At 43.6% G+C, this 115,343-nt stretch carries 99 protein-coding genes and 1 riboswitch (2 of these 100 cut by a window edge); of the genes, 11 read left to right on the forward strand and 88 right to left on the reverse strand.

Going from position 1 to position 115,343, the window contains the following annotated elements:
* The 15 genes from ACZ42W_RS12395 to ACZ42W_RS12465 form a co-directional block, all read right to left on the reverse strand.
* A protein-coding gene (locus ACZ42W_RS12395) for a heterodisulfide reductase-related iron-sulfur binding cluster (RefSeq protein WP_464165659.1) crosses the window boundary here: on the reverse strand, positions 1 to 738 show its 5' end (the start). 1,320 nt of this gene lie to the left of the window's left edge; the window shows 738 of its 2,058 coding nt (coding positions 1–738); the start codon lies at positions 736 to 738; its stop codon lies beyond the left edge, outside the window.
* Positions 739 to 824: 86 nt separating this feature from the next.
* Positions 825 to 1,811, reverse strand: a complete 987-nt coding sequence (locus tag ACZ42W_RS12400) for an electron transfer flavoprotein subunit alpha/FixB family protein (RefSeq protein ID WP_464165478.1) — start codon at positions 1,809 to 1,811, stop codon at positions 825 to 827.
* Between the two features lie 16 nt (positions 1,812 to 1,827).
* Positions 1,828 to 2,601: an electron transfer flavoprotein subunit beta/FixA family protein gene (locus ACZ42W_RS12405; protein ID WP_464165660.1), complete on the reverse strand. Its 774-nt coding sequence runs from the start codon at positions 2,599 to 2,601 to the stop codon at positions 1,828 to 1,830.
* A 466-nt stretch (positions 2,602 to 3,067) separates the two neighbouring features.
* The gene (locus tag ACZ42W_RS12410; protein WP_464165661.1) at positions 3,068 to 3,850 is read right to left on the reverse strand and encodes a histidinol-phosphatase HisJ family protein; all 783 of its coding nucleotides are present in this window, start codon (positions 3,848 to 3,850) and stop codon (positions 3,068 to 3,070) included.
* Between the two features lie 344 nt (positions 3,851 to 4,194).
* The gene (gene nspC, locus ACZ42W_RS12415; RefSeq protein WP_464170989.1) at positions 4,195 to 5,328 is read right to left on the reverse strand and encodes a carboxynorspermidine decarboxylase; all 1,134 of its coding nucleotides are present in this window, start codon (positions 5,326 to 5,328) and stop codon (positions 4,195 to 4,197) included.
* Entirely contained in the window at positions 5,328 to 6,527 is a 1,200-nt protein-coding gene (locus ACZ42W_RS12420) for a saccharopine dehydrogenase family protein (RefSeq protein WP_464165662.1), read from the reverse strand. The genes nspC and ACZ42W_RS12420 overlap by 1 nt, the downstream gene beginning before the upstream one ends.
* A 584-nt stretch (positions 6,528 to 7,111) precedes the next feature.
* Positions 7,112 to 7,888 (reverse strand): hypothetical protein, encoded by a 777-nt coding sequence (locus ACZ42W_RS12425; RefSeq protein ID WP_464165663.1) that lies wholly within the window; start codon positions 7,886 to 7,888, stop codon positions 7,112 to 7,114.
* Positions 7,889 to 8,025: 137 nt separating this feature from the next.
* Positions 8,026 to 9,303, reverse strand: a complete 1,278-nt coding sequence (hutI, locus tag ACZ42W_RS12430) for an imidazolonepropionase (protein WP_464165664.1) — start codon at positions 9,301 to 9,303, stop codon at positions 8,026 to 8,028.
* Between the two features lie 32 nt (positions 9,304 to 9,335).
* Complete coding sequence (locus ACZ42W_RS12435; RefSeq protein WP_464165665.1) at positions 9,336 to 11,666, reverse strand: xanthine dehydrogenase family protein molybdopterin-binding subunit; 2,331 nt, start codon at positions 11,664 to 11,666, stop codon at positions 9,336 to 9,338.
* Position 11,667: 1 nt separating this feature from the next.
* Entirely contained in the window at positions 11,668 to 12,528 is an 861-nt protein-coding gene (locus ACZ42W_RS12440) for an FAD binding domain-containing protein (RefSeq protein WP_464165666.1), read from the reverse strand.
* A gap of 92 nt (positions 12,529 to 12,620) precedes the next feature.
* Entirely contained in the window at positions 12,621 to 13,097 is a 477-nt protein-coding gene (locus ACZ42W_RS12445) for a (2Fe-2S)-binding protein (RefSeq protein WP_464170991.1), read from the reverse strand.
* A gap of 18 nt (positions 13,098 to 13,115) precedes the next feature.
* Positions 13,116 to 14,546 (reverse strand): trimethylamine methyltransferase family protein, encoded by a 1,431-nt coding sequence (locus ACZ42W_RS12450; protein WP_464165667.1) that lies wholly within the window; start codon positions 14,544 to 14,546, stop codon positions 13,116 to 13,118.
* A 71-nt stretch (positions 14,547 to 14,617) separates the two neighbouring features.
* A complete protein-coding gene (locus tag ACZ42W_RS12455; RefSeq protein WP_464165668.1) occupies positions 14,618 to 16,222 on the reverse strand; it encodes an HAL/PAL/TAL family ammonia-lyase in 1,605 nt (534 codons plus the stop codon).
* Positions 16,219 to 17,667, reverse strand: a complete 1,449-nt coding sequence (locus ACZ42W_RS12460) for a trimethylamine methyltransferase family protein (RefSeq protein ID WP_464165669.1) — start codon at positions 17,665 to 17,667, stop codon at positions 16,219 to 16,221. The genes ACZ42W_RS12455 and ACZ42W_RS12460 overlap by 4 nt, the downstream gene beginning before the upstream one ends.
* A 348-nt stretch (positions 17,668 to 18,015) precedes the next feature.
* Positions 18,016 to 19,503 (reverse strand): sigma-54 interaction domain-containing protein, encoded by a 1,488-nt coding sequence (locus ACZ42W_RS12465; protein WP_464165670.1) that lies wholly within the window; start codon positions 19,501 to 19,503, stop codon positions 18,016 to 18,018.
* 203 nt (positions 19,504 to 19,706) lie between these two features.
* On the opposite strand from ACZ42W_RS12465, the gene ACZ42W_RS12470 reads away from it, so the two are divergent.
* The 3 genes from ACZ42W_RS12470 (at position 19,707) to uvrA (ending at position 22,890) form a co-directional block, all read left to right on the forward strand.
* On the forward strand, positions 19,707 to 19,901 hold the full coding sequence (locus ACZ42W_RS12470) for a helix-turn-helix transcriptional regulator (protein ID WP_464165671.1): 195 nt from the start codon (positions 19,707 to 19,709) through the stop codon (positions 19,899 to 19,901).
* Between the two features lie 2 nt (positions 19,902 to 19,903).
* The gene (locus ACZ42W_RS12475) at positions 19,904 to 20,350 is read left to right on the forward strand and encodes a DUF6773 family protein (protein WP_464165672.1); all 447 of its coding nucleotides are present in this window, start codon (positions 19,904 to 19,906) and stop codon (positions 20,348 to 20,350) included.
* A gap of 80 nt (positions 20,351 to 20,430) precedes the next feature.
* Entirely contained in the window at positions 20,431 to 22,890 is a 2,460-nt protein-coding gene (gene uvrA, locus ACZ42W_RS12480; RefSeq protein WP_464165673.1) for an excinuclease ABC subunit UvrA, read from the forward strand.
* A 164-nt stretch (positions 22,891 to 23,054) separates the two neighbouring features.
* On the opposite strand, the gene ftcD is transcribed toward uvrA, so the two are convergent.
* The 24 genes from ftcD to ACZ42W_RS12600 form a co-directional block, all read right to left on the reverse strand.
* Positions 23,055 to 23,951, reverse strand: coding sequence for a glutamate formimidoyltransferase (ftcD, locus tag ACZ42W_RS12485; RefSeq protein ID WP_464165674.1), 897 nt, complete (start codon positions 23,949 to 23,951; stop codon positions 23,055 to 23,057).
* Positions 23,952 to 24,072: 121 nt separating this feature from the next.
* On the reverse strand, positions 24,073 to 24,702 hold the full coding sequence (locus ACZ42W_RS12490; RefSeq protein WP_464165675.1) for a cyclodeaminase/cyclohydrolase family protein: 630 nt from the start codon (positions 24,700 to 24,702) through the stop codon (positions 24,073 to 24,075).
* Between the two features lie 112 nt (positions 24,703 to 24,814).
* Positions 24,815 to 26,842 (reverse strand): urocanate hydratase, encoded by a 2,028-nt coding sequence (locus tag ACZ42W_RS12495; RefSeq protein ID WP_464165676.1) that lies wholly within the window; start codon positions 26,840 to 26,842, stop codon positions 24,815 to 24,817.
* A 160-nt stretch (positions 26,843 to 27,002) separates the two neighbouring features.
* Entirely contained in the window at positions 27,003 to 27,638 is a 636-nt protein-coding gene (locus ACZ42W_RS12500) for a cobalamin B12-binding domain-containing protein (RefSeq protein WP_464165677.1), read from the reverse strand.
* A gap of 30 nt (positions 27,639 to 27,668) precedes the next feature.
* On the reverse strand, positions 27,669 to 29,231 hold the full coding sequence (gene hutH / locus ACZ42W_RS12505) for a histidine ammonia-lyase (protein WP_464165678.1): 1,563 nt from the start codon (positions 29,229 to 29,231) through the stop codon (positions 27,669 to 27,671).
* A 41-nt stretch (positions 29,232 to 29,272) separates the two neighbouring features.
* On the reverse strand, positions 29,273 to 30,721 hold the full coding sequence (locus ACZ42W_RS12510) for a trimethylamine methyltransferase family protein (RefSeq protein WP_464165679.1): 1,449 nt from the start codon (positions 30,719 to 30,721) through the stop codon (positions 29,273 to 29,275).
* A gap of 18 nt (positions 30,722 to 30,739) precedes the next feature.
* Positions 30,740 to 32,188 (reverse strand): trimethylamine methyltransferase family protein, encoded by a 1,449-nt coding sequence (locus ACZ42W_RS12515; protein WP_464165680.1) that lies wholly within the window; start codon positions 32,186 to 32,188, stop codon positions 30,740 to 30,742.
* 229 nt (positions 32,189 to 32,417) lie between these two features.
* On the reverse strand, positions 32,418 to 33,395 hold the full coding sequence (locus ACZ42W_RS12520; protein ID WP_464165681.1) for an ATP-binding protein: 978 nt from the start codon (positions 33,393 to 33,395) through the stop codon (positions 32,418 to 32,420).
* Between the two features lie 124 nt (positions 33,396 to 33,519).
* A complete protein-coding gene (locus ACZ42W_RS12525) occupies positions 33,520 to 34,452 on the reverse strand; it encodes an ABC transporter substrate-binding protein (protein WP_464165682.1) in 933 nt (310 codons plus the stop codon).
* A 79-nt stretch (positions 34,453 to 34,531) separates the two neighbouring features.
* Positions 34,532 to 35,176, reverse strand: coding sequence for an ABC transporter permease (locus ACZ42W_RS12530; protein ID WP_464165683.1), 645 nt, complete (start codon positions 35,174 to 35,176; stop codon positions 34,532 to 34,534).
* Positions 35,177 to 36,286, reverse strand: coding sequence for a betaine/proline/choline family ABC transporter ATP-binding protein (locus ACZ42W_RS12535; protein WP_464165684.1), 1,110 nt, complete (start codon positions 36,284 to 36,286; stop codon positions 35,177 to 35,179).
* Positions 36,287 to 36,307: 21 nt separating this feature from the next.
* Positions 36,308 to 36,961 (reverse strand): ABC transporter permease, encoded by a 654-nt coding sequence (locus ACZ42W_RS12540; RefSeq protein ID WP_464165685.1) that lies wholly within the window; start codon positions 36,959 to 36,961, stop codon positions 36,308 to 36,310.
* A gap of 230 nt (positions 36,962 to 37,191) precedes the next feature.
* Positions 37,192 to 38,607, reverse strand: a complete 1,416-nt coding sequence (locus ACZ42W_RS12545; protein ID WP_464165686.1) for a sigma-54 interaction domain-containing protein — start codon at positions 38,605 to 38,607, stop codon at positions 37,192 to 37,194.
* Between the two features lie 287 nt (positions 38,608 to 38,894).
* Positions 38,895 to 41,078 (reverse strand): molybdopterin-dependent oxidoreductase, encoded by a 2,184-nt coding sequence (locus tag ACZ42W_RS12550; RefSeq protein WP_464165687.1) that lies wholly within the window; start codon positions 41,076 to 41,078, stop codon positions 38,895 to 38,897.
* Complete coding sequence (locus ACZ42W_RS12555) at positions 41,075 to 42,388, reverse strand: radical SAM protein (RefSeq protein WP_464165688.1); 1,314 nt, start codon at positions 42,386 to 42,388, stop codon at positions 41,075 to 41,077. Before ACZ42W_RS12555 ends, ACZ42W_RS12550 begins: the two co-directional genes overlap by 4 nt.
* 126 nt (positions 42,389 to 42,514) lie before the next feature.
* Positions 42,515 to 43,438: an NrfD/PsrC family molybdoenzyme membrane anchor subunit gene (gene nrfD / locus ACZ42W_RS12560; protein ID WP_464165689.1), complete on the reverse strand. Its 924-nt coding sequence runs from the start codon at positions 43,436 to 43,438 to the stop codon at positions 42,515 to 42,517.
* A 17-nt stretch (positions 43,439 to 43,455) separates the two neighbouring features.
* On the reverse strand, positions 43,456 to 44,004 hold the full coding sequence (locus tag ACZ42W_RS12565) for a 4Fe-4S dicluster domain-containing protein (RefSeq protein ID WP_464165690.1): 549 nt from the start codon (positions 44,002 to 44,004) through the stop codon (positions 43,456 to 43,458).
* A 1-nt stretch (position 44,005) separates the two neighbouring features.
* Positions 44,006 to 46,249, reverse strand: a complete 2,244-nt coding sequence (locus tag ACZ42W_RS12570) for a molybdopterin-dependent oxidoreductase (protein ID WP_464165691.1) — start codon at positions 46,247 to 46,249, stop codon at positions 44,006 to 44,008.
* 53 nt (positions 46,250 to 46,302) lie between these two features.
* Positions 46,303 to 47,454, reverse strand: coding sequence for a (Fe-S)-binding protein (locus tag ACZ42W_RS12575; protein WP_464165692.1), 1,152 nt, complete (start codon positions 47,452 to 47,454; stop codon positions 46,303 to 46,305).
* A gap of 37 nt (positions 47,455 to 47,491) precedes the next feature.
* A complete protein-coding gene (locus ACZ42W_RS12580; RefSeq protein ID WP_464165693.1) occupies positions 47,492 to 48,865 on the reverse strand; it encodes a sigma-54 interaction domain-containing protein in 1,374 nt (457 codons plus the stop codon).
* A 462-nt stretch (positions 48,866 to 49,327) separates the two neighbouring features.
* A complete protein-coding gene (locus tag ACZ42W_RS12585) occupies positions 49,328 to 50,644 on the reverse strand; it encodes a GntP family permease (protein ID WP_464165694.1) in 1,317 nt (438 codons plus the stop codon).
* A gap of 291 nt (positions 50,645 to 50,935) precedes the next feature.
* Positions 50,936 to 51,679 carry a 4Fe-4S dicluster domain-containing protein gene (locus ACZ42W_RS12590; protein ID WP_464165695.1) on the reverse strand — a complete coding sequence of 248 codons (744 nt, stop codon included), beginning with the start codon at positions 51,677 to 51,679 and terminating at the stop codon, positions 50,936 to 50,938.
* The gene (locus ACZ42W_RS12595) at positions 51,679 to 54,231 is read right to left on the reverse strand and encodes a molybdopterin-containing oxidoreductase family protein (RefSeq protein ID WP_464165696.1); all 2,553 of its coding nucleotides are present in this window, start codon (positions 54,229 to 54,231) and stop codon (positions 51,679 to 51,681) included. Before ACZ42W_RS12595 ends, ACZ42W_RS12590 begins: the two co-directional genes overlap by 1 nt.
* A 292-nt stretch (positions 54,232 to 54,523) precedes the next feature.
* A complete protein-coding gene (locus ACZ42W_RS12600; protein WP_464165697.1) occupies positions 54,524 to 55,444 on the reverse strand; it encodes a LysR family transcriptional regulator in 921 nt (306 codons plus the stop codon).
* Positions 55,445 to 55,877: 433 nt separating this feature from the next.
* Here ACZ42W_RS12600 and ACZ42W_RS12605 point away from each other — a divergent pair, with 433 nt between their 5' ends.
* Positions 55,878 to 57,284, forward strand: a complete 1,407-nt coding sequence (locus ACZ42W_RS12605; protein WP_464165698.1) for a purine-cytosine permease family protein — start codon at positions 55,878 to 55,880, stop codon at positions 57,282 to 57,284.
* A gap of 326 nt (positions 57,285 to 57,610) precedes the next feature.
* On the opposite strand, the gene ACZ42W_RS12610 is transcribed toward ACZ42W_RS12605, so the two are convergent.
* From ACZ42W_RS12610 to ACZ42W_RS12630, 5 genes are all read right to left on the reverse strand, one after another.
* On the reverse strand, positions 57,611 to 58,588 hold the full coding sequence (locus ACZ42W_RS12610; protein ID WP_464165699.1) for a DnaJ C-terminal domain-containing protein: 978 nt from the start codon (positions 58,586 to 58,588) through the stop codon (positions 57,611 to 57,613).
* 377 nt (positions 58,589 to 58,965) lie between these two features.
* Positions 58,966 to 60,411 carry a DEAD/DEAH box helicase gene (locus ACZ42W_RS12615; protein WP_464165700.1) on the reverse strand — a complete coding sequence of 482 codons (1,446 nt, stop codon included), beginning with the start codon at positions 60,409 to 60,411 and terminating at the stop codon, positions 58,966 to 58,968.
* Between the two features lie 172 nt (positions 60,412 to 60,583).
* Positions 60,584 to 61,795, reverse strand: coding sequence for an ArsB/NhaD family transporter (locus tag ACZ42W_RS12620; protein WP_464165701.1), 1,212 nt, complete (start codon positions 61,793 to 61,795; stop codon positions 60,584 to 60,586).
* 90 nt (positions 61,796 to 61,885) lie between these two features.
* The gene (locus ACZ42W_RS12625) at positions 61,886 to 62,581 is read right to left on the reverse strand and encodes a hypothetical protein (protein ID WP_464165702.1); all 696 of its coding nucleotides are present in this window, start codon (positions 62,579 to 62,581) and stop codon (positions 61,886 to 61,888) included.
* The gene (locus ACZ42W_RS12630; protein ID WP_464165703.1) at positions 62,574 to 63,449 is read right to left on the reverse strand and encodes a nitroreductase family protein; all 876 of its coding nucleotides are present in this window, start codon (positions 63,447 to 63,449) and stop codon (positions 62,574 to 62,576) included. The genes ACZ42W_RS12625 and ACZ42W_RS12630 overlap by 8 nt, the downstream gene beginning before the upstream one ends.
* Positions 63,450 to 63,768: 319 nt before the next feature.
* On the opposite strand from ACZ42W_RS12630, the gene ACZ42W_RS12635 reads away from it, so the two are divergent.
* Positions 63,769 to 64,644, forward strand: a complete 876-nt coding sequence (locus tag ACZ42W_RS12635) for an MBL fold metallo-hydrolase (RefSeq protein ID WP_464165704.1) — start codon at positions 63,769 to 63,771, stop codon at positions 64,642 to 64,644.
* A 2-nt stretch (positions 64,645 to 64,646) separates the two neighbouring features.
* Here the strand turns inward: ACZ42W_RS12635 and ACZ42W_RS12640 are convergent, their stop codons facing one another.
* Entirely contained in the window at positions 64,647 to 64,895 is a 249-nt protein-coding gene (locus ACZ42W_RS12640) for a hypothetical protein (RefSeq protein WP_464170993.1), read from the reverse strand.
* Between the two features lie 383 nt (positions 64,896 to 65,278).
* On the opposite strand from ACZ42W_RS12640, the gene ACZ42W_RS12645 reads away from it, so the two are divergent.
* The 5 genes from ACZ42W_RS12645 to ACZ42W_RS12665 all read left to right on the forward strand — a co-directional run bounded on the left by ACZ42W_RS12645 (position 65,279) and on the right by ACZ42W_RS12665 (position 70,818).
* Complete coding sequence (locus ACZ42W_RS12645) at positions 65,279 to 66,022, forward strand: VTC domain-containing protein (RefSeq protein WP_464165705.1); 744 nt, start codon at positions 65,279 to 65,281, stop codon at positions 66,020 to 66,022.
* Between the two features lie 23 nt (positions 66,023 to 66,045).
* A complete protein-coding gene (locus tag ACZ42W_RS12650; RefSeq protein ID WP_464165706.1) occupies positions 66,046 to 66,735 on the forward strand; it encodes a DUF4956 domain-containing protein in 690 nt (229 codons plus the stop codon).
* 13 nt (positions 66,736 to 66,748) lie between these two features.
* Complete coding sequence (locus tag ACZ42W_RS12655) at positions 66,749 to 68,581, forward strand: carbohydrate-binding domain-containing protein (protein WP_464165707.1); 1,833 nt, start codon at positions 66,749 to 66,751, stop codon at positions 68,579 to 68,581.
* 198 nt (positions 68,582 to 68,779) lie between these two features.
* On the forward strand, positions 68,780 to 69,709 hold the full coding sequence (locus ACZ42W_RS12660; protein WP_464165708.1) for a phosphodiester glycosidase family protein: 930 nt from the start codon (positions 68,780 to 68,782) through the stop codon (positions 69,707 to 69,709).
* A 50-nt stretch (positions 69,710 to 69,759) separates the two neighbouring features.
* Complete coding sequence (locus ACZ42W_RS12665; protein WP_464165709.1) at positions 69,760 to 70,818, forward strand: glycosyltransferase; 1,059 nt, start codon at positions 69,760 to 69,762, stop codon at positions 70,816 to 70,818.
* A gap of 52 nt (positions 70,819 to 70,870) precedes the next feature.
* Here the strand turns inward: ACZ42W_RS12665 and eutJ are convergent, their stop codons facing one another.
* The 33 genes from eutJ to ACZ42W_RS12830 all read right to left on the reverse strand — a co-directional run bounded on the left by eutJ (position 70,871) and on the right by ACZ42W_RS12830 (position 102,285).
* Complete coding sequence (gene eutJ / locus ACZ42W_RS12670) at positions 70,871 to 71,728, reverse strand: ethanolamine utilization protein EutJ (RefSeq protein WP_464165710.1); 858 nt, start codon at positions 71,726 to 71,728, stop codon at positions 70,871 to 70,873.
* A 23-nt stretch (positions 71,729 to 71,751) separates the two neighbouring features.
* Positions 71,752 to 72,465, reverse strand: a complete 714-nt coding sequence (locus tag ACZ42W_RS12675; RefSeq protein WP_464165711.1) for a cupin domain-containing protein — start codon at positions 72,463 to 72,465, stop codon at positions 71,752 to 71,754.
* Positions 72,466 to 72,492: 27 nt separating this feature from the next.
* Positions 72,493 to 73,041, reverse strand: a complete 549-nt coding sequence (locus ACZ42W_RS12680) for a BMC domain-containing protein (protein WP_464165712.1) — start codon at positions 73,039 to 73,041, stop codon at positions 72,493 to 72,495.
* A complete protein-coding gene (locus ACZ42W_RS12685; RefSeq protein WP_464165713.1) occupies positions 73,038 to 74,363 on the reverse strand; it encodes a 4Fe-4S dicluster domain-containing protein in 1,326 nt (441 codons plus the stop codon). The genes ACZ42W_RS12680 and ACZ42W_RS12685 overlap by 4 nt, the downstream gene beginning before the upstream one ends.
* Positions 74,364 to 74,391: 28 nt before the next feature.
* The gene (locus tag ACZ42W_RS12690; RefSeq protein WP_464165714.1) at positions 74,392 to 74,685 is read right to left on the reverse strand and encodes a EutN/CcmL family microcompartment protein; all 294 of its coding nucleotides are present in this window, start codon (positions 74,683 to 74,685) and stop codon (positions 74,392 to 74,394) included.
* Entirely contained in the window at positions 74,682 to 75,515 is an 834-nt protein-coding gene (locus tag ACZ42W_RS12695; protein ID WP_464165715.1) for a hypothetical protein, read from the reverse strand. The genes ACZ42W_RS12690 and ACZ42W_RS12695 overlap by 4 nt, the downstream gene beginning before the upstream one ends.
* Complete coding sequence (gene pduL, locus ACZ42W_RS12700) at positions 75,508 to 76,926, reverse strand: phosphate propanoyltransferase (protein WP_464165716.1); 1,419 nt, start codon at positions 76,924 to 76,926, stop codon at positions 75,508 to 75,510. The genes ACZ42W_RS12695 and pduL overlap by 8 nt, the downstream gene beginning before the upstream one ends.
* A 55-nt stretch (positions 76,927 to 76,981) precedes the next feature.
* Positions 76,982 to 77,293, reverse strand: a complete 312-nt coding sequence (locus ACZ42W_RS12705; RefSeq protein WP_464165717.1) for a BMC domain-containing protein — start codon at positions 77,291 to 77,293, stop codon at positions 76,982 to 76,984.
* Positions 77,294 to 77,340: 47 nt separating this feature from the next.
* Entirely contained in the window at positions 77,341 to 78,828 is a 1,488-nt protein-coding gene (locus ACZ42W_RS12710) for an acetaldehyde dehydrogenase (acetylating) (RefSeq protein ID WP_464165718.1), read from the reverse strand.
* A gap of 21 nt (positions 78,829 to 78,849) precedes the next feature.
* The gene (gene eutL / locus ACZ42W_RS12715) at positions 78,850 to 79,497 is read right to left on the reverse strand and encodes an ethanolamine utilization microcompartment protein EutL (protein WP_464165719.1); all 648 of its coding nucleotides are present in this window, start codon (positions 79,495 to 79,497) and stop codon (positions 78,850 to 78,852) included.
* 10 nt (positions 79,498 to 79,507) lie between these two features.
* Positions 79,508 to 80,413: an ethanolamine ammonia-lyase subunit EutC gene (gene eutC, locus ACZ42W_RS12720; RefSeq protein ID WP_464165720.1), complete on the reverse strand. Its 906-nt coding sequence runs from the start codon at positions 80,411 to 80,413 to the stop codon at positions 79,508 to 79,510.
* A 14-nt stretch (positions 80,414 to 80,427) separates the two neighbouring features.
* A complete protein-coding gene (locus ACZ42W_RS12725; RefSeq protein WP_464165721.1) occupies positions 80,428 to 81,792 on the reverse strand; it encodes an ethanolamine ammonia-lyase subunit EutB in 1,365 nt (454 codons plus the stop codon).
* A 25-nt stretch (positions 81,793 to 81,817) separates the two neighbouring features.
* On the reverse strand, positions 81,818 to 83,230 hold the full coding sequence (locus tag ACZ42W_RS12730) for an ethanolamine ammonia-lyase reactivating factor EutA (RefSeq protein ID WP_464165722.1): 1,413 nt from the start codon (positions 83,228 to 83,230) through the stop codon (positions 81,818 to 81,820).
* Between the two features lie 2 nt (positions 83,231 to 83,232).
* On the reverse strand, positions 83,233 to 83,571 hold the full coding sequence (locus tag ACZ42W_RS12735; protein WP_464165723.1) for a BMC domain-containing protein: 339 nt from the start codon (positions 83,569 to 83,571) through the stop codon (positions 83,233 to 83,235).
* A gap of 82 nt (positions 83,572 to 83,653) precedes the next feature.
* Positions 83,654 to 85,024: an ethanolamine permease gene (gene eat, locus ACZ42W_RS12740; protein ID WP_464165724.1), complete on the reverse strand. Its 1,371-nt coding sequence runs from the start codon at positions 85,022 to 85,024 to the stop codon at positions 83,654 to 83,656.
* A 164-nt stretch (positions 85,025 to 85,188) separates the two neighbouring features.
* Positions 85,189 to 85,773, reverse strand: coding sequence for an ANTAR domain-containing response regulator (locus ACZ42W_RS12745; protein WP_464165725.1), 585 nt, complete (start codon positions 85,771 to 85,773; stop codon positions 85,189 to 85,191).
* Between the two features lie 27 nt (positions 85,774 to 85,800).
* The gene (locus tag ACZ42W_RS12750) at positions 85,801 to 87,219 is read right to left on the reverse strand and encodes a sensor histidine kinase (protein WP_464165726.1); all 1,419 of its coding nucleotides are present in this window, start codon (positions 87,217 to 87,219) and stop codon (positions 85,801 to 85,803) included.
* Positions 87,216 to 87,650: a EutP/PduV family microcompartment system protein gene (locus tag ACZ42W_RS12755; protein ID WP_464165727.1), complete on the reverse strand. Its 435-nt coding sequence runs from the start codon at positions 87,648 to 87,650 to the stop codon at positions 87,216 to 87,218. Before ACZ42W_RS12755 ends, ACZ42W_RS12750 begins: the two co-directional genes overlap by 4 nt.
* A complete protein-coding gene (locus tag ACZ42W_RS12760; protein ID WP_464165728.1) occupies positions 87,651 to 87,989 on the reverse strand; it encodes a BMC domain-containing protein in 339 nt (112 codons plus the stop codon).
* Between the two features lie 242 nt (positions 87,990 to 88,231).
* Positions 88,232 to 89,596, reverse strand: coding sequence for an APC family permease (locus ACZ42W_RS12765; protein WP_464165729.1), 1,365 nt, complete (start codon positions 89,594 to 89,596; stop codon positions 88,232 to 88,234).
* A 284-nt stretch (positions 89,597 to 89,880) separates the two neighbouring features.
* Positions 89,881 to 90,312 (reverse strand): DUF2695 domain-containing protein, encoded by a 432-nt coding sequence (locus ACZ42W_RS12770; RefSeq protein ID WP_464165730.1) that lies wholly within the window; start codon positions 90,310 to 90,312, stop codon positions 89,881 to 89,883.
* Between the two features lie 135 nt (positions 90,313 to 90,447).
* Complete coding sequence (locus tag ACZ42W_RS12775) at positions 90,448 to 90,957, reverse strand: LysM peptidoglycan-binding domain-containing protein (RefSeq protein WP_464165731.1); 510 nt, start codon at positions 90,955 to 90,957, stop codon at positions 90,448 to 90,450.
* A gap of 91 nt (positions 90,958 to 91,048) precedes the next feature.
* Positions 91,049 to 91,564 carry a flavin reductase family protein gene (locus ACZ42W_RS12780; RefSeq protein ID WP_464165732.1) on the reverse strand — a complete coding sequence of 172 codons (516 nt, stop codon included), beginning with the start codon at positions 91,562 to 91,564 and terminating at the stop codon, positions 91,049 to 91,051.
* A gap of 68 nt (positions 91,565 to 91,632) precedes the next feature.
* A complete protein-coding gene (locus tag ACZ42W_RS12785; RefSeq protein ID WP_464170995.1) occupies positions 91,633 to 92,250 on the reverse strand; it encodes an HD domain-containing protein in 618 nt (205 codons plus the stop codon).
* Between the two features lie 105 nt (positions 92,251 to 92,355).
* On the reverse strand, positions 92,356 to 93,102 hold the full coding sequence (locus ACZ42W_RS12790) for a nitroreductase family protein (protein ID WP_464165733.1): 747 nt from the start codon (positions 93,100 to 93,102) through the stop codon (positions 92,356 to 92,358).
* A gap of 79 nt (positions 93,103 to 93,181) precedes the next feature.
* Entirely contained in the window at positions 93,182 to 93,724 is a 543-nt protein-coding gene (locus ACZ42W_RS12795; protein WP_464165734.1) for a CD3072 family TudS-related putative desulfidase, read from the reverse strand.
* A gap of 131 nt (positions 93,725 to 93,855) precedes the next feature.
* Entirely contained in the window at positions 93,856 to 94,710 is an 855-nt protein-coding gene (locus tag ACZ42W_RS12800) for a nuclease-related domain-containing protein (protein WP_464165735.1), read from the reverse strand.
* A gap of 496 nt (positions 94,711 to 95,206) precedes the next feature.
* The gene (locus ACZ42W_RS12805; RefSeq protein ID WP_464165736.1) at positions 95,207 to 96,547 is read right to left on the reverse strand and encodes an MFS transporter; all 1,341 of its coding nucleotides are present in this window, start codon (positions 96,545 to 96,547) and stop codon (positions 95,207 to 95,209) included.
* Positions 96,548 to 96,661: 114 nt separating this feature from the next.
* Entirely contained in the window at positions 96,662 to 96,799 is a 138-nt protein-coding gene (locus ACZ42W_RS12810; RefSeq protein ID WP_464165737.1) for a hypothetical protein, read from the reverse strand.
* Positions 96,800 to 96,856: 57 nt separating this feature from the next.
* The gene (locus tag ACZ42W_RS12815) at positions 96,857 to 97,201 is read right to left on the reverse strand and encodes a 4Fe-4S dicluster domain-containing protein (RefSeq protein ID WP_464165738.1); all 345 of its coding nucleotides are present in this window, start codon (positions 97,199 to 97,201) and stop codon (positions 96,857 to 96,859) included.
* On the reverse strand, positions 97,188 to 99,518 hold the full coding sequence (locus tag ACZ42W_RS12820) for a molybdopterin-dependent oxidoreductase (protein ID WP_464165739.1): 2,331 nt from the start codon (positions 99,516 to 99,518) through the stop codon (positions 97,188 to 97,190). Before ACZ42W_RS12820 ends, ACZ42W_RS12815 begins: the two co-directional genes overlap by 14 nt.
* 126 nt (positions 99,519 to 99,644) lie before the next feature.
* Positions 99,645 to 99,833, reverse strand: coding sequence for a hypothetical protein (locus ACZ42W_RS12825; RefSeq protein ID WP_464165740.1), 189 nt, complete (start codon positions 99,831 to 99,833; stop codon positions 99,645 to 99,647).
* 370 nt (positions 99,834 to 100,203) lie between these two features.
* Positions 100,204 to 102,285 (reverse strand): sigma-54 interaction domain-containing protein, encoded by a 2,082-nt coding sequence (locus tag ACZ42W_RS12830; protein ID WP_464170997.1) that lies wholly within the window; start codon positions 102,283 to 102,285, stop codon positions 100,204 to 100,206.
* A 576-nt stretch (positions 102,286 to 102,861) separates the two neighbouring features.
* Positions 102,862 to 102,998: riboswitch (cyclic di-AMP (ydaO/yuaA leader) on the forward strand.
* Between the two features lie 2 nt (positions 102,999 to 103,000).
* Here ACZ42W_RS12830 and ACZ42W_RS12835 point away from each other — a divergent pair.
* Complete coding sequence (locus ACZ42W_RS12835; RefSeq protein ID WP_464165741.1) at positions 103,001 to 104,419, forward strand: C40 family peptidase; 1,419 nt, start codon at positions 103,001 to 103,003, stop codon at positions 104,417 to 104,419.
* A 238-nt stretch (positions 104,420 to 104,657) separates the two neighbouring features.
* On the opposite strand, the gene ACZ42W_RS12840 is transcribed toward ACZ42W_RS12835, so the two are convergent.
* The 10 genes in view from ACZ42W_RS12840 to ACZ42W_RS12885 are tightly spaced (at most 59 nt apart) and all read right to left on the reverse strand, a layout consistent with a single transcriptional unit that may run on beyond the window.
* A complete protein-coding gene (locus ACZ42W_RS12840) occupies positions 104,658 to 105,122 on the reverse strand; it encodes a (2Fe-2S)-binding protein (RefSeq protein ID WP_464165742.1) in 465 nt (154 codons plus the stop codon).
* Positions 105,104 to 105,997: an FAD binding domain-containing protein gene (locus tag ACZ42W_RS12845; protein ID WP_464165743.1), complete on the reverse strand. Its 894-nt coding sequence runs from the start codon at positions 105,995 to 105,997 to the stop codon at positions 105,104 to 105,106. The genes ACZ42W_RS12840 and ACZ42W_RS12845 overlap by 19 nt, the downstream gene beginning before the upstream one ends.
* Positions 105,998 to 106,028: 31 nt before the next feature.
* Complete coding sequence (locus ACZ42W_RS12850) at positions 106,029 to 106,484, reverse strand: hypothetical protein (RefSeq protein WP_464165744.1); 456 nt, start codon at positions 106,482 to 106,484, stop codon at positions 106,029 to 106,031.
* An 18-nt stretch (positions 106,485 to 106,502) separates the two neighbouring features.
* Complete coding sequence (locus ACZ42W_RS12855) at positions 106,503 to 107,447, reverse strand: ABC transporter permease (RefSeq protein WP_464165745.1); 945 nt, start codon at positions 107,445 to 107,447, stop codon at positions 106,503 to 106,505.
* Complete coding sequence (locus ACZ42W_RS12860; protein WP_464165746.1) at positions 107,389 to 108,483, reverse strand: ABC transporter permease; 1,095 nt, start codon at positions 108,481 to 108,483, stop codon at positions 107,389 to 107,391. The genes ACZ42W_RS12855 and ACZ42W_RS12860 overlap by 59 nt, the downstream gene beginning before the upstream one ends.
* Positions 108,477 to 110,003, reverse strand: a complete 1,527-nt coding sequence (locus tag ACZ42W_RS12865) for an ABC transporter ATP-binding protein (protein WP_464165747.1) — start codon at positions 110,001 to 110,003, stop codon at positions 108,477 to 108,479. The genes ACZ42W_RS12860 and ACZ42W_RS12865 overlap by 7 nt, the downstream gene beginning before the upstream one ends.
* A 59-nt stretch (positions 110,004 to 110,062) precedes the next feature.
* Positions 110,063 to 111,103 (reverse strand): BMP family protein, encoded by a 1,041-nt coding sequence (locus ACZ42W_RS12870; RefSeq protein WP_464165748.1) that lies wholly within the window; start codon positions 111,101 to 111,103, stop codon positions 110,063 to 110,065.
* A gap of 58 nt (positions 111,104 to 111,161) precedes the next feature.
* On the reverse strand, positions 111,162 to 113,303 hold the full coding sequence (locus tag ACZ42W_RS12875; RefSeq protein ID WP_464165749.1) for a xanthine dehydrogenase family protein molybdopterin-binding subunit: 2,142 nt from the start codon (positions 113,301 to 113,303) through the stop codon (positions 111,162 to 111,164).
* 9 nt (positions 113,304 to 113,312) lie between these two features.
* Positions 113,313 to 115,091, reverse strand: a complete 1,779-nt coding sequence (gene ade, locus ACZ42W_RS12880; protein WP_464165750.1) for an adenine deaminase — start codon at positions 115,089 to 115,091, stop codon at positions 113,313 to 113,315.
* Positions 115,091 to 115,343, reverse strand: the 3' portion of a protein-coding gene (locus tag ACZ42W_RS12885) for a GntR family transcriptional regulator (protein WP_464165751.1). 491 nt of this gene lie beyond the right edge of the window; the window shows 253 of its 744 coding nt (coding positions 492–744); its start codon lies off the right edge, out of view; the stop codon is at positions 115,091 to 115,093. The genes ade and ACZ42W_RS12885 overlap by 1 nt, the downstream gene beginning before the upstream one ends.

Raw genomic sequence — 115,343 nt, forward strand, 5'->3', positions numbered from 1 at the left:
CAAGGGCTTCATTTGACCGCCAATGGGTTTCAAGGATGCCAAATAGGCATTGAAAGGCGCTGCAATCAAATGCATGTGCTTAGAATTCGGAATATAGACCAAAAAGGTCAGTAAGATAACCATATGGAGCCACCAAACAACATCTCTAAGTGCTATTAAGGCCGAGTCACTCAGCCCGCTCATCATAGTTGCCATTAAATTATACATGGGATCAAGCGCATAAGCTGCAATGTGTGGCTCCAACGCAAATTTAGCACCCGTTGACATCCATTCGGTAAGAATAACGAGCATAATAAATATAACGACTAAGGCTGCTTCCATCGTGCGATATAAGCGTTTAGGCTTGATTATCCATCTCCGTATGAGTCCAACGATTAACCCAAGGAACACCATAGCTGCTAAGATATCTTTGATAAGAAAAAAGTAGGGATTGGTGCTCAGAAACGGTATAGCGTAGTTCGGGAACAATCCTTCGAATATAAAGGGTATCTCTCCAATGCCAATAAAAATAAATCCCCAAAAAATGAAGAAATGAATGACTCCATAAGGTTCTTTTATCATTTTCTTCTGGACTAGGATATTCATAATGAAATTCATGATGCGCACTTTAGGTTGATCAAATTCTTCTTCTTTGGCAGCTAACATTAAAATATTAATTTTTTTACGAAGTGCGATAGTAAAGCCATAACCTGCTGCACCTGCAAGAACTAAAAATATAATGAGCCACGTTAAACGCATTTTATAAACCTCCTTTACCAAACTAAAGTTTCAAATAATTTAGTTAGACAGCGAAGCGTTTTTCACTTCGCTGTCATCTTGTTGTTTTATTGGTTAACGAGTTTTTTGAATTCCTGTGTTAATAAGGGAACAACTTGAAATAAATCTCCGACTATGCCAAAATCCGCTGCGGTAAAGATGTTGGCTTCTGGATCTTTATTAATCGCAACGATAACCTTGGAGGAGGTCATGCCAGCAAGATGTTGGATTGCCCCGGAAATACCACAAGCAATGTAAAGTGTTGGTGCTACGGTATTACCCGTTTGTCCAATCTGGTACTGTAAATCAATCCATCCGGAATCAACAGCCGCTCTTGAAGCCCCTACGGCCCCACCCACTACATCGGCTAACTCTTCCAGAACACCAAAACCCTCTTTATCCTTCATACCCCGTCCGCCTGCTACGATAAAATCAGCCTCGACGAGATCTGGGCGTTTCGATACTGCGATAGCGATATCTTTAACAATTGCCCGTAAATCGTCTGCATCAATTTGGGCATTCGCTTTGACAATCTCTGCCTGGCGATTGCTGTCCGGTTCCTGAACTTGGAAGGTATTAGGACGAATCGTGGCAATAATTGGGCGTACCGCTGTGGAAACTTGAGCAAACGCTCTTCCGGTAAAGATCGGTCGATTGAACGTAAGATAAGAGGCTGCGTCATATTCCATACCGATGCAATCATCAACCATGCCTACTCCGAGTCGCTGAGCTAGGCGAGGTGCTAAATCCCTACCTAGAGCTGAATGGCCAAGCAGGAAAGCCTGAGGCTCCTGTTCCTTGATCAGTTTGTTCATAACTGAGGTATAGGCACCTGTCGTATAGTTAGCAAGCTGGGCATCATCCACGACAATCACTTTATCCGCTCCATAAGGAATAACTTCTTTAGCTAAAGCTTCGACCCCCTGTCCTAGCAGTACTGCAACGACTTCGTCTCCCGCTTGGTCAGCGATTTCTCTGGCTTTACTCAATATTTCCAACGATACTCTGCGTATCTTCATATTGCTTTGTTCTATATATACCAAAATTTTAGCCATTTCTATACTCCTCCTCTTACAGTACTTTCTTCTCTAGGGACAGGATTCTTGCTAATTCACTGGCTGCATCCGCTGGCTCTCCAGGGATAAGACGAACACTACCACGGGCAGACGGTAAGCTGAGTTTTTCTATTTTCATTGTAGCTGCTACACTTGCTGCATCTATTCCTAGGTCTGCAAGGCTAAACGTTTTTAGCTCTTTCTTTTTAGCTTTCATAATTCCAGGTACGGATGGATATCTGGGTTCATTGATACCCTGTTGGACAGCGATAACTGCGGGTAGGGTTAACTCGAGCGTCTCTTTTCCCCCATCAATTTCTCGTACTGTTGTAGCCTTCGTTCCATCAATTTCTAGCTTGGTTACCATATTGGCTGAAGGAAGATTAAGCTTTTCTGACAGGCGTACGGGGATTTGGCTAGCTCCAGTATCAACATCGGTTTTACCCGTCAATATAATATCATAGTTGAGCGAAGAGATAGATTTCGCCAGCACTTCAACTGCGCCTAGCTCATCGGAGTCTGTCAGGGCAGGGTCATCAATCAGAACTGCCTTGTCTGCACCCATGGCCAAAGCGGTGCGCAGAGCCGTTATGGTATTGCTGTTACCTATAGACACCAAGGTTACTTCGCCGCCAAATTTTTCTTTGAGGCGGATTCCTTCTTCCACAGCATACTCATCATCAGGATTAATGACTAAAGTAACACCGGCTGAATCAACTTTGCCCTCTTTATCTAGAACAACTTTAGCTTCAGTATCAAATGTCTGTTTGATACACACAAGTATATTCATTTTTTCTTCCTCCTTAGTGGAATTATTTCGAGTAAAAATGTCAAGTGAACATGAATGCTATCTCTAAAATTCTTTCATGACTGTGGTGATAAGAAATGCCTCAAAGCCTGTTGTATTAGACTAGAGGCATTTCTTACAATATCTTGTGAAATTTTTGGTAAGGATCTATAAGGACATTCTCCTGGCAATACAAAAGATACTTCCCTCCTAAAAATTTTTTGCTCCTTGATCCAGAACTCTGAGAGATTGAACGCTCGCTCTAAATTATGCTTAAAAAAAATTTGCTCTCTCCCAATTTCTGCTTTCAGAATAGCACATGTGAAAATTTGCGTCAAGTTAATTTTGAATATTGAGCCCCAATTCCTCGTATCGAGGTATGAAAGAGCCCCCCTCACGTAGAATAACAAACTACGCTAAGGGAGCATCAAGAATAAAAAAACAACACCGTGATTAGGTTGCTGATAAATCAACTGGCGCAACTATCTCTTGAGGAGATATACTCTGGAGACTGGTCTTTATAATATACGGGTCTTAGTGAACAGTAATTTGCCAACTCATACCCTGCCTTGAGATTTCTACCCAAGTCATATATTTGGTGCGCATCGGAACCAACCGTCACGTATTTTCCACCCAGTTCCTTGAAACGTTTAAAAACTCTTGTATAGTTATTGAAGGATTTACCCTGGTAACCCTTCAGATTAATCTCTAATGCAGCTTCCCGTTGAGCCAAAAGTGTAAAAATCTCATCTAACACATCCGCAAATTCACCATATCTCAGTGTTTTTTCGTTGTAGGGTGCATATCGGGTGATGAAATCGAAGTGAGCCAAACTGTTGATAAACGGAAAGGCTTTCAAACAGTTTAAGACATAGGCTAGATACTTCGAGTAGGCTTCTTTCATGGTTAAACCCTTAAAATAATTATCCTCATAAACCTCGACTTCCTCTACAGAGTGAATCGAGCCGAGTAAATAATCAAAAGGGTGATCCTTTACGAAGTTATGGATCTCCTCTTGGCATGATAGATTCAAACCCATTTCCACACCAATCAAAAATTTATCACTACGCAAAGGGTTAAATTGATCAAAGTACTTCACTGGATCAAAGGTATATATTCCTGGTTCAGCCGTAAACTCAAAATGATCCGTAATGGTTACACCAAATCCCTCGGCTTTACTCCGTAAAAGTATTTCGCTGGTTTTCATGACAGAATCTGGTGAAAAAGTCGTATGCACGTGAGTGTCATACATTGTTAATCCTCCTTGACTGCTACCCTCACTTATTTTTATGCCTTACTACTAAAGCTTTGAAAACAATCAGTAACAATCCCCATAATATCATCAGTTCACTTACTCATCAACTTTAGTATGTATTAAATTCTAAACTACTTATTATAAGAAGAGATTATGATTATGTAAAATTTCAATTAAGTTTTTTCTAAAGTCTCTCAAACCTATATGAAACACACATCTTCTCTGACCTGAACAGCAATTTCTCTGTAGTACGACCCCATCAATGGAATTCAAAGAGGCTTCCCGAATGTACGGAAAGCCTCTTTGAGAGACAGAGATAACCATCGCTTTAGTTAGCATGTTTAAGATAGACGGTTTTTAAAGTCCTCATACCCAAAGCTACGAACAGTTTCATTTGTGCCTTCAGCCTTGTGTAGAATAATATCGGGCAATCGAATCCCGTTGAAGGTATTATTTTTAACCATAGAATAGATGGCCATATCGCAGAAAACCAGACGATCCCCTGGGAATAATGGTTGATCAAAAGAATAATCACCGATGATATCTCCAGCAAGACAGGTTGGCCCGCCAAGGCGGTAGGTATATTTCTTTTCGCCAGGCTGCCCCGCACCAATAATATCAGGTCGATACGGCATTTCAAGCACGTCTGGCATGTGGCAAGCTGCTGAGGTATCCAAGAGAGCAATATCCATTCCGTTATGCAGGGTATCCAACACCGACGATACCATAAAACCGGCATTCAGCGCTACGGCTTCGCCAGGTTCTAGATACACTGTGATTCCATAGGTTTCTTGTAATCGTATAAGCGTTCGAATCAGAAGTTCAATATCATAATCCCTGCGTGTAATGTGATGTCCTCCACCTAAGTTCAGCCATTCCATGTCATACAGATATTCCCCAAACTCCTTTTCAAAGGCTTCAAGGGTAGCGACTAAGGCATCCGCATTTTGCTGACACAGAGTATGCAGATGTAGTCCAGAAATACCGGCAAGCTTATCAGGCTCAAAGTTGGCCTTGGTTATGCCAAGTCTTGAATAGGGGGCACACGGATCATAGATAGCATGTCCCTCTTGCGTAGAACACTCAGGGTTTATCCGCAGACCACACTGTTTTCCAGCAGCAAGCGCCCTCTCTCCAAACCGATCCCACTGCGAAAAACTATTGAACACGATATGATCAGAAACTCTCAGAATGGTATCGAATTCATCCTCACGGTAAGCCGGGCTGAAGATGTGCACTTCTTTACCAAATTCTTCACGGCCCAGCTGTGCCTCGTATAAACCACTGGCTGTTGTTCCACAGAGATATTGAGCAAGCAGCGGGTACACACTAAACATGGAGAACGCCTTCTGCGCCAGCAAGATTCTTGCTCCGCTCCGTTCCTGCACATCTTTTAAGATCTCTAGATTTCTAATGAGCAGCTTCTCGTCAATCACATAGCTGGGAGTTGCCACTTGGTCAAAATACTGTTTCATTACGGTACCAGCACCGGCTGGAAGTCTTCTTCCCAAGGCAGACCCCACTTATTGAGTGCCTCCATGAAGGGATCGGGATCAAACTCTTCCATGTTATAAACGCCGGGTTTCGACCAGGTACCGTTCATCACCAGCATCGCACCAATCATGGCTGGCACCCCGGTGGTATAACTGATGGCTTGGCTGCCTACCTCACGGTAGCACTCCTCATGATCACAGATGTTGTAGAGGTAGTAGGTTTTTTCCTTGCCGTCTTTAATACCCTTGAAAATACATCCAATATTGGTTTTACCCTTAGTACGCGGACCGAGGGAAGCTGGGTCTGGGAGAACAGCCTTAAGGAATTGCAGGGGGATAATCTCCATCCCATTATACTGAATGGGCTCAATACTAGTCATTCCCACATTTTCAAGACACTTCAGGTGAGTGAGATAGCTTTGACCAAAGGTCATAAAGAAACGGATCCGCTTGATCCCTTTGATGTTAAGCGCAAGGCTTTCCAGTTCCTCGTGGTGTAAAAGGTACATATCTTTCATGCCAACGCTCTTAAAATCATATTCACGCTTGATCTCCATGGGTTCAGTGACTACCCAGTTGCCGTTTTCCCAATACATGCCTTTGGCAGTGACTTCCCGAATATTGATCTCGGGGTTGAAGTTAGTGGCGAAGGGATAGCCATGATCGCCGCCATTGCAGTCGAGAATGTCAATTTCATGAATCTCATCGAAGTGGTGCTTCAGGGCATAGGCACTGAATACACTGGTTACGCCTGGGTCAAAGCCAGAACCGAGAAGTGCTGTAATCCCCGCTTCTTTGAACTTCTCACGGTAGGCCCATTGCCATTTATACTCAAAATGGGCGGTGTCCTCGGGCTCATAGTTCGCGGTATCTACATAACTCGTTTTGGTGGCCAAGCAAGCATCCATGATGTGAAGGTCCTGATAAGGTAAGGCCAGATTGAGCACAACCTCAGGCTTCTCTTTATTGATCAGAGCGATAAGTTCCTCTACATTGTCGGCATCCACTTGAGCAGTTGTAATCTTGGTTTTGCCGCCGCCCAGTTTTTCCGCCAGCGCATCGCACTTTGATTTGGTGCGGCTAGCTATACACAGCTCACCAAAAACCTCAAAGTTCTGACAGATTTTATGGATAGCCGCGCTGGCGACACCGCCGGCACCAATGACAAGTACTTTTCCCATAATTATAATCCTCCAATCATTTGTGTCTTTTCTGCTTAAAGCTCTGTAAAGCAGTTCAGCCTTCATAGATTATGAAGCTGAGGGTTGGGTCACAGATTTGAACAAATAAAAAACTTAGGGGTAGCAACTATAAAAATTTATAGTGCACCACACCTAAGCGGAACGATCATGAAAAACCTGTTATTTGGCTCTACAAACGCAGGAGAGAAAATCCTCATGTGAACGCAGAGTTATTTATTCAGCTTTCGAGATTTTCAGAGTCTATATAGCAAGGAATTACTTTTACTACTCTTATTGATCGTCCACAAGTTTGATGTGCGGCAGATTGCCACACGGCTATGGATAGCAAACTCATAACGTATTGAGTCACCCGACTCAATCAATAAGGCAACAAAGTTGCCATCTTCGGCTTTTGACCCGGCTGTCCGTATGGCCTTAATCCTCTGCCTCTTAGGACAGAGATTGGTCAAAAAATTCTTTACTGAAAAGGCTCCTATGCCTCTTTTCGCAATGCAAATTATAGCGAAAAATTAAAGACTTTTCAATAGCATTCATCATTATCAGCATAAAATCGATTAAAATCCTTATTTCAAGCCTCGATCATCGTCCACATAGTCGTCTTCATCATCTTTTATATCATCGTCTTCACTCGAATCTTCATATTCGTATTCTTCATCTTCATCATCGTTTTCAGCTTCATTTTCTTGTTCAAACACATTTTTGTCTTCTTTTATGTCATCCATTAATCGCGAAAAGTACCAGTCTTTAAGCTGTCCGTTTTCAGTACGATTAAAAGCAGCTACAGTAAATTCATTAGTGTCAGTCATTCCATTTATGCTGTAAACAAAGGTTACTCCTTTGCCTTCAGTAGAGTCAAAATCAGCTAAGTCCAGAAGAGATTCTCTAGCTAAAGTGTAAAAGATCTCGCTGGCATAGTCCTCATCCTTAATTCCAAGTATTCCGTTTGTGGTCAGCATCTTCATAAGGGGGAAAAAACGGGAGTAATTCTTCGGTACTATCAGGTAATGAGTTACTCTGATCTCTGCATCATTATCATCCGTAAGTTCAGTTTCAGCGACATGGTAAGTTCTAAACCCCACCTGATCGAGTTCTTCAACTACTGTTTGGTCTTCTTGACTGAGTGGTGATAGGAGGCCGTTCCATGATTTGAAAACTATATCACCTTCGATAAAACTTTCAAACACATTGTTTGCACCTACTAATTCCTCTAAAAGGCCTGTAGCAAAAACTTTACTTTCATTAGTTGACCAAGCTTCCACGGTTTGAGTAGATATCTGGTCATCTATAACGTGTGCAGATAACCAATCATCTAGCGCTTCAGCAAGCGAAATTATCGACATGTTAAGTCTCAACTCTCCTTACAAAACTATTCTCTTATAGATTGAATTATCTACGAAAAAAGTCGAAAGTGCAAGATGTTTCATTATCCTTGAATGTGAAAACCTCCCATTTACAGGAGGCAGTTGCGCAGTTCTATTTAACTAAAAACGTTTCGTTCAACAACGAGATGGCCTTCTTTAAGTACAGTCTGAACTGGGTTATAGCCAAACCGGTAAGGAATATAGTTCAGGTTAGGGGCATCAAAGATAATAACGTCTCCTTTTTTCCCTACTTCCAGACTTCCTACACTTTCTGCTCTGCAAATAGCGTGGGCAGCATTTATGGTAGCGGCAGTTAAAGCCTCTTCCGGGCTTAAACGCAAATATAGACAAGCTAGAGTTAGGACGAACGGCATCGATTCAGTGGGAGATGATCCGGGATTGGAGTCTGTCGATAGGGCTACCGGCACTCCGGAATCAACCATTCTTCTTCCGGGAGCATAAACATTTTTCGCCAGATTGAAGGAGGTTGCTGGTAATAAGACGGCAATAACTCCTTGGCGGGCCATATCTTTTATACCCTGTTCAGATACCTTCAAGAGATGATCCGCACTTACCGCCCCTAGGCGCGCAGCACATTCTGCCCCGCCGGCACTTTCCAGTTCATCTGCATGTAATTTTAATTTGAAGCCAAGTTCCTTAGCCTTAAGCAGGATCTTCTCAGTGTTCTCTACACTGAATACTCCCGGTTCACAGAAAACATCGCAAAACTCTGCGCAATTTTCACTTGCAACTCTGGGAAGCATTTCTTTAATAACGAGTTGACTAAAATCATTTTCACTATATCCAGGTGGAACGGCATGGGCCCCCATAAAGGTCGAGACTATATCGAGAGGAACCTCCTTCTCAAGTTCCTTAATTAGTCTCAGGGCTCTTAATTCCTCAGTGAGTGTAAGTCCATATCCGCTTTTGATCTCAACTGTAGTCGTACCCATGGATAACATGGTTTGGAGCCGTCGTTTCGTCTGGTCCTTTATCTCTTGATCTTTAGCTTGAGTCGTACTTCGTACAGTAGAAAGAATTCCTCCCCCTTGCTTGAGAATCTCAAGGTAAGGAACTCCAGCTATTTTCATGGCCAGCTCATTTTCCCTGGAACCGCCATAAAGCACATGGGTATGAGGGTCAACAAATCCGGGGGTCACCAATTTACCGTCGGCGTCAATTTTTTTAGTCCCAGAGCCAATCCATTGAGAAGTTTCAATTTCCTTCGTTGTACCAACAGCCACAATTATTCCATCTTTAATCGCAAGTGCACCATTTTCTATTAAACCAATCTCCGACATCTGCTTTCCGAGGGCTGGCCGATTAGTATGTCCTGCCATAGTCACCATGTGGGCGGAATGGATGATTAAATCTGCTTGTTTATCATGTTTCATACTAACACTCTCTTCCATACGACAGATTCACTTTACACAAACTCACTTAAAGCTTCAATTATTCGTTCTGGAGTCAGGGGAAGCACAGTTAAATTTGTATCCAGTGCATGATTGACCGCATTCACAACTGCTGGAGCTGTCGGACACGTTGCGATTTCACCTATACTCTTTGCCCCGAAAGGTCCGTTATCATCTCCTTGTTCGATCAAGATCACCTCAACAGGAGGCATATCAGGGGTATTGACAACATGATATTTACTAAAGCTATCTCTCCTCGTCCTTCCTGTTATGGGGTCAACCTCTAAGTCTTCGGTTAAAGCCATTCCTATACCCATCTGTATACCACCATAAATCTGCCCACGAACAAATTCAGGATTGATGGCTTTACCTACGTCGTGAACCGCTAAAATATCAATAATCTTTACAAGCCCAGTAAAGGTATCTACCTCTACTTCAACAAAGTTGGCACCATAGGAGCCGGGGTTGTCCGAAGCTCTATAGGTATGAGTCACAATGATTTCACATTGGTTTTCCTTATGAATACCCCGGATTAATTCCCCATAACTCATGCTAGACTCTCCGTTGCTAAGTTCTCCGCTGCTAGGCTTTCCGTCTGAACCGATCCGAATCATTCCATTGTCCAAAATAAGGTCCGTCGGCGTGCAATTAAAAACTTTAGCCCCTTCATGGACGAAAAGCGCTCGAACTTTTTGCGCCACTTCCAAGGCTGCCTTCCCGCACACATGAGTTACACGGCTAGCCTGGGAACCGATATCATAGGGGCTAGTTTCCGTATCTCCCTCGGGAGCTTCAATGAGAACAGGGTCTAGATCCATGACTTCAGCAATGATTTGCTTCAGAGTGGTTACTGTTCCACAACCCAGCTCCTGAATACCGGAATTCAAAATCATGCTTCCGTCTTCCAGCATACGTAAGGTCATGGTGCTGAAGTCCTGATTCGCACCGAAATATCCGTTAGCATGAGTGGCACAGGCCATTCCTACTCCCCTTAGGTAGCGTCCTTTTCCTTTATCGGGAATACCTTTTAGCGTACTGTCATCGCTTATTAGAGTATTATCATCGCTCATCTGTTGAATCGCTTCTCTTCTCTCAGTCCAGCGAAACGCTTCAGCACCTGCTTTTACGCAGTCTATAATTCTTGCATTACCAAGTGAAGGCCCTCCGCTTGGATCGGAATCATAAGGATGAACAAGATTCTTTAGTCTTAACTCAACAGGATCCATATTAATGGTCCGGGCTACATGGTCAAGATTGATTTCCGTGATGGCATGAATCTGAGGAGAACCGTATCCTCTGGCCGCACCTGCAACTGGAGTGTTGGTACGAAAAACTCTGGTTCGATAACGCTGGTTTTCAATCCGGTATAATCTGAACAACTTTTTGCCCATAGCCATTGAAATGATTCCGCCGTTTGAAGTATACGCACCAGTATCCACTACGGTCTCCACATCCCGGGCCAGTATCTTTCCGTCTTTGCTTACTACCGTCTTAACATAGCCAATGGTTCTTGTCCTGGTCCGAGTGGAAATCATACTTTCCTTCCTATTGAATACGATTCTTACCGGTTTACCTGTCGCCTTCGCCAAGAAGGCACATAGAGGTTCTAGAATTACTTCCTGCTTCCCCCCAAAGGATCCACCCATGGGAGTTTTTATAACCCTTATTTTGTTAAAAGGCATGGCTAGGACCTTGGCGACAATTAATCGCACCGAGTAAAGAATCTGACAAGGAGTGTAAACCGTGATTTTTCCGCTGTAGTCAGGCACGGCCACGCAAACATGGGGTTCCATAGCGGCATGATGGATCTTAGGGGTCACAACTCTGTCCTCAACGATACACTCTGCGCCTCTTAAGATGTCTCCTACATTCCCTGTACTGATCTCCTTGCTGAAGATACCCTTATCTTCCTCTTTTAAGACAGACTCAGGATCGTAAACCGCAGGTAATTCCTCATAATCCACTTTAATAAGGTTTACTGCTGTTACGGCAATTTTCTCACTTACAGCCACGACTGCGGCCACTCGATCTCCAATAAAACGTATCGTGTCTGAAAACATTCGTTCATCCTCGATAGCTTGTTGACCGGCATACCAGACCTGGCTGTTATACCGTACTTCTGGCGTACTTTCATGAGTATACACTCCGATGACACCAGGCAAGGCTAAAGCCTCGGAAACATCCATATGTAATATTTTGGCATGGGGCAGTGGGCTAAAAAGTAGCTTGGCATGTAGCAGGCCGGGGAAGTCCATATCCCCTGTATATTTGATCGCTCCAGTAGCTTTAGGTACGGCATCATGGAGTGGTAGGTCTTTCCCGACATACTTTAAGCTTTCACTCATCTTATTCACACCCCTTGCCAAGAACACCTTCAAACATATCATAAGCTAGGCCTTGGATGGCCGTACTTTTATACTCTCGCGAAGGCCTACCGGGTATCAATTCATCGACTGTTTCAGTAAGCATCTCCGCTGTTTTCTCGATCAGGTCAGAATTTATCACTTGGTTGGTCAACGACTGTTCAATTCGTAGTAGACGCTGAGGCGTTTTAGCTAAAGCCCCTACAGCAAGCCTTGCCTCTTTGATCAGATTTTTTTCCTTGTTAATTTTAAATATCCAGGCCATATTCAATCGGGCAATACTCACCGCCGTCCGGCTCCCCAGCTTATGGAAACCACTTATGTATTCCCTGTTCCAAACTGAGAAATCGATCTCCATAATTAATTCACGAGGTCTTAATCCTTCTTGAGCCCCTTGAAATGAGGCAAAGGACACCCTGCGCTGGCCTTCAGGTCCGATCAGAGTCAGCCAGGCATCCAATATAAGCAAAGGTGGTAAACTGTCCCCCGCAGGAGAAGCAGAAGATATATTTCCTCCTAATGTTCCCCTGTTGCGTATCTGGACAGAACCGATCTGAGAAGCTGCTTGGGCCAGGCAGTTTGCGTTGTTCAAGATGGATAAATCCTTGGCTAATCTGGTAAAAGTGGTCGCGCTTCCAATTTTAATTCTACCCTCAGCCAGCTCTACATGAGCTAATTCTGGAATCTGGGAGATATCGATAACTAAACCTGCTTTCTCTTCTCCCTTTTGCAAGCGAAGGAGAAGATCTGTCCCTCCGCTGAGATAAGCCACACTGCCTTCAAAGCGTGAGGCACAATCTAAGGCCTCTTCAATCGAATGGGGACAAGCCACCTCAAATTTCATATTCAACGCTCCCATGTTTCTCTGTCTTGATTCACTGTCTCGCTTCACTCACTGGTTTACTGTCTCGTTTCTCTAGCGCCTTTCTCCACCATTCAGTCCACATCTGTAGACAAGTCAGCATTAGCAGCCTCTTGCACAGCCTTGATAATGTTGACATAACCAGTACAACGACAGAGATTCCCCGCTAGAGCGATCCTAATTTCTTCTTCGCTAGGACTTGGGTTATGCATTAACAGCGCCTTTGCTGACATTAGCATCCCCGGAGTACAATAGCCGCACTGAATGGCCCCGTTCTGGATAAAGGATTGCTGTAACTGGTCCAATTCCCCATTTTGCTCAAGCCCTTCAACAGTAAGAATTTCTTTACCTCTGGCTTGGTAAGCCAATACCAAGCAGGAGTTTACAGCTTCCTTATCCATAATCACAGTGCAAGCCCCACATTCCCCTTCGCCGCAGCCTTCCTTGGCACCTGTAAGACCCAGTTGATTACGCAATACATCTAAAAGCCTGGCTTCCGGTTCTATATCCAATGTGTGTTTCTGACCATTAACGGTAAATTCTAATTCCATCATTAATCCCCCATGTGGTTAAATAAGTACCGGAACTGAGCCGAATTTACTCCAGTAAAACTCAAGCAACGCTTTTTCAACCGCCGAACTTAAGACAGGCCGCTGATACGAATTGATCCGTTCCTGCCAAATTAACTTAGCACTCTCCAGCTGCTGATTTCTATACTCTTTATCCGGCTGATAGGGCTGGCGGTCGCTTAGTAACGGGCGCCAGAATTCTCGTCGAAAATGTTCCATAGTATGAACTTTATCTAAAAAATGCCCTCCCGGTCCTGTTTCCTTGATAGCTTCCACTGCCAGAGTGTCCGAGTTTACGGCAATTCCTTGCCTATACCTACAGGCCATTCCTCCGGCCTCTTCATCTAGGATCAGCTTCTCATAGGAAAGGGTAAGAAAAGAGTCTAATATTCCGGCTGCATGCATCACGATGCTCGCCTGGCTAAGGGTGGTTGTGAAAAGAGAGAGCATGGACTCCATCCCTGCTTGGATATCCGGTGTTTTGGCATCCGTCAAAGCCCCACCGGTGCGAGAAGGCAATTCATAATAGCGGGCAAGCTGAGCTGTAGAACTGATCAGCAATGATAATTCGGGTGCCCCTAATGCGATCGCCATCGTCGACATATCGGCAATCGTCGAAGTATTTCCGTAAACCACCGGATTTCCCGGATTAACCAATTGAATAAGAACAACCCCTGCCAGAACTTCGCTATTATTTTGGACGAGTGTTCCGGCCAGAGTAGCTGGACTTGTGGCCATAGCCATGCTGCAGGGTGCAACAATCAAAGGCTGTCCGGACCGGGCATAAAGGATAAGGCTCTCCACCATATCCGAAGAAAACGCTAAGGGAGAATCAGGATTTATCGTCCCCAACACATGATAGCCTGGTTTTCCTTGGAAGACGATCCGGCTTAAGTCCAAGGATATCTGGGCAATCTCCCCGGAAAAGGTGAAACCCATTTGTGGTTTATCCGAAAACCAGTGTCCCGCCAAAACCATCCAGGCAAACTTCTCCGATTCGCTTCGAAACGACTGAGAACCTGGAGTGACCAATCCGCCGCCATTGGTACCATAATACGGACTTTGCTGGACAATCCGAACAAGATTCAAGTAATCCTGGAGTACCGCTTCACGCCGTAAATTACCCAGTTCCTGAATATGGACACAACCTGCCGGGGGGGCGTAAACGGATTCATTCTCGCCAATCCACAACGATTTGTCAGAATCTCTTGCTTCTAACAAAAAGCGAGCAGGAGCCAGCTTAAGGGCCTTGCCAAGCATAGATGAATGGATAAACACTCTTTGACCTTCGACTCTTGCTCCCTTGTCCTTAAATATCTTTAAGGCTTCCTCATGCTGAAACTCCACACCGACCGTCTCCAGTACCTCTATCGTCGCGGCATGAATTTCAGCTATGTCCTGTTGGCTAAGTACTTCCAGCATTGGCTTCATATACTCACTCCGCTCTAAGCGCTACGATGTGCCTCAGCAACACCGTAGCAAGAATTGATTAAATAGCAAGGTTATACGAGGAAAGCATCTGCTTCAGCCAATTCTATAGCTTGCCGCATTTGTTTACTCATGTAACGGTCATCCCCTGTGGCGGGAATGACTTCACGCAAGGTATCATACGCTTTTTGCGTTAATGGAGACATTTTGAAGCCTTCAAGTTGGGGTTCGGCACAGGAGATTCCCTGGGCAGCACATAAAACCTCTATTCCTAATATCTTAAAGAGGTTATTGATCACCAGTTGAACCTTGCGGGCAGCCCATGTTGACATGCTCACATGATCCTCCTGGTTGCTCTTGGTCGGAATGGAATCTGCACTGGCGGGAAAACACAGGGTCTTATTTTCACTCACTAAAGCGGCTGCAGCACACTGGGCCAAAGTAAATCCTGTATTTAAACCTACCGAGGTTCCAACCAGGTTACGGGGCAGTCCATAACTTGTATAGGGGTCCAATAAACGGGCACTCCGTCGTTCGGAAATATTTCCGATTTCGTGCACGGCTACTGCCAGAAAATCCATGGCAAATCCGATATATTCGCCGTGGAAGTTTCCGCCGCTGATGCCGACATATTCTCCGTTTTCTTCCTGGAACATAAGGGGATTATCTGTAGCTGCATTGGCTTCATTCACAAGAATTTTTTCCACAAAATCCAGTACATCACGTGCTGCCCCGTGGACTTGAGGCACACAGCGTAAGGAATAGGCATCTTGCACACGCGGCTGCCATTCCCCATTGCGGATTTCATCTTTGAGCAGAACCTTCCTGGCTGCATCCGTAGTCCACTGGCTGCCCTGCAGCAAGCGCCTGATATTGGCAGCGGCTTTAATCTGACCAGGATGGTTGCGTGCTTCATGAATCCGGTGATCGTAGGCACCCAACTCCCCACGCATCGCTTCCATACTGAGAGCACAGGCAACATCAGCCAAAGCGGCAACTCTACGGGCATCATAGAGAGCGAGAACAGCCATGCCCATCGTAAAGGTACACCCGTTAATCATACCTAAGACATCTTTTGCCTTCATTTCAAACTCAGGTTCCAGGCCAGCCTTAATTAACGCTTCTCGGGCCGACAAGCGCTGACCCTGATAAAAGGCTTCCGCTTCCGGATGGCCGACCAAAACTGAAACCAGATGGGCCATGGGAGCCAAATCGCCGCTGGCACCTACAGACCCTAATTGTGGAATAACCGGGTGCAGTCCCCGATTAAGCATCTCCAGTAAGCGATCCACCACTTGAATACGAACACCGGAAACCCCTTTGGCCAGAGCATTCGCTCTCATTAACATAGTCCCCCTGACCACTTCTTCCGGGGCTGCCTCACCAATAGCGGAACAATGAGATTCAATCATCAACCTTTGAAAGAGGCCATTCTCTTCAGGGGCGATATGAGTATCCTTTAACTTTCCTACCCCAGAATTAAACCCATAAATTGTCGGCGCATCGGGTTTAAGCCAGTTCCTTTCGATATAAGCCCGTACTTTAACTAGGTTCTCACGAACTTCAGGGGCTAGTTGGACTTCAGGATAGCTGCCCTCTTGACCACGGGCAACCAACACAATATCGTCCAAGGATAAGTCACGTCCGGTTAAGATTAGAGCTTTATTGATTAAACTCATTGAGCCTGCTTCCTCTCTTTTTTTATGATCGATTCAATACCTGACAGAACATCGTCAGGCAATTCTGGGACAGTATGAGTAAGCAATAATTCCTTAACCCGTTCATTGGCAACCTGGCCGAAAGTCTTCTCCCCAGCGATCAGCCAATTATCCAAGTTCTGGCGGTTAACCACATGAGTTTCCACCCTGTTTTTCCTGAAATGTTTCATGGTGTGTTCCTCGGCTAAGAAGTTTCCGCCGGGTCCAACCGCTTTAATGACCTCAACAGCTAAGGTCTCGGCATTGACTTCAACCCCTCTTAAGTAATATTTAACATTGTTGATGGCTTCGTCACAGAGAACGAGCATTTCCATGGAGGAGATCAGTCCTATGCCGAGATACCCGCAATCATGAATTAAGTTTCCCCCAGCCAAGCCGGAAATGAGCAGGTTAAAGCCGGCTTCCATCCCTGCTTGTTGATCAAAGACATGGGCATCGCTACAGCCCGCTGTAGTAAACGTCGGGAGGTTATAATACTGTCCGATTTTGACAAGCGCTGTACAACTCAAATCACGCTCCGGTGAACCATAGGAACAGATAAAGGTCTTCAAATCCATGGGAGGAGTTCCCCCACCATAAATGAACGGTGCTCCTTTTTTCTTGTTCTGATGAAGGACTAAGCCAGAAAGCTGTTCGACATTCGCTACAACTAAAGAACCTGCAGGAGTAACCGGGCCAGTCGCAGCCCGCATGGTCGCCGGAACATAGACGAGAGGAATTCCTTTTTCAGCACAGACGAGAAGCTTTTCTACGACTTCTTTGGTATGGATTAAAGGAGATGTGGGTTCGGCATAAAGAGCCAAGGTTGGTTTCAAGGCAAGTTCCCGTTCCCCACCCGCTACAAGAGCTGCGATTGCATGAATATCTAATACCCCTCTTTTATCATGAGCGGTAAAGACAATCGGCTTTGTCGTATTCGTGATCATGGCCTGAAACTGATATACGTCTGAGGACTCCTCTGGAACATCGGAGGACAGACCAAGAGACATGATAAAATCAATGTGTTCCAAAGCATCCGCTAGACGAGCTGCATTTTTCACATCGTTATTCGTAGCGAGGCGGCGCCCCCCATTCTCAAGATCTAGAGTGTAGGGTGTGTCTGAACCTGTTCCGTAATGAATTCTACCTTTTTCCAAGATGCAGGCAGGCTCTCCCATACGGTTAAACAGTGTGACAGACTTAGGAGCAGAAGCCAGAGCTTGTTGAACCAGCCATACAGGGATCCGGACACGGGTTCCTTTCACATCAGCCCCAGCTTCGCGCAGTAATTCCAGGCCTTCTTCTTCAAAAACGTCTACACCTACCGTCGTCAGGACCTGCATGGACGCTGAATGAATCTCTTCAATTTGAGTTTCGGATAATAAATTGAGTCCCACGGTGCTTTGAGTTGTCATATTAACTTTCAAACAAAACATCCTCCCTCATGCTTGGTTTTATTGATCCAGTTGGCAGTGTCGACTGAATCATTGCAGATCTCATTCTTTTACATAGATTTTATTGCAATCTTCATGCCAACGAAAAAGCAAATCTTTCGGGAGTTTTAAAGGTGCTTTTTAAAAGTTCCAAGCCTGAGAGTACGTATTTCACGATCATTAATATAATTCTCAAGTGCAAAAATCACTGGCGCAAAAAAACACCGCATACTTTTTTGCACTATGATTTTGCACTTATGTATAAATCGAAGTAGCCCCCCAGCCGCTAAGCAGCACCATCTGAGGGTGAAAAATGTTATTTAATGTAGGGAATGGTCAATACTATTCCCTACGACTCCGGTAATCTTCAAGATTTACGCCTAACTTTTTAATTCTGTACTGTAAACTCTGTCTGAGAATACCTAATTCTTTGGCCGCCTTGCTGATATTTCCGTGATGCCTGTCCAGGGCGTTGATAATCATTAGGCTTTCCGTATCTTGCAGCGAGGTCGATAAATCCAGGGTGGGTTTCTCTTCTTCCTTTAAGCCCTTGACTATTTTCATTTGCTGGTTTAGATAAGAGGGCAAATATTCTTCGGCTAGCCAATGATCTTTCCCCGAAATGCAGACCATGCTTTCGATGGCATTTTCCAGTTCCCTGATATTTCCTGACCAGCGATACTCCTGAAAAGCCCGTAGCAATTCAGGGGTAAGTGCTTTCTTTCCTGTATAGTACTTTGTTGTATGCTTTTTAAGAAAGTAGTCAATGAGGACCGGAATATCTTCTGTCCGCTCCCGTAAAGGGGGTAGGTGTAAAGCAATAACAGCCAACCGGTAAAATAAGTCTTCCCGCAATAGGTTTTTTCGTAAGCAGCTCATAGGATCACTATTAATGGAGCTGATAATTCGGCACCTTAAGGGGATTTCCTTAACGTTACCTACTTTGCGAAAATTCCGCTCTTGCAAGGTACGCAAGAGTTTGGCCTGAAGAGTGAGGCTCATAGAGTTAATTTCATCGAGATATAATGTCCCTTCCCCTACATACTCAAGAAGCCCGACGGTGGAGACCGCTCCGGTATAAGCTCCTTTAACTGCCCCAAAGAGCATGGTTTCTAGGAGATTCTCCGGTATCGCAGCACAATTTACGGCAACAAAAGGCTGTAAACGGTTGGGGCTGGCATTATGAATGCTTTGTACCAGCAGTTCCTTACCAGTACCTGTTTCACCATAGATAAGGATATTTGCCGAGGACTGTGCAGACCTGCGGGCAGCGTCGATAACCGATTGCAAAGCTTTGCTGTTACCTATAATTTTATCAAAGGTATAACTAGCTCTTAGTTTTTGTGAGGTACCTTCACTTTTCACAGAATGCCTGTCTTGAATTTGAATGGTGCGTAATAACATTTCCTTGAGATTGGTAACATCACGACATAACGAATAAACCGCCATAACCTCATTGTTGTCCATGACAGGTACTGTGGCAGCTACTGAATTGACCTCACGCCCTTCCTTAGTAAAATACTTTTGATAGGTCTCCGGAATAGATTCACCGGTCTGGGAAACACGAAGGTGTTCACTGCTTTCAGGAGAAAGCTGATAAAGATCACTGATATGTTTTCCTACCGCATCTTTGGGTTCAATTCCCTCAAAAGTAGCCAGACCACAATTATAAAAAATAACATGGCCTGACGGATCAGTTACAAGCACTCCCTCATGGATAGCATTAAGAATCGTTTCATAAATACGGACTCTTTTACGCAAAGTTTCCAGTTCGCTGACAGGCTGAGGTGAGTTTCTCACAGAAGGACAAACAGTGAAATTGTACATCATTCTCAATTCCCCTCTGTTATTTACTTCTTATTACTTTATTACCATGTTTTTCAATTCCTTTTATAGAAATTTCGCTAGATATAGATTAAATCCTTTATGTGATTTTAAAAATAAACCAAGGTTGGAATCATACAAATGCAATATATAGTTTACATATAGCAAATTATGATTTACAATATGCAATATAAGGAGGTATGAGTAATTTGAAAAATCTCAAATTAAAGTCAGCAAGAGCTATTTTAGATATGTCTCAAGAACAATTGGCAGAAGCAGTTGGTGTAACAAGACAGACTATCGGAATGATTGAAGCTGGGAAATTTAATCCATCATTACAGTTGTGTATAGCGATATGCAAAACCTTAGGTAAAACATTAGACGATATTTTTTGGGAGGTATAATCATGAAAGATGAAAGAATTGAACAAGCCAAAAATAGGATAAGAAGTGAATTGGCAATCATAATATTCATAGGCGTAATCGTATCGTTTTTAGTAAAGACTTGGGTTTTTAACATGGATTTACAGGAATGTCTTACTGAATATGTAATCATGATATTCTTTCCGCTGTATCAGTTTATAAGAATGCATATGATGAAGATAAGTATTTACAATGAGCGTGGAAATAAGCAATCTGTAAAGAATCTGATAATAACAATTGCGATCTTAGTGGCTGCATCAGCAGTGTTCATTTTTGATTCGATGACGAAGTCGACAGGATATGTCTGGCAAAACGCTGTAGCTGGTATATTCACATTTTCAGTACTATTTGTGGCCATCTATTTCATTGCCAATAAGTATAATCAGCACAGAGGTCATAAGTATGAACAAGAATTTGATGACGATAAATAAAACACAAATAGCAAAAGGGTTACGAGTAGACTACTCCAGAATAAGCAAACCTGATTAAGCTATTGAAACGAGGTATTGAAGTGAACAACATCATTATTGAAGGTGCTAAAGAAGGAAATTTAAAAAATATTTCTTTGGAGCTACCTAGAAACAAACTTGTTGTTTTGACCGGCTTGTCTGGTTCCGGAAAATCCACCTTAGCCCTTGATACCCTCTATCAAGAGTGCCAAAGACAATATTTAGAGGCGATTGGGTATCAAGGGATTCATAAGCCCAAGATGGATTCAATTCGTAACGTATCTCCTGCGATTCGGATTACGCAAAATGAATATGCTAAAAACCCCCGTTCATCTGTCGGAACAGTCACAGACATTTATACAGATCTTCGGATGATTTATGAAAAACTCAGTCAACGAATCTGTCCCAACTGTAATAGAGCAATTCAATCTTCCGAATGTAAAGAAGAGGTGGAGAAATCCGGGGATGATTTTAAAGTTTATATGTTTTGCAATTATTGCGACTATAAAATGGAGAAGCTTACCAGGACGCATTTTTCCTTTAATACGCGGGAAGGAGCCTGTAAAACCTGTCAAGGGTTTGGGAAGGTCTTAGAAGTAAAACGGAACAAGGTTATCCATGAACAGTTATCCTTAGAAGCGGGAGCCATTGATTTCTGGGTCCAAAAATATAAGGACTATCAAATCTCTGTATTGTACAATGCTTTTAAGCATTATGGAATCCAGGTAAAGCCAGATACTCAAGTCCTAGATTTCAATGAAGGTCAGAAAGCCATCCTTCTTTATGGGGTTGAAAGTGATGAAGTTAAAAAGATTTTCCCAGAGAGTGTTCCTCCGAAAACAGTAGCTGAGGGTAGATTTGAAGGATTATTGCCTATTCTTTGGAGAAGGCTATCCGAAAAAGGGGGAGTCTCGAAGGAACTGGATCCTTATTTTGTCGACCAGATTTGTCCAGAATGCGGGGGGGAACGGCTCAATGCTTTAAGTCGCAGTGTAACCGTATTGGACACTCGTCTACCGGAGTTAGTCTCTTTATCCTTGGAAGAATTATATCAATGGTTACTTAGACTTGAAGAATCCTTGAAGGGGATCAATAAACTGATGGTGGACTCCTATGTACTGGATTTGAAAACTAAGATCGAGAGAATCACTAATGTGGGGCTGGGATATCTTTCACTGGATAGACAAACGATGACTTTATCGGGAGGCGAAGCACAAAGAATAAAGTGTGCGGCAACTTTGGATTGTACTCTGACAGGGATTATCTACATCTTGGATGAACCAACGATAGGTCTTCATCCAAAAGATACTACGGGAATCATAAGTATCCTTAAAGGATTAAGGGATTTAGGAAACACAGTTATCGTTATCGAACATGATGTCGATGTCATGCAAGCGGCTGACTACATAATAGATATGGGTCCGGGTTCCGGTAAATATGGCGGAGAAATCATTGGAACAGGTACGTTAGAAGAACTTATGAAACAGGATACATCTGTGACCGGAGCCTATCTGAAGAAGAAAAGAGAACATCCTAGAGAGTGTCGAAAAGGAACAGGAGACTTTATCGAAGTCATACATGCGAATCACTTTAATTTGAAAAATATCACTGTAAGATTTCCTGTAGGTTGCTTGACCTGTGTTACGGGAGTTTCAGGTTCTGGAAAGTCAACGTTGGTCTTTGAGGTGTTGGCAAAATCAACTCTGAATTATCAAACAGAGAATAATATAGTTAACGGAACTGAAGTTTTTGACCAGATCATCTCTGTGGAACAATCCCCTCTTACGCGAATGAAGCGTTCCAATTTGGCAACTTATTCTGAAGTGTATACTGAAATAAGGAAAATTTTCAGTGAGTTAAAAGATGCCAGAGATAAAGGCTTAACTCCAAAGCATTTCTCCTTCAATACACACGGTGGACGTTGCGAAAATTGCGAAGGACTTGGATATGTCACAAGCAATATGCTGTTTTTTGAGGATATAGAAGTGCCTTGCCCCGATTGCGGTGGGAATCAATTCAATGACGAGGTCTTGTCTGTAAAATACAAGGACTATTCCATCAAAGATGTTCTCAAAATGTCTGTTGATGAAGGGTTGAGTGCTTTCGATGATCACCCCAAGATTGTAAAGATCTTAAAGCTGCTTAAAGATGTAGGGTTAGGTTATCTGGAACTGGGCCAAACCTTGACGACTTTATCTGGAGGGGAAGGCCAACGCTTAAAGCTGGCGAAAGAGCTCATCAATAACGAGGGCAAAAATAATCTGTATCTCATTGATGAGCCGACAACAGGCTTACATCCCATTGATGTCGATAACTTTCTTGTGCTTTTAAACCGAATGGTCGATTCAGGTAGTACAGTCATTGTAGTAGAACATAATCAGCAGGTTATACAGGCTTCCGACTGGATAGTAGATCTTGGACCAGAAGGTGGAACTAATGGAGGTCAAGTCATTGCCGAAGGCACTCCTGATGAGATCAGATCTAATAAAAATTCTGTAACAGGACAATTTATTGGCAAATAAATTATTGAACATGGTTAATTGACCCTATCGCAAGATGTTACATTATGTTTCTTTCGTGTATGTCAAAAGGGACACATTCTTCTTAGAATATAAATTTAGGGAAGCCATTGGCTTCCCTAAATTTATTCTAAACACCCTTTAAAACATTGTCTTTGTAAAAGATCTCAAAACCCGAAAACTCTTTTCTCTAAAAGCTGGTCCTTCGAGAAGTCGTGAAGGCCAAGATAATATGTTGCAGTGTCAAGCATGGCATCAAGTGGAACCAGTCCTACGATTTCACTGCCTACGACAGGTACTCCGTAATGGGCTGCTTCAGACTTAATGAATTCAAAGGCCCGGTACAAAGGTGTCCCGTGTGTATCAACCATATTCATCGAAATTTGAACCATCCCCTGTTCAGACAAATCAACCCCAAGAGCCTTAACATGAACGAACCCCCCGGAACTGCCTCGTACTGCTTTAGCAATTGCTTTAGCGATTTGCATATTGGATGTTCCGAGATTAACGTTGAAAGCAACGAGTGGCGGTCTTGCCCCGATTGCTGTTGCGCCGGCCTTTCCTAATTCAGAAGGGCCATAATCAGGTTTTCGTTCAGATGTCTTTATACTTTCTTTAATCCCCTCATATTGGCCCCGGCGCACATCAGCTAGATTGCGTCTTTCCGCCTTGGTAGCCGCTCTTTCATATAAATAGACAGGAATCTTTAGTTCTTCACCGACACGTTTCCCTAACCGATTGGCAAGTTCAACACATTCTTCCATCGTCATATCCCGTACTGGAACAAAAGGAACTACGTCTGTGGCACCCATGCGAGGATGCTCCCCCTGGTGCTGGTCAAGGTCAATTTTCTCTGCCGCCTTCACCATGAGTCTCCATGCCGCTTCCAAGACACCTTCGGGTTCTCCGATAAAGGTAACTACAGTACGGTTGTGATCTGCATTGCTGGAATAATCAAGCAGGACAACCCCAGGAACTTTTCGTACTTCTGAAACTATGTCTTCTATCACATCAAGACGTCTACCTTCACTGATGTTGGGTATACATTCTACAACCTTTGCCATATGTAAATGAACCTCCCTGGTCAACGATAAATCCTTAATTCTTAATTCTTAATTCTTAATTCTTAATTCTTAATTCTTAATTCTTAATTCTCATTTTAGCTCATACAGACTTTCCTATTTTTTACTTCATCTTATTTAAAACCAGATTTTGAATTTCCTTGATCAAGCGGCTGCCCTCATCCCTCATGGAAGCGCAACTTGCAAGTAGGGAGTTCCTATCTTCAGTATTCTTTAGCCCTAGGGCATTGATTTGGACATTGTAAAGAGCTCCCTCCATACCGGCACTAAAAACGAGTGAGGCAACACCCATATCACTAATAGCATTAGGATTCCCGCCATCAATTAACACAGGTATTTCTACTAAGCCTTCCAGACAAAGCTGCGCGGTTTGCAAAGGAATTTCCGCAGCACGCAAGGTCGCATTCTCCAGGGCCTTACGGCGTAGGCTTTTTTCTTCTTCCGTGTTTTTAGCCAGGGAAAGTGCCTCCATCACTGCTTTGAAGCCATAAGTATCCTCATCAACAAGTGAAAGTAAACGTTCTTGTTTGGCCTCAGCCATTTCCATTAGCCTTTTCATCTCAGCCTGAACCGCGGCAAATTTCTCACGTCCGATAGTCAAGCGACATACCATCGCTATGAGAGCAAAGCCCTGAGCCCCAGCATAAGCTGCTACACTTCCTCCTCCCGGTGCGGGTGAAGAGGATGCTACTTCTTTAGAAAATTGCTCCAGATTTAAATCCACTAAATTCACAGCAAACTTCCTCCATTTGTTCTCGACTTAAGTTCAATTGCTAAATATAGGTCCGTTCATAATGAAGGGTGAATCCCCCTCCTCTTTGCCGTCAGGTGATGCTGGGGAATGTTCAATGAGTAAATAACTGATTGACCAGACTGTCGATCAGATCTTCTTCTGGAAGATAAGGCAAGGTGATATGGCCTGAACCACTGTAATTCTGGTTAAATTCAATACTGGTTTCGATGGAATGCACATTTCTAGCCCAGGATCGCCTCGCCACCCCACCCATTACATCCCAGAGCAGTGCGGATCTTATAATCTCATCAACCCGGCTACTACCATCCAGGACAAGGCCGAAGCCTCCATTGATCGCCTTACCGATCCCTACACCGCCGCCATTATGGAGAGCAACCAAGCTCATTCCCCGAGCTGCATTACCGGCAAAACATTGGACAGCCATATCAGCCATAATATTACTGCCGTCTTTTATATTAGCAGTCTCCCTAAAAGGTGAATCGGTACCGCTCACATCATGATGGTCCCTGCCCAGCATAATGGGCCCAATTTCACCAGCCCTGACCATTTCATTAAATTTCAGTGCGATTCTCATTCGCCCTTCGGCATCCTGGTAAAGGATTCGGGCTTGGGTACCGACAATCAGCTTATTCTTATCGGCATCTTTAATCCAGACATAGTTGTCACGATCCTGACCCCTCCGGTTGGGATCGATACAGGACAGGGCAGCCTGATCTGTCTTTAATAAATCTTCGTAGTTGCCGCTCAAGCAAACCCACCGGAAAGGACCATATCCATAGTCAAACAACTCCGGTCCCATGATATCTTCTACGTAGGACGGGAAAATAAAGCCGTCTTTTTCATCAAACCCATTTTTGGCTATTTCCCTAACACCGGCATCATAGATGGCTTTCATAAAGGAATTACCATAATCGAAGAAATACGTTCCCTGCTCAACAAGGATCTTAATCAGTTCATAATGGCGCTTGAGGCTTTTAACCACTAATTCCTTAAAGCGAGCACGATCAGTGGCTAATAACTGGGTCCTCTCTTCAAACGTAACTCCCTGCGGGCAATAGCCCCCATCAAAGGCTACATGGCAAGAAGTTTGATCAGAGAGAAGTTCAACTTGTATATTATTTTTAACGACATACTCGAGTAAATCTACGATATTGCCGTGATAAGCAAGGGATATTTGCTCTTGCTTTGCCTTGTATTCCAGGGCAAGTCTGAAGACTTCCTCTAAATCAGCAGATACCTTACTGACCCACCCCTGGTCAAACCTTGTTCTAATCCGAGACTCATCCACTTCCGCGATAATACCGACTCCGCCTGCTATTTCCACTGCTTTCGGTTGGGCTCCACTCATGCCTCCAAGCCCAGAGGAAATAAAAAGAGTACCACGTAAATCCCTCTCTGGAGGCAAACCAAGTTTTAACCGACCGGCATTAAGCAAGGTGTTAAAGGTACCATGGACAATTCCTTGGGGGCCAATATACATCCAACCACCGGCCGTCATTTGTCCATAATTCGCCACTCCCATTTGTTCAGCTGTTTCCCAGTCACTCTGATTATCAAACATCCCAACCATTAAGGCGTTGGTGATAATCACCCGGGGTGCCTCAGGCCGAGACGGAAAAAGCCCTAAAGGATGGCCTGATTCAACCACTAAGGTCTGCAGATCGGTCAACGCTTCTAAATATTTTTTTATTAAACGGTATTGAAGCCAATTCTGGCAAACACTCCCTGTTTCCCCATAGGTTACGAGCTCATAGGGATAGAGGGCCACCTCAAAGTCAAGATTGTTATCAATCATAACCTGGAAGGCTTTTCCTTCAAGACAATTGCCTTGATACTGATCAATCGGCTTACCGTAAATTCTTGTAGCGGGGCGGAAACGGTAGGCGTAGATACGGCCGCGAGTATGCAGCTCCGCTAAGAATTCTGGTGCCAATTGCTCATGAAGTTCATGCGGTACATATCGGAGGGCATTCTTCAAGGCTATCTTGGTTTGCTCCGGGGTAAGCTTAAAACCTCGATCCGGTGCCCGTCTGATTCCTGGTTCAAATTCCGGCATCTCTGGTAAAACAAAATCCGGCTTTATTTTCATAGCCTGTGAGATATCGTAATTACTCGGCATTTAGGGTTTCCTTCCCTTCCTCGTTTTTTGTTAAACGGGACAGTAACCCCGGAGGTGTACTGTCCCTAGTTATCGAATTCGCTTTTCTATTTGGTTAGGAATATAGCTCATTTTTATTTGCCATCAGGTCATTCATACGATACGAATCCTTCCTAATACCTTAAATTGAAACCAAGGTTTTACAAAGGTCAATAGCAACAGCAGCATCACTGGCATAACCATCTGCCCCAATTTGTTCGGCAAAGCTTTGGGTGACTGGAGCACCGCCAATAATGACTTTAACACTGCCACGTAATCCTTCTTTTTCCAAAGCCTCAATGGTCTCTTTCATCCGTAGCATGGTCGTCGTTAAGAGAGCAGACATACCCACGATTTGTGGCTTATGCTCCTTGATGGCACTAACAAAAGCGGCTGGAGCAATGTCAACACCAAGGTCAACAATCTTGAAGCCTGCACTTTCTAGCATCATGATTACAAGTTTTTTCCCAATATCATGGAGGTCACCCTTAACTGTTCCGATAACGACCTTTCCTGCAGAAGGCATATTACTGTCAGCGATAAGGGGCTTAACAAGTTCAATTCCTGAACTCATAGCCTTAGCTGACATCATAACCTCGGGAACAAACATATCTCCAGCTTTAAAACGAACACCTACAATATTCATACCAGCCATCAAGCCTTCATTAATGATCTGTAACGGATCGACCTCATTATCAATCATTTCTTGGGTCATTTTTTTAACCGCTTGGAAATCTCCCTTAATTACTAATTCCGCGAGTGTGTTAAAATTGACCATTCTTCTTCCTCCCTAGTTATTATTTTCGGGCTAAACTTCAGATGGATTCAAAACTTCTTGCAGAGAAGCAACAAGTAGGTTCTCCTTTATGATTTGGAAGGATTTTTCGATATCTATATAAGCAATTCGATCCTCTTTAAGTTTCGGGATTCGCCTTCTGGCGACTTGGTAGGCGATTTTGGTACCCTTGCCTGGGATACCACCCCTGAGGTCGATTCCCTGCAACGCACAGAGAAGTTCAATCGCCAGGACATACTGAACATTTTCTAGAATGCTTCTGGCCTTACGAGCAGCTGTTGTGCCCATGCTCACATGATCTTCCTGATTGGCGGAGGTAGGGATGGAATCCACACTTGCCGGATGTGCGAGAACCTTATTTTCCGAGACTAATGAAGCTGCAGTATACTGGGTTATCATATAACCAGAATTCAATCCCCCTTTTTCTGTCAAAAAGGCAGGTAGACCACTCAAGCTCGGATTAACCAGTCGTTCAATCCTTCTTTCTGAGATATTTGCCAGCTCGGAGAGGGCAATTCCAAGGAAATCCATCGTTAAGGCCAAGGGCTGACCGTGGAAATTACCACCAGATATCACTTCACCTTCCTCGGGAAATAGCAGGGGGTTATCGGTAACCGAATTGATTTCTACTTCGACAACGCTTTTTATATAATCGATAGCATCCCGAGAGGCGCCATGAACCTGGGGTATGCACCGCAAAGAATATCCATCCTGAACCCTGCCGTGATTGGCCTGAGCAAGAATCTGGCTACCTGAAAGCAGCTCTCGAAGTGTAGCTGCACTGCGAATTTGCCCTTGATGAGGCCTGACCTGCTGAATTTTGGAATCAAATGCAGCGGGTATCCCTTCTAACGCTTCAACTGAAAGAGCTCCGATAATATCTGCGGTCGTCACCAATTGTTCCGCATCATAACTCAATAATGTCCCGATGGCTGTCATGACCTGGGTACCATTAATCAGGGCTAGGCCTTCTTTCGCTTGTAACTGGACAAGGGGTATACCGGCCTTCTCCATGGCCACTTTGCCGGGCAGGCGCACCTCCTGATAGAAGGCTTCTCCCATTCCGAGCATGACCAAGACCATATGGGAAAGGGGTGCCAAGTCACCGCTGGAACCTACGGAACCTTTTTGAGGAATTATCGGATGTACTCCCTTGTTCAACATTTCTAGCAAGGTTTCCACCACTCCCGGGCGAATACCGGAGTATCCTTTGGCTAAGGCATTAGCCCGCAAAAGCATTATGCCTCGCACGATTTCAATCGGAAAGGGGCTTCCAATTCCTGTAGCATGGCTCATAATTAGATTTTTCTGTAGCTGCTCCGTTTGATCCTTATCGATTAAGACGTTGCTGAACTTACCAAATCCGGTGGTAATACCATAGACGACTTTTTTATCTTCAATCAGTAATCTGACCATTTGGCAAGAACGCTCCATTTTGATAATCCCATCCTGGCTTAACGCTACCTTGGTAGAATGGCGGGCACCCGAGATAACATCCTCGATCGTCAGGCTGTTTCCATCAAGCTCAATAACCTTCTTGGGTACTTCACACCCCGACTGACGCGTTTCCTCCATACCTTCGCCTCCGGAAATCTCGTATTGATGGTTTAACTCCATCATTTCAAGCGTTGTTGTGCATCTTTTAATACGAGTTCGATCTGCTCTTTAACTTTGTCAGAAAGCATTTCCGGTCGGTGATTTTCGATAATGTCTCTAAGTTTTGCTCGTGCGCGGTCAGCCATCGTCGTCCTACCATTTAGTACCCAATTTTCGAAACTGTTGAAATCTGATAAATCAGCCTGCCAGTTTTCCCTGAAATTCTTGGCAGTGTGCTCATCACCCAGGAAATTGCCCCCGGGACCGACTCTCTGAATCGCCTCAACAGCAAGGTGTTCTGGATCGGTCTGAATACCGCCCAAAATTCGACGGGCACGGCTAATGGCTTCATTAGCAATGAGTAACAGTTCTAGGGAGCCGGTTAATCCGAATTCCATATAAAAAACATCATGCATGATATTACAGCCCTGTAGAGCTCCCATTAAGGTAAACATCGTCGACTCAAGTACGGCTTGCTGATCGCAGATTTTAGAATTGCAGCAACCCGCGTAGCCCCAGGACGGAAGCCGATAGAAGTGAGCAAGGTCAACGAGCCCTCCCTGGAACAGAATGGCTTCCGGTGTTCCATAAACTGCCTGCATGGTTCTCATGTCCATGGGAGAATTACCATAGCCGTAGATAAAAGGAGCACCGGCCTGTTTTAACTGGTGTATGACCAAACCGCTTAAAGCCTCGGCATTTGCTTGAACAAGGGCGCCCGCTACTGTAGTGGGAACTGAGGCACCTGCTACCCCTCCACAGGCAAAGTTCGTAGGAACTCCGAATTCCGCTGCGACCAAGAGCTTTTCAATCGACTCTTGAGGATGCTGCAAGGGAGAAGTCGGTTCAGTATACGATAAAAACAGAGGTTTCTGCCGTAGTTTCTCTAGACCCCCGACTGCTACAGCCGCCATCTTTACGATGTCACGCAGGGTATCTCCGTCTTCAGCGATGACGACCTGGGGCTTGGTCGTATTCTCAAGCATTATGGCATACTGCTCCCTATTGATCATCCGTTTGTCTACATCCGTGAGCAAACCCATCGACATGACAAAATCAATCTGTGGGAGATAATCACACACCCGGATCGCTTGGGCTACATCTTCTTTTCGCCAGCCTCTCCGTTCCCCTGTCAAAGGATCAAGATAATTTAAGGTATCTGAACCGGTTCCAAAGTACGTGTTGGAACCTTCCAAGAACATTGCCGGTTCACCGTTCCGGTTGTACATGGTAACCCGGGATGGAGCAGATTTTAAGGCCTTCTCCACAAGCCAAGTCGGAAAATAGACTCGATTGTCCTCCTCGACGAGGGCGCCGGCTACTTTAAGCATTTCAACCGCTTCCCTATGATGAATGATCATCCCAGTCTCTTCTAGAATCCGACAACTCGCTGAATGGATTTTTTCAGCCTGGGTTTCACTTAGCGTCCGGAAAAACAAACCGTTCCCATGGTAGCTGCCTACTTTCACTTTTTCACCCCCTGCCCTTTAATTCTCAATCTCAGCTATGATACTTTTCATGCCATCTAGCGTACTTTCCGATAAAGCCTCTGGTTGGTGGTTAGTAAGGATCTCCTTTGTGTATTCACAGGCTTTCTGGTCAACCGTTTTGGCACCTTGTTCTTCCCAAAGCTCATAGAAAGACCGATTGAAAAGTCTAGGTGTCCAAATTTCCTCACGGAAGTTTTCAAATGTATGGGAATGAGTTACAAAATTACCGCCAGCCCCCACTTCATTGATAACATCGACAGCCATGGTATACTGGTTGACTTTGGTTCCTGCTCCCATATATCGAGCTGCATCCATGAAGTCATTGCACAGAGTAAGGAAGGTTAAGGAACCTGTTTTTCCACCCTCCAGGTAGCCGACATCATGAACCAGATTTGCACCCATCAACTGGGCCATTAGTATACTGATTCCTGCTTCCATCCCTGCTTGAGCATCAGGAACTGGCGCATTGACACAACCTGCTTCGGTGAAATTGGGTATCCCATAGTACTGAGACAGTTGAGTCATGACTGCATAGTTCATGCTGGTCTCTGGTGCACCGTAAAGAGTATTTGTGGTACGCATATCCATCGGTGTAGCACCGCCGCCGATAATGATCGGAGCACCCTTCTGCTTCAACTGAGCCATAACCACTCCCGCCAGTGCCTCTGCATTCATCAATACAATCGTACCTGCCTTGGTTACTGGAGTTGTAGCACCAGAAAGAATTCCAGGGGTGTAAACTACGGGCACTCCATATTCAAAACAGGCAAACATCTTGCCTACTCCGTCATTCGTATGAATTAAAGGCGTAATGGGTTCTGAATAAAGGATCAAAAAAGGATTTTCCTTTAATTCCTCCCGTCCTCCCGCGATGAGAGAGGCCATTTCTAACTGCGCCCTCATATTTCGCTCATTATGGGCTGTTACAATGAGGGGCTTAACCGTATTAGCGACCATGGCTTCAAGCTGGTGCAAGTCACTGGCTTTTTCATTCATATCTGAAGCGATGGCATTGCTCATCACGAAATCGTAGTTGGGTAGGAAATCCATGAGTCTACTTGCTTCTTGAACATCTTTCTTGGTGGATCTTCGCCGTTCACCTGTTTCAAGGTCAATCGTGAACGGAAGGTCAGAACCTGAACCAAAATAAGTCCTGTTCTTTTCCAGCGGCATGACCCGTTCTCCTTTGCGGTTAGCAACAACAATTTTGCTGGGTGACAGCCTGATACATTCCTCCACCAACCAGGAAGGAATACGAACTTTATTCTCCTTGACGATACATCCTGCATCTTTCAGTAACTGCAATGCTTCCGGATGATCAACTTGTACTCCCGCATTTTCCAGTACTTCCAGAGTAGCAAAGTGAATTTCCTCAAGCGTATCGTCACTCACCCACCTGAGAAAGGGGCTTACCTGCTGGGAATAATTAGACCGAAAACGACTCATCCCTGAATACCTCCTCTTGTTTCTCATAGACCTCTATTAACCTGTATTAGCCTTATTTTTAAGCTATCGTTATTTACAACATTGCAAAGTTTATGCCATTAACAAGAAGAGGTTAATTAAAGGCTTTAGAAGATCCCTCCCCCAAGAACCGCCCAATTTCTTTGCGGTAAAATAAGAATTTTTCCCAATTTTTAAGAGCAAAAAAATTGAGCATGCAAAACAATTGGATTTAAATTTTTTGCATAGTAATGGATTGAGAAGGGCAGGTACTTTCGCAAATGCCGCACCCCCAGCATTTTTGAGGATTTAAAGAAACCCGCTTTCTTATTTTGCCGTTGACTGTAACTTCAGTATCGTCACATGCAAATGCTGAAAAATGGCAGCGTTTCGTACAAACTCCGCAATGAGTGCATGTCTCTTCATTATGGCGTGCTTGATACTGAACAACCGGGAAAACCCCTTTGCATCCCAGTTCAAGGGCGAGACGGGTCGGATAGCAACAGCAAGAACAACAGTTACACATCCAAGTCGGCCTATTTGTCCGCCAGTCAATGTTGATCTGGTGCATTAAGCCTTTCTTATGGGCTAATCGGACAACCTCCTTGGCTTCATCTTTGGTAAGGGGTTGACCCCCAGTACGATCTGTAATGCTTCCATCAAAGGCCATACACGTTCCTGTAGGTTTATCACAATTTTGGGCAATCCTACGACAGTTACAAGGAACCAGTCGGATTTCTCGGGTGGAATCAATCATTTTATAAAACTCATCAACAAGTTCAAAAGTCTCCGGCTTTCTTTCCACTTCCTCATGTCTTCGTAGTTTTTCAATATATGGCAGCATCTTCTTTCGATAAACTTCATAACACCAATCATCCAGTTGATTACGAACAATCTTATCCAACGCAAAGTAATTTTCTCCAAATTTACTTTGATAGTCGAGCTTATTGTAAAAATCCCCAAGTGGATATATCGTTTTTCCATCCACCTGTTCTCGATTAAGCACATGTTTTTGATATAAATCCTCCAGCATTAACCTTGCTTCATCTTCATTGATCTTGAACCTTTCGGCGGCTCCTAAAACACTTAATTTATCTTGTCCTAGTGCTAAAATAATCTCGATTTCTTTATCTGTAAAAAAGTAGTTTAAATAAGGTAGAATGAACTCCGGTGCTTGGTACAATTCAGCAAAACGTTTTAACTTATCCATAAATACCTCATCCTCTCACCCAGTGTGTCCCAATGCCCTCCTAAGCAATTTTTGTTCATGTCATGAAACACCACCATAGCCTGTTAGAATAACGAAGCCTATGGTGGTGTTCTGGAGTCTTAAATTACTTAATTAACCCTTTGCTCTTTAAGAAGGCTTTTGAAACTTCCTCAACGCCTTTTTTATCAACATCAACCTGTTTATTCAACTCAGTAACCGTGGCGGTATCAATAATAGAGCTGAGGGCCTTGACATCATTGGCAAGGTTAGGATAGGCATCAAGGATTTCCTTCCTGAAGACTGGGCTTGGGTTATACACTGCAAACGCCTTCTTGTCATCTTCTAGAACGACAAGTTTGTCCGTAATAATTCTTGGTTCTGTGGTGAAAGCCAAGGCTAAGTCGCCTTTATTGTTCTTGAGAGCATCATAGTTCAAACCCATGGCGACTTCCACGATATCGGACTTCGGAATTTCTTGTCCATAAACTTTTTGGAAGTGAGCAAGACCGTCTTCACGCTCATCCCATTCTGTAAAACTGACAAACTTCAAATGATTGCCACTCTTGATCTGGTTTAAATAGTCCGAAGTTGTTTTTAGATTGTATTTCTGGGCAACATCAGAACGAACAACCAGGGCATAGGTATCATTCAAAGGTGCATAATCCAGCCAAACCAGTCCATTTTTCGCATCAAATTCTTTAATTAACTTGTAGCTCTCTTTTTCATCAAAAACCGGTTCATGCTTCATCAAATCCGTAATCCCAGTATTGGTGTACTCCCAATATGCATCAATTTGACCAGAGGTTAAGGCTGGCCTAATTACAGCAAGTTCGCCCAAACCCGTTTTGTTTTCTACTGAATAGCCCTTGCTTTGAAGGTAATCATAGAGCATCGTTCCAAGTAGAAGTTGTTCTGTAAAGGTTTTAGAACCAATCTTAATTGTGGGGGCCTTTTTCGCATCTGAAGAAGTGGTACTGGCGCCGCAACCAACTACGGTTCCCAACATAAGTGTAAGGGAAAGTACTGCAATTAATCCTTTAATCCATACTTTTTTCATCCATTTACTCTCCTTCCTCTATCGACAGGTGTCCTCTTATATAACTGCCCCCCCTTCATTTCGCTTAGTATAGATTGAGTTACTCAGCATTCATGCCAGGTGGGGTAATTCTAGTCTCTAAATAACTGAGAGCCCTGTCAAAGAATATGGATAAGAGAGCTCCCAGACCGGCACCGACAATCATGTATTCAAATCTGAACAGACTCAACCCGCCCATAATGAGGTAGCCTAAACCACCGGCCCCGATGAGGGAGGCCAAAGTGCCCACACTGACTACAAAAACGGTGGAAGTTTTTATCCCACTGATAATAATAGGCATGGCTAACTGCATTTCCACTTCTAATAATATCTGGCGGGCAGACATACCCATTCCTGCTGCAGCTTCCTTTACATCTGGGCTTACTCCCATTAATCCAGCGATGGTATTTCGAACGATCGGGAGGAGGCTTTGCAGCAATAAGGCAATAATTGCTGGTTTCAGACCTAAGCCAAAAACAGGTAAAGCCAAGGCAAGAATAGCCATACCCGGTATGGCCTGTAGAACATTCAAAAGGTTTAGGGCTACTATGCCAAACTTGCGGTATCTTTCTCGAGTTAAGAGCACACCTAAAGGAACAGAAATCAGAATCGCAAGTCCAATCGTAATAAAGACGATCAGGAGATGAGTCAGTAGAGCATGTGGAGCTTTTTCAAACAAGGCCACACTGAAATATTTCCAAGTCATTTATGCACCTTCTCTCCGGTAAACATGCCCTCTGATATCTCTAAACGAGATCACCCCACAGAATACTCCACCGTCTAAGACTCCAACATAATCCGTATCATTTTCTAACATCAAAGAGAGGGTATCGGGCAATGGTGTACTTAATTCGACATAGTTCATTCGCTTCCGGGTCGCTAAATTTTCGATCTCTTCAACCCCTAAAGTACAATCTGCTAATTCTTCCTCGCTTATATACCCGGTGAATTCTCCGTTACTTCCTTCTAACAGTGCAACTTTTGCACCTTTCATAAGCGACCGGATATTGAATAAGTCGTCAGTCTTAACGATACAATGCTGAGTATTCATAGCCTTCTGAACCGTATAGAGGTTCAACTTTTTGACAACTCGGTCATAACCAATAAAATTCTCTACAAATTTATTCACTGGATAGGTTAATACTTCTTCGGGAGTACCAAACTGAACAATCTTACCTTCATTAAATATCGCAATTTTGTCGCCCATTTTAATCGCCTCATTGATATCATGGGTCACAAAAACAATCGTTTTTTTAATTTCCTGTTGCAGGCGCAAGAATTCATCTTGTAGACGGTTTCGTGCGATAGGATCAACCGCTCCAAATGGCTCGTCCATGAGCATTATGCTAGGATCAACCGCCATGGCTCGTGCGACACCTACTCTTTGCATTTGACCACCGCTTAACTGTGACGGGTATTTATCACGAGTCTTATCCGGATCTAACCCCATCACCTCCAATAGCTCGTCAACACGTTTCTTAATTTTATCCTTAGGCCATTTGTACAAACGAGGCACAATGGCGATATTTTCGGCAATGGTTCTATGAGGAAGTAACCCGATCTGTTGAATGACATACCCAATTCCCATACGTAAGACGTCCGGATTACTTGACAGGATATTCCTTCCATCGATTTCAATACTACCATCAGTAGGTTCAATCATCCTGTTAATCATGCGCAAGGTTGTACTTTTACCACAGCCTGAGGGACCGACTAAGACACATATCTCGCCTTGATCGATTGACAAGGATAAATCGTCCACAGCTGGCAACGTTTGTCCCTGATAGATTTTTTTCACATTCCTTAGCTTGATCATCCTATCCCCCCCTAACTCAATCTAGCGGCGCACCCGTAATCCACGGGGTACCACCTTTTTCTCTAAAACGCCCAAAATGGTATCAAGGGCAATAGCGATTACTGAAATGAGAATTGCTCCCGTAAGAATCATTTCAGTGTTGGACCGGACGAGCCCTTCAGCAATGAATCGCCCAAGATTACGTTCCCCAATATATGTCGCAATGGCAGCTATACCCGTAGTCATAACCACTGTAATCCGAAAACCGGCAAGAATGACCGGCATCCCCAAAGGGAGTTGGATTTCCCTCATAATCTTCCCGGAACTCATGCCCATCCCCTTAGCGGCCTCTAATACATTTCGGTCTACGTTTTTAACCCCATCATATACATTCCGTAGCAAAGGCATCATGGCATAAAGAACCAGAGCCAATACAGCAGATTGTCTGCCAAGCCCCAGGAAGGGTATCATCACAAATATGGCAAAGAGCGATAGACTTGGAATACAAAAAATAATATTTGCCAGGCCTATTACACGATTGGCCCATTTATCATTCTTGGTTAACAGGATGCCTAAGGGGACCCATATCACTAAGGAAATAGCCACTGCGATTAATACTACTTGAAAATGATTTTGGGTATACTCCCATATTGTACTTGTATTTCTTTTATAGAACTCCATAAGCTCGAATCCCATTAAGCACCACCCGCTTACCCTTATTTTTGCCTCTTATGCAAAGCAAAACTAGCTAACTCAAAATTGCAATACTTGTGCCAACTTTCAAATAATTGTTCAGGGCTGATTATTCCATAATTCCATGAACTTGCTGCAAAGAGATTTTGCAGCTAAATCCTTTAGTACTTTAGTATTGGGCCAAGAACCTTAAGTGCCGAAATTTTTGCTTCGCAAAAAATTATTGCATGTCTCTACCTTGCTTTGACATTTAATCTTAATTTCCTAATGCGATATTGCATGTTTTGTCGAGCGATTCCCAAAGAATTAGCAGCTTGGGTAATATTACCAGAGCATTCAACCAAGGCCTCCGTTAGTAATTCCCTCTCCACATCCATTAAGACGCTAGCCAAAGAACCTCTCCTTTTTTCATTACCCTCTCTTCTCATACCCTCTTGTCCTTGAAACTTCGTCTTGAGATACGGGGGCAACTGTTCTATCGTAATCTGATTCTCCCCCTCCAATAAATTAATGGCACTTTCAATGATATGCTCAAGTTCCCGCACATTTCCTGGCCACTGATATTTTCTAAATATTTCCTGAAGACCAGAAGATATCTGTATTTCCCCTGTCCCGTAAATTCTTTGATACTTCCGCCTAAAATGGTTTAACAAAGCCTGAATGTCTTCGGGCCGTTCCCTTAGAGGAGGAATATAAAGAGAAATCACTGCCAATCTGTAAAAAAGATCCTTTCTCAATTGTCCTTCATTAATACAATCCCAGGGATCAACATTGGTGGAACTGACGACCCGGCAATGTACAGGGATTTCCGCACTCCCACCTACTCTGCGTACAGACTTTTCCTGCAAAACACGTAATAGCTTAGCCTGCAGAATAATACTCATTGAATTAATCTCATCAAGAACCAAGGTGCCTTTACCAGCTTGCTCAAATAACCCTTTACTCTCAACCGCCCCTGTAAACGCCCCTTTTGTCGTCCCAAAAAGAATACTCTCAAGCAAGGTCTCCGGAATAGCCGCACAGTTAATAGCTACAAAAGGCTCATCCTTGCGGGCACTGTAATTATGAATTCCTTGCACCAGTAACTCTTTACCTGTACCGGTTTCGCCGAAAACCAAGACTGAACAATCTGCCTCTGCTGTCTTTTTGGCAGAGTTTATCAAGCTATCTATAGACGAGCTGGCATATACAATAGAATCGAAAGTAAACCGTGTTCCATTATTTCTTAGTAAGGTACTTCCATCCTGATCAAGGCGTTCTTGAATTTGCATCGTTTTTGTAAGTAAATCTTTGATCATCGTTATATCTCTGCAAATGGAATAGGCAGCAACCACTTGATCACCCTCATACACAGGAAAGGTACTTGCGATAATATGGACCTCCTTGCCTTTATTCGTGAAATACTGTTTGCGCCGTTCCAAAACAGGTTCACCGGATTCAATCACCCGTAAGTGTTCGCTGGTATCAAAGGTTACATTATTATAGACATCAGCCAAATTTTTCCCAATGACATGGATAGGCTCCAAGTCTTCTTGTTTCGCCAGTTCCGAACTATAATGAATGATATTTCCATATCGGTCTGTAACTATGATTCCTTCAGGAACTGAGTTTAAGATCGACTCATAAATCTTTAGCAAAGGAATATCCATGGGTATTGGGTCCTCCCTCGATTAGATTTTTTAGGGCAAGCTTAGAATATGCTACTTATTGAGCAAATGTTTGTTTGTTTTTAGATAATTTATAACATTTAATCATTTTGGTTATTTTTATATATTTCTACTATTAAATGGAATATCCTCTTTCCAGATGGCCATCTTACAATATAGTGGATTTCCACTACCTCTTTAATTGCCATGCGTGACGCATATAATAATAGGATCAGGAGATTAAATCACCTGATCCTAACTTGGAATGGTATCATATAGTTTACGCTACTTTATGTCCTGACTACGCGACAAGGTATTCCGTTATAGGTCCATGTTCCAATTAGTGGATCTGAGGACTCAAAATCTCCACTGGTTAAACTATTAGCATTGGAAATCCACATTCCACCAAGTTCTGCTTCTGAGGAACTCATTTCTGGCTGCCACCAGCCATATTCAACGCTCACTACATCCTCACACATCAGCACGATCTTGGTAACGAATCTGGCTTTACCTCGTTCTGTCTCCACGTACACAGGACACCCATCCTCTAAGCCTAACTTACGAGCTGTCTCAAGGCTCATTTCAACGATAGGCTCTGGGTGCATCGCACGAAATCTCTCGAGCTGATGGTAACTGGAAGCATAATACGGTTGAAAACGAGCTCCACTCATGAGTAAAAGTGGGTACTCTTCCTTTTGTTCCAGAAACAGTTTGGGACTGGGTAAAGGATCTTCTCCCATTTCCTTCAAAAGTTCGCTATATACTTCAACTTTTCCACTGACTGTGGCAAACCCCGAAGGAAGTCCGTTTTTCGGATCAAGTTCTTCCTGTTTGTAGTATTGGTTTTCCTGGTAGTATAACCCGGTAAGACTAAATTCGTCCCACGTTAAACCTAGCGGAGATAAACTTGCTTCTAGTCCTTCGTGATAGGTTTCCCAAGGCCACGCCTGTTCTTGTCCAAGCCTGAGCCCAAGCTCCTTCCAAAAATAAAAGTCTGGACGGCGTTCGTAATAGGGTTCAACCGCCTGTTCCCCTCCATAGGCAATATTAGCTACTCCGGCTTTTGTCTCCAATAAAGGACGCTCTAATACACCAGCACTTGGCAACACATAGTCAGCGAGCATAGAGGTTGGTGTCTCGAAAAGCTCCAAAACCACTAAGAGATCCAGACTTTTTAATGCTTTATAAATCAACTGCGAATCGGCCTGAGTTAGGAGAGGATTGGAAGCCATAACTATCATGGAGCGAATAGGATAGGGCTCCCCTGTTAACATGGCACGCCAGACAAGATTGGGATGTGCTGAAGTTAGATAACGCATAGGAAGGCGTTTATTATGCTTCATCGTAAGTTCTCGAACCTTCGCATATCCCGAATAGGATTGAAGCGACAGCTTGTCTTGGTTAAGGGACTTGGGATTCGTTCTTGCGAATTCTTCACTGAGTTCTAAGTCAAGTTCTGGAATAAAATCAGGCATTTCGCTTAGATGGGATGCTCCGGGTACATCAACGTTCCCGGTAATTGCCCTTAATATAGCCAAGGCGCGATGCGTTGGGAAACTGTTTACACCAAGCTGGTCAATGCCTCTCCCACTATACAAGGTAGATGGAGTACTTTCTGCATATAAGCGAGCGGCCTTAACGACATCTTCCGCATTTACCCCAGTCATTTTCTCCACATAGGTGGGGGTATACGGTGTAAGATGTCCGACTAAACGTTCGAATCCATGACACCAGGTTTCTACGAAGTATCGGTCATACAGCCTTTCTGTAACGATAACGTGTAAGAGCCCTAAAGCGAGAACCGCATCTGTTCCAGGCCGCACAGGTAGCCATAGGGTTGCTTGTTCTGCTGTACGGGTGCGTCTTGGATCCACGACTATCAGGGGTTTCCCCGTTTGACTAAATTCTTGGATCGTACGCCAGAACAAAGAATTATCCGACTCTGCAGGATTAACTCCCCAAAGTATCGCACTGCCTGTTGTCTCCGGATTCAATTCCATATCAATCGGCCAGCCATAGGTAAGCGTATTCACCCAAATTCCGGGATTCCAGCAAATCTGCCCTATTCCCATATTATTCGGGCTGCCAAAGAGGGACATGAAGCGATGCAAGGGCCAAAAGGTTGTATGTGGACCGCCGATACTGGTTGCCAGTACCTCGGGCCCAAACTTCTCCTTGAGGGTTTGAAGCTTTTCAGAAATCTCATCCAAGGCCTGATCCCAAGATATTCTTTCCCATTGTCCACTACCGCGTTCACCTACCCGTTTTAAGGGGTAATTTATTCTTTGGGGATGGTCCATGACTTCAGGAATCATCGGCCACCGTTTGCAACCCCGTAGAATTTGATTGTCATTCGGAAAACGAGAAGGGTCTGGTCTAACCTGAGTCACGCGTCCCTCTTGAACGGTAGCTATGAGTCCACACTGGTAACCACAGAAGCGACAATTGGTTTGAACCGTTTTCTTTTCCGTCATGGCCGTTTACCTGAAAGCATGCTTACTTCGCTTCGCTTCTTCCCTTCGATATTGGTCAACTGATATCCGCAAAAGGGAATTAACCCTCCCTCTTTTCCTGCTACAATCATGCTGCACTCTCGAAGTTTCTTCAGATCCATGTTCCTAGCATCGATATAATTCTCGATGAGGATGGATAAACCAGGCTCAAGTTCAGGGTATTTTTTGAGGGCAATATCTGCAAACACTGAGCCTTGAGGACTTTGTGGATCAAAGGATTCTATATATTCCTCGGGAGTTAAACGTCTTGAAAGGGGCTGAAGCTTACCCTGATCTTCCACCAGGTAAGTGGAGCTTGAGCATAAAGGATTCGAACAACCTAAAGGCCAGAAATCATAGGGTTCGATCCTACCTTGGCTTTGCTCTGAAAGCATGAATATGACATCCCCCATGGTCAAGCGCTTCGTCATGGATACATCAAAGCGCCCTGAGCCAAAGGCCGGTTGGTAAGCAATCCCGGCGATGACATCTCTGTTCTTCAGGGCGAAGCTTAGCACATCGCCCATTTGGTCTTCGTTAATCCCTTCGATGACCGTCATGGCAAGAACAACTTGTACCCCCGCTTCGCGGCAGTTTTCTATGGCTTTAAGTTTAGTCTCTAGTATATCTTCGCCGCGGATAGTCTTGTATACAGACTCTGTCAAGCCATCAAACTGAAGGTAAATACCACTAATTCCTGCTTCAGCAAGTCTTGTTAGATAGTCAAGATCTCGCCCAATTACCATGCCATTGGTATTCACCTCGATAGCACCGAAACCAATCTCTCGTCCCAAACGGACGATTTCAGGCAAATCCTTGCGAGTGGTCGGTTCACCACCCGTCAATTGGATACTGGTTTGAGGACTTGTGTTTTGAAGAATATATCGATATTTTTCAGCAAGGGTCTCTAAATCGGGGTCTGGTGAAGGACGAAAATCATTGGCGGCCATAAAGCAGACCGGACAACGCAAATTGCAACCTTCAGTCACTTCAATTTCAACCAAGGTGGGGTGACGGAGATGAGCCTTGCATAGGCCACAATCCGTTGGACATCCGTGTTGAGTGGGGATGGGGGAATGGGGAGGTATCGATGGCACTTTAAAATGATTCATCCACTGGTAATGCTCCACGTCTGGCCAGAGATACGATGTATATGCTCCATGCTCCGGACATGACTTTTCCATATAAACTGCCTTTTCACGAACAACGATGTCTGCTTTTACTACCTTTAAGCAGATCGGACAAACGCTTTCCGTATGATCTAGGATAGTGAAACTCTTACTTTGCTGCATATCAAATACCTCCTATTTTCCTACCCCGATAGTTTTAAAAACTTAATAAGGTCGCAACCTAGCTTTACGCAGAACGAAGTCCGATTGTCGTGAAGACGATCGAACTTGTTCGTAGTGGTTAAATTTTTAAATTTGTTTCGTCCATACCTTTTGCAAGAAGGCTTCATCCCCATGAGGTAATCTTGAACGATATTTTTCTTCACCCGGTAACCAGGTTCTATCCTGACCAGCATAAACAACTAAGTTACGCATGATTAATCCGCCAACGATGGCCAACAATCCAGCGATTCCCATGGAAGCACTGTTGGGTACCAGATACAAGATCAGCGGTAAGAGGGTGCCTACCAATAGGAAGCCGATCTTGAAAGGTCCTGAAAAATTACCCCTTGTCCATCGTTTAACTGCGTTAGCTTCTCGTTCCGTGGTACCGGTACTCTTAATCCAAAGATAACCCAACCAAATGACCAGTTGGAAGGCGCATAGACTGGCTGCAATATAAGGGAATACGTTATAGACTACAGGTGCTGCTTTAGTGAACCAACCACAGACAATGTAAGCGGATACTCCCGTTAACAAAGATGAGGTTAAGAACAACACTAACATGCCAGGGCCATTCCAGAACGGCCGCGCTTTATGGCGAGCCAATAATACGCCAGGATATGTTGCTACGATAAAACCCGTGATGACACAAATTAGGGCTAAGACTTTACGAAGTCCAATAAGACCAAACCAAGGGAAAACTTCAACCCAGCTGGAGGCTAAAAGTAACCCGGCTACAATGGCGATGGACATATTCCAGGCTCCAAAGGTTAAGATTGCTTTTGGATTCATAAATACGCGCAAGGCTTGAAAGGGTCTCCCTAATTCCAAAATCAGTAAGCCGGCTCCCGCAGCGACAAATACAGATCCTGCAAAGATGCCTAGAGTAGAAAGATTTCCGATTTGAAATAATTCGGCAACTCCGGCAAAGAGCAGCATGGCTGCACCCATGCCGGCAAAAAAGAAATCAAAGGCTAACATCCAACCCCAAGTTTCATGTTTATGGCTCATTCCTTATATCCCTCCAATCAATAAAGATAAAATACGTAGGGTTCGGTTCCTAGTTCTTCTAGCAAGCGCCCTGTTGTTTTTGTTCCATTCACCAACTTATAGACTTCACTTTCTTTATCTTCTATGTCGCCAAAGATACGAGCTTTTTGGTGACAGGTCTGAACACAGTAGGGTACCTTTCCTTGATCAACCCTGTCATCTTTACAGAAATTGCATTTTTGGATCGTTCCTTTTTCCGCATTGGCGATACGTGCTCCATAAGGACAGGCCATAACACACGCTTTACAGCCAACACACTTGTTCTCTTCCACCCATACGATTCCGTCTTCACGTTGCTGAGAAGCACCTGTTGGGCAGGCGTCGACACATGGTGAATTGTCGCAATGCATACATAGTAAGGGTATATGGATCATACGAACATCGGGGAATTTTCCTTTTGGACCCAACGTGGGTACTGGATTATAGATCATATCTATCGGAAGTTCATTATTGACTCGACAAGCCACTGTGCAGGATTGACAGCCAGTACATTTACGAGTATCAATAACCATTGCATAACGTGCCATGTTATTTAGCCTCCTTTCTGTCTGAGCCATCTACTTTATACACTTTGCATAATAAGCCTCTGTTCGCCCAGCTTCCACTTAAGGGGTCACAATCTTCATCTGCAGTACTCGTTAAGACATTGGTATTGGATTCAAGGCAACCACCGAGTTCTGGGTCACGCATTTCGCGTTCTGGATACCACCAACCCCGTTCCGTGAATACCGTACCCGGCCGAATCCCTTCCGTTAGGCTGGCTTTTTGTTTGATCCGTCCTCGCTTCGTTTCGATCCATACCCAATCGTCTTCTTGAATCCCATATTCCGCTGCTGTATCTGGATTGATCTCCATGTGAGGCTCATGACGGATGAACCGCAGTTCTTTAATTTGGAAGTGCTCAGAATGATGGAAAGGCATTACGCCTGCTCCTGTCGTTAGGACCAAGGGAAATTCCTTTGCCAGTTCCGGGTGATCGATTTCATTTTCAACCGGTGGAATATATTGCGGCAGTGGTGAATATCCGAGTTCTTCAAGTACGCTTGAGTAGAGTTCGACTTTACCCGATGGTGTAGCAAATCCACCCTTTTCTTTATATTTGAAGTATTCTCTTTCGGGGAAGTGCGCACGGTAAAACTCGACAAACTCATCGAAGCTTTCTACTTCATACCCTAAGTCTTTAATACGGTAGAAGTATGCATCTTCTAAGGTTTCCCAAGGCCAGTGTTCCTTCTGCCCCATCCTTACTCCTAAATCACGCCAGAATTCAAAGTCGGTGCGACGTTCGTACATCGGCTGAATCGCTCGTTGTGAACACATTAAGAAGTCGGAGCATCCATAGGTTGAGGTGATGGTTGGGCGCTCAAAAGATCCGGCGATGGGCAGGACATAATCGGAAAGCATTGCGGTAGGCGTTAACCAATAATCGCAAGTGACGAGGAAATCAACAGCTTTTAGGGCTGCTAGCGTTTTTTTGCTTTCTCCATAGGAGTTTACTGGATTTGTCGCGGAAACCAGCAAGGCTTTAACCGGGTAGGGTTTCTCGGTCAGAATTGCATTGTACACACTGGGTGGATGAGCCTCGCACATCCATTCTGCTGTAGGAGCCTTGCCCCAATATTTCTTCGTTATTTCAGCGATACGGCTATACCCTGGCCACGTCACCAGTTTGAAACGGTCTGAACCCAGTTGTTTGCCTCTTTGTTCTTCTGTGAGAAACTCATTGAGTTCCATTTCTTCATCGGTAACAAAGTCTTTGCTAGGGCCCGTTAAGAGGTCTGCACCAGGACAATCCAAATTACCGGTAATAGCTCTTAGAATGGCTCTCGCCTGCATGGCTGATCCCGCTGGTTTACCTATTTGGTCGATCGCAACACCCCATTGGATATTACCGGGTCTATTCATCGCATACATCTGAGCGCCTTTACGAATCAGATCGGCACTCAACCCTGTCAGGGGTTCAGCCCACTCCGGAGTAAAATCTGCCACATGTTCTTCTAATTCATCGAAACCTACGCAATTGTCTCCAATGAAGTCATAATCGCATAAGCCTTCATAGATGATGACATTAATCCAGGCAAGGGCTAAGGCTAGGTCAGAGCCTGGACGCAAAGGCAGCCATAAATCGGCTTTAGCAGCAGTCTCTGTAAAACGCGGATCGATAACGATGAGCTTGAGTCCTTGTGCTTTTAGAGCACTAATTCCGCTCATTTCGGGTAAAGTGGAAGACCCTGGATTTTGCCCCCATAATACCAAACAGCGACTGAGTCCCAAGTCAATTTCAAAAGGACTCCAACCATAAATAGCTGTCTCTACCATAAAGGTAGGTATCCAGCACAAATGCGAATTATGGAAACCATTGGGGCTGCCATAGAGATTCATAAAACGGCGACGAGCCCAATCATCTGTACGTGCTGTGCCGCCAGCTGTGGCCACTGCCTCAGCGCCAAACTGATCACGGATAGCTTCAAGTTTCGTTCCGATTTCGTCTATAGCCTGCTCCCAGGTGATTCTTTCCCAAACGCCTGCTCCCCGTTCTCCTTTGCGTTTCAATGGGAAATTGACTCTTGCCTCATGATCCAGATGGATCATATTGACATTACCACGACAACACAAGCCGCCTGTGTTGGTGGGGTACTCCGGGTCCCCTTCGAAGTGCAGAACCTTACCGTCTTTGACATAAACTAAGCAGCCACAGTTCTGATGACAAAAATAGCAGCATGCTTTTTTGACTTCGATTCCTTCTTGTTCCAAATCAATATTTTTGTTCATTTGATGCCTCCTGTGTTGAATTTGAAGTTCTTTGAGAAATGACTTTGTCTATCTTAATCAGGATCTTCTAATAACTTTTCCCAAATATCTAATGCATTAGATCCCAAGAAAATTTCAGCAGCTTTATTTTTTACTTCACTATAATCTTCTTCAAAACCCAGCAGAACATTGAGTGCATGCCTAACCTTCAAACCAGATGACATATTTGCAAAATTAAGTACACAGGCATGACAATAGGCAATCATGGTATCAGCGCCAGCCTCCGCTGCTTCTAATAAGCCCTGCCTTTCATGCTCTTCGGACCACTCCGGGCGGAAATGCCCCATTTGTCCACTACTTCCGCAGCAGATTGAATTTTTTCCTCTATGTCTCATCTCAACTATGTGACAATCGACACTATTTAGTGCCTCTCTAACCTGAGTAGCAAAGATACCCTCAAAACGGTCTGGACACGAATCGTGTACAGTATAAATACCATTACCTCGATTGGAACTAAAAGAATCTTTTAAGGCTTCATATACTGTCAAAAGCTCGATATTCTGAATGCTTGGGGTCTTTTTAAATTGGTAATAACAATTAGGACATGCAATCACAAATCGTTTGACACCTAAACTGCTTGCTTTCTCTTTTATCCCCTCTTTAATTTTATCTCCACGCTCGGGAAGGCCGATCTGATACATTGGCAAACCACAACATTCAGTAAATAATACGGGATTGTGATATAATTCCGACAATCTATAATATACCTGCCTAGTGAGCTCCGGTGAATAGGTCATCATCGTACACCCTGGAATGAAAGCTGTATCTGACTGCGACGACATGTTTATGTCAGTATAATCAACACCATAGTATTCCCTATAGATACTCATCACGTTTTCAGTGCGATCCGGAAACAGATAGCGGTATTCATTAGCATCTATCTCGTTATTGGCCACAGCTTCTATCCTTCTTTGCTCAAACATCCGATAGGGGCTAAGGCCTAAAGGACAAACCGCTTCACACTTTCCGCAAAGGGCACAAGAAAAAGCCTCATTGCAAGTAACCCCTCTAAAGGCAATGGAAGCCGGATCTTCGTCTATTTCGGTCAATATGCGGCAACTTTCTTCACATGCCTTGCAACCAGTACATTGTTCAATTATCACGTGTGCCCCACCTTGTTTTTTATTATTATCCACTTTTTTTACACCTCCTTTGATAATTTTCATGATTGAGGCACCATATTGAAACTATAAAAATTTATTCTTAGGAAATTTTATATTGGATGCCATACTCTTGTAATTTTCGATACAAGGTTGACTTATTTGTTCCCAGAATTTGCGCAGCTAGCGATACCTTATATTTAGTTTTTTCCATAGCACTTTCTATAGCTACTTTTTCCATTTCTTTAAGGTTTGAATGCGACAATAACTGATTCTCATTTGATCTGGAAAATGTATTTTTTTTTGAAGTAATGTAGCTAGGCATATTTTCTATGTTAATGGTATCTCCTTTTGTTTTGTTAATTGCAAAAATCATAGCGTTATGCAACTGACGTACATTTCCGGGCCAATCGTATTCCAGAATTTTTTGTTCCACTGCCCTGCTTAGCTTAAGTGGCTTTCGTCCCTTTTTCCAGCAATACCTCTCAATAAAATAATGACTGAGAATTTTGGAATCCAGTTCCCTTTCCCGCAGGGGTGGAATATTAACGGGAAAAACCGATAAGCGATAATAAAGATCTTCACGAAAAAGTTTATCTTCTACCATTTGGGATAAATCTTTATTAGTAGCTGCCACTATAGTAAAGTCAACTTTTTTATAACGATGCCCTCCGATACGTATAATCTGCTTGTCTTCTAATACCCGCAATAGCGTGGCTTGTAATGAAAGAGACATGTCGCCAATTTCATCTAAAAACAATGTGCCACCTTCAGCCAATTCAAATTTTCCGCACCGCCCGCTGCGTTCTGCACCGGTAAAACTTCCACCTTCATATCCAAATAATTCACTCTCCACCAATTCTCTGGGCAACGCTGCACAGTTTATAGCAATAAATGGCCCATTGGGACAGCGATGGTTGTGAATAGCCTGGGCAAACAATTCTTTTCCGGTACCGCTTTCGCCAACTAAAAGTATATTCTCATCGGAATCAGCAAACATTTCTGTTGCTGCGATTGCCTCTTGCAACCTCCAGCTTTCTCCAATAATATCTTTAAATTGGAATTTTGCTATTACTCCAGCCCTCTGCGTAACTGACCTATTTATTATTGATCCTTGATTTAACCATAAAACGGCCAGTGTTGCTTTGTTGGTATTTCTATTTAACACTGGCTGCATACTGATGAGGTAAGACTGCTCACAATGGTCAGCCAGGATCTTTTCTTCTTCATCAACTATATTCTCGCCATCCGCAAATCTTTGTAACAAGCAAGAATCTTTGTCTAAAAATTCACTGATATTCCTGTTTTTCACCTGATCTACTTCCAGTCGCAGAAGTTTACGGCCATTATTATTGATATTTAAAATATTCCCTTGGCTATCAATAATAATGACTCCCTCATTCCTCTTTTCTGTGTCATGGTCCAACAGTGTTTGTATTAACGTCACCATTTCTGCTTCCCCTGAACCAAAACTCATCTGTCATCACTCCTATGTCGGATAATATAGCTAAAAATGCAGCATTTACAAATTTACTATCAACCACAATTTACTGACCAACTTAACTTTTTTGGTCAATACCAATCGGTTCATGATTTCAATGATGTATAGTATCCATATCCAAAAGGGAAACCGCTAACTATTGTAAGCGGCTTCATAGCTAGTCTATCTACTCTCCGTTTTTTAATTACTTTCAGCCGCTCCTACCTCTCTGGTAAAAAAGTATTTTTTGTGAGGGTGATGTCAAGGGACTCCGGCTTCGTCTCCGATGAACGGCTTTGCTCGCCCTTGACATCTGCTTACAAAACACATGAATTTAACAAATTTGACCTTTAAGAAAGGAGACCTAACTTAGTACAGTTATAAATGTGTCTTGGGAACGGGAGCATGATAAACGGTCTCCCATAGGAATAGCAAAATGTTAGTTCTATATTCGACTTCCTAATAAAATACTCCGCTCAAAACAATTGTTACAATCAGTGCAATTGTCTGTCCAACAACGGCAACATGAAACATGTGACGATAAGCTGTCTTATGAGACAATGCCATGGCAGCAAACATACCGAACATGGCGCCGGAGTTGGGCAAAGCACCATAAGTGGATGCACTGATAGAAATAACTCTGTGCAGTACCTCTGGGTTTACCCCTGCAGCAAGATAAGGAGCCAAAAAGTATTGAGTTACTATTCCTAAGGCACCACTACCAGACCCTATGATAGCAGCCAGTACTCCGGAAAGAGTAGCAGCTGAAACCAAGGGACCACCTGGCATATTTGCAATAGCATTATCAATAATTTGAAAGCCTGGAGCAGCAGCTACTACTGCACCAATACCAACAGCAACCGAGGTATACAAGATTGGCTGTAAGGAGCTTTGGGCCCCACTGCTTAATACCTTACTATGATTTTCGATATACCCTCGAAACAGTATTGCCGCCAGTAGAATAGCCGTAATTAAGCCGATATAAATTACATTGCTGATATGAGCCATACTGCCACCAATAATGATAACAATTAAGGTAGCCAAAGGGATGATAGCCTGCCCGAAATTTGGAAGTTTTTTGCCTTGCACTATTTCATCTTCTACTAGGCAGTCATAAACCTCTCCTTTAGCAAGAGATTTTTTGACCTGTCCGTTCATATACCAGATAGCATAAGCTAGGGTAACTATACTCGCAATAATACCCAAAGGAGCGGCAGCGGTCAAAGGAGTACCCATTGCCTGGGCAGGGATAACATTCTGCAGGCCGGGAGTACCTGGCAACATAGCCATAGTAAATGATGTCATACCGGTAGCAAAAGGGATAACAAATAAATGCCAAGAGAGATTAAATTCTTTGAAAAGAGGCCTTGCCAGCGGAATAACAGCAAACATGACCACAAACATGGAAACGCCGCCATAAGTAAGAATAGTGCCAATTAAAGTAATTCCCAGCAGCATTTTCATCGGGCTATCCTTGCCTACAACCTTAATTAGACTGTTAGCAATTGATTTTGCTGCACCGCTTTCTTCCATATATTTTCCTAACAATGCACTCAGAAGAAAGATCATCAAATTCTTTGTGACAAAGCCTCCCACTCCGGACATGTAGGAGAATTTAGGGTCGGTAAGGAAAAACTTTACAATATCCATATTGTTGGTAACAATAATAATCAACGCGCACAAAGGAGCGGTTACCATAACGCTATAAGAACGCATGGAAAGTGCGATGAAGAAAATCAGGGCTATAACGATGCCTAGAACTCCCAACCATTCCATAAGAATGCCTCCTCTATTTTTTGGATTATTAACTTTTCAACTAAAAAAATATTTTCTTTTCCGGATTAGCCAACTTTAAAGTACAGCCCCGTATTGGCCGGGGATGCACTTTAAAGCGGATCTGGTACTAATTTTTCAAAAATCTGCCACTACTTCTTAAGCTCTTCTTTGCATTCGCGACATTGGGTTTGGGTTGGGGGATTTAATTTGCCGCATTTGGGACACTTTATAGGTTTTTGGGCACTTGCTGGTCTAAAGCACATATGCAATATACTCCTTCTAGTCAATTTTTTATCCAATATCGTTGCGGGTAACTCTCATTAACTCCATGTTCGTAGTGTGTTTCATTTGCAGCTTATTTCTCTTTACTGTCCCCTCCTTGATATTGCTGACATCTTCAATGCTTTCAAATAGAGTTCCGATATTCCCGCGCTTTTGGGATAAGGCAACCGCTTTAACACTATCATAAGGAACCAGTTGTTTTTTGGGAGGATTGGGTTTTAAAAGGTAAGCTGGCCTTGTAATTCCCGGGTCAGGCATTTCGTCCAATTGTCTTAAATCACCATATTTTTCTGCCAGCATATCAACCGGGCCAAAGTCAAAGGCACGCAGTGGACAGGAGAGTACGCAGATCGGCTTTTCTCCCTGCTCTAACCGGTCAATACACATAGTACATTTGCTCATTTTGGTGCCAGGTGCATCATTGGCAAACTTCGGTGCTCCATAGGGGCAAGCATCAAAGCACTGGCGGCAACCTTGACATTTTTCCTGATCGACCAAGACTGCCCCATACTTGTCTTCTTTAAAAATAGCTTTATTTGAACAAGCCTCAACACAAACTGGGTTTTCGCAATGTCCGCAAGAAAAGGCTAAATTGTGGATACGTAAATCCGGATAATAGCCTTTTTCCCATTCGTAGACCGTCATCCATTTTTCCGGTCCCGGTTCCAGTCCATTCCAGTCTTTACAGGCTACACTGCAAGCTTGGCAAGCGTAACAACGGCTCTGGTCAAAAAAGGTACCATATTGGGTCATTAGTTTTCACCTCCGTCTTTCTCAATTTCCACTAGTCCGGCAGTTAACAAAGCCCCTAATGCGTGTGGCAAATGGGTATCTCCAATAAGCAAGTTACATGCTCCACGCGTATCAACACCAAAAGGATTGAGTTCAGTTTTTACATCATTAGGTTGATACCATCCCCCATGGTGTACAGCAACCGTTCCTGGCATTGTCCGCGATGTTACATAGGCTGGAATAATCATTTCACCGTATTCATTAAATACTCGAACTTTGTCTCCATCTTTGATCCCTCTTTGCTCGGCATCAACTGCACTGATCCATACAGCATGGCGATAGCAGTCATCTCTGAGGAGAGGGTTGTTATCATTACTGGAGTGTTGACGATAAGTAGAAACAGGTGTCACTAGCGATAAAGGATACTTCGCAGTTTTTGGATGGTAAAAACTATCATTGGCGGGTTCAGTCATGTAAGTAGGTTCCCAGCGCGGAATTGAATCTAATTGTCCACGCCATTTCGTTTGACTTAGATCCGTGTTTTCGATATAAGTAGATGAGAATTCAATTTTACCGGTCGGAGTCTCAAATGGGTTTTCTCCTGCTTCCACTTTGTTTTTATAAGGATAGAACGGCTCATCAATAGGAATACGAACTATAGGCTTTTTAATAAATTCTTCCCAGGGCTTAGGTTCAATCTCTAACATTTCCAGCCAGCCATCTTCGTCATTAGCCCAGATTTCGTAAGCTTCTTTATAAAGGTTTGTTACCTCTTCATCCCATTTTTCTAAAGGAACGTTTGCCAGGCGAGGATTATATTTCTCAGCAATTCCCAGTCTTCTTGCTAACTCGGTATAGACCCAATCCTTAGGACGAACTTCTCCCGGCGGATCTATTGCCTTACCACAGTAAACAAAGTAGTTTCTCATGCCGCTTGGTCCGGAAATGAAGCGTTCATTTCCATATAAGAATTTATCCATCGTCTCAAAGGCATGGACTGGGGCAGGTAAGACAATGTCCATAAACTCAGCTGTCGGTTGATTGGTATGCCACTGAAAGCCCCATGAAAACTCCATCTTGCTGAAAGCTTGCATGCGTTTGTTGGTATGGTGATGATTATTAGCATAGTTATTTTCAAAGATAATCATCTTGATATTAGGCAGAGGTGCTCCCGGGGGCGCCCCTATGGCTCGCTGGAATTCTTCCTCTGTTATTTCTCCATTGTCGAACTTTTCTCTGCAGATAATTGTTTCCGTAAGTTTGTTATTATTGAAGAGAATAGGGGGCTTATACTCATGGGGTGCGGTTTGCCAATCTACTCTCGGAATCGGAATCCGTGGAGGAGTAACTAAACTACAGCCTGTTTGACAACCACCAGGGATGCTTAAGTTTCCCGTCATGGCCTGCAAGAGCATAGCTGCTGTGGCAGAATACTCTCCCAAGTGTCTTTTCGCAGGTGCGTAATAGAATTGGAGATGGACAGGCTTACTTTCGGCAAACAACTTGGCAAAAGCATAAATTGTTTCAGCAGGAACTGTGGTAATTTCTTCAGCCCATTGCGGTGTTTTAGGCTGGCCATCTTCTAGTCCCATAACATAAGCCCTATATTTCTCAAAGCCATTAGGCTCGACCCATTTGTCCACATATTCGTGATCGTAAAGGTCTTCGTCAAATAGGACATAGGCAATTGCTAAAAGCATAGCTAAGTCAGTTCCTGGTCTGATAGGAATCCATTGGTCTGCTAACACTTCGGCACTTGCAGTGTAGCGTGGATCGATACAAATGATCTTAGCCCCACTTTCACGAGCTAGCTTCATATAATAAGACACTGATCCAAACCAGCCTACTACTGGATCCATTCCCCACATGACAATCAATTTGGAATTAAAAAGATCAGGTGCCTCAAAGCCAACCATTACATCGCTTTCGCCTTTGACCATCGATTTGATAATATCAAAACCCAAATGATACTTTTCCCCTACCGTGTGACCGGAAGTGGAATGATCTCCCCAGCAGGCAAAGCCAGCTCCGAACCAGGGTGCTAAGGGGAAACCACATTTTTCGAAGGAGCAATACTGACTGTGGAAAATACTATAGGGTCCGTATTTTTCCTTGATTTCAACTAGTTTTTCAGTAATTGTGTCTAAAGCTTCTTCCCATGAAATTCTGACAAAATGACCATTGCCGTGTCCTTTTTTGCCAATACGTTTCATCGGATAAAGAATTCTCGTAGGGCTATCTAGTTCTTTTTTCCAGGCATGCCCCATCGAACACGGTCTCATCTGAACCATTCCCTGCATTAACCCATCTTCACCGATATCTTCTCTGGCATCTCCTGGATTAACACTATCATCAGGTTCTATAGAAACAATTTTTCCATCTTTTACCTGGCAACGAATGATACAACTTGAGTCCCAACAACCATTTTGCGTACAACTTGTGTAAACATATGTTGAACCATCATGCCTCTCTTGTAATTTATTTATGATTTGTTCTTTTCCCAATGCCATCCCTCCATATTTCTTACGTACTGTCCCGATGTCGCTAATCAGTTGATCTTTATTGATTATCACACTCCCTTGAAATGGTTTTGGAAAATTTCCTGTCCCACACCCATAATTATCAATAAAAGAAATCGAACTTCAATACGTTGAAGCAAATTGGCAGATCTGTTTTCTTACCAAGCTAGTTAATATATCTTGCTAACAGAAAATACTTACAGCCGGTGTACTTCTTTTTAACACCAACAGTATAGTAGCGGCAGTTTTTTGCAGTAAGATCCAAAAATCGTCAGGAAAATAAAAAAAGCTCCCCCACTAAGCGAGGAGAGTTTTGTTGGAGAAATAATCGTTATAATAATGTTTTTTAGATTTCTTCAAAATAATTCTTAGGAAAGTGATCCTGTATAAATTGAATAAAGGCTATTGCTTCTAACGATAGTTCTTTCATTTTATAATAAACTAGGTTTACTTGATAATAAACAGGTTCGGTCTTTATATCCAGGCTAATGATATGGGGATTATTTAAATATTTCTTAGCAACTACAGCAGGAAACCAGCCATATCCCAAACCGCTTTGTACACCCTCTAGCATAGCCTCATAAGTATCTAGACGGGCAACCACATTATAGTCGTGCAACCCATTACCATGATGTTTACGAAAATGTTGGTCACCTATAAGATGTCGTCCAGATTCCCATTCATAAATAATCATAGGTAAGGGAAACAATTCAGCAACATCTACCGGCTGCCTCAGCATATTCCAAGGAGGAAGATTTGGAGCCAGACAAACCAGCCTTTTATAGCCCAGTAGTTGGCAGTGAAAATCATTATTAACACATTGATCTTCAATAATAGAAAAATCGATTTGCGAATTGTACATTTTCTCAAATAGCTCAGGCTCATAGCCTACGTCCAGGTGAATTTTTGAGTCAGGGTTCTTGTTATAAAATGCTTTGATAAGGCTAGGAAGAAGATGAGTGCCATCAGCGTAACTGGCACCGATAGTTAAAGTAGGGATAAATGTTTCTTTTAGAGCCGCCATTTTCTGGTCCATTTCATTATTGATTTTAATAAAACGCATAGCATATTCGGTGATAATTCGCCCTGCTTCAGTCAATGTAACGCCCTGTGAAGTACGGTTATAAAGTTTTACCCCATACGTGGCTTCGAGTGATTCGATTTTGTTACATACTGCCGGACGAGACATGTGCAATATTTTAGCTGCCTGGGAAAAACTTTTAGTTTTCGAAATAGCTGTGAAAATTTTCATTTCTTCTAAAAGCATTTCATCATTTCCTTCCGCGACTTCTTTAATTATCAATTATAATGTAAATGTTTTTTTATGCAAAGGCTAATAATTGGTACATAAAATTACTTTACTAAAGTCTCTGACCTTGCCTTAAAATATTAAACAAACAAATTACGTAAATCGGACTTAAATCGCCATGTTTTCTGAAATCTGCAAAACAAAATTAAGAAAATCGATAGAAGGTGAAATATATATTTATTACCCTGGTAATAAAAAACTGCCACTTCTTCCACAAGCTTTCTTGAGAAAAATACAAGTCTGTCTTACAATTATATCTGTCGACAGATATAATTGTAAGTGTAATCACTTTCACAAACAACAGGGTAACACTGGAAATAACCTGTCCCACCTTTTTTAGCATGTCTGAATCTTAATAATCACAATGACTAAAAAGGGAGGTTATTTAGCCGTGGCAGAACAAAATAGAACTTCTGAGGTTTCCCTATTTGAAAAAGTTCCGGAAGACCAACGTCTACATTGGACTGGTATTGGTGCGATATTATCAGGGGTGGTCTCCAGTCTTTCCAAGCTGATGGGCGGTGGTCTGGTAGCTTTTTATGCAGGAACTAAGCTTGGTACAGTCGCCTGTATTCTTACATTTTTTCTAAGTATCTTCCTCACGTATCTCGTCGGTAAGATTACTTATCGAGAGGGTCTGCCTAACAATGTAGCTTCTCGCGCTTATGTATTCGGGACGAAAGGTTCAATTGTTGGTTCTATTATCTGGATATTTTTGTTGGTCGGCGTTCTGGCAGTTGGAACTGTTCAGTTAGGTAATGCCATTATTTATTATTTCCAGTGGAGTGAAACCATGCTAGTTAAATATGTACTTTTTAGCTTCATCTCACTCATTTGGATATTGTGTTCGTTATTCGGAGTTAAAGTTATTGCTAAACTAAATGCCCTTTTTGTCGCTGCTTTGTTTGCCCTGCTGATCTATATGGTTGTATCGATGGCTATGGATAGCAGCCTGACTACTGCCTTGACTCATGGCATAATGCTACCTGGGGTTGACCCTGCTAAAGGCTTCAGCGTAGCTTTTAATACCTGTGCTATGACATCAGGACTATTAGCACTATTTGCATCTGATTTCACCAGATTCGCCAAAAAGGAAAAAGACCTGTTTGCTATTTCCGTGACAGGTAGTGTTTTTGCCATGGCAACATACTTCTTTGGAGCTTTGCTAACTTATTTTGGTTTTGAAAAGTCAGTACAATATTTTATGTCGTTGGGAATGGATCAGGCTTCTGCGTCTCATGCCGCCATTACTAATCCAGGCGTGACTTTAGTACTGGCAGTAGGTTTCTTTGGCCTGGTTGTTATATGTCTTTCCCAAACCAAAGTGGAGACATCTAATTCGATTGGAGGTTCCAATGCAGTATCCAATCTGGCCCACGCAGGCTTTGGGGTAAAGCTGAAATGGCCTACTGCTGTAATTATCGCCAATTGTATAGGACTCGTTTTCATTTTGGGTGGGATATTGGACAAAATAACCCTGTTTTTTAGCTTCGGAAGTATTTTAACGATATCCTGGTGTATTCTGATGATTGTTGATTATTATATCGTACGCGGAATGTTGAAAATCGGTACGCAAGGCATCTCTTCACTGGATGAAATTGAAGCTGTAAACTGGCGAGGAGTGGCTACCATTTTTATTACAGCCATTGTCAATGCCGTACTTTATTCTGCCGGGATTATTTTGGTTCCTTTTGTTCTCGTTGTTCCTATGACAGCAATCCTTTACATAGGGTTTAGTCTGATATGGCGCAAGAAGGTAATAGCTGATGAACTTCGTAGAAAATCAATTCCTGCTTAACCCATAAACCATAGCTTTTGTAAGATCAAAAGCGAGAACATTGAATATACTTACATTATAGTCCTAAAAAACAAAGATGAAGATATCGTGTAATATGTGAAATGCTCCCCTTCCAGTGACAGATAAAATATATGTCACTGGAAGAGGAGCATTTCTATGTTGGCTTCCAAGTTAATATCCCCTGGCTATTTAACCAGGACTTTTGTTCATAATTCACCGCCTTCACATTCATTTGACAAAGAACCACTACTTATACATTCCCATCTTTTCTCATACTCTCTTGTACTTGAAACTTCATCTTTAAATTTGGGGGCACCTTGTGATAATTATTTAGAATGGAACCGCTCTGCAAGCGATTGGAGAGACGTAACCTCCTCAACATCCATATGACTAGGAAGTACGAGTTGAATCTGAGCGTAGAGGTCCCCCGTCTGACTAGGGTTCTCTAACCGCGGCATTCCTTTTCCTTTCAGTCGCAATTTGCTCTTTGCTTGAGTCTTAGGGGGAATCTTTATACGTACTTCACCGTTTAAGGTTTTGACACTGACCTCTCCACCCAGTACAGCTGTATAGAAGTCAACTGGAACCTCGGTCGTTAAGTCATCACCTTCGCGGATCAGAGAGGCATGTGTTCTAACAGTAATCAGAAGATAGAGATCCCCAGCGGCTCCCCCTCCTAATCCTGGACCACCTTGCCCCGCTAAGCGGACTTTCGAACCCGTTCGTACCCCTTTGGGAATTTTGGCTTGAATCTGTTTTCCACCCGTATCAATGACTCGAGTAGTACCCTGATAGGCCTCTTCAAGCGTTACTGTAACTTCTAATTCCAGGTCCTGCCCGGCATGAGCACGGGCTGGACGCCGACCACGTTGTTGCCCCAGCGGATCACCCATACCAAAGATCGTTGAGAAAAAATCTGAGAAGCCTCCACCTCCGGAGAAACCTCCCCCACCCAATCCTGAATCGCCAAACATCTCAGCGAATTCCTCAGGTGTCATCGTCCTCGTGTAGGTACCCTCACCAGGTTGCGCTTGCCAACGATTCCAATCAAAATCCCCGCTCCCGCCACGCCTTTTCCAGGCCTCATAATTCTGAGCCAGCTCGTCATATTTACGGCGTTTTTCAGGATCACTAATGGCCTGATACGCTTCAGAGATATCTTTAAACTTTTCTTCTGCTTCTTTATTTTCAGGGTTGACATCTGGATGGTATTTCTTCGCGAGTTTCTGATAGGCTTTTTTGATGGTTTTGTCATCGTCATTCTTTTTTACACCTAGTATGGAGTAATAATCTTTAAAATCCATAAGTCACCCCTCATCTCAAGAAAATAATCACTACACTTACATTATAAGATTATTTAACGCGAAGGTCAATAATGGTCAGACTTCCTGTTGTCCTTTTTTTGCCCTTTATTGACCCTTTAGGTAGGTACACTCTACCTAGGAATAAGTATTTCAATCCACTTTTCGAGTAAGTATTACAATCTACTTTTTGAATAAGTATTTCACGCTGCCTTTTGAATATGTACACTTAGCCAGTAAAACGTTCGAAGAAACAAAAAAGGGCTTGCCTCGACGAGGTAAGCCCTAAAGCTTTGATCAAAGTTCTTTTCTGTAGAGCGCTTATTCCTAATACACCCATCTTTTGCGCTAGCCTAGTTAATCAATTCCTTCTACTTAAGTTATCTGTCCGCTTTGCTTACCTTCCGAAGTCGTCCTTTAATCGGAGTGTTTTGCAGCGCTTTTAGCACCAGCTCTCCTTTATTGTTTAGGATTTCGACGAAAGTTGAAATATCCAAGATATTGATAATCCCTATATCTGCTGCTGTTATGCCTTCGAGACTACAAAGAGTGCCGACGATATCGACCGGTCTCATCTTTGTTTTCTTACCAGCATTCACATGGATTTTCATGATCTCAGCGCCCAGCTGTACGCCTTTCGCTTCTTTGAATTCTGGTAAGGTATTGTTCTTTGAGATGAATTCTTCTTCTGACTGTTGCACTGTTCCCTCTTCAGGTTTTTCCTTCAAGGGAATCGCTCTTCCGATATAGTTTTCGATATCCATTAAAAACTTATCTTCGTTTTTGGTAACAAACGTAATGGCCTTCCCCAGCTTATTTACGCGACCTGTTCTTCCGATCCGATGGACATAGCTTTCCCTGTCATAGGGGATATCGTAGTTGATGACCAAGGTTATGTCCTCGATATCTAGACCTCTCGCCGCAACATCTGTTGCTACGAGATACCTGAAAAGCCCTTGCTTAAAATGATTCATAACGTTCAATCGATCTCGTTGTTCCCTGCCACCATGTAGTTTTTCACAGGAATAGTTCAGCTTCACAAGTTCATCGTAAACCTCATCCACCGTTTGTTTGGTATTACAAAAGATTATGCAGCTATCCGGGTTTTCGACAATCGTTATCTCTCTCAGAAGTCGCATTTTATCTACCGGGTCGACACGATAGCTTTCCTGAGAGATCCGATCTGCCGCTGGATTTTGTTCTTCAATTTCCACTCGGATTGGTTTTTCCATGATCTTGCTACATAAAACATTGATATCTTGGGGCATGGTCGCAGACAGTAGCAAGGTCACACGTCCTTGGGGCAAGCGGGTAATGATGCTTTCGATTTGCTCGATGAAGCCCATATTCAGCATTTCATCAGCTTCATCGATGACTAGATATTTTATCTTGGATGTATCCAGGGTCCCTCTTTCTATATGATCGATCAACCGTCCCGGAGTTCCAACCACGATATGCGTTTTTTGTTTGAGTTCCTTCTCCTGAGCCTGGAAAGGATACTGCCCATAAACAGCCGCTACTTTCAACCTTTTAAATCTGCCGATATGAAACATGTCTTCTCGGACTTGAACGGCTAGTTCTCTGGTGGGTGTAAGCACTAAAGCTTGCGGTTTATTCTCTTCCCAATCCACTAATTCACAGATAGGAATAGCAAAGGCTGCCGTCTTTCCGCTTCCCGTTTGAGACTTAACGATAATATCCTTTTGTGCCAATACAGCAGGTATCACCTGCTCCTGAACTTTGGTAGGATGGTTGAAATTTAACAAGCCAATGGCTTTTAATACGTCGCCACTTAATGGATACTCATTGAAATTGCCCTTGCTCATTTAGTCATCTCTTTCATCATCATTATATTTACGCTTGAGCCAATGCCTTCAAGGCTTCCCAATACATTCCTGACATTATTCCAGTCTTTCAACCCGTAGGAGGTATGCTAAAGCTCCTTTAATCACACTATAGAAATTCCGAAACGAATTTTTGATAGGTACGAGTACCTCACTATAAACCATAAAGCACTTTAAAATAAAGCATACCTATAAGTACGAGAATAAGCGTTACGGGTAAGCCAATTTTCAGGTAGTCAATAAAGCGAATGCTTATCCCATTCTTTTTGGCAAGTTCAGCGACGATTAAGTTTGCAATTGAGCCTGTAATCGTTAAATTACCCGCAAACGTGCTAAAGATGGCCATGTTTGCCCACCAGATTGAACTCTGCTCGGGCGGAATGATGAACTGCAGAAGCATCACAGCTGGGACGTTACTTACGATATTCGAGAGAATAACGGTTAACATCATAAAGGCTTGAAAATTGATCTCCTTCAGCTTTTCCAAAAGTGAGCTGAACAATCCACTATGTTCGACTCCACCGACTACAACAAACAAACCAATGAATATAATGAGAAGATTATAGTCTATACCCGCATAGACTTTATTCGGCTTTAGCCTACGGGTAATGAGAAGCACTGCAGCACCTATACTAGCAATGAGAGCGGGCTCGAACCCCAATAGAAATCCAAGCACAACTCCTAACAGAACAGTAATCCCTTTGAACAAAAGAAAACGGGGAATCGGTTTTACACGAACGTGTTCTGTGTCTAAGTCTAGGGTCTGACTAAGTTCACGAGCATAGAGCTTTACAAGAGCAAAATACGTTAAAAGTAGTCCTATAATAGACATCGGTAATGCGAGTAACATATACCAGGCAAAAGAAATCTGGGAAAGACTTCCGATTAAAATATTTTGGGGATTACCAATTAAGGTTGCCGCACTCCCTATATTTGAAGCCATCGCTACAGCAAGCAAGTATGGTAAAGGCTGAAGTTTTGCTCGACGACATACAGAAATTACGACTGGAGTGAAGAGCAGGCATACAATATCATTGATCAGAAACGCAGATAATACACCCGTTACAGCGATTACAACACCCAGTAATCCTTTCGAAGTGTGGAGTCGATTCATCGTATAATGACCGAGATAATCAAATAATCCTATGGTATTCATATAGGAAGAAATAAGCATCATAGAAAACAGTAAGATAATGGTTCGGTAATCTACGGCCTTTACAGCTTCATCGAAGGTGAGCACCCCAGCAGCAATAGTCAAGGTAGCACCGATGATTGCTGCTCCTGCCCGGTCAACACGAAACACCGGGCTTTTTCCAAGTGTAAAAATGACTAAAACTACTGCTAAAATAAGTACAGAGACAATCATGAGATCTCCAATTCATATCAAATAATTTTATGTGCTTTCATATATCAAGTCAGTTCAAGATCAAAAAATCCAACGCAGTATAGGTCTATATTATAGTCTAAACTCCCTAATACTTTCGGCTAACGCACCCAGTAAACGATGAAATCCCTGAGAATTTTGTGCGGGACTCCTGTACAACTTATTGACCTCAATTTGCACTGCAGGAATCCCTAATTCGCGTGCCACGAAATTCGTTATCGTATTCGGACTGGATGCGGCAAAATGGTCCTTGGAAACTCTTTTTAAGCCGAAGATCTGAAAGTTACGTTCTAACGTTTCTTGGAGCATCGGCTTACCCAAAAGTGTCGCTAAACCATGGGTACCTAAATCGACATCAAAGGTACGTTCACGGGCCGCACCGTGGATGTCTAAAACGAGCTTGATTTTCTCCCGCCTGCAGATTTTAGCGATTCGTTCCTTGTAAATGCAGGGGTTATCCACATTAGGATCCCCACCGTAAAGCTTCGTTGTCGCAAAGGCAGGACACTGAAGGAGCTTATTAAGAAGGTAGACAATGGAACCCGTATATTCATCAGACACTTTTATCCGCTTTTGGCGGTAATGTCTTACGGCATGAGGAGCAGAAACTAATATCGGGAGTTTTCCCTCAAAATATTTGAAGGGATCCTCCTGTTTGGGGTTCACACTCTTATCCGTTTTGTAGAAATGCACTCGTTCGATACTCACCGCTTCCTCATTGAGACGCGCGCGATTATAGTCTTGGAGAATGTCTTCAGGTTTAATCAAAGGTTTCCCTCTTTTCAACCCAACTTACGACATACTCAGTATCTGGTGGTGTACTTATGTTCCCTGGATCAATGATCTCCCACTTTCCTTCGATACCTTGTTCTCTAGCTGTTAGCTCAAAATGACACATGGCAATCCCCATATCCACTCTTTGCAAATCATAAGCCATTACCTTCGCATAACCCTTCGTATGCTGGAGATAGAAGTGGAACTTGTTCGACTCCTTGACAATCCTCCACGGTTGCTTGTTGGAGGAAGAGGGTGCAAGCCGAAGCATTTCTAAAGGAGTCAGATAGTTACCCGCCTCCAACTCAGATAAGGGGTGACTAAAATCACGCAGAAAGAAAAGCTCCTCCCAACTTTTTCTGTTTTTTGACCCGGCTACATATCTCATAGCAGAATCGATCAAACTCTTCCTATTGCTGGGATAGCCAATCGGTGAGATACAGGGCAATATCTCGTGATCTTTCTGCTCGATGGCTTTCCCAAATTCGCCTTTCTTGAACGTACCCCCAAGCCAACACGTGCCTAACCCCAAGGTTGTGGCATATAGAATTACTTTTTCTAACGAGTACCCAAAATCCTCTAAATCTCTGTCAGCTTTATCAACCACAGCAACGACATAGGTCGATGCTCCTCTTATCACTCCATACGTTCCAAGCTTTGCATTTGATCCCTTACGAGCAAGATTACTTTCAATCAGATTAAATCTTAAAGTTCCGCCAAAAGGCCCCCTAAGATCTGAAGAGAATCCACGCAATTTTTCTTCTATCTCGGGCGTAAGGGGTTGCTCTATATAAGTCCGGACAGACACTCTATTTTTGATGCGTTCCGTGATCGACGTCTCAACTAATTGTTCATCAGCCATTTCAGAACCTCCAAAAAGTTGTTTCTAGCTCAGTTGAATTCTCTCTGTTATTATACCATTTCACGTATACACAGTATTCGGAAGCATATGCAAAAATGGCTTACCTCAGCGAGGTCGGCCCTTAAGCTTAAGTCAAAGTACTTATTCGCTATAGGTATTCTGACAAGTTGCTCTTGTTATTGTTATTGTTATTGTAATTGTTCTTGTTTTAGCTCTTGATCTTCCGCAGAATGGGATGCTTTTTAGATGGATTTTTACACAAAAAGACTGAATTTTAAGTTATACTAAGTAATAAAGTCAAAAGAGTGGGGATTTAATCATGACAAGAACATTGGATAGAATTATCGAAGTTACCGGTGGACTAGCTGGCGACTCCTATTTAGTTGTTGGAAAGCTTAAAACTGCCTTAATCGATTGCGGCATGGCTTATTGTGCCTTCGAACTCATCCGTAACATCAAGGAAGCGCTTAATACAAGACCTTTAGATTATGTTTTAATAAGTCATTCACATTATGACCACATCGGAGCGATTCCCTATCTAAAAGAGGAATGGCCGGATCTTAAAATCTTCGGTGCAGCATACGACCAACGCGTTTTGAATAGCCCAAGCGCCCTTGAAGGGATTAAGAGGCTGAGCCTTGAGGCAGCAGAGCTTTATGCCGGAACTGCCATTCAGGATTACAGCGATAATTTAATGAAAATCGATATCCTCATTGCTGATGAGGATATTCTTGACTTAGGTGATCTAGGTATCCGAGTCCTTGAAACACCCGGACATACCAAAACTTCGTTATCCTTTTTTATCAATGACGAGGTCTTATTTCCTAGTGAATCCATAGGTTTAATAAACGAGTCTGGGAAGAACTACTCTACCTTTTTGGTCAGTTACACCCAAACGACTAAATCCATCCATAAATGTCAAGCGCTCGAACCCAATTTCATCATTTTACCTCATCATGGTCATCATGCTATCTTGCAAGGAAATGAGTGCCCCAACTATTTTCAAAAATGTTTGGAGTCTGCAGAAAATACTCGCAACTTTATTCTTCACTTAGCTGAACTGGGGTATGATGAAGAGGAGATTCTATCCGAATGTGTACAGTCATTACCGCTTGCAGGTCCTCTCGCACAACCGATCCATGCCTTTCGAATCAATACGCGGAGTATGATTAAAGTAGTCCTCAGCGGAAAATAAACCTATTTAAACTCTTCGTCCAAACGCCGTTCGATATCTTCATCGGTTACATCAAATTCACGAGCGTACTCTCTTGCCCGTTCCCTCTGCTCATAATAATATTGCTTGCGCTTTTCCCTCTCAAGGAAGGGATCCTGATGCTTACGTTTTATGTTTCGCAAATTCCTATATATCACGAAACTTATCAGTGAAGTCAATAGAAGCATGAGAATGCTCTGAATCGGATCCCCGAACCCAAATCCAATGATCATCATTTTCACCCCTGGTTTAATAAGTATCTTTCCGTTTTTATTTTAACATAGGATAAAGTACTGATCACACCCTTTAGACTGTTTGTATCTTATATCATAATGCCCATCTTCGTATCCTTTAGGATGCCAGACACCAGAAGTCTTCCCCTAGCAGTCTAATCACTATGCACCACGCACATTGAATAATAGCATAAGTATGCGCTTTTGTTACTAACTATTTAGCTCTAATCCTTGCGGTTAGAGCTTTTTGTGTTAAAAGTTTCAGTATTTATTCAGTTAACCATCAGTTCTATCTCAGGAAGCGAGGCTATACTAAAAATCAAGCACTCGTCAATGCGCTGAAGAACACCAGATGACTCAACGCTAAAATGGAGGTTACCAAAATGGCTATCACAACTTTTAAACGTTATGAAATGAAATTCATGTTAAATGAAAACCAGTTTAATTCTCTTATTCCCCTACTATTGGAGTATATGAATCCTGATGAGCATTGCCGAAACGGAAAGGAATACAGCATCTACACTATTTATTACGATACACGTGACAATAGTCTCATTCGGCATTCGCTTTCAAAACCCTATTATAAAGAAAAATTACGCCTCCGAAGCTACACTATCCCAACCTCACCTGAGGACAAAGTGTTCCTCGAACTGAAAAAGAAAATCGGTGGAGTTGTCAACAAGCGACGTGCAGTCATAACTCTGAAAGAGGCCTATGACTTTGTTCAATCAGGAAAGTTCCCAGGTACTCCCAACGCTCTCCATAAACAGGTCGTGAACGAAATCGAATATTTTCTGAGTAACAACGACGTTTATCCAGCAGCCTACATTAGCTATAAACGCATGGCGTTTTTCGGAAAAGAGGACAAGGATTTTCGAGTAACTTTTGATTATGACATTCTCACACGAAGGAAAGAGATTTGTTTGGAAAAAGCAAACTTTGGAGATCCCCTATTAGAAAAAGGACAGCATCTAATGGAAGTAAAAATCTCCAGTGCTGTACCCCTGTGGTTATCTCAGGCTTTATCCGAGCTAAAAATATTCAAAACGAACTTTTCCAAGTACGGTAAAGAATATGAGAAAACGTGCACGTATAATCACCCAAGCCTTTGTGCAGTTGTGAATTGATTTCAGAAAGGAGCCCATCAGCGATGTTAGAAACTCTACTATCCTCCACCACTGGAGATTCCCTTACGTTAACAAACTCACTTGCTGTACTCTGTGCAGCCTTAGTACTCGGTCTATTCATCAGCCTCGTGTATATTCAAACCCATAAAAAACAAGGCTACTCGGCAGGTTTTACCGTAACCTTGATCATGTTACCTGCCATTATCTCCATCATTATTTTTTTGATTGGCAATAATGTGGCCAGAGCCTTTAGCCTAGCCGGTGCCTTCAGCCTTATTCGTTTTAGAAGTGCCCCCGGTGAACCTAAGGATATTGCCTATGTATTATTCACCTTAGCGATAGGGTTGGCTTGTGGAATGGAGTATATCTCCTACGCAGCGGTTTTTGCCCTAGTATTATGTTCGGTCATGGTCCTTCTCCATTTCACTAACTTTGCAACACCGAAGGCCAATGCCATGCAATTAAAAATCACCGTTCCCGAAAATCTAAACTTTCAAGGATTATTTGACGATGTCCTCAACCAATATTCCGATTCTTGGAGTATGAAACGCGTAAAAACGAAGGATTTCGGAACCCTTTTTGAAGTTGTTTATTCAATCAATCTAAAAGAATCAGTCAATCAGAAGGATTTCATCGATGAGCTTAGATGTCGCAATGGTAATCTGAATATCGCATTAACGTCTATCGAATTCGAAGATAAAATTTACGCATAGAAGGAGAATACGTATGAAAAAGCCACTGGGGATTATCTTATCCCTTACACTATTAGTTACAGGTACAATAGGTTGTGCTACTACGAAAGAAAGCTCCAATGTGGAAAGTGCGAGCGCAGCCGCAAGCACTACTACCGCTCTCAAGGCGCTGTCTGTTAATTATGATAACGATGATTATTATTTCAACTGGAAAGACAGCAGTTATAAGACGATTGGGTTAACTGGAAATTCAGCCACGGTTAAAGGAGAGGGCTTAGCCGTACAAGGTTCGGTTGTCACCATCTCAGCCTCGGGTGTCTATGAAATTACAGGTACTTTAACGGACGGGAGTATCGTTGTCGATGTGAATAAGGACACCGATAAAGAAACCGTATTTCTTGTATTAAACAAGGCGAATATCCAAAGCCAAACAAGTGCTCCTATCTATGTTAAAGACGCAAAAAAGGCAGTGATTCTCCTAGAAAACGGTACTGAAAATTCAGTGGCTGGTGGAAGTGGAAATACTGTCAATGCCGACGGCGAACCCTCTGCGGCTATTTTCAGCAAATCTGACCTTACAATCAGTGGTACTGGTTCATTAAGAGTAGTAGCGGATAGTAACGATGGAATTACAAGTAAGGATGACCTAAAAATAACTGACGGTACATTGACTGTAGATGCAAAGGCTGACGGACTGGTCGGCAAGGACAGCATTAGTGTAAAAAACGGAAGCCTTAGCATAAGCGCTGGCAAGGACGGCCTTCGCTCTACGAATGAAACCGATGAGGGCAAAGGAAATGTAGTTCTACAAAATGGGCAATTTACTATTACTGCTACAAACGATGCTATACAAGCAGCAAAAGTACTACAAATTGACGATGGGAAATTCGACCTAAACTCCGGAGGGGGTTACCCAGGCAAGAGTATCAGTAGCAGCAACAATGACTTTGGTGGCCGTCCAGCTCAAAATGCCACCACTGCAAAGAGTACAGTGGAAGAGGAAAGCAAAAAAGGCATAAAGGCAGGGCAAGGAATCCTTATCAATGGTGGTAATATCAACGTTTCCTCCTATGAGGATTCCGTGCACAGTAACCAGGATATTGCCATAAACGGTGGTTACCTAACCCTCCAAAGCGGTGATGACGCGATACACGCTGATAATAATCTACTCATCAACAAGGGTGAAATAACCATAAAGAATTCCTATGAGAGTTTAGAAGGAACAAATATCACTGTAAACGATGGAAAAATTATCGCTACCTCTACCGATGACGGAATTAACGTGAATAGCAATAAGGGTGTTTTGACTATTACAGGTGGCGAAGTGGCTTTAAACGCCAATGGTGACGGAACGGATTCCAATGGGAGTATAAACATGACGGGTGGTACAGTCTATGTTGATGGCCCAACAGCCAACAATAATGGTTCAATTGATTATGACGGAAGTTTTACCATAAGCGGAGGAACTCTAGTAGCCTCAGGCAGCTCGGGAATGGCTGAAGCTCCAAGCACGAACACACAACCCTCGATCCTTATGTATTACAACTCTACTCAAGCGGCAGGAACCACAATAACTCTTAAGGATAAGGATGGAAATAGTGTTGTAACCTATACTCCCTCAAAGCAATATAGCTCAGTGGCCATTTCTTCTCCTAAACTATCAGTAGGCTCTACCTACACGCTCTATAATGGAACGAATAAGATCGTTGATTTCAAACTTTCAGACTCACTCACCTATCTTTCAGAATCTGGCGTAACAACTAAGCAGCAAAACAAAGGCCCCGGTGGTGGTGGCAAGGGACCTGGCGCAGGCAACATGCCTCCTCGTGATGGCGGAATGGCGCCGAGTGACCAACGCCCCCAATAACTGCAGTTAGTCTTAATTGAGTTTGAGGACATGACCACATTCGTGGCCATGTCCTTTCCCTTAATATTTGAAGTTTAAGCTTAATTTCAGCTTCATCTCAGGTTCAATTAAGGAAGGTATTGTAAAGTATGAATAGAGTAAGCATCTACTCCCGCATGTTAATTAACAAAACCTAAAACGAAGAAATCGAGGTTAACTATGCCAAATCAGAAGAGAAAGATAAAAAGATCAAGGTACATCCTACTCCTCATTACTTTAGTCCTTGCCGCAGTGATCTACCTCCTTGCAGATCGTTATTTGATTGAACACGTAGAAGGTAACGGTGTGTTAGCGACTGAGAGTAACGTTGCTACGATAGAAGTAGCTGGCAATGTCGTGACTGACGATTGGAACTACAAAAGCGATAACGCGACTATAAGCATTAAAAAAGTTCAAACAGGCTCAGGTAAAGACTTAGTTACTTATTTTGTGGCGGACGTCCAACTGAGTGATTCCTCAAGTTTGAAATCAGCTTTTGCAAAGAATGAGTATGGGCGCAACATTGTTGAAAAAACGTCAGAAATTGCCTCAGAGAACAAAGCCATTTTTGCGATTAACGGAGACTATTACGGTTTCCGTAGCGATGGAGTGCTGATCCGCAATGGAATTCTATATAGAGACGAACCGGCTCGCACCGCGGCAGCACTATTTAAAAATGGCACCCTGCAGACCTTTGATGAAACAGAGGTAAACTCATCTTCCTTATTAGCAGAAGGCGCACTTCAGACCTTATCCTTTGGTCCTGTCCTCATTAAGAACGGGGAGGTGGTGGATGATTTTGGCAAGGTTGCAGTGGACACTAATTTTGGAAACCGCTCTATCCAAGGCTCAAATCCCCGAACCGGTATAGGTATGATTTCTCCTAATCATTTTGTCTTTGTAGTCGTCGATGGGCGCATGGAAAACTACAGCAAAGGGATGACCTTACCTCAGTTTGCCGATGTATTCGCCAAACTTGGCTGTACCGAGGCCTATAATCTTGATGGAGGAGGCTCCTCGACCATGTATTTCAACGGTAGAGTTGTTAACAACCCTTTAGGTAAACAAGAAGAACGTGCAATTAGCGATATCTTGTATATAAAAGGGTGATCCACGACGCTAAGGTGTACTAGAAAGTCACTTAATAGGAGGTCGAAGAAATGACGATACTTATTCCTGCGTACGAACCTGATCAGAGACTATTAACTCTGATTGAGAAAATAGTGGCCGCATGCAACTATAAGATCATCGTGGTGGATGACGGTAGCGGAAAGGCCTACAGTGACATTTTCATGGCCGTAAAAAAATATGGTTGCACCGTGTTAACTCATACCACCAATCAAGGTAAAGGGAGTGCCTTGAAAACAGGATTCAGTTTCTTAAAGGAGACAGGAGAACGTGAAGGGGTTGTCTGTGCTGATAGCGATGGACAGCATTTACCCGAGGATATTATAAAGATTGCTCAAAAAACTAAAGAATTTAAAAGCCGCATTGTTCTCGGATGTAGACGTTTTACAGGCAAGGTTCCCCTGCGCAGCCGTTTCGGCAATACGGTTACCCGTCTGGTTTACTCCTTTTCCACAGGTCAGCGTATTTCCGATACTCAGACGGGGCTACGTGGTTATTCTGCTGATATGATAGACTGGCTCTGTAGAGTTCCAGGGGAACGATTTGAGTATGAGATGAATATTCTTCTAGACGCCGACAAGGAAGGCTACTCCTTTGTCGAGATGGATATTGATACCGTCTACCATAAAAATCACTCTTCACATTTCCGAACCTTTATCGATTCTGCCAGAGTTTATCTTCCGATTTTCATGTTCAGTGCCTCTTCCCTGCTATCAGGAAGTCTTGATTTTGTCTTATTGCTACTGCTTCAGTATTTACAGTCGAATTTATTACTTTCCGTCATTGGAGCAAGAGTCTGCAGCTCAGTTTTCAATTATACATTGAATAAGGCTTTTGTATTTTCCAAAGGCAACCGACCGGACTCCCAAAGTTCGATGCAAAAGTACTTTACTCTGGTACTCGTTATAATGGCTTTAAATTATGGGCTAATGCACTTACTCAATATCCAGTACGGCATCCCCTTGTTCTATGCAAAACTGCTGACCGAGACCCTCTTATTTCTCTTCAGCTATTGGACACAGAAAAGCTTTGTATTTAAGAATCACAAAACCGTCAAAACAGCTCCTAGGAAGAGGCTTATTCATTCTTGAATTAAAAAACAACACCCTAAGACAAACAGAAAGTCTTAGGGTGTTACCATACTTAAATGGTCCTACTAAAAACGGGTTCACGCTCTTTATCTACCTGTCGAGCGTAGAGTGCTATTCCTAAAGGAGTGATTAAGAAGGGATGAAGCGGGGTGATTATAGGAAATCCCGTTTCCTCCCGAATGATCTTGCCGATATATTTGTTTGAACTCGTACCACCTACGAGGTAAACTGCTTCCACCTCATAATCCTGGATGTGGGAGCGGATAATGGTTGCTACCTTCTGCATCACAGGTTTGATAATGGGAAGGAGTTCGTCCTCTAGGCTGGGATTTTTCTTAATCTCTTCTGCTTCTTCGAAAGAGATCTTCTTTGCTCCGGCGATAACCAGACTGAATTGCGTACCCCCTGTTGGGTCGTCCTCGACATGGACAACCACATTGTCTTTGATGACAGCTGTCCCCGTGGTTCCACCACCGATGTCCACGACCGCTCCGTTCTCGATTTTCAAAACCGCATTGGCTGCCGTAGGTTCATCGATGGCACCGATAATTTCAAAACCAGCTGCTTCTGCGACATACTTAATCGAGCGACAATCAGACATCCCTGTTCCAGGGGGATAGGCTACTGCCCCATAGATGAGATCTTCGTTGAGCTGCTCTTCAATCCGTTTCTTCAACTGCTTGACTATCCTCACAGCTCCGCTATAGTCCACGACCAGACCATCTCTCACGACTTGAGCGAACTGATAGGCTCCGGCTATCGGTTGCCCCTCCTCATCGACCACTGCGAGTACGATGTAGGCAGTACCAAGGTCAACTCCGGTGAAGAGCTTACGTGCTCCCTTCACAGATCCAGGTGCCGGTGTATCAATCACTTCGGCAAAGGTTTGAATCAGGGAATTACACTCCATTAAATTCAAAGCCCCTCACCTCACTAAATTCCGGATAATTCATCCCAGTTTGAGGGATAGGTCGTATAAAAAACTTTAGCATAACTGGGAGAGCTAAAGATAACTTGGGTATTTTTGGGGATATAGATCACGTCTCCTGGCCCAGCCTTAATAAGCTGGTTGTTCGCTTCTAAGTGGAACTCCCCTTCAATAACATAATCCACTTCGTCATAGGTCAAGAACCAGGGTAGTTTAGAACGCTCATAGGTCATAAATCCTGCCCCTAGATTTCCCTCGCGCGAGGTGATAACATCCACTAAACCTACCTTTTGTCCAGGAGGGGCTTGGTCAAACTGGGAAATGACGACCTCCTTACCCTTCACATAGGTAACTTTAGGATTAGCACAGGCTGGTTTTAAACACTCTGCCAGGACCTTGCAGACAAGTTCTTTAATCTCTACTTCACTGGATTGACTGCATTCACCGGATTCACTGGGTTCACTTAGCTTAGCTGTAGCTGTAGCTTTAGGCTTAGCTTCGGTCTCTGCCTTCTTATCGGCTAATACTGCTGATGATACTACTAATTCAGGATGTTGCATCACATGTGTGACACTTCCCTCTCGACAGAGTTCGAGATGCAGCTCTTTCGCTAAATCCTTAGCTGAAGGTGACAGAATGCTGTCAGGGGGAATCACGAGCGTTTTTTGCCCATCGACGAGCAGAACTCGAAGCTCCGCCGCCGTAATTAAACGTTTCACTTGAACACCTCCCTCCCCTTCCTTTACTTAGATCAGTTGTGCTAGCAGTTGTTTACCTGGACGCGGAATGACAACCTGTTGAACGAGGAGTCCTTTATCTGCAGCGATTTGACTACCTGTGGCCACGGCTGCTTTTACTGCTGCAACCTCTCCAGTAAGCACGGTATAACTTTTCCCACCAATTCCGTAGGCTAGATGTAATCTTAACGGCGCCACCTCAGCGGCTTTGACCGCAGCATCGGCTGCTTCGATAAGGGCGGCGACGCTAAAGGTTTCGATAATCCCAATGGCCTTATACTGTGAAATTTCCGTAGTACCACTGATGGCTGGGATAATGGTAGGATGGACATTAGGAATTACGAAGGAATCGATAATCGCCTCTGCACCGAGTTCCACTCCTGCACGCACGGATTGTTGTACTGAGGAGACATCCCCACTGATTAAGACGATAAATTTGCCGGGACAAGTGGTCTTGGCCAACAAAACAGTTACATCGGCTGTTTTCTCCATGATATCAGCACTTTCAATGCCCTTTGCGATTGAAGTCAACTCAATAAGACCGATGGCATGAATCATTCATGCCCACCACCTTTCCGGAGGAGAATCGTTTGCGGAGTTATTTTAATCACTGTTCCTGAGATACTTGCGTGGACTCTAGCCCCGAGAGCACCCTCTGGAATTTCTCCGAGGAGCTGTCCTTCCATGACAACGTCCCCCTCTTTGACCACAGGAGTGGCTGGAGCCCCAATATGCTGCCTTAAGGGAATATTGACTTCTTGGAAATCATAGGAGGCGTCCTCGAGAGGGGCTTCGGCATACCAGGGTTTAATACCTAGTCGTTGCACAAGGCGTGAGACGGGTACTAATCGCGCTTTGGCCATACTCACTTCAGGACGTATATCCCCTTCATACTTTACCCCCTTGGAGCGAAGCTCTGCCTTGAGTGCTTGATTCACTCGCATGGGAGAAATATTCACTGGACAGGCATAAGCTTCACAAACCCCACATTCAGAGCACGTGAGAGCACTGTTTAACACCTGTGGATTACCGATTTTATTATAACTGACTGCTCGGATAATAAGATGTGGGGGCAATTCATGCCCGATAATATGACGGGGACAAAGGTCCGTACAGTAACAACATTGCTCACAGACGGTCCGTGCGATACGAAGAACCGCTTGCAGGGACATCTTACGTTTGACGATGAGTGAGTGTTCAGCTGGGAGGGCAAGAAGCCCTCCCGTAGTTTTCGTTACTGGTTCACTCAAATCTTCCACGAGCTTTCCCATCATGGGGCCGCCCGAAATGTAAGCGATGTCGCCCCCGATGGGTCCTCCAGCCAAGTCAAGGACTTGCTTCAAGGTGATCCCCAAGGGGACTGTCACAGTCTTCGGAGTTTTAACAGCTCCAGTAACAGTGAGTGTACGAGTGGTTACCGCTTTACCCTCGAGAGCGTCGGCAATGTTCATTACCGTAAGCACATTGTTAACGACCACCCCAATGTTCAGAGGTATACCCCCTGGAGGGACACGTCGTCCTGTGAGCAACCAAATCGTGATAACCTCATCTCCAGCAGGATAGATATCGGGTAGGATTCCGATGCGCATGTCATCATGGAGGAGAGGAGTAAGCTTAGAAACGGCATTCTTATACTTTTCCTTAAGAGCAATGATACCTTCCTTTGCTCCCGTCGCTTGCATGGCAGCTTTTAACCCTTTGACGAGCTTCTCAGGGTACTTTTCCACTAACTGTTGATCGACCTTCAACATGGGCTCACACTCTGCACCATTGACGATATAGATCTCAGCTTGTGCTTGAAGCTTGACATGAGTAGGAAAACCCGCTCCCCCTGCTCCTACGACACCTGCCGCTCGGACCTGTTCAACGATCTCACTCACTTTATCACCTTCTTTAAGGGAAATTCCACTAATCTTCATACGTTTCTTTGTCGACAATTCCAACGACGATACAATCAATGGGAATATTGGGATCCTTTAGGCTCTGGCGGGCAGAGGAACCGCTGGTTATCATAACAACTTCCGTCTCTCCTGCACCGATTTTGTCCGCGGCAATCAAGGTATTCCCATATTCTTCGAGTAGCTTCTCACCATTTTCAGAATAGCGTAGAGTTACGGGTTGTACCACGAGGAATCTCAGACCTCGCATGGACTCTTCCTTGCGAGTAGACCAGATATTTCCCATGACTTTTGCCAAGATCATCCGCATCCCTCCTCTGCTACCCGGACTTCGATATTACGTAATTTAAGGACATCCTTTGCCAAAGGGGTAAGAATGACCCCTGAATTGACGAGAAGGAGCGAGTTTGTCGGGACTTTATTGACCTCCCGCTCTGTGAGCAGGCGCTTCTCATACCGATGGACTTCCCGTGAGGGAGATAAATGAGAGTCTCTCATGGTGACGTTTGAAGGGAAGGGTTCCTTGAAGGAAGGCAAACTAGACAGGGGTAGGGAACTTTGAGTCTCCTTGCCAGCCTGATCAGCCAGGGTACGCTGGTTACTCTGAGGACTCTGGGCACTAAGAAGGCTATGCTCGTATTGCGCCTGTCCTCTAATCACGACTCCAAAGCTGGTCACCTGTGCCAAATACCCTTCCAATAGTCTGCGATAACCTTCCTGGGTCGCGGGGGTAAATCCAAAGGAGGGCTTTTCCATCTCCACAGGTGTTCCCTTGGTCAAAGCGATCCCAATAAGATCAGCAGTCAGACCTTCTCTCAACCCTAAGGAGATCTTTCCTAGGGAGTTGACCGAACAATCGGCCAGATACACCCTATCCCACTTTACCCGCTTAACCTCGCACGCTTCCACTCCCTCGATGCCAAAGGGAAGAGGATTTCCTACTTCCTTCAACGCATAGAGGGCATACTCACTCCCAAATTCTAGGCGTACTTCTTCAAACTTTCCCTGAAGTTTCTCTGGATTATCCGAAAGGAGTAGTAATTTCTTCTTACTTTCGAATGGTCCATGAGGTGCAGCTTTCTTGAGCTCCTTCAAGACAAGGGCTACGATCTGAGTGAGGAGAGCTTCATCCATGTTGCACCCCCACGATTCTGCCTTTACTATCAGCCGTAATTGAGGCCGCATTTCCTTCATCCGTATCAAGATGGAATTCCAACTGATAGTGGGGGCTAACCCGTACCAAGGTACTCTCAAAGCTTACTGCTCGCACCCCGGGAATTTCTACTTTAACTCTTTGACCATCCTTAAGACCCCATTGTTCAGCGATCTCCGGTGTCATATGGATATGCCTTCCAGCGACCATCACTCCACGAGGTAAGTCGACTTGACCCTGTGGTCCTATGAGGCGGATTCCATCAGTACCTTCCGGCTGTCCCGAATCACGGACGAGAGGGTTTACACCCAGTTTATAACAATCCGTTACGCTGACTTCCACCTGACTTTCCTTACGGACAGGTCCCAAAACCCGGACCCTCTCAATCGATCCCTTGGGACCCTGTAGCGTCACCGTCTCCGCAGCCGCGAATTGTCCAGGCTGAGAAAGCGCTTTTTGCGGGGTTAGGACGTATCCCTTCCCGAATAACTCATCGAGGTCTTTCTGGGCAAGGTGGACATGGCGATTGGAAATTCCGATAGGTACTTCGAGACTTATCTTGTCTGATGCCTTCTCCTTTTGCTGCATACGAACTCGACAGGTTAGGATAAAGAAGGCACTAGAAAGACGGTTTAGTCCCTGAATGATATCCTCTCGAGTGCAGGCCTCCCCCTCAGGGAAGAAGGCTCGAACCGCCTGAAGTTCAAGGACGCGAACCTTACTCCTAAGGGTGTGTAAGCGAGCCACAATCGGCCCATCTGTAGCTTGCATAAAACCATGCTTGATTCCGAAATACTTCTGAGGGAAATGCGATTGTTCGCGGAGTTCCTCTGGGGTAAGCCCTAACAAACTCTTGAACTCTAAGGGTTTTTCCTTAACCTCAGCAAGCATGAGCGTGCGTAAAAAACCTAATATTTCATCAAGGTTTTGGACGAGCTCTTGCTCTCCGCACTCCTTAAAATAGAGCTGGGCCTCAATGATCTCACACTGCAGAAGATCATTCTGCCCCCGTAGTGCAATGACGGGATGCGACTTAGGGATGAGTTCCATCCCTCTTAGATGCGTCATTTGCTCAGGTTTTTCCTGGGCATGATCTTTATTAGGTTGTTCTTTAGGTTGTTCTTTTCGGGATTGTCCCTTTTCGGAAAGTTCATCCCGTTTAGGTTGCTCTTCCTTTTTTGACGAATCTTCCTCGACTTCACTCTTTAGTGTTGAGGAATAAGTGCTTTTATTGAAGTCTACGACCTCATTTCCTTCAATTTGCACTGTGATCCCTTTAGAACGGAGAAAATCTCGTGCCGTCGGAGTGATGATGCTCCCCGGAGGCACGGTAATGATTTGTGCTTTCGTTTTATGCCAATTGGCACGCAATTCAAATTCTGTGATTATCAAGTGAGCACCTCATTTCCGAGGGAACCTTGTATAACATCTCGATTCCCGTAGGGAGTTACTTGTCACTATAACTCTTGTTATCGCCAAAGGGTAGGATGAACTCTACCTCTGCGTGAGGACGTGGAATGACGTGTACGCTTAATAAACTTCCTACGCGTTGGGCCGCAGCGGCACCTGCATCAACAGCTGCCTTGACGGCTCCGACATCCCCTCTTACCATTACGGAGACGAGTCCTCCCGTAACGTGTTCTTTACCGCAAAGGGTAACATTGGCAGCCTTTAACATTTGATCTGCAGCTTCAATCGCTGGAATTAGACCCTTTGTTTCGATCATTCCTAGGGCAATAACACTACGCTCATTAGCCATGTTAATTCCTCCTTATCACTTTATGGAAATCATTTTTATGAAACCGTTTAACAGCGACTACCATTAATAGCCTTCATTACCTGATTGACCACTTCCTGAATCAGTAGTGGATCAGTCAAGGAATCTCTCGATGGGGAGCTTGGGTTGACTTGTGTAATGAGATTATCCTTCTTAGGTCCTTCTGGAGTTCTCAGATGCCAAGCCACTCGTTTGACATTCAGGAGATGCAGTGGGTTGACGTTCTCCGAGATACTGGATCCTCCCCAAGTTCCACAGCCAAGGGTGAAGGACGGTGATAACCCCGTGGTTGCGCCAACTCCGCCGAGTGAGGAAGGAGTATTGACTAAGATTCTGAACACGGGTTTTTTCTCAGCGAATTCTCGAATGACTTCTTCATTATTGCTATGGATGGCAAGACTATGTCCGATACCACCAGCTTCGAGAAGCTGATAGCAGATTTCACAGCCCTCCTGCCAATCTCGCACTCGATAGAAGCCTAACACGGTGGTGAGTTTTTCATAGGAGAGCGGCCAGGCTGGTCCTACTCCGTTTAAAGGAGCCACTAAGCATTTTGTATGCTCTGGAACCGAGATATTGGCCATTTTGGCGATAAACTTTGCTTCCTTACCCACCACTTTGGGATTCATACTCCCGTTCGGGAGCATCACGAGCTTTGATACTTTCTCAACTTCCGAGGGTTCGAGAAAGTAAGCTCCATTCCGCTTGAGATGCCCGATCAGCTCTTCGGCAATAACCTCCTCGGCAACCACTGCTTGTTCAGAGGCGCATATCGTACCATTATCAAAGGTCTTGCTTTTTATGATACACTCTGCTGCATTCGCCAGATCTGCACTTCTTTCAACGAAGGCAGGAACGTTGCCTGGGCCTACTCCTAAGGCTGGTTTGCCACTGCTATAAGCAGATTTGACCAGGGCACTACCGCCCGTCGCCAGAATGAGCGCTGTGGAAGGATGTTTCATAAGTTCTTGGGTAGCTCCCATGGAGACGTTAGTGATACATCCGACAGCTCCGTCTGGAGCACCTGCTGATACAGCGGCTTGATTCATGAGCCGTGCTGCTTCAGCTGTACTGCGCACTGCCGAGGGATGTGGTGAGAAGACGATGGAATTTCGCGCCTTGAGGGCGATCATCGCCTTATAAATGACGGTCGAGGTAGGATTTGTCGTAGGGACAATCCCAGCAATCACTCCGGCCGGTTCGGCAATTTCCCAAATTCGGCGTTCTTTGTCTTCACGAATGATCCCTACAGTTTTCATATCTTTGATGTAGTTGTATACGTAGCGAGCTGCGAAATAATTTTTGAAGGTTTTATCTTCAAAATTCCCCATACCGGTTTCTGAAACCGCCATCGACGCTAAACGCTCAGCATTCGCCTCAGCAACTTCACGCATGACGTCAATAATGTGGTCAACCTGAGCTTGGGTAAAGCTTTTAATAACCTGCTGCGCCTGGCTCGCTGCCTTCACGAGATTTCTAGTTTCCTGCAAAGAGGCTAGATCACGGTCGAAATCCACTGTTGGCAACCCCTTTCGTCCTTAATATTTAAGCGCATTATCGATGACATCAATAACTGCACGCTGGAAGGCCTCGCAGGCTGACTTACAAGCACTCTGAGATCCAGTCAGTAAAGCTCCACCAAAGTTTGTCTCGGTCGGCGGTCCATAGAAGACTTTCATGGTGACTTCTGCAGCTTTGAGAGCTGCATCAATTCCGTACATAGCTTCAAGTGGGGTGGCTATCAGGTAAGCAAGGGGCTCACCTTCAGGGATTCCAGCGACTTTGGAGAGATAGCTACCTGTTCTGGAAATCGTATGGGGGAACCATGCAGATTGTCCTCCATCATTAGTGTAGAAGAAGGCCTCATTCTCGATGTAATCGACACAGGCATCCATTCCCGCTCTTGCTTCCGCAGGATTTGGAGCTGCCATGATACCGATAATTTCTCCGGAGCGGGGTCCTGAAGCATTTCCTGCTCCTGCATAAAAACTTTTGGCGTAGACGACTTCTACCTCAGCCTTTTTTGTTGCCTCATCTAAGGCAGCATAAGTCGCATCATCAATGTTTGCTGTTACCATCGCTATCGAGCGCTGCCAAGGTTTTAATCCCAGGGACTCTGACAGATCTGGAGCAACATTGGGAATGAGTCGAACCGCCAAGACTTGTGCTTTGATAGGTTCTATCATATTTGCCCTCCTATTCTAGATTCACTCCCGATGCCTTAGCATCGAGTATCTTCTTGATCATGGTTGCTAGATGGGCTCCTGCTTCTGCTGCAGGAATACCCCCTTGGTGAATATTACTGATTACGGTACGTTCACTTTCCAGCATTCCGACACGGGGGTTGTAACCCATATAAGCACTCATGCTTTCTGCTGTACCCAGTCCAGGTCTCTCCCCGATTAAGATGACGCCAACCTCTGGCCTTAGCTCTTCTCCGATACTATCCATGAGGGCAACCCGTCCCTGCTTCACGAAGATGGTCTTGCCCACCTTGACTCCCATGCTTTCAAGTCCTTGGAGTAGTGCAGGTAGAAGGTTGGGTATGTTTGCCTCGACGGCTTTACTCGAGAGTCCGCCAGAGACAATCAGTTGAACCTGTGCGCCTTTAGGGCAGTTCTTGCGAAGGATCTCTAAATTCTCCGCATCGAGTTTTCTCCCCAAATCAGGTCGTGTGAGATATTCATCCTTACTCGAGCACATGGTTTGTACAGATACCATCTGATGCTTTGCTGGAAAATCTTCATTGACTTCTCCAAGTACTGAGTCTTGAGCAACAGCATGGTCTGCGCGGAAACGCAAAAGTGTCGTCGTTAAGGGACGAGGTCCACTTCTCCATACCCCGATACGTGCTGGTGTGGATAGCTTCATTTCTTCGTAGAGGGCTTTGTTCAATGGCTCGGGAACTTGCAAATAACGCTGTAGATCGATCTCAGATAGGTCAGATAAAATTCTTCCCTCCTCAGAGGCACCTGACACTTCACCGGTATTTGCTTTCAGCGCTGGATTCCCCACGGAGTTGGGTGTGGAGCCATTGCTCGTTCGACCGATTTCTGTTAGAACCTGCTCTACGATAAGACGGATATTGTCTTCCAAACTCACTTGAACTCCCCCCTTTACTTCGCAAAGATGGTGGCATCCCCGGCGCGTGCCGTGAGCCTACCCTTTTCCATAATTCCCATACCCTCAGCCCACCGTTCGAATTCTGGTAAGGGCCTTAAGTTAAAGAGCTCACGCAGGGTCGCTATATCATGGAAACTTGTACACTGATAGTTCAGCATGACATCATCTCCCATGGGTATGCCCATGAAGTAGGTGCAGCCTGCTGAAGCTAAGAGCGTGGCGAGGTTTTCAATATCATTCTGGTCCGCTTTCATATGGTTGGTGTAACAGGCGTCTACTCCCATAGGAAGACCTGTAAGCTTGCCCATGAAATGATCTTCAAGCCCCGCACGGGTCACTTGTCGGGTATCATAGAGATACTCTGGCCCAATGAAGCCGACGACCGTATTCACAAGGAACGGCTTATAATGACGAGCAAGTCCATAACACCGTGCCTCGAGAGTGACTTGATCCGCACCGTGATGCGCTTCCGCAGAAAGCTCTGACCCTTGCCCCGTCTCAAAGTACATGATATTGGGCCCTGTAGCTCGACCTTCCTTGAGTCCTAAAGCATAGGCCTCGTCGAGAATGGCAGCATCGATGCCAAAGGCTTTATTCCCCGCCTCTGTTCCGGCGAGGGACTGGAATAGTAGGTGAACCGGAGCACCCTTGCGTAAAGCCTTCATCTGTGTGGTGATGTGTGCAAGGACACATATTTGAGTCGGAACGTCCCAGGTCTCCATGAAGTTATATAGATTCTCAAGACTGCGAATCGTTGCTGGAAGTGTATCATCTACGGGGTTAAGTCCGATGACAGCATCTCCAATTCCATAAGCTAAGCCTTCGCGCACACTAGCCAAGATTCCATCTACACCATCTGTAGGATGGTTCGGCTGTAACCGTGAGGCTAGCCTTCCCACCCCACCAATGGTGGTGTTGCAGTGGGCAAGGTTATGAATCTTTGAGGCTCCAAGAATCAGATCGAAATTACTCATGAGTTTAGCGACTGCGCCTACCATTTCTGAGGTAAGCCCCCTGCTCAGACGTTGAATATCAGCCCCTGTCGTCTCCGTCTTAAGAAGGTGTTCTCTAAACTGGGCAACTGACCAATTCTTGATCGTGTGGTAGATCGGCTCATTGACATCAGCATCAATCACACGGGAAACTTCGTCGATTTCAAGAGGGACTACAGGATTTTTTCGCAAATCTTCAAGGGTCAGCTCCGAGAGTACCCTCTTAGCTGCAATCCGTTCTGCTGCATTTTCAGCAGCAATTCCTGCCAAGATATCTCCTGACTTAATTTCGTTTGCTTTAGCCAGAACTTCCTTCACATCCTTAAAGGCAAAGGTCTGGTTGAAAAGCCGTGTCTTTAAAATCACTGTCTCACATCCCTTCACTTGGGCTCTATCTGACAAATACTAAGGTTTTAACAATGACAGGTACTGCCTCCTCATAGGGTAGAGGCTTAGCAATATCTATGAAATCTCCTAAGGAAAGCTCGATTCCATCGAGACACACCAGTGGGATTTCTCCCAGCTGCTTTCTCAAGGACTGACCTAACACCTTGGCTATGTCTTGCTGAGTGATTACCACCTTTGGCAATCCGTTGATGCGTTTAAGCTCCGAGGCTAAATTATCAGCGCATGCAGAGATCGTTGAAAAATTCGTATCTGGCAGCGGAGGGACAATCAGGGCTAGCGTCTTATAAAGTCCTTCGACAAAACTTTCCGCGTTTTTATGCCAGACAAAATCTTGCGTCTCTGGATCAATCTCAGGATAAATTGCTGGCAAGTTGCGCAACGGAAGGGTGTCAGGTCCGACTGCGACGGTAGACCCAGATACATTAATGGTGTGTGCCCCTGCTCCAAGCACGGTTGCATGAAGTGTTTCACTCGCCTCAAAGACTTCTATGGCCCTGAATAGACAACTTTTCCTGAAGGCCTCTGCCAACAACGGTCCTACATCTCCATACATCCACCAGGTATCAATCCCTGGCTGGTAGATGTAGCGAGCCACTCCTCCTGAGAACACTATCCCATCTAAGGTTAGATTAGGGAGAGAGTTGCTCATGACTAAGGCTTCATCCATGGGATCTAAGGGTTGGTGCAAAATCACCTTTTCCACCGCTCTTACCATCGCTTTGAGGGCTTTGCCCACGACTCGCGCTTCTTCTTCTTGAGAGTGAGCCTCTGAGGAGAGAGAAAGGTGCTTGAGTACCTTTTGCGCGGGAGGGCTGATGTAGCTTAAACGATGTGTGAGAGAGCTGACTTCAAAAAGGCGACCGCCAACATTGACACAAGCCGTGCCTAGGCACTTTCCCGACTTAAAAATGGCGATGTTCGTCGTTCCTCCACCGATATCAATGTTCGCGATACAGGCATGTCTCTCTTTAGAAAGCTCTTCTGCTCCTGACCCTTTCCCTGCAATAAGGCTTTCAAGATCAGGACCCGCGGTTGCCACCACGAAATCCCCTGCATAATCGGCGAGGGAATGGATGATTTCAGAGGCGTTCTCTTTTTTGGCCGTCTCCCCCGTGATGATGATAGCACCGGTTTGAATCTCTTCTGAACGAATTCCAGCGCGTTGGTATTCCTGATCAACGATCTTACGAATTCCAGCGCCATCCACACGCTCTCTCTCCAGAAAGGGGGTAAAGTAGACATTTCCCATGTAAGAAACCGTTTTATGAGTCACCTCGACCTTTGGCACCTGGCTGCCTGGCATGATGTTCGCCAGAGTCAGACGGGAGATGACCAGTTGGGTCGTGGTGGTCCCAATATCAATCCCCACGCTGGTTAAGGTGAATTCTTTTTGCATGGCTATTTAGTAGACTCTGAGCCCTTAGTTTTGGTCGGTTTTTCCTCTATCGTCGGCAGTTTAGGAAGGATCTGCTCAAGCTCTGGATGAGGACGTGGAATGACATGGCAACTGATAAGCTCTCCTACACGTTCGGCGGCGACAGCCCCAGCATCCACAGATGCCTTAACGGCTCCTACGTCCCCTCGAACCATAACCGTTACCAAAGCTCCGCCTACCTTCACCTTACCAATCAGAGTAACATTGGCTGCTTTGACCATTGCATCAGCTGCTTCTATTGCTCCGACAACACCTTTTGTTTCAACCATCCCTAGAGCAATCAGTTCATCTTTTGTTGGCATAATTTTAAGCTCCTTTCTTGTTACGCATGTTTTAATCCTCAGAGGGAGTAAAAACTCCCTCTAAAGAGAATAACCTCATTGTTTATTGATCGAGTTCGTCTAAAACGCCAAACTCCTCATCGAACGGCCGGATATTTTTATTACCCCAGATGAAGTAATAGACAATAGCTACGGCATAAATCAGAAGTACATATATGACCACTGTCATACTGGAAATCAAGACAGCATACAAGCAGAACAACAGCATGATCATACTGATGGCTGGAACCAATGGATAGGAAACCTTGAAGGGACGGTTAAGTGCAGGTTCTTTCTGTCTCAGGATAAAGAGACTAATGAGACTCAACAGATAGAGCATAACTGAACCGAATACGGAAATGGTGATAACTGTAGAAGTAAGTCCGGTAACAGCTGCACCTAAGCCGATAAGGCCAGGGATCAGCAGAGCCCAAACGGGTGTATGGCGTTTTGGGTCAACATAGGCTAAGAATTTAGGCAAGTAGCCTGTGCGAGCCATGGCGTAGGTTTGGCGGGAGTAGCCGACGATAATGCCACTTAAAGAAGCAATAAGGCCGAATAGTCCAATGATATTGACTAAGAGAGCAATAATGCTCCCTTCACCGTATACTGAAGCGAGTGCGGCAGGCAGAGGGAAGTCAAGTGTAGCAACTTTGGTATAATCGACAATCCCGGCAGTTACGAACAGGGTCAAAAAGCCCATGATCATGAGTGTTCCCATACCGCTGAGGAAGCCCTTAGGAATGTCTTTTTGCGGATTAACCATTTCTTCCGCAGCCATAGCTCCACCCTCGATAGCAAGATAGAACCAGATGGCAAAAGGTACGGCTGCCATAATTCCTCCCGTTCCAAAGGGAAGAATGGGTGCAGCCATCAAACGCGTCATGGCGAAGTGAGGTGCCGCTGCAATCCAGAAAATGACCAAACCAACTAGGGCAATCACTGTAACAATAAGTTCAAACGTTGCAGAGGTCTTCATCCCTAAATAGTTGAGAAAGATGAAGAACAAGAAAGCGACCACAGTCGCCACCATGGCAGGGACGGCAGGAATAAGGAAGTGGATATAACCGCCTACAGCTAAGGCGATGGCCGGGGGGGCAAAGACAAATTCGATCAAGCAACTAAGACCAGTAATAAAGCCCATGAAAGGTCCCATAGCTCGACGGGCATAGGCGGAAGGTCCTCCTGCGTGCGGGATCATCGTTGCCAATTCGGAGTAAGAAAGAATAAAGGTCACATACATAATCGTAACAGGTATCATAGCGATGGCTAGACCGATCGGTCCTCCAGCACCGTAACCATAGCTCCAGCCGAAGTAATTCCCTGAAATAACGAGTCCAACGGCTAGTGCCCATAAGTGGATAGGCTTCAATACGCGTTCAAGATGGGCCTTCTCTGTGCTTGCTGTTGCGAGATTGAGATTGCTTTCGCTCACAAAATTTCCTCCCTTTACTTTCTAAGAATCAAATGTTTGGGCTGCCAACAGTTCGTATCCCTCTACCCCCCTTTCAAATCTCTATACAAAAAGCCCCTCAACCCATCCACATGTGGACGGGTTAAGGGGCTTTATTGCCCAATATTCCATTGTAAGTAGAAAACCTATGGTTTTATAATTTTGCCACCCAGTCTAAGAATTTCTTCTGAAAGTTGGGCGACAGTGATTCTGCGATCCATGGATAAACGAAGCATCTGTTGGTGGGCATCATATTCAGAAACTCCCAATTGCCTTGCTAGGACTGCTTTCGCGCGGGCATGAAGTTTTTGATTTTGAAGTTCTTTTTCCGTGTTCCTAAGATGTTGCCGCATGGATTGCATTTCTCGCCAACGCGCATAGGCAATTTGAAGAGCGGGAAGAACCTCTTTTTCCTTAACAGGTTTCACCAGATAGCCATAGACAAATACCTTTTCAGCGCGATTAATGAATTTAGGTTGGCTATACGCTGTTAAGAGAACAACGGGAATATTCAGGGTATGAAGGACATGCGCCACTTCAATTCCATCGAGTCCTGGCATCATTACATCGAGGATGGCTAGATCAGGTTTGTGAACTTTTGCTAATTCTACAGCCTCTTCACCATTATTGGTGTCAGCACAGACTCGATGCCCTGCCGCTTCCAGCATTTCCTTAAGATCAAGACGAATGAGTGACTCATCCTCAGCAATCAATAGAGATAAGGCTTTCATCTTATGTCCTCCAGTTAAGTCTCCAGATCAATTGGGAATAGCAACAGTTGCACGTGTCATCTCATCGATGCGTTTAATTGTGAAGGTTCCTGCCAATTGGTCTCGAATGAGTGAATCTACAATCTGTAGTCCTAAGTGTTTGCTTTTCTCTGGAACACTCGTACTTGCAAAGCCTGGACCGTTATCCTCCACAGTGACTTGAAGGATGTGATTGCTTTCCGAGATAGACATTTTCAGTTTCCCTTTTTTAACTTGACTCACTCCGTACTTAAAACTATTCGTCAAAAGTTCATTTATGACTAAGGCTAGCGGGACAGCTTGTTTGCTGGAGAGAAAAAGCTGGTTCCCTTCGACGATAGTTTCAACCTCATGCTCGGGAGGAAGAAAGCTCTCCACCAACCCCTGCATAAGGAGTTGCGATAATTCTATCAAATCGATTTTATCCCAGCTCTGAAGTGCAAAAACCTCATGAACTGTAGCAATCGTCATGATTCGGTTAATACTGGCCGCAAATTCTGTTTGGACCTGTTCCGAGTTTGAGCGACGAGCTTGTAAACGCAAAAGAGAAGCGACACTTTGCAGATTGTTCTTCACGCGGTGATGAATCTCGCGGATAATTGTGCTTTGTGCATTTAATTCTTGCTCTTTGCGCCGAAGGTTTGTGATATCCTGATAGGATACAACACATCCATTCATATCTCCATAACTAAAAAGTGGATGAGACTGAAACAGATATGTGTTTTGTAATATGGTGATCTCGATGGGGTTCTTAAGACGCTCAATCACAGAATCCAAAGATTCACAATTGAGAAGTTTAAAGAAAAAGTCCTGGCCTAAAGGATCACTACCCAGGATGTTCTTATACATTTGGGCAGCCGCATAATTGGCATAGGTAATTTTCCCTTGCTTTTCAAGGATGAAAATTCCACTCCCTAGCCAATCTTCAAAACCTGATTCCGTGGCTGAGAGAAAAACCAAGGTGCTACTGAGACGTTCAGCAGTTTCGCTAAGAAGTTCGACATGTTCCTCTTTTTCCAGATCCTTGGTAATATCCTTTTCCATAATCAGCACGCCGATGATTCTACTCGACCTGTTAAAAATCGGCACTACGGTTTGTGCTATGGGAATTCCTTCTTGGCTAATTCCCCGTAAGTCGCTACAGGGTTCTTGGGTATGGAAGGTTCGAAAAACGGCAGGTTCACTCGTCGCAGTGGCTATTTCACTAACGACTGAGCGTTTATAAAGTGAAGTCGCCTTCTGAGGCTTAGCCCAAGCCAAGACGATGGCATCTTCACCGTTATGGGTGAGGGCATCGATAAAGATATCGGTGTCCGTCAAATTCGCAGTATAGGGAATCTCCTCAGCTAAGCGTTCTAAAATCTGGATATCCTCACCTGATAAGGCCGTAAATTCCTTACAGAGCATTGAGAGTACTGAATCACTCATCGAAAGCTCTCCAATCGCTCCCTTAGTGCCTCTATTCCTCTTGCTTCTATAACTGAAGTTGCGAAATAGGGTGCAGGAATACCAGCATACTTGAGAAAATTAGCCGCCTGCTCTTCGTCGGCCTGATCGAGATCCATTTTAGTGATGACCCCAATGATGGGTTTATTGAAGGCTTTTGCAAAATTAGGAGGATAATTGGTTCTTTTTTTAGTGGCATCCTGTAAAGCCCAGATCTCTGAGACACGACGACTCGAATCTGTAAGCACATGATAATACTGCGGAATTTCAAGGTACTCTCCTGGACAATCGACGAAAAGCGTGGAGAAATCCAGCATTTGGGTCTTGCGATAGCGGAGCTCTTCTCGCAGAAGGGTTTGTTTCAGGGAGGTCTTTCCGGCACCGACTCCCCCGATCAGTAAAATTTTACTCACTTAGCTTCGCGTAATCTCTGGCGCTGCAAATCCAAGAATCTCTACTAGGGTGTTGACCGCTGCTCGGATAGCGGCTTCCACACTTGCGACATCTCCTGTAAAAACAAGTGAGCCGGTAAAACGATCAAGGAAACCAATCTCCACATCCCCGGCCTTGCTAGCTGCATCAGCAGCAATAATAGCTGCTTCACTTGGAGTGATCGTCATTATCCCAATGGCTCCATTAGTGGTAATCCCTAGCAATTCTGGAATATCTCCCTGTGGATTCGGAATAATATGAGCCATGGTGACCTGTTTACCTGGGACATATTCCTGAATCATTCTCTGTTTCTCCGACATGCTGCCACCCGCTCATCTAAAGAATTTGGATCATGCACTCTATCTATCGGATTTATTTTTCTGAGTAACTATTCGCTCAAGAAGTTCTAAATCCTTCAATTTTCTGACAGACTTGAATATTTTTTTTAGCGTGTTTGTTCAAAAACTGTCGTCTCTATTTGCTACTCTAATTATTCTCAGCTCAAATAAAAGAGCCCTCCTTACGTTGAACGCAGGAGAGCTCACCACACTTGTTAAGATTTCTAAGCCTTAGAGACTGGTTTTGAAAAGTTAATAACCATCCCAATAGCCATAATTACTATGAAAATGATGAGGTAGAAGAGAACTGCCTTGCCATGGGCATAATATGCAGCAGTTACCATAAAGACACAAGCACATATCGCAAGCGATGGCATGAGGAAACGTTTGAAGAAGTTCAGCGACTTTTCCTTTTTCATCATCATGATGAAAATCGGGATGTACATAGCGTAGAGGGTAACAATGGGAAGTTCTGAGCTATCAAAACTAAACGGACCAAACCACGGTACGGGTACCAGATTTGCACCATAGAAGTAGACAAGCCATGCCCCGCAAAGCAGAACACCTAATATAGATGAGTTTGTCGGCATATTGGTATTAATGTCTATGACTTTGTAGATTTCCGGTTTTGGTCCCATACCTCTAGCTGCAAGTGAGTAGAAACCGCGGGTGCAGCCAATCATCAAACCATTTAAAGTTCCCAAGCAAGAAATTACAACGAATACGAACAGAACAGAACCTCCCATATTTGTGAATACATTAGAGAAGGCCAGTTTTGCTCCCGTTTCGCCGCCTTTCATCATAACGCTGTTTTGAACAGCTCCGGCAAGCCCGGTATAGTACAAGATGTAGATCAGTGCCACAAACATTGTTCCAAAAGTCAGTGCCCGAGGAAGGTTTTTCTTGGAATCCTTGAGTTCAGCATTGATAGTGGTTGCAATAATCCATCCTTCATATGCGAAGGCAGTAGCAACAACAGCGGTGAACATTGGGTTAGTGCTCTTCACATCGGCGATGACGCCACTTGTGAAGTTGCTAACCAAAACTCCGTTACTTAGACCAGCAATCGTCCCAAAGACTGCCATCAGAACCAGAGGAATAAGCTTAATAATAGTCGTTGAGACCTGAAACTTGCCTGCTAGCTTGGGAGAAAGGGCATTTAAAGCATAGCTTCCAATCAGGTAAAAACCAGCAATAGCCATTGCTTCGCCACCAACTATACTCCAACCCAGTAATACACAGGTATACCTCGCAGAAACCCAGGCAAGTACAGAGGTTAGCGACGGATAATAAATAGCAGCCATGAACCAGCCGATAAAATAAGCATAATTGCTGCCGAGAGTAGCCTCAGCATAGTCAACAACCCCATTTACTTTTTCATACCGAGTGGCCATCGTTGCGAAAACATAGGCGCAGACGATCATGATGATTCCGCCAATGATCCAGGCCAAAATACCCAGCGGAAGATCCCCTCCGGTAGCGACTAATATTTTTTCAGCTTTAAAGAATACACCGCTACCTATTACAATCCCGATAACCATGGCTATTGCGGTCAAAAGACCATACTTTTTCTGCAGACCGTGTTCCATAAGCAGTTCTCCTCATCCTCTTTAGATTTTTTTGCCAGAAAGGAATCAAATGATCAATCTTAAATCTTAAATCTTAGAAATTCTTCAAGATTTTCATATTCACTAGATTAGCAAAAACTATGACTTTATTCAATCAGTTTATAACCGATGACGAAAATAAGATGACTCAACCATTCCTTAAGAAAATCAATAAAAGGACTTGCCTTGACGAGGTGAGCCCTTTCATCTTCGATAAGTAAATTCTCAGGTAGAAATTCACCTTACCAGCCTCTCTGCAGAATCGGCTATTTGCCTATTAATTGACTTTCAACATAATAAATAACCTCACAATCACAGTGCCCACCGTTCTTTTTAAAAACCTCTAATATCTCGTTTATTTTTCCTCGGGTGAAATTCATCTGAGTAAGTATCTGGTTGCTCAGGCGTAAGGTATGATCGCAGGTTAATCCTGAGAGTTTCTCATTCAACCTATAAAAAAACATTCTATGAAAAAGTAGGCTCAATAATTCGGAATCCTTGTTTAAACTTGCCTTCTCATTATTAAATAGAGCGTCATATTCTAGATTTGCCGTTTGTAATCCAGAGACAAGTCGACGAGTAACTTCCTCTTTGATTAATCTTCGGTCTTTTAAAACCTCTTGCTCAGGGGTTAGTTGTTCCCTGAGTTCCCTTCGCTTTTCTATATTAGCCGTCCTTTTACTAATACCTAGTGACATGAACATCGCTCCCTAATCTGATGTTTGAAATGTAATTTAAAGCTATATAATAGTTATAGTTTCCGGTTTTATCTGTTTTAAAACGGATAAAGCATGACTAAAAAGAGCCACTCCAGGGAGCGACTCTTAACTTCTTTATATATTCCGAATAACAAGCACTTCATCGGATTTTGTACAGATACTATCGATACATGCAACAACATAAACTCTGCCCAGAGTGCCTGGCGGTACATGCCAAAGAACCTCTGCAACACCGATAACTGCACTGGGGCAGTCAACACCTATTAGACTGGCTAAATCGCAGGCTTCTGTACCGGTAGGCTCCAGAAAGAAGAAGGCACGTGAGACGGGTCGGTTAAACGTGGCTCTGACAATAACCCGAGCGATAAGCTGAACAGCGCCATCCACTGTAGGAAGCTGTTGACCTGTTTCTGTCAGGAACCGAAGGGATAGGACTCTTAATTGATCCTCTGGCTGGGGTTCAGTCGGTATGCAAATTGCTTGTCCAACGAAGATTAGATTTGGATTGATGATTTGTGGGTTTACATCTAGAATCTGTTGGACTGTTACTCCAAATCGACGAGCAATAAAGAACAGAGTATCCCCGGCCTGGACAGTGTATATCTGCCCTTGACAATTTTCCATAGTGCTACCTCCTCGTATATGTTATAATTCAGCATATGCAGGAGAAGGCTAGAATGAAAAGGGAGATATAAGCATGACCGCACCTCAGTTATTATTCTGCCACAAGAATTTTACTGACCTCTGCAATATATAGCGTGTGGTAATCTTGATCAGGATAAAATTGATGATCGAGACCTTGGTCAATAAAATACTCGGGTTTTATTTCTTGAGCATAGAGTTTCTTACACAAGAGTATCATATTCGCTTCTTCAAAATACGGAGTCCCATTATCCTCTGCATTAATTACGGTTAAATCAGAGGTTTTTATCTTATCGGTATCTCTACCCGATACAGATCCAAGATATCCTAGCTGCTTTTTGTAGCTCATATCAAAAAAACTAAGAGAAAAGGTGCTCGATTGATCGACAAACTCCTTCGTGTAACGTTGGGGGCGAATCACAACATATACCACACTCTTATTCCACATCACACCGAAGCCGCCCCAAGAGGCCGTCATAGTATTGACACTTCCGTCCTTCTCAGCGGTAATTAGCATCCAATCTTTGTCTAATAGCTTAAACGGACTATGCTCAAATTGATCATGGGTAATCTCTCTAAATTTGCTCATGTATCTGATTCTCCTTTAACTTTAGTTTATAACTCCCTTAACACAGTTAAGCCACCTAATGGCATATTTCAGTGTAGATATTGAGTGCATTTCTCTAAGAAGGTCTTAATGGTTTTCTCCTCCTCTTGCTTTTTTTCAAGGGTTAACTCTCCTCTCCCCAGCCTATCACATAATCCAAGTAAGGCTATTTCGTCAACTGAGACTTCAGCCTTCATCCTTTTAATATCTGCAAAAGGCAACCCCTTGGCAACAAAGAGAATTTGCATATGCCACCTTACCATTTTAGATACTTGATTAATAAATGTGTCATCATTGATCAATTCCTTGAGAAATTTAATGGAAAGTTTCTCTCCCCATTTGTCATGGTCGTAGGCCGTTATTTTACCCTTTCTTACCTGGGTTGTGGGAGCTTTACCCAAATCATGGAGCAAAGCTGACCACATAAAGACCTTTGGATTTTTGCTAAGATGTTTCCTTTCTGCTGCATTATCAAGAACTAACATCGTGTGGTTCCATACATTACCTTCCGGGTGATGTTGCGGAGATTGAGGTACCTTCTTTAGGTCACCCAGAAGTGTGAATGGGTACTTTTCTTCAAATATTCCTACTTTGCTTAATTCTGTTATGTAGTTTGATGGTTTAATGTCACTCATGAGACGAGCATCGAATTCCGTAAATGTTGGCATGTCAATTTGCTCCAATTATAGAATATTTGATTCTAGTTTGCCCGAACCCTTCATTATTAATTCTCTAATTGCAGCTGGAACCTTCTCGTTACTGCTCACCACCTTCTACTCAGACCTAAATTTCTTAAGATACTCAGCTATAGATCGAGTCATTTCCAGAGAAAAGTCTGACATGTATTTCCGCTTGCAGAGTGCTTTAATAGTTGCGCTGATATCCTTATCTGCCAACCCTAATTTTTCATTTAATGTGCGATGCATCTCCTCATGTTCTTCCTTATTAAGTCTTTGATATTTGTTTTCGAACACGATATACTTCTTTTCAAAACGGGCAGGCTTTTTTCTCTTCTTTTGGGACGGTGTAGGATAGCCATAAACAACCATAGCCGCAGGCATAACATACTCAGGAAGTTCCAATAACTCTCTAACCGTTTCACAGTTCTCAACAATATCCCCGATGTAACAGGAACCAACTCCTAGAGATTCTGCTGCAACGACAGTATTTTGAGCAGCTATGAGGGCATCAGCACAGGCAAGCAGAATGTCTCCCTCCCCTGGTTTTCTGGGTTTACACTCTGCATAGCAAAAGGCATCAAACCATCTCTGATAATCAGCAAGAAAAATAAGCACCAAGGGCGCCTTAGCAATAAAAGGTTGATTATCACAGGTTATGGCTAGTTTTTCTTTTAATAATTGATCACTGACATCAAGGATAGTATAGAGCATCATGGCTCCCGCAGTCGGAGCTTCAAAGGCAGCGTTTAGAATTTCCTTCTTGGTCTCCTCATCGATTGGCTTGTTTTCAAACACTCGAACGGATTTCCTTGCTTTTATTTGTCTTAAGACCTCATTCATAATATCTCTCCCTTCAGTTAGTTCGAAAATAACGGATGCGCTACACATTATCGCGAGTCCTATTTAGACCCAATTTCTCTTAGAATAACGTCGAAAAATCATACTCATCCATTTTACTTTCCGTAATTCCTAAAAACTCTGTTCTGATATTGAACTCTTGTAGCAGAGCAATAAGCACTTCCATGAAAATACCTGGACTCAATTTATAATGAAGCCCTTCTTTTAGGCAGTCGAAGTTATCCCGTTTTGAAAGTTCTCCACCCCATTTCTCAGAGCAATAGGAAAATTCCACTCCACAGCTGGGGCTTCCGTTGATACCGATGACATAATTCACATTGTAGTCATTATTATGGTATTCCATGACCTGCATCATAATTGGCTTTAATACCCTTTTGCAATGTTCCTTATAGAACGGATTATCAAATTGCTCTCTTACATGTCCCCAACGTCGAAGACCGTAATCTATCTCAGGACAGGGAAGCTGAATAATGCCATAATCCTTTTCGATAAGAGGATACAGGACTTCCTTGAGGGGGCCTTTGCGCTTACAGGACCCCTCCACTTTCGAATTGCAGTTGAGTATGCAATGACTGACCAGACATAGCTTTTTTCTTTCTTCCATATCCTTCGATCCTACCCTTTACTTGGTTTATGCCTATTCATGAATAGCTCCATTAAATAATTTTTAAAGAGTCTAATTTAGTAAGAAAAATGGCATTTAGATTCGTTTTCCTTAACCATGATGACCTATAATTATTTCGGCATAGTTACGCGAGTCATCTCTTTTTGATGTTTTGCACAGTAGATCTGCCAATTGAATTTAGTGGGATGAGTTAAGCAGTATCGCGCAGCCCGTTCGGAGACTGGTTTTTGGCAAAGAGTACAACGAATATCTCCATATTGGGGGCTCTTCTGCAGTCTTTGCTTGCGTAACCGAGCGGAATATTCGTTACGAATATTGGGGTCACAAATATTGACCTGCATGATCTGGTTAGCAATTGCGAGAACTTCTTCGTCGTTGAGCACTTCCGATAGAGTCTGTGACAGTTTGAGGATAGCGGCGAGGATATCAATATCGTAAACTACAGATCCTGAAATCACTTTCAGATTACAGCGGCAATTAAACGTCACATAGGAGAAAATCGGTAAAGACTCCTCGAGTTTAGCTTGTTCTTTTAGAACTTTAATACGGGTTTGGTTCTCGAGAAGTGGATTGGGAAACGTTTTTACGCGCCAGGTAATCGCCTGATACCAGTAGGGATCTGTTTCTTCGCCAATGATTATTCCCGATAGATTATTAACCTCGAGCATAAAAAGACCATAGGGAGATATGACAATATGGTCAATGTGTATAAAACCCTGCTCAGTCTTTAATAAGAGATTACGCAAGAGTTTAAAGCTTCTAGGCAGATGACCCAATTCAACTTCGATTTTGTATTCGCCGATTTCATTTTTTCTTTGACTTTTACACCGTGGCGATTCCCTCTGGCTTGAACCTTTAATGGCGAAGTAATTGGTTTTATATTTTCGGCATGGGATAAGCTGTTGGGGCACTTCTGGCTCAGGAATTGGATTTATGACTTCACATTTTCTTTTCCAAAAAAACAAAGAATAACCCCCCTATTTTGCTTTTTTTCTCGACATAGCGGCTGGAAGGATTAGGGAACATTTGGATTTCTGTATTCTGTAGGGGGGGCTAGCACTTTCGAATAATACTGTTATCTAGTTTTAGTTTGCCTCATTTTTCGGGAGCAGATTCCAGGCTTTCCCTAACCATTCTATAACCATAGGTTGCTCACCTTTATTTTCCTGTACGGTCGAAGAACTTTTGTTACCTTATACTCTGTTGGAACGACAGTATAGGTTGCAGCTTGATTTGAAGAACATAATGTTGGACTAATCGGAGAATCCAAAAAAGACTTTAGTATGCATTGGTAATGCACACTAAAGTCTTTTAGCTTATGCCTTTGCAAATAACTCTCGATACTAAGCATAGGATTGAGCCAGCAAATTGACTCTTAACGTATAAGTTATACTTTCGCCTTAGCAGTGGGGGTAGAGTACCGCAAGAGTTACTGTTTGCAGGGAAAGGATAATAACTTGTTTATATCGCTTGGTCCTTGTTTTCTATATTTACTTTTATTCGGCCAAAATCTTTGCGCCAAAGAATAAATGAGCAAACAACACCCATAAGTATCATAAAAACATGAAGCCAAAGGACAGCTTGGAATGCATTGACCGGATAGGGTTTCATGCCTCCAGAAATCGCATTGATAATGATTCCCCAGAGCTGTTGGAAAAGCCCTGCTCCGAAAATCCAGGCAAAACTATTCACAATTCCCATTGCAGTTCCTAGACGCTGCGTCGGCATTACTTCACGAATGAAAATAAATGTTGTAGATACGACAAGCATCTGTAACGCTCCCATGAGGAAATTAAAAACAATTAAAGTTGAAGTACCGATGGTGGCAGACTGTAAGGTGATGACTAACCAATTGAGTAAGAATAGAATACAACCAACCAGCATGGTTTTCTTAGACCCTATTTTTCCTACCACAGGACCACTTAAGATGCAACCCACAAAAAGTCCCCAAGCATACCAAACAAGGATACCGCCACTTGCCGCCTTGGATAACCCCAATACATCCGCCAGATAGATTCCTTCCCACATTGAACCGAACGTCTGCGAGCTAGAGTTTACACCGAGAGTGAGTAAACCAATCAGCCATAAGACCGGCATTGCGAGAACTGCTTTAAAAGGAACCTTTTCCTCCTTAATCTGCTCGTTTGAGATACCGACTACTAATGTTTCCCCATGCAACTCATCAGGTGTAAGCAAGCCTCTTTGGGCAGGCTTATCTCTTAATAATATGTAAGCTATGATCGCCAACACTAAAGAAAAGATTCCTATACCGAATAAAGCCGACCTCCAGCCAACAGAACCCATTAATGAACGCAAAGGCGCTGTGCCTAGGACACTACCAAGGGAGCCCAGTCCCATAAATAGTCCCCATAGAAAAGGATATTGTTTGGTTGTGAACCAGACGGAGATTATTTTGGCTCCCCCAATCAGAAAACCTGATACAGCCACTGCTAAGAGGATGCGGCCAATAATCAATGTGGTGAAGTTTGTAGCCATACCGAAAACTACTGCCCCAATCGCTGCAATGATGAGGATTATCGTTAGTCCGCGACGGGCTCCTAAACTATCCAATAAAGTACCCACAGGGGCTTGGGCAAAGGCATAAATCCAAGTAAAAGCCATTCCCATAAAGCCAAAAGAAACTGCACCTAATGAAAGTTCTTCCATTAGATCGGGGCCCATGATTGCGGGTGTAATCCGATGGAACAATGTAAGCATATAAGCTAAAACGCAAATCACATACATTGGCCACTGTAAAACCCTTAATTTGCGAAGCATCTCACTTTTACTGGAACTGTTCATTCAATTCCCTCGCTTTCAAGGAGAGTAATTATTATATTTATCCGCTTTGCAGGTTGGATCAAGATTCGTCAGCTTGTACAGCGGCGAATCTTAATCCAAATCCATTACTCTTGTCTATTTTTTAGGTTTATCTGCTCCACACTTTTTGCATACAGCTTCTTTGGTGGAGTTAAAGGTTTCACATTTCTCGCATTTCCAGATCAATTTTTCAGCCGGTGGTGGTCTAAAACCACCTTTTTCCTGACGACTCATGAAACATGCCTCCCTTTAGGGTAAGATTTATTATAACCACTAGGTTATAAACTTAAATTATCTGGAAAACAGAACCATCGTAGGTTTTTCAGCCAATTTCTCAGATAGTTCTTTGATTGTTCCATAAAACATGATTCCAGACTGGCAGTGGTGTACACACGTTGGCAATCTGCCTTCGCCTACTCTCTTTTCACAAAGGTCGCACAGTTCTGTTGGTAAGGGGAGATAGGTCCAGGACCATTTACCGTTAATATTTTCCCGCGGACCGTCTTCTAAAACTTTGATGCCGAATTGTCCTACGGGTAAACCTAATTCTTTTTTACAAGCGACTTCACAGGAATGACAATTGGTACAGAATTCATAATCAATTAATATCCCATAACGCGCATTATCTTTTGACATAGCCGAAACCCCCTAACCTAGTCACTATTTCAGTCGGTGTTACTTGATCATTCTCTGGTACAACTTTGTAAACCTTACAGATGGTTGATTTATAAGGAGCACCATAATGAGTTGGACCATGGACACCCATCGTCGTTAAATTGTTAGAGTTACTGTCAAATACTCCAAATAGAACGGGTTCTGCACCTTGCTTCTCTGGGAACCACCATCCATGGCGTGCCCTAACAACTTTTGGATCAAGGCCATAATTAAATTTGACTCGTTGTTTGCATTTACCACGCTTGTTTTCCATCCAAGCCCAGTCGCCTTCCTGAAGGCCCAATAGTTTCGCTGCTTCAGGGTTTATCTCCATCTCAGGTTGAGGATGAACTTCTCGCATGGTTGGGAGTTGGCGATGTTCAGAGTGGAATAGACCAATTTGTCGGTGTCCTGTCGTTAATATGAAGGGATATTCCTCCATGAGCTCTGGTGTGGAGTTAGGACCTTCATAGGGTTCCATATGATGGGGTAGTGGATCAAATCCCCAGACATCAAACAAAGGTGAGGAAACTTCATATAAGCCAGTTGCAGTTACAAAGCCAGGTTGACCATCTTGACGCATTAGGCCTTTTTCATATTTCTTATAGGTGTAGTTCCAATCCCACCAGTCATAAACTTTGTGCGTCAGGGTTTCAAAGTCATAGTCTACACCGTTACCATCGTCATATAGCATATCGGTTAACAGTTCTCGAACATCTGCGTATTTATTGAAATACTCCGGATTGATTCTCTTCCCTAGATCAAGAACGATTTGCTCATCTGCTTTGCTCTCATAGTAGGGCTCAGCTGCTTTGGTAATGGTTCGTAAGGGTTGCCACCAGGATCTATAACTGTCGCGTTCTACACTCATCGCAGCAGGCAGTACTAAATCCGCAAACGCTACGGCAGTTGGAGTCATGTAGTAGTCAACGACTACTGTATAAGATACATTCTTCCAAGCTGCATAAACTCTGGGAGCCTCCCCTGCCATATTGGCAATTGGGTTACTTCCATGGACCCATAACATTTGGACGGGATAAGGTTTGCCAGATTCCATGGTTTCCAGAAGTTTATCAGGTGGAATAAATGGTGTATAGCCTGATTCGTGGATTGGAGATTCATAGGTTCCAATACGTTTTTCTAACATCTCTTGGGAAATACACTCTAGGCCACAGCCATATTTTTTTGAACTATTATAAGCATAGCGAAGGAGAACATTGCCACCCGGTATATCCAAGTTTCCTGTGATTGCTACCATGTCAGAAATAGCAGCAGAAGCCTCCATACCCGCTATCTGCATATCGATCGCTAAACCCCATTGAATTCCTGCTGGCTTTGCTTTTGCATACATGCGAGCAGCGTTGATAATTTGCTCTTTCGGAATCCAGGTGATTTCAGATACTTTTTCTACTGGGTATTCTTGAACTCGCTCTACCAATTCATCAAAGCCATAAGCCCAATTATCTACAAACTCATGATCATAAAGATCCTCGTTAATGATGACGTTAAGGAATCCTAAAGCTAGAGCGCAATCTGTGCCAGGCCGAACTTTTAGCCAGAGGTCAGCTTTGGCTGCTAGCCAGGTTAAAGCAGGATCAATGACGATGAGCTTCGTCCCCAGTTTCATCAAGTCAACTAGCCAGTGTCCAACAAACCCATCTCCATTGGAAGCTAAGGGTTCATTACCCCAGACAACTACAACTTCAGGCCGTTTCCATTCAGGATTATCGTAGCGTAAAGGATGGAACTGAGAAGCATCTAGAACCCAACAGTCTCCTTGTTTAATCAAGTTTGCTGTCATGCGAGGTTGGTAACAGGAATCAGCACTTAAGAAACCAAAGGAAAGGTTAGGGCTACCAAAAACTGCACGAGTGATCATCGCAGGCTGCCACATACAATTACGACCTGTTCCTACTAACGATACAATGCCTTGAGGACCTGTTTTTGCTGAGATTTCCTTATGCTTTTCTTCGATCCAATCATAAGCTTCATCCCACGAGATACGTTTCCATTTGTTTTCGCCTTTCTCACCTATTCTCATGAGAGGCCATTTGAGTCGATCATTGTTATAGATTTGCTCAACCATATTTATACAGCGTAGGCATAATCTACCTTGATTATAGCTAAAGTTTGGGTCCCCTTCAATTTTCTCCAATTTACCATCTTTGGTGTAGCAGAGAACCCCACAACCATTATGGCAACCTGGCCCTGTCCAGACAGAAGTGCGAGTTACTTCATACTCGCCTTCTTTCCAGCGCCAATCTTCTTTATAAAGATCTTTGTTATACTCGTTGATCATGTTATATTTTCCCTCCTTGATTTTTTATGAGTAGGTTTGAAAAGACACTTATTCGATAAAACCACCCCCTCAATATCGTCTGAGCTTATCCTTTGACTACTGAGTAGCAACCCGCTTTCAAGAGAATTATTCCTTTTTGAGATTAGGTTTCTTGGGACCAGCTTGCGGAATATTGGCTTGATTTGAATCGGCCTGTTCAGGTTCAGGTAGTTCAGCGCCACACTTCTTGCAAGTTTTATTGGTCGGTGGATTAAAAACATTACATGCTGGACATCTGCTCATCAATTGGTTAAATGACGGGGGTCTAAAACACATTGTATATTCCTCCTTGTTAATTCTTGAAACTATGAACATGTACATTGACATATATTGCATATTGCGTGCCAACATAAAAAAATGGCCCATTGGGCCACTATTTGATTCTTTACTTCAATTTACAAAGTTTAAAAGTGAGCGATTTTTAGAATTACCGTTTTCTTATGAGAAAGTGCACACAAGTATTTACGATCATTAATCAATACGATTTCCTAATAACACAAAAATGAGCTTCCTTAATTTTAAGGAAGCCCATCCTCTATTTTCTGCCCAATATATCGATACCGTCTTAGGGGTTGTTTTATTAATCAGTTAAAAATTCCATTCTCTACTCCCGCAAAATATACCATATAGATAGTATTTTATTGTACTATTCTCCTATATCAATATTAAGCTCTTTTGCTTTCCTGTATAGCGTTGACTTAGCCATTCCCAACAATTCGGAAGCTTTCGTTATGTTATTTTTGGTTTTATATAGAGCATTCTCAATCAGAATTTTCTCCACGATATCAATTTTATAAATAGTTCCCGAGTTATCGCTATTACCTATGGAAATATTTGGGACAACTTCATTAGATAAAATACTCGGTAAATGTTGACATTGAATCAAGTTTGATTGCGCTAAATTTACCGCATAAATTACGCTGTTTTCGAGTTGCCTCACATTGCCAGGCCATGAGTAGTTTTTTAGAACTTTAAGCGCTTCTTCACTGATTTTTGGCGCCTTACGCCTTATTTTACTGCAGTATTTATCTATAAAATAATTAGCCAATACCTCAACATCATTTTCTCTGGCACGTAAAGGCGGTAGCTTAATGGATAGGATAGATAAGCGGAAAAACAAATCACTCCTGAATAAATAATCTTGGTTCATCTGCTGTAAGTCCTTATTTGTTGCAGCGACCAATCTGAAATCAACTTTTTTATAATGGTGACCGCCAATCCTCATAACTTTCTTATCTTCTAATACTCTTAACAATATAGCTTGAACCTCAAGCGGCATGTCCCCTATCTCATCAAGAAAAAGCGTTCCTCCATGTGCAAGTTCAATTTTTCCTGATCTTCCTTTGCGTTCAGCACCGGTAAAGCTGCCACCTTCGTAACCAAATAATTCGCTCTCAATAAGTTCTCTTGGCATCGCTGCACAATTTACGGCAATGAAGGGACCCTGCGGACGGTGTGCATTATGGATTGCTTGAGCAAATAGTTCCTTACCTGTCCCGCTCTCACCGGTTAAAAGGATATTTTCCGATGATAAGGCGAAGCATTTCCCCAACGAGATCGCCTCTTTTATTGCTTTACTTTTTCCGATAATTTTTTCAAACGTAAAAGTAGCAACTGCTCCTGATCTGCTAGTAACCATCTCATTTATTTTTTCCATAGGATTAAGTCTAAGCACTGCACCATCTATGCCTTTACTGATCTTATTATTTAGAGGACGTATATATACTAGGAAAGATCTCTCATCATCATCAATACAAATCGTCTCCTCTATGTCAACAGGCTCCCCCTTGCATACAGCTGTATAAATCTGGTTACTGAAAAAACTATTAATGTGCTTACTTACTATCTCTTCTTCATTAGTATTTAATATACGAGTAGCCTCTTTGTTAATTTTAACAATCATACCGTCACTAGCCAGAACAATTATTCCTTCCTCAATAACAGATAAGGTTACTTCCTGCATATGGTGAGCAGCTTTAAGTAATTCATAACTTTTTGTAAGGCGTAGTTTATTTTCTACTGCTACAGCCATAGCTGTTATGAGACCAAGAGGATACGTACTCAAATAATAAGAATCGTTCGACAGCGGAAATTTTATATGATGACTTAAAACTAAATAACAAGTAATTTCACCGCCTTCATTGATTACAGGCGCTGCCGCAGTACAAGAGTTTTGAAAGACTGTACAATAATGTTCTGGACCTACAATATATACTGGTCGCTTAAGATGCATACTTAAAGTATGAGCGCAGGTACCAACGGTTTCTTCTGTCCATATTTGTCCTATCATCGAAACTTCTTTGCTATTTTTGGAAATTAGCTGTAGCATTTCACCTTCATGAGCTAATAAAACGCCATTCTTATCAAATAGATATAGAGCATAGCTTGACGTCATCATGTCCTTAATTTTAAGGTCTTCAAAAATACACTCAGTAATTTCTATAAGCTGTTTATTCTCATCTATGATTTTAGAAATATCGTGAGAATTTAAATGACCGTTTATTCCCCCCTTGTAGGGACTCACTCCAAAATCACGCGATCTCAACCAAGAATCAGCTACCTCAGTCTTTAAACAAGTGTATCTCTTGAGGTCTTCATCTCTATTTTGAAAAAAAAAATTTTTACATTCCGTTATCTCTTGCCAACTTGCTTTCGATAAAACGATATGCGCTCGGTCTTTATTTTCTTTTTCACTCAAGGCATCCAAATCATCTTTCACGTCTTTCACTTCATGCAATTAAACCCCTCCTCATAAAATAAACCATTAGAACTAATAACTAATATAAAAAATAAAGAAAACTTACGCCTCTTTTAAAATATTAGTATGTTAAAATAACCACAAGAAGAGTGAAGTAAGGTTTAAATCGTAAGTGTTAGGAACAAAATCCTAGGAAAGACTTGATAATAAGAGATGGACGTCGTATTTAGGCTTTTTAGGGATAAAAGATAATATCTGATCAATAATGTGATAAATAATACTATGTTATATAATTTTACCATATGTTTACTTTTTAGCATATAGTTTGTTAAACTAGTAGTCAATTTAATTAATTACATTTATACTGATCCCCATTGAGACCTGCTCCAAGAATGATGAGGTAATCGATTTTGCCTGGAACTGGGCTTTTGTATTATACAATAGTAAGCTTTTATAAGATTAAATGAATGCAAGCAAACCAGAAAATCTAAACGGAAATAAGCTAAGCTTTAGACAACGCTCTTTTAGTACTCACCCAAATTACCACATATTTCATGCATAAATTTAGAAGGAACATAACATATTTTGTCGAATGATTAAAGGATACAGAAACGAAAGCTGAGTTTAGGTTTTTCCTAAAGCGGGGGACTTTTTTATGGGGTGAATCGCGTGCCATACGCGTAGGGCTTACACTTTACGCCCGAATCCGTCAACTAACCTCGTAAGCTAAGAAAGGTGTAAAAGTATGCATTTCTCTCCAATCCTGTCTCGATTAAAAGTTGTGGTACATACTCAAATCAAACGTTTTAATTGGAAATCACCTCGCGTTCTCGGTTGTTTATCGATCACCATTATCCTAGCTGGAGGGCTCACCTATTATTTTACGACAACTACTTCTGCTGCTACCGTAATCCTTAACGGTCAACAGATTGGTTTAGTCCGTAACGTTGATATCGGTAAAAACCTCGTTGAAACGATTCTTGAACAACAGGGTCAGCCCTTTGGTCAAGTTGCCAAAACCCATGACCAAATTGCCTATGAAGCTGTCCGAGTTAATCCAACAGTCTATCTTGAATCTAAACTAGACGAAGAGAAGTTGGCAGATAAATTAAGTTATTATCTTGAGGGTTATAAGGTAGAGGCAGACGGTTCTCCCATCGTATTTTTACCCAGCAAAGAAGATGCTGATAAAGTACTTAAAGACTATGAAGACTATTATGTTAAATCCAGTGAAGAGAACAAGGTAACTTCCGTTAGTTTTGCCGAAAAGTTGAATGTCAAAGCGGTAGAAATCCAACCCGATCAAATGACACAAAGCGATCAAGCTTTTAAAATGCTCATTGACGGTAAAATAACGACCAAGGATTATACTGTCCAAGCCAATGATTCTTGGTGGCTTATTGCCCGCAAAAATGATATGTTGACCGATGAAGTATTAGCCGGTAACCCAGGAACAACTAAAGACACGAAAATAAAGCCGGGACAAATTATCAAGCTTGTTGCTTCAACACCCTATCTTACTGTCGTAAGCGAAGGAACCTATTCAGGTTCTGAAACAATACCCTACGATGTCGTAACAAAAACGGACAGCAGTTTAGGACCTGGCCAAACCAAAGTCACCAAACAAGGGAGTAATGGCACAAAGTTAGTCACCTACTCTTATGTACAAAAGAATGGTATAGACGTTAATAAAAAAGTATTAGAGGAAAAAATCACACAAGCTCCTGTCAATCAAGAAGTAGCAAAGGGCCCCAATAGTCGGCCTGTTACTGTTGCTTATGTTCCCTCGCGTGGAAGTAGCAGTTCTTCATCCCTTGTCGATCGCGCCCTCAGTTTAGTTGGGACAAGCTATGTTTTTGGCGGATCATCTAAAAGCGGCTTTGATTGTTCAGGCTTTACCAAATACATCTACTCGGGTTCAGGGATATCCCTTCCTCGCACCTCCTTTGATCAGTTCGCTTCGGGCTCTGCCATCAGCAAAGATAATCTTCAAGCAGGAGATTTAGTATTTTTTACTACTTATGCTAAGGGTGCCTCTCATGTAGGCATTTATATCGGGGGAGGACGTTTTGTTCATGCCGCAAATCCCAGTAGTGGTGTGAAAACTTCCAGCCTTAGTGATAGCTTTTACTCCTCTCGTTACCTCGGAGCACGCAGGTATTAGAGAGAACAGAACAGCTTTTTCAAGAGCAACCGCAGATGTGGTTGCTCTTTTTCTTTGGGAAAGAACAGGATGTTCTCCCGAACCGAATCACCCTGGTGTCAACGAAATGCTATAATTGAAAAAAGTCGCTCCACGAGCGGCTTTAATTTTTTTCTATTAAGATAAACTACAGTCACTACTGCCCGTCTAAGGAAACAACTCCACCAGCTGAACTTTCCTCACCTGCTGGAGTTGTTAATTATGCGCTAGCCGCCTTTTTAACAGCATCAACAATCTTTTGATAGCCAGTACAACGGCACAAATTACCGGACAGTCCACGGCGAATTTCTTCCTCACAAGGATTCGGTACTTTATCGAGAAGGGCTTTAGTCGCTAAGACCATGCCGGGGGTACAATAACCACACTGGATGGCTCCAACATCGATAAAGGCTTGTTGAATCGGATGGAGATTATCCTCGGTCCCTACCCCTTCGATCGTCAGCATTTCTTTTCCGTCTGCCTGAATGGCTAAGACTAAGCAGGAGTTAACAAGTTCTCCATCGAGAAGCACACTACATGCGCCGCAATCTCCTTCCCCACATCCTTCCTTCGTTCCCGTGAGTCCCAGGACTTCCCGAATGAGGTAAAGCAGTGTCCGGTGTTCTTCAATCTGAATGGCCATCGAGCTGCCGTTTACTGTTAATTCTATCGTTTTCTCGGCCATTGCCTACCCTCCTTGGAACTCGTAAGTGTTCGTAACGCTTCTTGAAGTAAGACGTTCGCTAGATAACTTCTGTATTCCGCAGAAGCCCGGAGATCTGATATGGGAGAAATCTCTTTTTGTACGATCTGACTCGCATCTTCGATCACATCCTCAGTAAGCTTCTGACCCATTAGAAAATCTTCGACTTTTCTTATGCGAATAGGGGTAGGGGCGATCGATCCTAAGGCCACACGAACTTTTGAACAGGAGTTATTTTCATCAAGTTCTAAACTAACGGCTAGATTCACGAGTGAAATCGCTAAAGCTTTGCGAAGACCTGACTTCAAAAAGATCGATCGATCCTTCGGATTGATATTAATACTAACCTTATGAATCAGTTCCTTGTGTCGAAGGGCGGTTTTACCCACTCCGAGGAAAAAGTCCGTTAAACTTAATTGCCTTTCTTTCAACTGGCCTGAATCATTGGCGCTAACGAGGGTCAGGATTGCATCATAAGCTAACAGCGGAGGAGCACAATCAGCAGCAGGTGAGGCACTTTGCAAATTCCCCCCCAATGTCCCCCTGTTCCGTATTTGCGGGCTTCCTACTGCGCAAGCACCCATACTCAAGGCTGGGAAATACTTTTTAACAATAGGGTTAGCTTCAAGATCAGCATGAGTAACCAGAGAGCCAATTTCCAATACTTGATCCTTAAGTTCAATCGTCTTCCATTCTTCAATCCTCGACAAATCTACGAAACCACTCGGAGTAATCTTTCCTTTATGCAGGTCTACCAGGACATTCGTTCCCCCAGCAATCGGCAGATAATCCTCGGGTAAGCTTAATAACGCTAGTGCTTGGGCCGGGGTCTGAGGTGAAAATGTTCTAAAACTCATTTTGCATTCCCCTATAATAAAACATTAATACTTATTTCTTAAGCTTCTTGAACTTCTCGATATAGCTCCCATCGGCGATCTCTCGAAAGGCATCGAAATAATACTGTTGATCAAGGTAATACAGTCTAACCCTCATCTTCTCTCCGGGCAAACGAGCTGCGACGGTAAAGATTGCTTCTCCCGACCGCTTCCCTTCATCTAACTTTACTTCATCTAAGTAAATATAAAGTGGGGTGAGATAAGGATAGGATCTTTCATGGGCAAAGTTTTTGACAAACGCATCTCGACTTAACATTCCTTGAATTTCAGGCAGAAGATAGGAATATAGATCCGTCGGATTATTCTCGTTAATGGCTCGGGCGAACCCATTAGCTTGCTCTTCTGCTTGTACTTGCCCCGGAGAGCCCCAGCTCACTGTGCTGAGCAGAAGTAGCATACATATCATAACGACCCCGCCGATTCGAAGTCCAACCTTTAAGCTCCTCATTTCATTAACCTCATTTATTTAGCGTTCAGATCGTGAGTAAGGTAAAGTATAGGCTGATGGAAATTCCGCTTTCTTGGATACACTCAATAAGACAAGTATGGTTAAGACGTAGGGTAAGGCAAGGAGGAACTGATGAGGTATCGGAACGCCAATCGCCTGAAGCCTCATTTGTAGGGCATTGGCTCCCCCAAATAAGAGCGCCGCTCCTAAAGCTCTATACGGATTCCAACGTGCAAAAATGACCACCGCAACAGCAATAAACCCTCTGCCAGCGGCCATCCCATCCAGGAAAGTATTCATAAACCCAATCGAGAGAAAGGCTCCTCCCAATCCTGCATAAGCACCACCGATCGCCACACAAAGGTACCGAACGAAAGAGACATTAATACCTTTCGAATCTGCGGCTCTGGGATTTTCCCCAACCGCGCGAACCTTAAGGCCGAACGTAGTTTTCTCCAGAATGAAAGCTGTGAAGACGACTAATAAAAAGGTTAGATAGACCATGATATTGTGATTAAAAAGAATAGGCCCAAGGATCGGGATATCTGAGAGGAATGGAATCTCAAGGGGTTTAAAGGCTTCAATCTGGGGAGGAAGCTTTTGGATCCCAAACATCGCTCGATAAAAGAAAGCGGATAATCCAGTACCTAATATCGTAATCGCCGTCCCTGCAATGACTTGGTTGGCTTTCACCGTAATACTTAAAAAGCCCATTATAAGAGAAAACGCTATCCCAGCGATTACCGCAGCGATAAGTCCGAACCACAAGTTCTGGGTAAAAAAGGTTCCTGCAAAGCCGGCAAGAGCACCCATTAACATAATTCCTTCGAGACCAAGATTAAGAATCCCAGAACGCTGCGTAAAAATTTCCCCTAAGGCAGGTAAGAGGATGGGAATACTCATTCTAATTGCACCCGCGAGTAGACTGACTAAAAACCCTACGGTTAAAATGTCTGTTTGCAACTTTATCCCTCCATTGGGCGTAAACCACCCGGCTTATTACGAAGACAATGATCAAACCCTGAATCACCGTAATCAAAGAGAAGGGAATTCCCTCCATGAGTTGCATGGTGTTCCCCCCCACCATTAAGGCGGCGAAGAAAAACGAGGAGATTGCAATTCCAAAAGGGTTTAAATTCCCAAGTAAGGCGATGACGATGGCTAGATTTCCATATCCTGAAGAGATATTATCTAAAAGTCGATATTGAACTCCCACGACTTCTCCCCAGCCAGCAACTCCCGCGAGTCCAGCAGAGATGACCATGGTCAGAATGATTGTTTTGGATACGTTAATCCCACTGTATTTGGCAACATCTTCGCTTTCTCCCACTAACTCGATCCGGAGGCCTAAGGTAGATCGCCAGAAGAAATAGCCTAACACAATGATGATTAAGGAGATAATGATTCCCACATGGAGCCGTGTTCCGCTGAGAATAATCGGTAAACGAGACAGCTTGTCGATTAAGGGAGTTTGCGGAAAACCTTGTCCTTTCGGATCAATCATGGGATACCGAATCAGCCAACTTAAAAGATAGGTCGCGATGTAGTTCAGCATCAGGGTCGTGATGACTTCATTCGCGTTAAATTTCGCCCGTAGATATCCGGCTAATCCACCCCAGAGCGCCCCTCCGAGAAAGGCAGCTAATAAAGAAACTGGCAATACGATACTCGCTGGTAAATTCAGGTTCAAAGCGACAAAGGCTGCAAACACAGCGCCTAATGTAAATTGTCCATCTCCCCCAATATTCCAGATCTGACTTTTAAACGCGATTGAGATCCCTAAGGCCATAACCATCAGAGGGGCTGCCTTGACGAGTACTTCAGCAAGGCGACTCGGTGATCCAAAGGCACTGATGATCAAGGTTAAGAAAGCCTCAGCCGGATTATGACCCGAAGCAAGGAGTAACAGGGCACTGACCCCGAATGCGAGGGCGATCGTGACAATCGCTGGCAGGATATTGTTGCAAAACCCCTTCAGTATGCCGCTTCCTTTTAGCATGCTTCCACCCCTTCTGTCCTTACCCCAGCCATCAGTAGACCGATCTCATCCACACTGGCGTTTCTGCCGAGGATCCCCATAATCTGTCCGTCATACATCACGGCAATCCGATCCGATAATTGCAAAATTTCCTCTAGGTCTGCAGAAATCAATAACACCCCTGTTCCCTTGGCTGTTTCCTCAAGGAGCTTTTGTCTAACATATTCCGTTGCCCCAATGTCTAAGCCTCGAGTCGGTTGATTGGCAATAATGATCTCCGGTTTGGAACTTAATTCTCGGGCCAGGATAACTTTTTGTTGATTCCCGCCTGAAAGATCCTTCACTTTTGTATTGAGGTCCTTCGCTTTGATTCCATACTCCTCCATGAGTCGTTCGGCATTTTCCTTAATCGCCTTGAAATTGAGTAGACCTCGACGAGAAAAACGCGCTCGATTGAATTCTTTGAGGATTAAGTTTCTGGCGATGTTCATATTCATGGCTAAGCCTGTCTTCTGGCGATCTTCGGGAATATGCGAGATTCCTTCATTAATGAAGGTTTTGGGGTTCGACCCGCTCAGTTCTTTGCCGTTTAAAAGGATTTCTCCTGAGGCAGTCGGCCTTAATCCCGTTAAGACTTCACAAAGTTCCTTTTGTCCATTCCCATCCACTCCTGCAATGCCCAAAACTTCCCCTGCCTTTATGGAAAAGCTAACCTCATTGAGAGCAAGAAGCCCTTTATCATCTTGTACTCGCAAATTTTTTACGATCAGCTTGGTTTCCCCAGTTATGGATTCCTGATGTTTAAAGTTAAAAAGCACATCGCGACCAACCATCATATTCGTAAGATCGCGCTTCGTAGTTTCGGCTGTAACCTTCGCTTGACTAACGAAGCGGCCATCGCGTAAGACGGTAACCTCATCGACGATAACCAAGATTTCTTCTAATTTATGGCTAATCAGAATAACGGATTTTCCGTCCTTCCGCATCATTCTCAATATTTCAAATAGCTCCTGAGCTTCATTTGGGGTTAATACTGCTGTAGGCTCATCGAGAATCAGTATTTCTGCCCCACGGTAAAGTGCTGAGAGGATCTCAACCCTTTGTTGTTCGCCGACTGAAAGCTGCCAAATTTTAGCCTTCGGATCCACATTTAAATTGAATCGTTTAGAAAGAGCAAGTAATTCTTGCTCCACTCGATCAGTATCAAGTAGCGGTCCCCGTTTGGAGGCGAGACCCAGCATGATGTTTTCCACAACAGTCATGGGGCGTACAAGCATAAAGTGTTGATGGACCATTCCAACCCCTAGGCTCATCGCTTTTTGAGGACTATCAATCTTAACTTCTGTCCCATTAACAAAAATCTTGCCGCTCTCCGGTTGGTAAAGGCCATAGAGACAATTCATCAGGGTGGTTTTTCCTGCGCCGTTTTCTCCAAGCAGTCCATGGATTGAACCTTTTTTTAATTGAAAATTAACTTTATCATTAGCGGCTACCTTTTTAAAGACCTTCGTAATCTCTTGCATCTCAACAGCTAAATTCAACAGCTTCTAACCCCCTAACGTAGTCGAGCGGGACCTGGATCTCAGGCCCCGCATGAGAACTACTTTTCGAATTTGGGCATTTGAATTTTATTATCGACGAAATCCTTCTTAACTGCCTCAAGTTTTGCTTTGACATCCGCTGGAACTTTGCTATCTAGACCATGGAAAGGTGCAACGGTGACTCCGCCATTGGCAACCGTTAACATGTATTTTTTATCATTTCTGTTCGTAAAGTTGTTATTTAGAATATCATCAACCATTTGCTTGATAACCGGCGTCCAGTTGTAGACAATTCCAGATAAGACATAGTCAGGAACTAACACATTCTGATCGGCTACATTTCCTAAGGCGAACTGCTTCTTTTCTTTCGCAGCATCGACTACCCCGAGTCCAATTCCATCCCCAGAATGCCAGATTACATCAGCACCCGCATCGTACATGGACATTGCACCTTCTTTAGCCTTAGCTGCATCACGCCAGTCCCCCGTGTAAAGTTCTTGGATCTTAATGTCAGGGTTTACTTTTTTGGCTGCATATTTGAACGCTTCATGGCCACGATAGATTTCTACAACGTCAGCTCCACCCACGACCCCGATCTTATTGGTCTTCGTCATGAGTCCAGCTAGCGTTCCCATAAGGTAACCCCCGTCCTCTAACTGAATATCGTAGATGCAGGTATTTGCAGCTGTTTTAAAGCCAGTTCCTAAGGCAAATTTCGTATTGGGAAATTCCGCAGCGAGCTTAATGATAGGTTCTTGGAATTGAAAACCATGGCCGATAATGAGATCAAATCCTTGAGTCGCAAAATCACGTAAAGCGGGTTCAATATTGGCGACTTCATAGACGTTCTCTGAGTATGTAACTTTGATTTTTCCGGCATAGTCTTTTTCTAAAGCCTTCATACCCTCATACATGGCTTGATTCCAGGAAACGTCATCTACTTTGCCTGGGAGAATTAACGCAACCTTTAAAGGCTTAACCCCTGAATCTGCTGAGGCCTTCGTTGAGTTCGAAGCAGGAGTAGATGAGTTCCCGCACCCTGTAACGAGAATACTGACCACTAACATGACGATACATAATAGACTCAATTTCCTTTTCATTTGATCTTTCCTCCACTTTGTTTTTATTTTTATCTTGAGGTTTGCTCTATGAGCTTAATCACATTTTATTTTCTCTATCACTTCCTTTTACTGTTTTAATAAAGTAGTCCACAATCTTCTCGCGAGAGATGGGGAGCTTAGAAACCGGACTGTGAACAACTTCACTCACCGCAGCGGCAATCGCTGGGGAAATAACAACAGTCCCAACTTCAGCAGCTCCTTTTAATCCCATGGGACCTGACTCCTCATACTCTGTTACACTAACAGCGGTAATCGCTGGGGAATCTAAACTTGTTGGAATTAAATAGGTTGATAGACTTGTATTTTGCGGAATACCATGGTTAAATTCCAGATTCTCTGTTAAGGCGTAGCCGACTCCCATAACGATTCCACCCTGGATTTGTCCTTCTAAGGCAACGGGGTTAATCACTCTTCCTGCCTCAGTCACTGCAAATACATCGAGAAGTTCTATTTCACCGGTTTTTAATACCCGAACCTTAGCGGCCTGAGCAATAAATGTATACATGCTATGAGGTAAGCCGACCCCTAGGTTCGATTTTTTGACTTCTGGAAAAACAGCTTCCCCGATGCCTTTAGGATGAAGGACACCTGGTTGTCTTTGTTTTTTCAAATCCTCAACTGCGTCGAGAAGCGCATTTCCACAGATATAAGAAGTTCGAGAGGCAGCAGTTGAACCACATTCATAGGTCAGGGCCGTATCTCCCATAATTATTTTTATATGATCCGGATTAACCTGAAGGGCCTCGGCAGCTAACTGGACAAATAGAGTGTTACTTCCTTGACCAATCTCAACGGTACCAATCTTTACCTCATACGTACCATCGGCTGAACTTTGAATTTCTACTTTGGCTTGATCCGGAATTCCTTTGCCCATTCCACAGCTTAAATATCCAGCGGCCATTCCGTAGCCAATCGCAGAATCAGTGTTATGCACTTTTTCTTGCCAAAGTGAAGACTTCTCCAATAACGTTAAAGCTTCTTTAAGTCCGACGGTATGCTCCATGGTATGACCGAGACTCCCTTCCGCTCCTTTATACAAAGCGTTTTGGTATCTCAGCTGAACCGGATCGATCTTGAGGATTTTAGCCGCCCTATTCAGGAGGGTTTCCATGGCAAAAGCGGTTTGGGGGGCTCCAAATCCACGCATCGCACTCGCAGGAGGTTTATTGGTATAACAGAGATACCCTTCAAGCGATACATTATTAATCACATAAGGTCCTGTTGCATGTTCTATCCCTAAACCGAGGACGGCTGGACCCAGTGCGGCATAGGCTCCCGTATCATAATGGATGCTTCCGAGATAAGCGGTAATACGCCCCGATTGTTCGAAACCTACCTTAACTTGAATCTTAGCAGCGTGTCGCTTATAGGAAGTTCCTAGGGACTCCTCCCTGGTAAACACTAACTTTGCAGGTCTACCCGTCTTCTGAGTGACTAAGGCTAGATAGAGTTGAACGGTGTTTCCGTCTTTCCCCCCAAATCCACCCCCAATGGTTGAGGAATGAACCCGGATCTTTTCCAGGGGAATCCCCAAACAGCGAGAAATTTCCTCACGGTCATAAAAAGGATTCTGGGTACCGACGATGAGGTTTAACACTCCGTCCTCATCAAGAAAGGAGACACCCGCCTCTCGCTCGAGATAAAGGTGATCGACAACTGGAACCTGAAACTCATCCTCAAGAACAAGAAAGCTCTCCCTTAATGCTTGTTCAGGCATCCCCTTCTCAAACGGAATATGTAATAAGAGATTACCGCCTTCATGTATCATAGGACTATTCTTGCTTAGAGCCTCGACAGGATCATGGATAACCGGCAAGGGCTCGTAAGACACTTTAACCAACTGAGCATATTGACTGGCCTTCTCTGGAGTATCGGCGGCAATTAGCGCTATGGGTTCACCATAATAGCAGATTTTATTCTTTGCAAACACCGGCTGGTCTTTGAGTATGCTTCCGAAACTATTTTCCAAGACATCATCTGCAGTAAAGCAGTAAACACCGTCAACTCCCTGACAGGGCGAGGTATCGATGGAATGTATGTTAGCATGGGGCTCAGTCGCTCGAACAAGTTTAAGGTATAACATGTTGGGAAAGGAATAATCACTGGGATAGCGGACTTGCCCTGTGACCTTAGCTACGCTGTCAATTCGAGGTAAAGAGCTCCCAACGACGTTCAACATCTTCATCCCTCACGATCTGGTTTCCAGAACTGTTTTGATCACACGATGTTCGAGCACATCAATAAGTCCATGATCGGTGAGACCCAGTTCAGGCACAGTGGGTAAAGATATAAACGATAGTGTCATAAACGGAGCGGGTAGATCACTACCTAAATTAGTAGCGACCTCGTTGATTCGAATCAATTGATCCATGACTTCTTCAGAGGAGAGTGGACTCATGAGCCCTCCGATCGGTAGCGGAAGAACCCCTAAGACTTGTCCATCTTGAACAGCTACGAAGCCCCCTTGGTATTTGGCAATCTCTTGGGCTGCAATATACATATCGTTATCATTCGTTCCCACAAGGACAATATTATGATGATCATGCGATACGGACGAGGCCAACGCTCCGGACTTAAGCTTAAATCCGCGAACAAACCCGACCCCGACTTGTCCATTTTGTCCGTAGCGTTCGACCACAGCCAGCTTAAGAATATCCTTTTCAGGATTGACTTGGACCTGATCGGAAGAGATTTTCAACCATTCCTGGGTTCCATAGTTAATGATTTGATCCGGATAAAGATTGATTACGTTAACTTTTGCACTTTCTCCGCTAGCCGGCACCACAAAATCAGAGGGTTTAAAGTCAGAGGATAAGTTGACCGTCTTCATGAGAAAGTCAGGAAACTGAGTGATACTCACTTCCTGTGAAAGTTTGCCATCTTTAGCCACGATTTGGCCATCTTTAAAAACATAAACAGGTTTAATGGTTTTCAAGTCATCTAAGAGAACGAAGTCGGCATAACGTCCCGGAGTCAAGGCTCCGACGAGATGATCTAACCGGAAGTGTTTAGCGGTATTAATCGTTGCCATCTTGATCGCTTTAATGGGATCGAGGCCTAAGTCGATACTCTTTTGAATGTTGTAACTGATATGTCCTTCTGTCGCGATATCCGTGACATGCTTATCGTCTGTACAGAAAATTAGATTCTCGGTCGGCAGGTTATGTTCAATCACACCCTTAATCAGTGCTTCCACATTACGTTCTGTACTACCTTCCCGAATGAAAGCCTTGATTCCTAAACGTAGACGCTCAAAAAGTTCTTCATAGACTACTGATTCGTGGTCATCCGAGAGCCCTGCCGTGGCATAGACATTCAGCTTATCCCAATTCAGCCCAATCGCGTGACCATTCGCAACCTTGCCACTAGCCCGGGCACTTAAAACTTTTGCTAAATACTCCTCTCGAACCCCTAAGATTTTCGAGGGATCAAGTTCCCCAAGACTGGCAGATATATCCAATTTTAATAGTTCTTCGACTTCTTCAACCCCTAAAACCCCACCCGTTGTCTCCAAGCCTGGAGCCGTTGGGACTCTCGAGGGAACCTCAAGATAGATACGATAAGGCAATTCAGTGATATAACTTAATAAAGCTTCTAACCCTTTAAGTCCAGCAACATTAGCAATCTCCATCGCATCGACGAAGAGAACGGTCGTACCCCAAGGGACAATGACACTGGCTAACGCTTGAGGAGTGAGTAAGGTGGGTTCGATATGAATGTGTGCATCCATAAAACCAGGAACTGCATAGCGACCCCCGGCATCAAATACGTGCTCAGTATTGACCTCCCACGAAGGATTGATAGCAACAATTCTGCCGTTTTTAATGACCAGCTCACCTCGGTAGACGGTTTCCGTAAATACATCTAAAATTTGCAAATTTTTAATGTGTAAATCCGCCTTTTCTTCTCCGAGAGCAACTCTGAGTTCTTGAGCTAACGTTGAGACCGTTTCTTGCATTGCAGCCATCAAACCTTTCTCCGTAAAACGGTAAATTCTAAAATTCCAGGTGCATAATATTCCTTTGACCATAGGACCGGCCGTTGGCTGATGTTATATCCTACTTCATCAAGGTATAAAATTGGACTTCCTTCAGGGATTTCGAAGGTGGTCGCTAAATTCTTATCCGCTAAGCAAGGTTCTATCTTCGTAAGATCCATTTCTACTGAACAATGACAGTATTGCTGCAAAAATTGGAAGACCGGAGGCTCCAAGTCTTTA

The organism is Desulfitobacterium elongatum, assembly GCF_055378975.1.

What these genes read in the sequence shown, in the direction of transcription:
- ACZ42W_RS12465 (WP_464165670.1), bottom strand. Translation starts at nt 19,503, where the DNA reads ATGATGTACAATTTCACTGTTTGTCCTTCTGTGAGAAACTCACCTCAG.
- ACZ42W_RS12770 (WP_464165730.1), bottom strand. Translation starts at nt 90,312, where the DNA reads ATGTCACTAGGTATTAGTAAAAGGACGGCTAATATAGAAAAGCGAAGG.
- ACZ42W_RS12705 (WP_464165717.1), bottom strand. Translation starts at nt 77,293, where the DNA reads ATGGCTAATGAGCGTAGTGTTATTGCCCTAGGAATGATCGAAACAAAG.
- ACZ42W_RS12660 (WP_464165708.1), top strand. Translation starts at nt 68,780, where the DNA reads ATGCCAAATCAGAAGAGAAAGATAAAAAGATCAAGGTACATCCTACTC.
- hutI (WP_464165664.1), bottom strand. Translation starts at nt 9,303, where the DNA reads ATGAAACATGATAAACAAGCAGATTTAATCATCCATTCCGCCCACATG.
- eutL (WP_464165719.1), bottom strand. Translation starts at nt 79,497, where the DNA reads ATGATAGAACCTATCAAAGCACAAGTCTTGGCGGTTCGACTCATTCCC.
- ACZ42W_RS12825 (WP_464165740.1), bottom strand. Translation starts at nt 99,833, where the DNA reads ATGTGTTTTAGACCCCCGTCATTTAACCAATTGATGAGCAGATGTCCA.
- ACZ42W_RS12420 (WP_464165662.1), bottom strand. Translation starts at nt 6,527, where the DNA reads ATGGGAAAAGTACTTGTCATTGGTGCCGGCGGTGTCGCCAGCGCGGCT.
- ACZ42W_RS12765 (WP_464165729.1), bottom strand. Translation starts at nt 89,596, where the DNA reads ATGGAACACGGTCTGCAGAAAAAGTATGGTCTTTTGACCGCAATAGCC.
- ACZ42W_RS12760 (WP_464165728.1), bottom strand. Translation starts at nt 87,989, where the DNA reads ATGTCGGAGAAACAGAGAATGATTCAGGAATATGTCCCAGGTAAACAG.
- ACZ42W_RS12550 (WP_464165687.1), bottom strand. Translation starts at nt 41,078, where the DNA reads ATGACGGAAAAGAAAACGGTTCAAACCAATTGTCGCTTCTGTGGTTAC.
- ACZ42W_RS12530 (WP_464165683.1), bottom strand. Translation starts at nt 35,176, where the DNA reads ATGACTTGGAAATATTTCAGTGTGGCCTTGTTTGAAAAAGCTCCACAT.
- ACZ42W_RS12515 (WP_464165680.1), bottom strand. Translation starts at nt 32,188, where the DNA reads ATGAGTCGTTTTCGGTCTAATTATTCCCAGCAGGTAAGCCCCTTTCTC.
- ACZ42W_RS12525 (WP_464165682.1), bottom strand. Translation starts at nt 34,452, where the DNA reads ATGAAAAAAGTATGGATTAAAGGATTAATTGCAGTACTTTCCCTTACA.
- ACZ42W_RS12730 (WP_464165722.1), bottom strand. Translation starts at nt 83,230, where the DNA reads ATGCAAAAAGAATTCACCTTAACCAGCGTGGGGATTGATATTGGGACC.
- ACZ42W_RS12735 (WP_464165723.1), bottom strand. Translation starts at nt 83,571, where the DNA reads ATGCCAACAAAAGATGAACTGATTGCTCTAGGGATGGTTGAAACAAAA.
- eutJ (WP_464165710.1), bottom strand. Translation starts at nt 71,728, where the DNA reads ATGGAGTGTAATTCCCTGATTCAAACCTTTGCCGAAGTGATTGATACA.
- ACZ42W_RS12425 (WP_464165663.1), bottom strand. Translation starts at nt 7,888, where the DNA reads ATGTCGATAATTTCGCTTGCTGAAGCGCTAGATGATTGGTTATCTGCA.
- ACZ42W_RS12840 (WP_464165742.1), bottom strand. Translation starts at nt 105,122, where the DNA reads ATGGCCGAGAAAACGATAGAATTAACAGTAAACGGCAGCTCGATGGCC.
- ACZ42W_RS12785 (WP_464170995.1), bottom strand. Translation starts at nt 92,250, where the DNA reads ATGCCAACATTTACGGAATTCGATGCTCGTCTCATGAGTGACATTAAA.
- ACZ42W_RS12580 (WP_464165693.1), bottom strand. Translation starts at nt 48,865, where the DNA reads ATGAGTTTTGGTTCAGGGGAAGCAGAAATGGTGACGTTAATACAAACA.
- ACZ42W_RS12400 (WP_464165478.1), bottom strand. Translation starts at nt 1,811, where the DNA reads ATGGCTAAAATTTTGGTATATATAGAACAAAGCAATATGAAGATACGC.
- ACZ42W_RS12650 (WP_464165706.1), top strand. Translation starts at nt 66,046, where the DNA reads ATGTTAGAAACTCTACTATCCTCCACCACTGGAGATTCCCTTACGTTA.
- ACZ42W_RS12635 (WP_464165704.1), top strand. Translation starts at nt 63,769, where the DNA reads ATGACAAGAACATTGGATAGAATTATCGAAGTTACCGGTGGACTAGCT.
- ACZ42W_RS12440 (WP_464165666.1), bottom strand. Translation starts at nt 12,528, where the DNA reads ATGAAATTTGAGGTGGCTTGTCCCCATTCGATTGAAGAGGCCTTAGAT.
- ACZ42W_RS12500 (WP_464165677.1), bottom strand. Translation starts at nt 27,638, where the DNA reads ATGGTCAATTTTAACACACTCGCGGAATTAGTAATTAAGGGAGATTTC.
- ACZ42W_RS12445 (WP_464170991.1), bottom strand. Translation starts at nt 13,097, where the DNA reads ATGGAATTAGAATTTACCGTTAATGGTCAGAAACACACATTGGATATA.
- ACZ42W_RS12745 (WP_464165725.1), bottom strand. Translation starts at nt 85,773, where the DNA reads ATGAAAGCCTTATCTCTATTGATTGCTGAGGATGAGTCACTCATTCGT.
- ACZ42W_RS12410 (WP_464165661.1), bottom strand. Translation starts at nt 3,850, where the DNA reads ATGTATGACACTCACGTGCATACGACTTTTTCACCAGATTCTGTCATG.
- ACZ42W_RS12565 (WP_464165690.1), bottom strand. Translation starts at nt 44,004, where the DNA reads ATGGCACGTTATGCAATGGTTATTGATACTCGTAAATGTACTGGCTGT.
- ACZ42W_RS12610 (WP_464165699.1), bottom strand. Translation starts at nt 58,588, where the DNA reads ATGGATTTTAAAGATTATTACTCCATACTAGGTGTAAAAAAGAATGAC.
- ACZ42W_RS12450 (WP_464165667.1), bottom strand. Translation starts at nt 14,546, where the DNA reads ATGAAGCCAATGCTGGAAGTACTTAGCCAACAGGACATAGCTGAAATT.
- ACZ42W_RS12835 (WP_464165741.1), top strand. Translation starts at nt 103,001, where the DNA reads ATGCATTTCTCTCCAATCCTGTCTCGATTAAAAGTTGTGGTACATACT.
- ACZ42W_RS12810 (WP_464165737.1), bottom strand. Translation starts at nt 96,799, where the DNA reads ATGAGTCGTCAGGAAAAAGGTGGTTTTAGACCACCACCGGCTGAAAAA.
- ACZ42W_RS12545 (WP_464165686.1), bottom strand. Translation starts at nt 38,607, where the DNA reads ATGGATATTCCTTTGCTAAAGATTTATGAGTCGATCTTAAACTCAGTT.
- ACZ42W_RS12590 (WP_464165695.1), bottom strand. Translation starts at nt 51,679, where the DNA reads ATGACCCAATATGGTACCTTTTTTGACCAGAGCCGTTGTTACGCTTGC.
- hutH (WP_464165678.1), bottom strand. Translation starts at nt 29,231, where the DNA reads ATGGAGGAAACGCGTCAGTCGGGGTGTGAAGTACCCAAGAAGGTTATT.
- ACZ42W_RS12620 (WP_464165701.1), bottom strand. Translation starts at nt 61,795, where the DNA reads ATGATTGTCTCTGTACTTATTTTAGCAGTAGTTTTAGTCATTTTTACA.
- ACZ42W_RS12850 (WP_464165744.1), bottom strand. Translation starts at nt 106,484, where the DNA reads ATGAGGAGCTTAAAGGTTGGACTTCGAATCGGCGGGGTCGTTATGATA.
- ACZ42W_RS12570 (WP_464165691.1), bottom strand. Translation starts at nt 46,249, where the DNA reads ATGAACAAAAATATTGATTTGGAACAAGAAGGAATCGAAGTCAAAAAA.
- ACZ42W_RS12630 (WP_464165703.1), bottom strand. Translation starts at nt 63,449, where the DNA reads ATGGCTGATGAACAATTAGTTGAGACGTCGATCACGGAACGCATCAAA.
- ade (WP_464165750.1), bottom strand. Translation starts at nt 115,091, where the DNA reads ATGGCTGCAATGCAAGAAACGGTCTCAACGTTAGCTCAAGAACTCAGA.
- ACZ42W_RS12780 (WP_464165732.1), bottom strand. Translation starts at nt 91,564, where the DNA reads ATGAGCAAATTTAGAGAGATTACCCATGATCAATTTGAGCATAGTCCG.
- nrfD (WP_464165689.1), bottom strand. Translation starts at nt 43,438, where the DNA reads ATGAGCCATAAACATGAAACTTGGGGTTGGATGTTAGCCTTTGATTTC.
- ACZ42W_RS12870 (WP_464165748.1), bottom strand. Translation starts at nt 111,103, where the DNA reads ATGAAAAGGAAATTGAGTCTATTATGTATCGTCATGTTAGTGGTCAGT.
- ACZ42W_RS12520 (WP_464165681.1), bottom strand. Translation starts at nt 33,395, where the DNA reads ATGGATAAGTTAAAACGTTTTGCTGAATTGTACCAAGCACCGGAGTTC.
- ACZ42W_RS12805 (WP_464165736.1), bottom strand. Translation starts at nt 96,547, where the DNA reads ATGAACAGTTCCAGTAAAAGTGAGATGCTTCGCAAATTAAGGGTTTTA.
- ACZ42W_RS12680 (WP_464165712.1), bottom strand. Translation starts at nt 73,041, where the DNA reads ATGATTCATGCCATCGGTCTTATTGAGTTGACTTCAATCGCAAAGGGC.
- nspC (WP_464170989.1), bottom strand. Translation starts at nt 5,328, where the DNA reads ATGAAACAGTATTTTGACCAAGTGGCAACTCCCAGCTATGTGATTGAC.
- ACZ42W_RS12640 (WP_464170993.1), bottom strand. Translation starts at nt 64,895, where the DNA reads ATGATCATTGGATTTGGGTTCGGGGATCCGATTCAGAGCATTCTCATG.
- ACZ42W_RS12535 (WP_464165684.1), bottom strand. Translation starts at nt 36,286, where the DNA reads ATGATCAAGCTAAGGAATGTGAAAAAAATCTATCAGGGACAAACGTTG.
- ACZ42W_RS12540 (WP_464165685.1), bottom strand. Translation starts at nt 36,961, where the DNA reads ATGGGATTCGAGCTTATGGAGTTCTATAAAAGAAATACAAGTACAATA.
- ACZ42W_RS12775 (WP_464165731.1), bottom strand. Translation starts at nt 90,957, where the DNA reads ATGGAAAATTGTCAAGGGCAGATATACACTGTCCAGGCCGGGGATACT.
- ACZ42W_RS12690 (WP_464165714.1), bottom strand. Translation starts at nt 74,685, where the DNA reads ATGATCTTGGCAAAAGTCATGGGAAATATCTGGTCTACTCGCAAGGAA.
- ACZ42W_RS12455 (WP_464165668.1), bottom strand. Translation starts at nt 16,222, where the DNA reads ATGAGTTTAATCAATAAAGCTCTAATCTTAACCGGACGTGACTTATCC.
- ACZ42W_RS12495 (WP_464165676.1), bottom strand. Translation starts at nt 26,842, where the DNA reads ATGCCGAGTAATTACGATATCTCACAGGCTATGAAAATAAAGCCGGAT.
- ACZ42W_RS12585 (WP_464165694.1), bottom strand. Translation starts at nt 50,644, where the DNA reads ATGGAATGGTTGGGAGTTCTAGGCATCGTTATAGCCCTGATTTTCTTC.
- ACZ42W_RS12790 (WP_464165733.1), bottom strand. Translation starts at nt 93,102, where the DNA reads ATGAATGAGGTCTTAAGACAAATAAAAGCAAGGAAATCCGTTCGAGTG.
- ACZ42W_RS12750 (WP_464165726.1), bottom strand. Translation starts at nt 87,219, where the DNA reads ATGAGTGATTCAGTACTCTCAATGCTCTGTAAGGAATTTACGGCCTTA.
- ACZ42W_RS12860 (WP_464165746.1), bottom strand. Translation starts at nt 108,483, where the DNA reads ATGCTAAAAGGAAGCGGCATACTGAAGGGGTTTTGCAACAATATCCTG.
- ACZ42W_RS12695 (WP_464165715.1), bottom strand. Translation starts at nt 75,515, where the DNA reads ATGGATGAAGCTCTCCTCACTCAGATCGTAGCCCTTGTCTTGAAGGAG.
- ftcD (WP_464165674.1), bottom strand. Translation starts at nt 23,951, where the DNA reads ATGGCAAAGGTTGTAGAATGTATACCCAACATCAGTGAAGGTAGACGT.
- ACZ42W_RS12795 (WP_464165734.1), bottom strand. Translation starts at nt 93,724, where the DNA reads ATGGAAGAAAGAAAAAAGCTATGTCTGGTCAGTCATTGCATACTCAAC.
- ACZ42W_RS12875 (WP_464165749.1), bottom strand. Translation starts at nt 113,303, where the DNA reads ATGTTGAACGTCGTTGGGAGCTCTTTACCTCGAATTGACAGCGTAGCT.
- ACZ42W_RS12555 (WP_464165688.1), bottom strand. Translation starts at nt 42,388, where the DNA reads ATGCAGCAAAGTAAGAGTTTCACTATCCTAGATCATACGGAAAGCGTT.
- ACZ42W_RS12820 (WP_464165739.1), bottom strand. Translation starts at nt 99,518, where the DNA reads ATGATCAACGAGTATAACAAAGATCTTTATAAAGAAGATTGGCGCTGG.
- ACZ42W_RS12475 (WP_464165672.1), top strand. Translation starts at nt 19,904, where the DNA reads ATGAAAGATGAAAGAATTGAACAAGCCAAAAATAGGATAAGAAGTGAA.
- ACZ42W_RS12645 (WP_464165705.1), top strand. Translation starts at nt 65,279, where the DNA reads ATGGCTATCACAACTTTTAAACGTTATGAAATGAAATTCATGTTAAAT.
- ACZ42W_RS12435 (WP_464165665.1), bottom strand. Translation starts at nt 11,666, where the DNA reads ATGAGTGAAAGCTTAAAGTATGTCGGGAAAGACCTACCACTCCATGAT.
- ACZ42W_RS12665 (WP_464165709.1), top strand. Translation starts at nt 69,760, where the DNA reads ATGACGATACTTATTCCTGCGTACGAACCTGATCAGAGACTATTAACT.
- ACZ42W_RS12655 (WP_464165707.1), top strand. Translation starts at nt 66,749, where the DNA reads ATGAAAAAGCCACTGGGGATTATCTTATCCCTTACACTATTAGTTACA.
- ACZ42W_RS12845 (WP_464165743.1), bottom strand. Translation starts at nt 105,997, where the DNA reads ATGAGTTTTAGAACATTTTCACCTCAGACCCCGGCCCAAGCACTAGCG.
- ACZ42W_RS12600 (WP_464165697.1), bottom strand. Translation starts at nt 55,444, where the DNA reads ATGCTTTTAGAAGAAATGAAAATTTTCACAGCTATTTCGAAAACTAAA.
- ACZ42W_RS12405 (WP_464165660.1), bottom strand. Translation starts at nt 2,601, where the DNA reads ATGAATATACTTGTGTGTATCAAACAGACATTTGATACTGAAGCTAAA.
- ACZ42W_RS12815 (WP_464165738.1), bottom strand. Translation starts at nt 97,201, where the DNA reads ATGTCAAAAGATAATGCGCGTTATGGGATATTAATTGATTATGAATTC.
- ACZ42W_RS12575 (WP_464165692.1), bottom strand. Translation starts at nt 47,454, where the DNA reads ATGAAAATTATCAAAGGAGGTGTAAAAAAAGTGGATAATAATAAAAAA.
- ACZ42W_RS12615 (WP_464165700.1), bottom strand. Translation starts at nt 60,411, where the DNA reads ATGAGCAAGGGCAATTTCAATGAGTATCCATTAAGTGGCGACGTATTA.